This window comes from Methanohalophilus sp., from assembly GCF_030156785.1.
GTDB lineage: Archaea > Halobacteriota > Methanosarcinia > Methanosarcinales > Methanosarcinaceae > Methanohalophilus.
Genome location: NZ_JASGLW010000004.1, coordinates 1 through 114049, shown reverse-complemented (window position 1 = coordinate 114049; position 114049 = coordinate 1). Strand labels below are relative to the sequence as shown.

General features: G+C 40.3%; 119 protein-coding genes, 4 tRNA genes and 1 pseudogene (1 of these 124 cut by a window edge). 57 read left to right on the top strand and 67 right to left on the bottom strand.

Features of this window, described 5'->3' with window-relative positions; genetic code table 11:
• A protein-coding gene (locus PWQ49_RS03480; protein WP_300607869.1) for a hypothetical protein crosses the window boundary here: on the top strand, nt 1–19 show its 3' portion. The gene continues 131 nt to the left of window position 1, outside the view; the window shows 19 of its 150 coding nt (coding positions 132–150); its start codon lies beyond the left edge, outside the window; it ends in the stop codon at nt 17–19.
• Nucleotides 20–79: 60 nt separating this feature from the next.
• Nucleotides 80–1195 carry a DUF2117 domain-containing protein gene (locus PWQ49_RS03475; RefSeq protein WP_300607866.1) on the top strand — a complete coding sequence of 372 codons (1116 nt, stop codon included), beginning with the start codon at nt 80–82 and terminating at the stop codon, nt 1193–1195.
• Between the two features lie 284 nt (nt 1196–1479).
• Here PWQ49_RS03475 and PWQ49_RS03470 read toward each other — a convergent pair whose 3' ends face one another.
• Both PWQ49_RS03470 and PWQ49_RS03465 read right to left on the bottom strand, forming a co-directional pair.
• Nucleotides 1480–1683, bottom strand: a complete 204-nt coding sequence (locus PWQ49_RS03470; protein ID WP_300607863.1) for a hypothetical protein — start codon at nt 1681–1683, stop codon at nt 1480–1482.
• 2 nt (nt 1684–1685) lie between these two features.
• Nucleotides 1686–1811, bottom strand: a complete 126-nt coding sequence (locus tag PWQ49_RS03465; RefSeq protein ID WP_300607860.1) for a hypothetical protein — start codon at nt 1809–1811, stop codon at nt 1686–1688.
• Nucleotides 1812–1896: 85 nt separating this feature from the next.
• Between PWQ49_RS03465 and PWQ49_RS03460 the strand changes: the two genes are divergently transcribed.
• Nucleotides 1897–2565 carry an HAD family phosphatase gene (locus PWQ49_RS03460; protein ID WP_300607857.1) on the top strand — a complete coding sequence of 223 codons (669 nt, stop codon included), beginning with the start codon at nt 1897–1899 and terminating at the stop codon, nt 2563–2565.
• A 4-nt stretch (nt 2566–2569) separates the two neighbouring features.
• On the opposite strand, the gene PWQ49_RS03455 is transcribed toward PWQ49_RS03460, so the two are convergent.
• Together PWQ49_RS03455 and psmB are read right to left on the bottom strand one after the other, a co-directional pair.
• Entirely contained in the window at nt 2570–4483 is a 1914-nt protein-coding gene (locus tag PWQ49_RS03455; protein WP_300607854.1) for a beta-CASP ribonuclease aCPSF1, read from the bottom strand.
• A 75-nt stretch (nt 4484–4558) separates the two neighbouring features.
• Nucleotides 4559–5191: an archaeal proteasome endopeptidase complex subunit beta gene (gene psmB / locus PWQ49_RS03450; protein ID WP_300607851.1), complete on the bottom strand. Its 633-nt coding sequence runs from the start codon at nt 5189–5191 to the stop codon at nt 4559–4561.
• A gap of 471 nt (nt 5192–5662) precedes the next feature.
• On the opposite strand from psmB, the gene mch reads away from it, so the two are divergent.
• The 3 genes from mch to PWQ49_RS03435 all read left to right on the top strand — a co-directional run bounded on the left by mch (nt 5663) and on the right by PWQ49_RS03435 (nt 7126).
• Nucleotides 5663–6622, top strand: a complete 960-nt coding sequence (gene mch / locus PWQ49_RS03445) for a methenyltetrahydromethanopterin cyclohydrolase (RefSeq protein ID WP_300607848.1) — start codon at nt 5663–5665, stop codon at nt 6620–6622.
• 122 nt (nt 6623–6744) lie between these two features.
• A complete protein-coding gene (locus PWQ49_RS03440; protein ID WP_300607845.1) occupies nt 6745–6987 on the top strand; it encodes a DUF2124 family protein in 243 nt (80 codons plus the stop codon).
• Nucleotides 6971–7126 (top strand): DUF2124 family protein, encoded by a 156-nt coding sequence (locus PWQ49_RS03435; RefSeq protein WP_300607842.1) that lies wholly within the window; start codon nt 6971–6973, stop codon nt 7124–7126. The genes PWQ49_RS03440 and PWQ49_RS03435 overlap by 17 nt, the downstream gene beginning before the upstream one ends.
• A gap of 1 nt (nt 7127) precedes the next feature.
• Here the strand turns inward: PWQ49_RS03435 and PWQ49_RS03430 are convergent, their stop codons facing one another.
• The 3 genes from PWQ49_RS03430 to PWQ49_RS03420 all read right to left on the bottom strand — a co-directional run bounded on the left by PWQ49_RS03430 (nt 7128) and on the right by PWQ49_RS03420 (nt 9680).
• Nucleotides 7128–8153 carry a class I SAM-dependent methyltransferase family protein gene (locus PWQ49_RS03430; RefSeq protein ID WP_300607839.1) on the bottom strand — a complete coding sequence of 342 codons (1026 nt, stop codon included), beginning with the start codon at nt 8151–8153 and terminating at the stop codon, nt 7128–7130.
• Between the two features lie 251 nt (nt 8154–8404).
• Nucleotides 8405–9085 (bottom strand): DUF2110 family protein, encoded by a 681-nt coding sequence (locus PWQ49_RS03425; RefSeq protein WP_300607836.1) that lies wholly within the window; start codon nt 9083–9085, stop codon nt 8405–8407.
• Between the two features lie 13 nt (nt 9086–9098).
• On the bottom strand, nt 9099–9680 hold the full coding sequence (locus tag PWQ49_RS03420; protein ID WP_300607833.1) for a MarR family transcriptional regulator: 582 nt from the start codon (nt 9678–9680) through the stop codon (nt 9099–9101).
• A gap of 749 nt (nt 9681–10429) precedes the next feature.
• On the opposite strand from PWQ49_RS03420, the pseudogene PWQ49_RS08290 reads away from it, so the two are divergent.
• From PWQ49_RS08290 to PWQ49_RS08280, 3 genes and pseudogenes are all read left to right on the top strand, one after another.
• Nucleotides 10430–10603: pseudogene (locus PWQ49_RS08290) on the top strand (nicotinate-nucleotide pyrophosphorylase); the annotation flags it as partial.
• Between the two features lie 51 nt (nt 10604–10654).
• Nucleotides 10655–10867, top strand: coding sequence for a hypothetical protein (locus tag PWQ49_RS08285; RefSeq protein WP_363321802.1), 213 nt, complete (start codon nt 10655–10657; stop codon nt 10865–10867).
• A 22-nt stretch (nt 10868–10889) separates the two neighbouring features.
• Nucleotides 10890–11153: a hypothetical protein gene (locus PWQ49_RS08280; RefSeq protein ID WP_363321801.1), complete on the top strand. Its 264-nt coding sequence runs from the start codon at nt 10890–10892 to the stop codon at nt 11151–11153.
• A 63-nt stretch (nt 11154–11216) separates the two neighbouring features.
• On the opposite strand, the gene PWQ49_RS03410 is transcribed toward PWQ49_RS08280, so the two are convergent.
• The 3 genes from PWQ49_RS03410 to PWQ49_RS03400 are packed head-to-tail and all read right to left on the bottom strand — an operon-like array spanning nt 11217 to nt 13911.
• Complete coding sequence (locus PWQ49_RS03410; protein WP_300607830.1) at nt 11217–12878, bottom strand: AMP-binding protein; 1662 nt, start codon at nt 12876–12878, stop codon at nt 11217–11219.
• A 22-nt stretch (nt 12879–12900) separates the two neighbouring features.
• Entirely contained in the window at nt 12901–13317 is a 417-nt protein-coding gene (locus tag PWQ49_RS03405; RefSeq protein WP_300607828.1) for a thioesterase family protein, read from the bottom strand.
• 15 nt (nt 13318–13332) lie between these two features.
• Nucleotides 13333–13911 carry a cupin domain-containing protein gene (locus PWQ49_RS03400; RefSeq protein WP_300607825.1) on the bottom strand — a complete coding sequence of 193 codons (579 nt, stop codon included), beginning with the start codon at nt 13909–13911 and terminating at the stop codon, nt 13333–13335.
• A gap of 362 nt (nt 13912–14273) precedes the next feature.
• On the opposite strand from PWQ49_RS03400, the gene PWQ49_RS03395 reads away from it, so the two are divergent.
• From PWQ49_RS03395 to PWQ49_RS03375, 5 genes are read left to right on the top strand one after another with little or no spacing between them, the layout of a single operon-like run.
• Entirely contained in the window at nt 14274–14825 is a 552-nt protein-coding gene (locus tag PWQ49_RS03395; RefSeq protein WP_300607822.1) for a cupin domain-containing protein, read from the top strand.
• Nucleotides 14826–14858: 33 nt separating this feature from the next.
• Nucleotides 14859–16538 (top strand): AMP-binding protein, encoded by a 1680-nt coding sequence (locus PWQ49_RS03390; RefSeq protein WP_300607818.1) that lies wholly within the window; start codon nt 14859–14861, stop codon nt 16536–16538.
• Nucleotides 16539–16597: 59 nt separating this feature from the next.
• On the top strand, nt 16598–16837 hold the full coding sequence (locus tag PWQ49_RS03385) for a 4Fe-4S dicluster domain-containing protein (RefSeq protein WP_300607815.1): 240 nt from the start codon (nt 16598–16600) through the stop codon (nt 16835–16837).
• Nucleotides 16838–16840: 3 nt separating this feature from the next.
• Nucleotides 16841–17899 (top strand): 3-methyl-2-oxobutanoate dehydrogenase subunit VorB, encoded by a 1059-nt coding sequence (locus tag PWQ49_RS03380; protein ID WP_300607814.1) that lies wholly within the window; start codon nt 16841–16843, stop codon nt 17897–17899.
• Between the two features lie 2 nt (nt 17900–17901).
• The gene (locus tag PWQ49_RS03375) at nt 17902–19326 is read left to right on the top strand and encodes a 2-oxoacid:acceptor oxidoreductase family protein (protein ID WP_300607811.1); all 1425 of its coding nucleotides are present in this window, start codon (nt 17902–17904) and stop codon (nt 19324–19326) included.
• Between the two features lie 252 nt (nt 19327–19578).
• On the opposite strand, the gene dnaJ is transcribed toward PWQ49_RS03375, so the two are convergent.
• The 4 genes from dnaJ to PWQ49_RS03355 all read right to left on the bottom strand — a co-directional run bounded on the left by dnaJ (nt 19579) and on the right by PWQ49_RS03355 (nt 23874).
• Nucleotides 19579–20784, bottom strand: a complete 1206-nt coding sequence (dnaJ, locus tag PWQ49_RS03370; RefSeq protein ID WP_300607808.1) for a molecular chaperone DnaJ — start codon at nt 20782–20784, stop codon at nt 19579–19581.
• Nucleotides 20785–20847: 63 nt separating this feature from the next.
• Nucleotides 20848–22713: a molecular chaperone DnaK gene (dnaK, locus tag PWQ49_RS03365; protein WP_300607805.1), complete on the bottom strand. Its 1866-nt coding sequence runs from the start codon at nt 22711–22713 to the stop codon at nt 20848–20850.
• 75 nt (nt 22714–22788) lie between these two features.
• Nucleotides 22789–23382: a nucleotide exchange factor GrpE gene (gene grpE, locus PWQ49_RS03360; protein ID WP_300607803.1), complete on the bottom strand. Its 594-nt coding sequence runs from the start codon at nt 23380–23382 to the stop codon at nt 22789–22791.
• A gap of 84 nt (nt 23383–23466) precedes the next feature.
• Nucleotides 23467–23874: a heat-shock protein gene (locus PWQ49_RS03355; RefSeq protein WP_363321800.1), complete on the bottom strand. Its 408-nt coding sequence runs from the start codon at nt 23872–23874 to the stop codon at nt 23467–23469.
• Between the two features lie 94 nt (nt 23875–23968).
• Here PWQ49_RS03355 and PWQ49_RS03350 point away from each other — a divergent pair, with 94 nt between their 5' ends.
• From PWQ49_RS03350 to PWQ49_RS03325, 6 genes are all read left to right on the top strand, one after another.
• Nucleotides 23969–24895: an ATP-grasp domain-containing protein gene (locus PWQ49_RS03350; protein ID WP_300607798.1), complete on the top strand. Its 927-nt coding sequence runs from the start codon at nt 23969–23971 to the stop codon at nt 24893–24895.
• A complete protein-coding gene (locus PWQ49_RS03345; RefSeq protein ID WP_300607795.1) occupies nt 24892–25869 on the top strand; it encodes a hydantoinase/oxoprolinase family protein in 978 nt (325 codons plus the stop codon). The genes PWQ49_RS03350 and PWQ49_RS03345 overlap by 4 nt, the downstream gene beginning before the upstream one ends.
• Nucleotides 25869–26501, top strand: coding sequence for an amino acid kinase (locus tag PWQ49_RS03340; protein WP_300607792.1), 633 nt, complete (start codon nt 25869–25871; stop codon nt 26499–26501). The genes PWQ49_RS03345 and PWQ49_RS03340 overlap by 1 nt, the downstream gene beginning before the upstream one ends.
• Nucleotides 26502–26575: 74 nt before the next feature.
• On the top strand, nt 26576–26740 hold the full coding sequence (locus PWQ49_RS03335; RefSeq protein ID WP_300607789.1) for an HVO_2753 family zinc finger protein: 165 nt from the start codon (nt 26576–26578) through the stop codon (nt 26738–26740).
• Between the two features lie 10 nt (nt 26741–26750).
• Nucleotides 26751–27020 carry an elongation factor 1-beta gene (locus PWQ49_RS03330; RefSeq protein WP_300607786.1) on the top strand — a complete coding sequence of 90 codons (270 nt, stop codon included), beginning with the start codon at nt 26751–26753 and terminating at the stop codon, nt 27018–27020.
• Between the two features lie 28 nt (nt 27021–27048).
• A tRNA-Ala gene (locus PWQ49_RS03325) sits at nt 27049–27120 on the top strand.
• 105 nt (nt 27121–27225) lie between these two features.
• Here the strand turns inward: PWQ49_RS03325 and PWQ49_RS03320 are convergent.
• Genes PWQ49_RS03320 through PWQ49_RS03310 form a run of 3 tightly spaced genes read right to left on the bottom strand, consistent with a single transcriptional unit; the run spans nt 27226 to nt 28056 of the window.
• Entirely contained in the window at nt 27226–27546 is a 321-nt protein-coding gene (locus PWQ49_RS03320) for a substrate-binding domain-containing protein (RefSeq protein ID WP_300607783.1), read from the bottom strand.
• Nucleotides 27531–27920 (bottom strand): molybdate ABC transporter substrate-binding protein, encoded by a 390-nt coding sequence (modA, locus tag PWQ49_RS03315; protein WP_300607780.1) that lies wholly within the window; start codon nt 27918–27920, stop codon nt 27531–27533. Before modA ends, PWQ49_RS03320 begins: the two co-directional genes overlap by 16 nt.
• Nucleotides 27913–28056 carry a hypothetical protein gene (locus tag PWQ49_RS03310; RefSeq protein ID WP_300607777.1) on the bottom strand — a complete coding sequence of 48 codons (144 nt, stop codon included), beginning with the start codon at nt 28054–28056 and terminating at the stop codon, nt 27913–27915. Before PWQ49_RS03310 ends, modA begins: the two co-directional genes overlap by 8 nt.
• A gap of 307 nt (nt 28057–28363) precedes the next feature.
• On the opposite strand from PWQ49_RS03310, the gene PWQ49_RS03305 reads away from it, so the two are divergent.
• Entirely contained in the window at nt 28364–29788 is a 1425-nt protein-coding gene (locus PWQ49_RS03305; RefSeq protein WP_300607774.1) for a ribulose-bisphosphate carboxylase, read from the top strand.
• A gap of 186 nt (nt 29789–29974) precedes the next feature.
• Here the strand turns inward: PWQ49_RS03305 and nth are convergent, their stop codons facing one another.
• The 7 genes from nth to PWQ49_RS03270 form a co-directional block, all read right to left on the bottom strand.
• On the bottom strand, nt 29975–30613 hold the full coding sequence (gene nth, locus PWQ49_RS03300; RefSeq protein ID WP_300607771.1) for an endonuclease III: 639 nt from the start codon (nt 30611–30613) through the stop codon (nt 29975–29977).
• 229 nt (nt 30614–30842) lie between these two features.
• Nucleotides 30843–31718, bottom strand: a complete 876-nt coding sequence (porB, locus tag PWQ49_RS03295; protein WP_300607768.1) for a pyruvate synthase subunit PorB — start codon at nt 31716–31718, stop codon at nt 30843–30845.
• Entirely contained in the window at nt 31715–32929 is a 1215-nt protein-coding gene (gene porA, locus PWQ49_RS03290) for a pyruvate synthase subunit PorA (protein ID WP_300607765.1), read from the bottom strand. Before porA ends, porB begins: the two co-directional genes overlap by 4 nt.
• On the bottom strand, nt 32929–33189 hold the full coding sequence (porD, locus tag PWQ49_RS03285) for a pyruvate synthase subunit PorD (RefSeq protein ID WP_300607947.1): 261 nt from the start codon (nt 33187–33189) through the stop codon (nt 32929–32931). Before porD ends, porA begins: the two co-directional genes overlap by 1 nt.
• Nucleotides 33189–33734: a pyruvate ferredoxin oxidoreductase subunit gamma gene (locus PWQ49_RS03280; protein WP_300607762.1), complete on the bottom strand. Its 546-nt coding sequence runs from the start codon at nt 33732–33734 to the stop codon at nt 33189–33191. Before PWQ49_RS03280 ends, porD begins: the two co-directional genes overlap by 1 nt.
• A 188-nt stretch (nt 33735–33922) precedes the next feature.
• Complete coding sequence (dusB, locus tag PWQ49_RS03275; protein WP_300607759.1) at nt 33923–34879, bottom strand: tRNA dihydrouridine synthase DusB; 957 nt, start codon at nt 34877–34879, stop codon at nt 33923–33925.
• A gap of 61 nt (nt 34880–34940) precedes the next feature.
• A complete protein-coding gene (locus tag PWQ49_RS03270) occupies nt 34941–35348 on the bottom strand; it encodes a DUF1284 domain-containing protein (protein ID WP_300607756.1) in 408 nt (135 codons plus the stop codon).
• Between the two features lie 251 nt (nt 35349–35599).
• Here PWQ49_RS03270 and PWQ49_RS03265 point away from each other — a divergent pair, with 251 nt between their 5' ends.
• From PWQ49_RS03265 to PWQ49_RS03235, 7 genes are all read left to right on the top strand, one after another.
• The gene (locus tag PWQ49_RS03265; RefSeq protein WP_300607753.1) at nt 35600–35812 is read left to right on the top strand and encodes a hypothetical protein; all 213 of its coding nucleotides are present in this window, start codon (nt 35600–35602) and stop codon (nt 35810–35812) included.
• Between the two features lie 123 nt (nt 35813–35935).
• Nucleotides 35936–36478 (top strand): dephospho-CoA kinase, encoded by a 543-nt coding sequence (locus PWQ49_RS03260; RefSeq protein WP_300607750.1) that lies wholly within the window; start codon nt 35936–35938, stop codon nt 36476–36478.
• Nucleotides 36478–36903, top strand: coding sequence for an RNA-binding domain-containing protein (locus PWQ49_RS03255; RefSeq protein WP_300607747.1), 426 nt, complete (start codon nt 36478–36480; stop codon nt 36901–36903). The genes PWQ49_RS03260 and PWQ49_RS03255 overlap by 1 nt, the downstream gene beginning before the upstream one ends.
• Before the next feature lie 11 nt (nt 36904–36914).
• Nucleotides 36915–37682, top strand: coding sequence for a sugar phosphate isomerase/epimerase family protein (locus PWQ49_RS03250; protein WP_300607744.1), 768 nt, complete (start codon nt 36915–36917; stop codon nt 37680–37682).
• Entirely contained in the window at nt 37652–37885 is a 234-nt protein-coding gene (locus PWQ49_RS03245) for a hypothetical protein (protein WP_300607741.1), read from the top strand. Before PWQ49_RS03250 ends, PWQ49_RS03245 begins: the two co-directional genes overlap by 31 nt.
• Before the next feature lie 96 nt (nt 37886–37981).
• Nucleotides 37982–38761: a TIGR00266 family protein gene (locus PWQ49_RS03240; RefSeq protein ID WP_300607738.1), complete on the top strand. Its 780-nt coding sequence runs from the start codon at nt 37982–37984 to the stop codon at nt 38759–38761.
• A 17-nt stretch (nt 38762–38778) separates the two neighbouring features.
• Entirely contained in the window at nt 38779–39426 is a 648-nt protein-coding gene (locus PWQ49_RS03235; protein ID WP_300607736.1) for a metallophosphoesterase, read from the top strand.
• A 5-nt stretch (nt 39427–39431) separates the two neighbouring features.
• Here the strand turns inward: PWQ49_RS03235 and PWQ49_RS03230 are convergent, their stop codons facing one another.
• Nucleotides 39432–40181 (bottom strand): MBL fold metallo-hydrolase, encoded by a 750-nt coding sequence (locus PWQ49_RS03230; RefSeq protein WP_300607733.1) that lies wholly within the window; start codon nt 40179–40181, stop codon nt 39432–39434.
• Nucleotides 40182–40282: 101 nt separating this feature from the next.
• Here PWQ49_RS03230 and PWQ49_RS03225 point away from each other — a divergent pair.
• Nucleotides 40283–40367: transfer RNA gene (locus tag PWQ49_RS03225), tRNA-Leu, on the top strand.
• A 458-nt stretch (nt 40368–40825) separates the two neighbouring features.
• Nucleotides 40826–41719: a hypothetical protein gene (locus PWQ49_RS03220; RefSeq protein WP_300607730.1), complete on the top strand. Its 894-nt coding sequence runs from the start codon at nt 40826–40828 to the stop codon at nt 41717–41719.
• Here the strand turns inward: PWQ49_RS03220 and PWQ49_RS03215 are convergent.
• On the bottom strand, nt 41711–41878 hold the full coding sequence (locus PWQ49_RS03215; protein WP_363321799.1) for a hypothetical protein: 168 nt from the start codon (nt 41876–41878) through the stop codon (nt 41711–41713). The two genes, PWQ49_RS03220 and PWQ49_RS03215, sit on opposite strands and share 9 nt — an antisense overlap.
• Before the next feature lie 339 nt (nt 41879–42217).
• Between PWQ49_RS03215 and PWQ49_RS03210 the strand changes: the two genes are divergently transcribed.
• From PWQ49_RS03210 to PWQ49_RS03195, 4 genes are read left to right on the top strand one after another with little or no spacing between them, the layout of a single operon-like run.
• A complete protein-coding gene (locus tag PWQ49_RS03210) occupies nt 42218–42439 on the top strand; it encodes a sulfurtransferase TusA family protein (RefSeq protein WP_300607727.1) in 222 nt (73 codons plus the stop codon).
• A 5-nt stretch (nt 42440–42444) separates the two neighbouring features.
• On the top strand, nt 42445–42864 hold the full coding sequence (locus tag PWQ49_RS03205) for a DsrE/DsrF/DrsH-like family protein (protein ID WP_300607944.1): 420 nt from the start codon (nt 42445–42447) through the stop codon (nt 42862–42864).
• A gap of 13 nt (nt 42865–42877) precedes the next feature.
• Nucleotides 42878–44044 carry a cysteine desulfurase family protein gene (locus PWQ49_RS03200; protein WP_300607724.1) on the top strand — a complete coding sequence of 389 codons (1167 nt, stop codon included), beginning with the start codon at nt 42878–42880 and terminating at the stop codon, nt 44042–44044.
• A 14-nt stretch (nt 44045–44058) separates the two neighbouring features.
• Entirely contained in the window at nt 44059–44694 is a 636-nt protein-coding gene (locus tag PWQ49_RS03195; RefSeq protein WP_300607721.1) for an iron-sulfur cluster assembly scaffold protein, read from the top strand.
• Between the two features lie 272 nt (nt 44695–44966).
• Here the strand turns inward: PWQ49_RS03195 and PWQ49_RS03190 are convergent, their stop codons facing one another.
• Both PWQ49_RS03190 and PWQ49_RS03185 read right to left on the bottom strand, forming a co-directional pair.
• Complete coding sequence (locus PWQ49_RS03190; protein ID WP_300607719.1) at nt 44967–45779, bottom strand: FTR1 family protein; 813 nt, start codon at nt 45777–45779, stop codon at nt 44967–44969.
• A gap of 177 nt (nt 45780–45956) precedes the next feature.
• On the bottom strand, nt 45957–46436 hold the full coding sequence (locus tag PWQ49_RS03185; protein ID WP_300607716.1) for a Csac_0668 family 2Fe-2S cluster-binding (seleno)protein: 480 nt from the start codon (nt 46434–46436) through the stop codon (nt 45957–45959).
• A 376-nt stretch (nt 46437–46812) separates the two neighbouring features.
• Between PWQ49_RS03185 and PWQ49_RS03180 the strand changes: the two genes are divergently transcribed.
• Nucleotides 46813–47244 (top strand): peptidylprolyl isomerase, encoded by a 432-nt coding sequence (locus PWQ49_RS03180; RefSeq protein WP_300607714.1) that lies wholly within the window; start codon nt 46813–46815, stop codon nt 47242–47244.
• A gap of 259 nt (nt 47245–47503) precedes the next feature.
• On the opposite strand, the gene arsB is transcribed toward PWQ49_RS03180, so the two are convergent.
• Nucleotides 47504–48697, bottom strand: coding sequence for an ACR3 family arsenite efflux transporter (arsB, locus tag PWQ49_RS03175; protein WP_300607711.1), 1194 nt, complete (start codon nt 48695–48697; stop codon nt 47504–47506).
• A 216-nt stretch (nt 48698–48913) separates the two neighbouring features.
• Between arsB and PWQ49_RS03170 the strand changes: the two genes are divergently transcribed.
• A tRNA-Leu gene (locus PWQ49_RS03170) sits at nt 48914–48999 on the top strand.
• Between the two features lie 808 nt (nt 49000–49807).
• Here the strand turns inward: PWQ49_RS03170 and PWQ49_RS03165 are convergent.
• Nucleotides 49808–50716: a hypothetical protein gene (locus PWQ49_RS03165; protein ID WP_300607709.1), complete on the bottom strand. Its 909-nt coding sequence runs from the start codon at nt 50714–50716 to the stop codon at nt 49808–49810.
• A 290-nt stretch (nt 50717–51006) separates the two neighbouring features.
• Here PWQ49_RS03165 and PWQ49_RS03160 point away from each other — a divergent pair, with 290 nt between their 5' ends.
• Both PWQ49_RS03160 and PWQ49_RS03155 read left to right on the top strand, forming a co-directional pair.
• Nucleotides 51007–51861, top strand: coding sequence for a fumarate hydratase (locus PWQ49_RS03160; protein ID WP_300607941.1), 855 nt, complete (start codon nt 51007–51009; stop codon nt 51859–51861).
• Nucleotides 51846–52409 carry a FumA C-terminus/TtdB family hydratase beta subunit gene (locus PWQ49_RS03155; RefSeq protein ID WP_300607706.1) on the top strand — a complete coding sequence of 188 codons (564 nt, stop codon included), beginning with the start codon at nt 51846–51848 and terminating at the stop codon, nt 52407–52409. Before PWQ49_RS03160 ends, PWQ49_RS03155 begins: the two co-directional genes overlap by 16 nt.
• 7 nt (nt 52410–52416) lie before the next feature.
• On the opposite strand, the gene PWQ49_RS03150 is transcribed toward PWQ49_RS03155, so the two are convergent.
• From PWQ49_RS03150 to minD, 4 genes are read right to left on the bottom strand one after another with little or no spacing between them, the layout of a single operon-like run.
• Entirely contained in the window at nt 52417–53406 is a 990-nt protein-coding gene (locus tag PWQ49_RS03150; protein ID WP_300607703.1) for a type II secretion system F family protein, read from the bottom strand.
• A 1-nt stretch (nt 53407) separates the two neighbouring features.
• Nucleotides 53408–54331 carry a type II secretion system F family protein gene (locus PWQ49_RS03145; RefSeq protein WP_300607701.1) on the bottom strand — a complete coding sequence of 308 codons (924 nt, stop codon included), beginning with the start codon at nt 54329–54331 and terminating at the stop codon, nt 53408–53410.
• Nucleotides 54328–56274 carry a type II/IV secretion system ATPase subunit gene (locus PWQ49_RS03140; RefSeq protein ID WP_300607699.1) on the bottom strand — a complete coding sequence of 649 codons (1947 nt, stop codon included), beginning with the start codon at nt 56272–56274 and terminating at the stop codon, nt 54328–54330. Before PWQ49_RS03140 ends, PWQ49_RS03145 begins: the two co-directional genes overlap by 4 nt.
• 17 nt (nt 56275–56291) lie before the next feature.
• The gene (gene minD, locus PWQ49_RS03135) at nt 56292–57083 is read right to left on the bottom strand and encodes a cell division ATPase MinD (RefSeq protein WP_300607696.1); all 792 of its coding nucleotides are present in this window, start codon (nt 57081–57083) and stop codon (nt 56292–56294) included.
• A gap of 699 nt (nt 57084–57782) precedes the next feature.
• Between minD and PWQ49_RS03130 the strand changes: the two genes are divergently transcribed.
• Nucleotides 57783–58835: a M42 family metallopeptidase gene (locus PWQ49_RS03130; protein ID WP_300607693.1), complete on the top strand. Its 1053-nt coding sequence runs from the start codon at nt 57783–57785 to the stop codon at nt 58833–58835.
• A gap of 410 nt (nt 58836–59245) precedes the next feature.
• On the opposite strand, the gene PWQ49_RS03125 is transcribed toward PWQ49_RS03130, so the two are convergent.
• Nucleotides 59246–60511 (bottom strand): hypothetical protein, encoded by a 1266-nt coding sequence (locus PWQ49_RS03125; protein WP_300607691.1) that lies wholly within the window; start codon nt 60509–60511, stop codon nt 59246–59248.
• A gap of 426 nt (nt 60512–60937) precedes the next feature.
• Complete coding sequence (gene eif1A, locus PWQ49_RS03120) at nt 60938–61273, bottom strand: translation initiation factor eIF-1A (protein ID WP_300607938.1); 336 nt, start codon at nt 61271–61273, stop codon at nt 60938–60940.
• A 423-nt stretch (nt 61274–61696) separates the two neighbouring features.
• Between eif1A and thiC the strand changes: the two genes are divergently transcribed.
• Nucleotides 61697–62974 carry a phosphomethylpyrimidine synthase gene (gene thiC, locus PWQ49_RS03115; protein ID WP_300607688.1) on the top strand — a complete coding sequence of 426 codons (1278 nt, stop codon included), beginning with the start codon at nt 61697–61699 and terminating at the stop codon, nt 62972–62974.
• Between the two features lie 436 nt (nt 62975–63410).
• Here thiC and PWQ49_RS03110 read toward each other — a convergent pair whose 3' ends face one another.
• The 4 genes from PWQ49_RS03110 to PWQ49_RS03095 are packed head-to-tail and all read right to left on the bottom strand — an operon-like array spanning nt 63411 to nt 67089.
• Nucleotides 63411–64574 (bottom strand): ABC transporter permease, encoded by a 1164-nt coding sequence (locus PWQ49_RS03110; RefSeq protein WP_300607686.1) that lies wholly within the window; start codon nt 64572–64574, stop codon nt 63411–63413.
• Nucleotides 64561–65244: an ABC transporter ATP-binding protein gene (locus tag PWQ49_RS03105; protein ID WP_300607683.1), complete on the bottom strand. Its 684-nt coding sequence runs from the start codon at nt 65242–65244 to the stop codon at nt 64561–64563. Before PWQ49_RS03105 ends, PWQ49_RS03110 begins: the two co-directional genes overlap by 14 nt.
• A complete protein-coding gene (locus PWQ49_RS03100) occupies nt 65228–66463 on the bottom strand; it encodes a hypothetical protein (protein ID WP_300607681.1) in 1236 nt (411 codons plus the stop codon). Before PWQ49_RS03100 ends, PWQ49_RS03105 begins: the two co-directional genes overlap by 17 nt.
• Nucleotides 66463–67089, bottom strand: a complete 627-nt coding sequence (locus PWQ49_RS03095) for a YIP1 family protein (protein ID WP_300607676.1) — start codon at nt 67087–67089, stop codon at nt 66463–66465. Before PWQ49_RS03095 ends, PWQ49_RS03100 begins: the two co-directional genes overlap by 1 nt.
• A gap of 484 nt (nt 67090–67573) precedes the next feature.
• Between PWQ49_RS03095 and PWQ49_RS03090 the strand changes: the two genes are divergently transcribed.
• Together PWQ49_RS03090 and thrC are read left to right on the top strand one after the other, a co-directional pair.
• A complete protein-coding gene (locus tag PWQ49_RS03090) occupies nt 67574–68281 on the top strand; it encodes a DUF1614 domain-containing protein (protein ID WP_300607674.1) in 708 nt (235 codons plus the stop codon).
• 491 nt (nt 68282–68772) lie between these two features.
• Nucleotides 68773–70116, top strand: a complete 1344-nt coding sequence (thrC, locus tag PWQ49_RS03085; RefSeq protein ID WP_300607671.1) for a threonine synthase — start codon at nt 68773–68775, stop codon at nt 70114–70116.
• Nucleotides 70117–70195: 79 nt separating this feature from the next.
• Here the strand turns inward: thrC and PWQ49_RS03080 are convergent, their stop codons facing one another.
• The 6 genes from PWQ49_RS03080 to gyrB form a co-directional block, all read right to left on the bottom strand.
• Nucleotides 70196–70375 (bottom strand): hypothetical protein, encoded by a 180-nt coding sequence (locus PWQ49_RS03080; RefSeq protein WP_300607669.1) that lies wholly within the window; start codon nt 70373–70375, stop codon nt 70196–70198.
• Nucleotides 70376–70765: 390 nt separating this feature from the next.
• The gene (locus PWQ49_RS03075) at nt 70766–71170 is read right to left on the bottom strand and encodes a pyridoxamine 5'-phosphate oxidase family protein (protein WP_300607666.1); all 405 of its coding nucleotides are present in this window, start codon (nt 71168–71170) and stop codon (nt 70766–70768) included.
• A 70-nt stretch (nt 71171–71240) separates the two neighbouring features.
• Nucleotides 71241–71840: a pyridoxal 5'-phosphate synthase glutaminase subunit PdxT gene (pdxT, locus tag PWQ49_RS03070; RefSeq protein WP_300607935.1), complete on the bottom strand. Its 600-nt coding sequence runs from the start codon at nt 71838–71840 to the stop codon at nt 71241–71243.
• A gap of 19 nt (nt 71841–71859) precedes the next feature.
• On the bottom strand, nt 71860–72756 hold the full coding sequence (gene pdxS / locus PWQ49_RS03065; RefSeq protein ID WP_300607663.1) for a pyridoxal 5'-phosphate synthase lyase subunit PdxS: 897 nt from the start codon (nt 72754–72756) through the stop codon (nt 71860–71862).
• Nucleotides 72757–72812: 56 nt separating this feature from the next.
• Nucleotides 72813–75293 carry a DNA gyrase subunit A gene (gyrA, locus tag PWQ49_RS03060; protein ID WP_300607661.1) on the bottom strand — a complete coding sequence of 827 codons (2481 nt, stop codon included), beginning with the start codon at nt 75291–75293 and terminating at the stop codon, nt 72813–72815.
• Between the two features lie 11 nt (nt 75294–75304).
• Nucleotides 75305–77209 (bottom strand): DNA topoisomerase (ATP-hydrolyzing) subunit B, encoded by a 1905-nt coding sequence (gyrB, locus tag PWQ49_RS03055; protein ID WP_300607658.1) that lies wholly within the window; start codon nt 77207–77209, stop codon nt 75305–75307.
• Nucleotides 77210–77677: 468 nt separating this feature from the next.
• Between gyrB and aspS the strand changes: the two genes are divergently transcribed.
• Together aspS and rpiA are read left to right on the top strand one after the other, a co-directional pair.
• A complete protein-coding gene (gene aspS, locus PWQ49_RS03050; RefSeq protein ID WP_300607657.1) occupies nt 77678–79009 on the top strand; it encodes an aspartate--tRNA(Asn) ligase in 1332 nt (443 codons plus the stop codon).
• Between the two features lie 23 nt (nt 79010–79032).
• Entirely contained in the window at nt 79033–79728 is a 696-nt protein-coding gene (rpiA, locus tag PWQ49_RS03045) for a ribose-5-phosphate isomerase RpiA (protein WP_300607654.1), read from the top strand.
• Nucleotides 79729–79737: 9 nt separating this feature from the next.
• Here rpiA and PWQ49_RS03040 read toward each other — a convergent pair whose 3' ends face one another.
• The gene (locus PWQ49_RS03040; protein ID WP_300607652.1) at nt 79738–81057 is read right to left on the bottom strand and encodes a signal recognition particle protein Srp54; all 1320 of its coding nucleotides are present in this window, start codon (nt 81055–81057) and stop codon (nt 79738–79740) included.
• Nucleotides 81058–81144: 87 nt separating this feature from the next.
• Nucleotides 81145–82005 (bottom strand): EamA family transporter, encoded by an 861-nt coding sequence (locus tag PWQ49_RS03035; protein ID WP_300607649.1) that lies wholly within the window; start codon nt 82003–82005, stop codon nt 81145–81147.
• Between the two features lie 605 nt (nt 82006–82610).
• Between PWQ49_RS03035 and PWQ49_RS03030 the strand changes: the two genes are divergently transcribed.
• Nucleotides 82611–83864, top strand: a complete 1254-nt coding sequence (locus PWQ49_RS03030; RefSeq protein WP_300607647.1) for a DEAD/DEAH box helicase — start codon at nt 82611–82613, stop codon at nt 83862–83864.
• Nucleotides 83865–83975: 111 nt separating this feature from the next.
• Here the strand turns inward: PWQ49_RS03030 and PWQ49_RS03025 are convergent, their stop codons facing one another.
• The 4 genes from PWQ49_RS03025 to PWQ49_RS03010 form a co-directional block, all read right to left on the bottom strand.
• Nucleotides 83976–84098 (bottom strand): CxxC-x17-CxxC domain-containing protein, encoded by a 123-nt coding sequence (locus PWQ49_RS03025; RefSeq protein WP_300607644.1) that lies wholly within the window; start codon nt 84096–84098, stop codon nt 83976–83978.
• 522 nt (nt 84099–84620) lie between these two features.
• Nucleotides 84621–84890 (bottom strand): DUF1699 family protein, encoded by a 270-nt coding sequence (locus tag PWQ49_RS03020; RefSeq protein WP_300607641.1) that lies wholly within the window; start codon nt 84888–84890, stop codon nt 84621–84623.
• Between the two features lie 151 nt (nt 84891–85041).
• Nucleotides 85042–86193 carry a tRNA (guanine(10)-N(2))-dimethyltransferase gene (locus tag PWQ49_RS03015; RefSeq protein ID WP_300607638.1) on the bottom strand — a complete coding sequence of 384 codons (1152 nt, stop codon included), beginning with the start codon at nt 86191–86193 and terminating at the stop codon, nt 85042–85044.
• A 29-nt stretch (nt 86194–86222) separates the two neighbouring features.
• Nucleotides 86223–86654: a hypothetical protein gene (locus PWQ49_RS03010; protein ID WP_300607635.1), complete on the bottom strand. Its 432-nt coding sequence runs from the start codon at nt 86652–86654 to the stop codon at nt 86223–86225.
• A gap of 231 nt (nt 86655–86885) precedes the next feature.
• Here PWQ49_RS03010 and PWQ49_RS03005 point away from each other — a divergent pair, with 231 nt between their 5' ends.
• The gene (locus PWQ49_RS03005; RefSeq protein ID WP_300607632.1) at nt 86886–89543 is read left to right on the top strand and encodes an HAD-IC family P-type ATPase; all 2658 of its coding nucleotides are present in this window, start codon (nt 86886–86888) and stop codon (nt 89541–89543) included.
• Between the two features lie 2 nt (nt 89544–89545).
• Here the strand turns inward: PWQ49_RS03005 and PWQ49_RS03000 are convergent, their stop codons facing one another.
• Nucleotides 89546–90688: a pyridoxal phosphate-dependent aminotransferase gene (locus PWQ49_RS03000; protein ID WP_300607630.1), complete on the bottom strand. Its 1143-nt coding sequence runs from the start codon at nt 90686–90688 to the stop codon at nt 89546–89548.
• Nucleotides 90689–90740: 52 nt separating this feature from the next.
• Entirely contained in the window at nt 90741–91961 is a 1221-nt protein-coding gene (gene gpgS / locus PWQ49_RS02995) for a glucosyl-3-phosphoglycerate synthase (RefSeq protein WP_300607628.1), read from the bottom strand.
• A gap of 157 nt (nt 91962–92118) precedes the next feature.
• Between gpgS and mpgP the strand changes: the two genes are divergently transcribed.
• Genes mpgP through PWQ49_RS02980 form a run of 3 tightly spaced genes read left to right on the top strand, consistent with a single transcriptional unit; the run spans nt 92119 to nt 94719 of the window.
• Nucleotides 92119–92925: a mannosyl-3-phosphoglycerate phosphatase gene (mpgP, locus tag PWQ49_RS02990; RefSeq protein WP_300607625.1), complete on the top strand. Its 807-nt coding sequence runs from the start codon at nt 92119–92121 to the stop codon at nt 92923–92925.
• A gap of 30 nt (nt 92926–92955) precedes the next feature.
• Nucleotides 92956–93489: a hypothetical protein gene (locus tag PWQ49_RS02985; protein ID WP_300607622.1), complete on the top strand. Its 534-nt coding sequence runs from the start codon at nt 92956–92958 to the stop codon at nt 93487–93489.
• Between the two features lie 6 nt (nt 93490–93495).
• A complete protein-coding gene (locus PWQ49_RS02980) occupies nt 93496–94719 on the top strand; it encodes a glucoamylase (protein ID WP_300607619.1) in 1224 nt (407 codons plus the stop codon).
• Between the two features lie 357 nt (nt 94720–95076).
• On the opposite strand, the gene PWQ49_RS02975 is transcribed toward PWQ49_RS02980, so the two are convergent.
• Together PWQ49_RS02975 and PWQ49_RS02970 are read right to left on the bottom strand one after the other, a co-directional pair.
• Nucleotides 95077–97905 carry a DEAD/DEAH box helicase gene (locus PWQ49_RS02975; protein ID WP_300607616.1) on the bottom strand — a complete coding sequence of 943 codons (2829 nt, stop codon included), beginning with the start codon at nt 97903–97905 and terminating at the stop codon, nt 95077–95079.
• The gene (locus PWQ49_RS02970; RefSeq protein WP_300607613.1) at nt 97902–98762 is read right to left on the bottom strand and encodes a metallophosphoesterase; all 861 of its coding nucleotides are present in this window, start codon (nt 98760–98762) and stop codon (nt 97902–97904) included. The genes PWQ49_RS02975 and PWQ49_RS02970 overlap by 4 nt, the downstream gene beginning before the upstream one ends.
• A gap of 327 nt (nt 98763–99089) precedes the next feature.
• Between PWQ49_RS02970 and PWQ49_RS02965 the strand changes: the two genes are divergently transcribed.
• Nucleotides 99090–99163 (top strand) — tRNA-Val (locus tag PWQ49_RS02965).
• Nucleotides 99164–99437: 274 nt separating this feature from the next.
• Here PWQ49_RS02965 and PWQ49_RS02960 read toward each other — a convergent pair.
• Together PWQ49_RS02960 and tfe are read right to left on the bottom strand one after the other, a co-directional pair.
• Nucleotides 99438–99950, bottom strand: a complete 513-nt coding sequence (locus tag PWQ49_RS02960; protein ID WP_300607610.1) for an HD domain-containing protein — start codon at nt 99948–99950, stop codon at nt 99438–99440.
• Nucleotides 99951–99952: 2 nt separating this feature from the next.
• The gene (gene tfe / locus PWQ49_RS02955) at nt 99953–100447 is read right to left on the bottom strand and encodes a transcription factor E (RefSeq protein WP_300607608.1); all 495 of its coding nucleotides are present in this window, start codon (nt 100445–100447) and stop codon (nt 99953–99955) included.
• A 452-nt stretch (nt 100448–100899) separates the two neighbouring features.
• On the opposite strand from tfe, the gene PWQ49_RS02950 reads away from it, so the two are divergent.
• The gene (locus PWQ49_RS02950; RefSeq protein ID WP_300607605.1) at nt 100900–101172 is read left to right on the top strand and encodes a UPF0147 family protein; all 273 of its coding nucleotides are present in this window, start codon (nt 100900–100902) and stop codon (nt 101170–101172) included.
• A gap of 464 nt (nt 101173–101636) precedes the next feature.
• Here PWQ49_RS02950 and PWQ49_RS02945 read toward each other — a convergent pair whose 3' ends face one another.
• Nucleotides 101637–101768 carry a hypothetical protein gene (locus tag PWQ49_RS02945; RefSeq protein ID WP_300607602.1) on the bottom strand — a complete coding sequence of 44 codons (132 nt, stop codon included), beginning with the start codon at nt 101766–101768 and terminating at the stop codon, nt 101637–101639.
• 303 nt (nt 101769–102071) lie between these two features.
• Here PWQ49_RS02945 and sepS point away from each other — a divergent pair, with 303 nt between their 5' ends.
• Both sepS and PWQ49_RS02935 read left to right on the top strand, forming a co-directional pair.
• Nucleotides 102072–103691 (top strand): O-phosphoserine--tRNA ligase, encoded by a 1620-nt coding sequence (sepS, locus tag PWQ49_RS02940; protein ID WP_300607599.1) that lies wholly within the window; start codon nt 102072–102074, stop codon nt 103689–103691.
• A 21-nt stretch (nt 103692–103712) separates the two neighbouring features.
• Complete coding sequence (locus PWQ49_RS02935; RefSeq protein WP_300607596.1) at nt 103713–104348, top strand: DUF169 domain-containing protein; 636 nt, start codon at nt 103713–103715, stop codon at nt 104346–104348.
• Nucleotides 104349–104351: 3 nt separating this feature from the next.
• Here the strand turns inward: PWQ49_RS02935 and PWQ49_RS02930 are convergent, their stop codons facing one another.
• Nucleotides 104352–104741, bottom strand: coding sequence for a DUF473 domain-containing protein (locus PWQ49_RS02930; protein WP_300607593.1), 390 nt, complete (start codon nt 104739–104741; stop codon nt 104352–104354).
• A gap of 5 nt (nt 104742–104746) precedes the next feature.
• Nucleotides 104747–105460 carry a proteasome assembly chaperone family protein gene (locus PWQ49_RS02925; RefSeq protein WP_300607932.1) on the bottom strand — a complete coding sequence of 238 codons (714 nt, stop codon included), beginning with the start codon at nt 105458–105460 and terminating at the stop codon, nt 104747–104749.
• A gap of 151 nt (nt 105461–105611) precedes the next feature.
• Between PWQ49_RS02925 and PWQ49_RS02920 the strand changes: the two genes are divergently transcribed.
• Complete coding sequence (locus tag PWQ49_RS02920; RefSeq protein WP_300607590.1) at nt 105612–105764, top strand: hypothetical protein; 153 nt, start codon at nt 105612–105614, stop codon at nt 105762–105764.
• A 133-nt stretch (nt 105765–105897) separates the two neighbouring features.
• Here PWQ49_RS02920 and PWQ49_RS02915 read toward each other — a convergent pair whose 3' ends face one another.
• Nucleotides 105898–106023, bottom strand: a complete 126-nt coding sequence (locus PWQ49_RS02915; protein WP_300607588.1) for a hypothetical protein — start codon at nt 106021–106023, stop codon at nt 105898–105900.
• Between the two features lie 25 nt (nt 106024–106048).
• On the bottom strand, nt 106049–106885 hold the full coding sequence (locus PWQ49_RS02910; RefSeq protein ID WP_300607584.1) for a F420-dependent methylenetetrahydromethanopterin dehydrogenase: 837 nt from the start codon (nt 106883–106885) through the stop codon (nt 106049–106051).
• Between the two features lie 176 nt (nt 106886–107061).
• Here PWQ49_RS02910 and serB point away from each other — a divergent pair, with 176 nt between their 5' ends.
• Together serB and PWQ49_RS02900 are read left to right on the top strand one after the other, a co-directional pair.
• Nucleotides 107062–107727 (top strand): phosphoserine phosphatase SerB, encoded by a 666-nt coding sequence (gene serB / locus PWQ49_RS02905; protein WP_363321798.1) that lies wholly within the window; start codon nt 107062–107064, stop codon nt 107725–107727.
• Nucleotides 107728–107799: 72 nt separating this feature from the next.
• Entirely contained in the window at nt 107800–108657 is an 858-nt protein-coding gene (locus tag PWQ49_RS02900) for a coiled-coil protein (RefSeq protein ID WP_300607926.1), read from the top strand.
• Between the two features lie 40 nt (nt 108658–108697).
• Here PWQ49_RS02900 and PWQ49_RS02895 read toward each other — a convergent pair whose 3' ends face one another.
• The 4 genes from PWQ49_RS02895 to tgtA are packed head-to-tail and all read right to left on the bottom strand — an operon-like array spanning nt 108698 to nt 113495.
• Nucleotides 108698–109840 (bottom strand): radical SAM protein, encoded by a 1143-nt coding sequence (locus PWQ49_RS02895; protein WP_300607581.1) that lies wholly within the window; start codon nt 109838–109840, stop codon nt 108698–108700.
• Between the two features lie 9 nt (nt 109841–109849).
• Nucleotides 109850–111010 carry an NAD(P)/FAD-dependent oxidoreductase gene (locus PWQ49_RS02890; RefSeq protein ID WP_300607579.1) on the bottom strand — a complete coding sequence of 387 codons (1161 nt, stop codon included), beginning with the start codon at nt 111008–111010 and terminating at the stop codon, nt 109850–109852.
• A gap of 14 nt (nt 111011–111024) precedes the next feature.
• Nucleotides 111025–111966 carry a UbiA family prenyltransferase gene (locus PWQ49_RS02885; protein WP_300607577.1) on the bottom strand — a complete coding sequence of 314 codons (942 nt, stop codon included), beginning with the start codon at nt 111964–111966 and terminating at the stop codon, nt 111025–111027.
• Nucleotides 111967–112007: 41 nt separating this feature from the next.
• Nucleotides 112008–113495 carry a tRNA guanosine(15) transglycosylase TgtA gene (tgtA, locus tag PWQ49_RS02880; RefSeq protein ID WP_300607574.1) on the bottom strand — a complete coding sequence of 496 codons (1488 nt, stop codon included), beginning with the start codon at nt 113493–113495 and terminating at the stop codon, nt 112008–112010.
• A 118-nt stretch (nt 113496–113613) separates the two neighbouring features.
• Between tgtA and PWQ49_RS02875 the strand changes: the two genes are divergently transcribed.
• Complete coding sequence (locus PWQ49_RS02875; RefSeq protein WP_300607571.1) at nt 113614–113955, top strand: metalloregulator ArsR/SmtB family transcription factor; 342 nt, start codon at nt 113614–113616, stop codon at nt 113953–113955.
• The last annotated feature ends 94 nt before the right edge of the window (nt 113956–114049 follow it).

Sequence of the window (114049 nt, the reverse complement as noted above, 5' to 3'; positions counted from 1 at the left end):
AAGAATAACACAAAATTGAAAACAACCGAAACTGACCTTCTCTTAATCTATAAATAGGATGTTTTCTCAAACTATAATAATGAAGGTTGGAGTTATTATCCATGGCCCGGAGGTTGTTGATAGCGGTAAGGCCGGATCAATTCTTTCTTTGCTTCGTTCCAAACATGAGGTTTCTGCAATTGCAGTGGGAACCATGGGGCGTGTGGCTGTAAGGGAAGCATCCCTTAAAGATGTTGACATCAGCCAGAGGCTAAAACCAAGTAAAGCAATAGAAAAACTTGCACTAACCTGTCAATATGTTCTTTTGCTGAATACAGGGAAAAGTCTTGAAAGTGGACTCTCTTTTGGACGTATTGTTTCTTCAAAAATTTCCTTGCCTTTTATCCAGATAGAAAGACCTGGCTTGGATGATGGCAAAATAATTTCATGGGGAATAGTTGGGAAAAGTTTTCTCAAACAAATATCAGTGTTACTTCAATTGCCTGTTGAAGAGAATAGTTTGGGAAAATATTCCAACATTTTTCAGGATAGAGGCAGGATCTGTCGGAAAGTTGAAAGTGTGGTTACTGGTGAACTTATAATGGTCAACGGAATTGTTGTTGGAAAGGCATTTTCCGATGAAGTTACGATCATATTTGAAAAAGGGTTTATTGTTGATATCATCGGTGCAAAGGTTCGTAAACATGGTATTGAAAAACTTCATAGCTACGATCTTCTCCTTCCGCTCGATATTCAAAACGTATGGGTAAAAAGTGGTCCCTTGCGGTGCTCGACATCCGGCATGCTTTGCAGATGTGGGGATTTTCTGAATAAAAAAGACAAGGGAGAATATTCTGTCCTTATAATAGATCACGATTCAGAAAGCATCTTTGATCGAGTTTTTGAAGGCTATGATGCAGTTATTACTGTGGGAGATGATACAACATTTGTTGCTTCAGAAATTCTTTCCGGATTTGGCATTCCTGTAATCGGAATAACCGATGGGGATCGTGATGATGTTATGGCATTTTGTCGAATACCTTGCAGATCTACAATTTTTCGCTTAAAAAGTGGAAATGATGATCGTTTTGGAAAGCTTATTTTTACAAATATATTTGGAAAAAAAGAAATCGGAAACTTTCCGTCACTTACCTTTCTTGAGAGGCAAATTCTTGATATGGCAGGAAATTTAATGGAATACACGATCTATTTCTAATTTGCTTAGTTAATAAAACACGTGTATGAAGCATCTTTTCTTTATATTAATAAGGGGAATACAGGATTAAGGCAGCCAGAAGTCAGTGACATGCATGCATTGAGCAAAAATCACTTGATTGAATACACAACAAGATAAGTAATAAAAATGCAGACCTACTAAGATGTAGAAGCCTTTCAACTCCTGTCATTGAGATTGTTGCTCATTTTGAACAGTGTGTTCGTGAGAAAAGCGAAGCACTAGTGAGAATTATTGAAAAATCAAAATCCCTTTCAAAGGAGAAGTTATCCCCCCAAGGCCACATGCAAAATTTTTATTTTGCCTGGCAGAACAACTCCGTCAAGAGGAACGCATTGACCGTCCTTTAATACTAGCACAGTTTCCGAGTTAATTCTTAGATTTAGGAGTACCTCTTCATAGGTACTCCCTTCAGAAATCTCAAGTTCACTAATTTTGTTTCCAGGTAATTCCTCAATTTTAATTTTCATATTCATTCTAGAAGTTCGGTGCTTTCGGATGCCAGATCATCAAGATTTTCCTGAATCAGTTTTTCTTCCAGTCCCTCTGTCTTCTTCATACCTTTTCTCTCAGTATCTCTTTTGTTGAATTTTGACATACAAAATCACCACATCAATATTGATTCTGTAGGATTATAATCCTTTCGAGAAACGTTTAATAACAAGGACTGCATCATCTCTGCCATGTCCTTACGTGATTTGTTACCTCAAAATATTGAATCCATAATCTTCGATTTTGATGGAGTATTAGTGGACTCTATGCCCTATCATGCAGAAGCTTGGATCAGGGCATTTGCAGAAGTTGATGTCAACATAACTGCTGACCAAATTTACGGGATAGAAGGTTCAAACCATATTGGGATAGTCAATAGGATTTTTGAAATAAATGGAAAAAAACCATCTGAAACTCTAATTAATTCAATTGCGGACAGGAAGCGTGAACTTTTTTTTGAACTTGGCAGATCGAAAGCATTTGATGGTATGCAGGAATGTTTAAAGTCACTTCATTCTAAATACAATCTTGCTTTAGTTTCAGGATCTAACAGGCAAATTGTGGATGAACTAGTTTCTAAGTTTTATCAGGGGATATTTGATGCGATTGTTTCCGGCTCAGATATATTGAGTGGTAAACCCGCCCCGGATCCATACTTAAAAGCAATGGAAATGCTGGACATATCACCGGACAAATGTGTAGTTGTTGAAAACGCACCATTAGGTGTCGAAGCTGCAAAAAATGCCGGATTATTCTGTATTGCAGTCCCAACATATGTAGATTCAAATAAGCTGAAAAATGCGGATATCATTGTTGCAGACCACAGGGAATTACTTCAATATCTCTATAGCCTGCTTTAATGAATCAAACTAATCTGACTGTTTCAAGATTTGTTAATGCACGGGTTTCAACTTTTCTTTTTCTGTAGAGGGAACTTGCAAGATCAACACATGATCTTTCATCTCCATGCTCTGTGAAAATACGTTCTGGCTGAGGACGCATTTTCTTGAAATATTCCATGAGCTGTCTTCTGTCTGAGTGACCTGAGAATCCATCTATTACTTCGACATTCATGTTCATTTCAATTGTTTCGGTTCCACCTCTTCCAGAAGAAAGAGGAATTTCTTTCCAGCCTTTCTGGATACGTCTTCCAAGAGTCCCGTCTGCTTGATATCCCACAAAAATCAGTGTATTTTTTTCACTTGGCGCAAATGCCTTGAAGTATTCAATTACTGGTCCTCCATTCATCATACCTGAGGTAGCAAGAATAACACATGGATGAGGTTCATTAATGATTTTTTGCCGCAGTTCATTAGAATCTACGGGTTTGAAACATTCAGCAAGGAACGGGTTTTGTCCTTTCTGGAAAATAAGTTTCCTTAAGTCATTGTTCAGGTATTCTGGATATGTAGCATGAATTGCTGTCGCTTCCCAGATCATTCCATCAAGGTATACGGGGATTTCATCAATAATACCCTTGCGTATGGCTTCTTCAATAACAATCATTACTTCCTGACTTCTTCCAACTGCAAAAGCAGGAATAACGACTACTCCTTCCTGCTGAATGGTGTCCCTAATCACTTGTTGTAAGTGTCTTTCAGCATCTTTGAGAGGAGGCTGAAGAGCATTTGAAGCTCCGTAAGTTGATTCGGTGATTACAGTTTCAACCCTTGGGAATTTATTCACTGCTGGATTGAAAAGTCGTGTCGGACCGTACTTGAAATCACCGGTTATGACCACATTATGCAATCCGTCACCAATGTGAAAATGTGAAATTGAAGATCCAATGATGTGTCCTGCATTATGGAAAGTCAATTTGATGTCAGGAGCTATGTCAGTAACTTCTTCATAGTCCATTACAATGGTATGTTTAAGGGCGTTCCTTACATCTGCGGAATCATAAGGAATGCGTTTTCCATCCTTTGCTGCAACATCAATATAATCAAGCTGGAGCAGCACCATCATGTCTCTGGTTGGTGGTGTGCAGTAAATGGGTCCTTCATAACCATATTTGTAAAGAAGTGGTACAAGACCTTGATGATCAAGATGTGCATGGGTAACTATAATAGCATCAAGCTGTTTGAAAGGCTGTAATTCAGGAACATATAGATACGGAGTCATATTCTCGTCAGAACCCACATTGACACCACAATCGATCATTACTTTAGACTCCGGCGTTGAGAGAACAAAACAACTTCTTCCTACTTCTCTGCACCCTCCCAATGAAGTAAGCCTTACCCACTGGTCTTTGGAAGTTGACTCCCTATGGATATTTCTTCCAATGGTTTTCAGGATTTCCTTTCTTTCTTTGTGGTTTTTCTTCATAAACTCCCGGATATTGTTTACAGTTCTGGATTTAATGGGGGGTGTACGGACAACTTTTGGTGTCCAACCAACCTGTTTTGTAATTTCCCGAAGTGTTTCTCCATGTTTTCCAATCACAAGACCGGGTTTTTCTGCTTCAATGATTACTTCTCCAACGTCCGGATCAAAATGGAAATCGGTGATCGCAGATTCTTCAGGGACATTTTTCTTAATTAGATCAATTGATTCCTCAGGAGGAATCAATACTTTAGGATCAGGTCTTACAACAATGCGTGTTCTCAGTATTTTTGCAAGATTTCTTACTATATTTCCGTCATCTGCAAATTTACGAGGTTCTTCCGTATAAATAACGAGTTGTGGACCTTCGAACTCAACTTCCGAAATACTAACGCCCTGTGGCAGGTTTGTTTCGATTTTTGTTTTTAATTGCTCGATTAAGTCTTCGATAACCATTAAAACAGCCTTCCTTTATTATGGCAGGATAAAAAATATTGACGATAAAAAGTCTTAATAAAATATGTGAGGAAGTTAGTTTAATGCCTCACGTTTTTTGTTCACATCTTCAGAACTGATTTTTTCGTATCCCTGACGTGTAATTTTTACAACATCAATATCGTTTCCAGATGCAGAATCTCTTTTCATGGCGTTGTGAAGGGCACGTATTGCCAGATCCACTCCTTCATCTACAGTCATATTATCATGATAGCGGTCTTCAAGAACTCCATATGCTATAGGTGAACCGGAACCTGTTGCTACAGCCTGAGTTTCTTCAATATTTCCTCCCAGTGCATCAAGAGAATAAATAGCAGGTCCGTTTTTGTCAATTCCTCCAATCAAAAGTTGTACCATGAAGGGGTAATATCTCTGGCCGCTGAGGATATTGGATAGCAAAGTGGTAATTCCTTTGATAGTCATTGGTTCCTGACGCCTCATTTTGTATAATTGTGCTTCCACACTTATCAGACGAACAAGCTGCTGAGCATCACCCACTGATCCTGCTGTTGTCATTCCTATAAGATCATCAATCTGATAGATCTTCTTAGCAGTTTTGCTTGCGATGAAATTTCCCATAGTTGCTCTTTTTTCAGTAGCCAAAACCACGCCGTCAGTGCAAACAATTCCTACTGTAGTTGTACCTTTTAAATGTTTATCATTATCCATCAGTATTCCTCATGACAAAAAACGAAAAAATTGATATCTGTAAACCATGCCTAGCACAGAAATGCAATATGTGATTGTTAATTTTGTTATTTAACCTTTTCCGTATTGATATTTTGAAAATAACAATTTATCCTAATTCGAAAATTGACATAAAAGGAATCCTTTATTAGGTAAAAGGAGAACAAGGCCACATAGAACGTGCGTAACACTGCACTAGATCTAGCTATCGTAATGAGGAAAAGCCTGAATTTCCAACTGTTGCTCTGTCGATTGCAGCTGTTATCGGGCTGGAATTTATTTTTCAGCAGCGTTGTGATAAATAAGTAAATTACTTTTGATAATCCAGAAAAGTGGATGTTCATTTCTATCTTATTTGGATTTTTCTTATTGCAACTTATAATCGATTGAGCATATCGGCAAATATTTATATTCTGATAGCTTTTTTGCTTTATCTTTTAAAAAGGTGATTACATGATCAGTGTCAACGAAAAGGGACTTGCTATAATCGAAGAAATGCTTGACTGGGAAGAAGAGATTAAGATTGAATCAATGCAGCTTGATAATGGAGCTACTGTAATTGATTGTGGTGTCAATGTGGAAGGTGGCTATGATGCCGGTATGTATCTTTCCCGCCTCTGTCTTGCAGATCTGGCAGAAATTACCTACACCAAATTTGATCTAGAGGGTCTCCCTGTTCCTGCTATTCAGGTTGTAACCGATCATCCGATTGTTGCATGTATGGCTTCCCAGTATGCCGGGTGGAGAATTTCGGTAGATAAGTATTTCGGAATGGGCTCCGGTCCCGCCCGTGCTCTTGGTCTTAAGCCAAAGGAACTCTACGAGGAAATCGGCTACAAAGACGATTCCGAAGCCGCTGTTCTTGTAATGGAATCAAGTGCACTTCCTGATGAGGATGTTGTTGAATATATTGCAAAACACTGCAGCGTTGATCCTGAAAATGTTTACATTGCTGTTGCGCCAACAGCCTCAATCGCAGGTTCTGTGCAGATTTCTGCCCGTATAGTGGAAACCGGTATTCACAAGCTTGAATCCATTGGATTTGATATTAATTCCATCAAGAGTGGTTTTGGTGTAGCCCCAATAGCACCTGTTGTTGGAGACGACACTAAATGCATGGGTTCAACAAATGACTGTGTCATCTACTGTGGCGAAACCTATTATACCGTAGATTATGGACAGGATGATCTTGAAGATTTTGTCAGGAAAGCACCTTCAACTACATCAAAAGACTTTGGCAAACCATTCTTTACAACCTTTAAGGAAGCTAACTTTGATTTCTTCAAAGTTGACGCGGGAATGTTTGCACCTGCAAAAATCACAATTAACGATGTTGCCACCCAGAAATCATACACTTCGGGACGCATCAATCCACCAATTCTTCTCGAATCTTTTGGAATTAAGGAGGTATGACCTCCTTCTTTTTCTTTTATTTGAGGTGATTGCAATAAACGTTATTGAAACCTCTGAAGGCATCGGGGGAATGCTTCGTGGAATTGCCCGTGTTACCCGGGATTCCAAAAAAGTAATTTTTGTTGGCACTGCAGGTTTTTGCACCCCCATTTGCTGAGCTTGCAGCTTATGCTATGCGCAATAACCCTTCAGAAATTGGTTTTGTCGTAAATGACAATATTGATGGAATAAGAGCCATAATTCCGACAGATTACGGAATGCAAATAGGTGAGCCTATTGACTATCATGCTGATACCGTCGTACTTTTAGGCGGTCTTTCAATACCAAAAATCGGAATTGAAGTCGGGAATGTCAAAAAGCTATAAAATATTTGAAGGTTCTGACAGAAAATTGCTAATCGGGATCTGCTTCCAATCGATGTTTGAAGTTTGCAAATGGACAGAAAAACTTGAATTTGATTATCTTTTTGATGCGAATATATCTGCATCTCTTAAAGAAAAATAATTCATTCTATTCTGGCGTCTATGACTGCATGCCAGACACCAGGGGAATATTTCTTTATACGGCGGTATTCAAGAATTTTCACCATTTTCCCTTTATTTGATGCAGCTTCCATAATTCTGGATATGGGTCTTTCAGGAAATATCTTTTCAGGCACTGATTCATGATAATGTATTATTCCGCCTTCTCTTTTTAACGCAGAAATAGCGGTTTCCAAATATTCATGTGTGTTCCCAATATATCCCATCAGTACTCTGTCAGCCACAGCTTTAGGTGTTTTTTCCATGCAATCACCCAATATAGGTTCTACAATGTCTTCCACTCTGTTTAACCTGATGTTTTCCAGAAGATATGAGTACGATTCAGAATTCAATTCTATTGCATAAATTTTTTCAGGTCTTGCATGTACGGCGATGGGTATTGTAAAATACCCAATTCCTGCAAACATGTCCACAATAGTTTCACCTGTTCCAAGTTTGCGCATGTATTTTTTTTCATAAAGATTTCCTTTTGAATACATGACCTTTGTCACATCGAGTTTAAAGACACAACCATTCTCCCTGTGGACAGTCTCTGTAACATCTCCGGCAATAATTTCCCTTGCCGGTTGGCGTAGTTTTCCTTTAATTCCCTTGTCGTTAACCACGCAACTACATGAGGGATACATCTTCAAGAGCTCTTCTCCAATAACAGGTTTAAGGGATGCTATATTCTCAGGAATCGTAATGACAATAACTTTGCCTATCACCTGCCATCCGGAAGGCACATATTTGAGCTGGTCCGGAGCTACTATTTCCTCCAGTCTTTCTTTTAGATTTCTGAATTTAAAATAATATTCAGGGTTTTTCTGGTGAATGAGATCGTAGCCATCCACTTCTCTCAAAACAGGCACTTCAACAAAATTCAGATTCGAAGAAATCCGCATTTTCCGACTTCTATCGAGCAGATTATTCTGGATCAGATGCATGCGTACTTCTTCTGCTTTTTCACGGCGGACAAGTATTGCCTTGTTATTTTTTATCTGAATCATGGGTTTTTCCTGCAATTTATTAAAATCTTGACAAAGGTTTGTAGATTTGCTATCCAATTATTTTTCTGCATGAAGTCAAGCAACCATACAACCATACTACCCTTTTTTGCCACGAATCGTGCATGAATCGCTATAAATGGAGAAGTAAAACATCAAATACTTGAATTTTTGCAGGCAAAATCCAGACCATTTGATGAAATTCTATTGAAAAGCCAAATATACTAAATACATTGCCTGCTCAAGGGATCCGCTTAAGTCCCTCTTATTACACCCATATCTGAATTCAGGAGCGGGCCGATTTCAGCAACAATTCCGGGTCCGTCTGTTCCTTCTTTGCAAACAACAACATTTTCAAAAAGCCCAAGTTTCTCAACACCCAGGATATCTCTTCCATGACCTGTTTTCTTGATTGCAGCCTTAATTTTTGAACGGGTGGAAGAATTGATTACTACCCTATCCATTGGTGACTTTTTCCATTTCCACAACATATCAACGGTTTCAGCTGCAAATTCCAGAATATTGCCTTCTTTTGCGAGCTGGACTTTTACAGGAAAATATGGTATAAGGCCGAATCGAGTTGCGACCTGTTTTGCATTTCCTGTCCCTAAATTTTTGAGATTCTTTCTAGGGATACTCATTATCTTTCCGATATCTACAAGAATTTTGTCTTCTTCAACGGACTTTATGTATCCATTATAAACAATTCCGGCTTCAGCTTTTTTTGCAGGAGAACCATATTTTGTTTTCAGGAAATTAAGTGCAAATTTTGCATCTTCCCCGTCAATCCGAACTTCTAACCATCCGCTTTTATCAACATCTACCTCCAAACTTGCTTCCAGATCTTCAAGCTCTGCTGATAAAAACCTTTTAGCAGAAATCAGTGATTGTTGAAAATTTGTATAAACAAAAATACTAAGACAGGCTTTTTCCATATTAGCAGCCTCATCAATCTCTCTTGATTATAGAATTGAAAACATTTGCAGTATCGCTATAAGCTATCAATACTTCGTCATGAATAGGTTCTTCTGAATTTTCTATCATGTTCCCAACGAGTGCCACTTCCCTGCTGAAAGGACCAAGTTTCCTTTTTATTTTTTCATCATCAGCATTTGTCCTGACAAGCTCAGCGTAGTTCCTATCTATCTTTGTACGAAGTTCCCGGATTTTTCCAAGAATTCTTTTTGATTCCTCATTGAGACTATATTTTGCAGTATTTTCTTCTGCTTGAATAGCTGTAAGGTATTCCTGTGGAAGGGTGTCCTTAAGGGAAATAATCAGTTGTTTTAATGCATCAACCACTTCCAAACCATACTTTGTAAGCTCAACGTATTTTATTCTTCCATCTACCGTAAATCGGACAAGTCCAAGTTCCTCCATCTTGGATAATATCTTTGTTGTATGGGCAAAAGTAGAGTTAATCTCCTTGGCAACTATTGATGCATATGTTCTCTTGTGAGACCAGATTGCCAGTATTGCAAGGGTGGGTTTCCCCTGTAAAAAGATATTGTCCGTATTCTGTTTGCTCATTAGCCACTCACCTGAAAAATAACAAGTCTTTATTAGGGGGATAACCCATGATATTATTTAATATATATTTGTCGAAATTTGTCTGGTTATAAGTTATGGCTTTGTATAAATCCTCACCCAAGCTAAGCATGGAATCTTGATAGATCTGTCAGGATTGCGTGTATCCATACTTTTAATTTTACTTCTTTATTGATATCAATATCTTCTTGCACAGAGAGTTTTTCCATACTATTTTTGTCATTAAATAAGAGATTTAAAGGAGTTTTAGAGTTTTAATCTGGAACAAAACACAATCATCCTTTCGTGTTTATGGAACGTACACATGAGATTTTTTTATTATAAAAATAATAGACGGTTAACTTGAACTAAGGGAAAAGAATATTTCCACTATTTATCAATAAAAAAACCATAAGTATTATGCATAATCATGCGTAACATGAATGTCCAAGAAGCGGCATGCTGGATTACTTTGAAGATTATTAGAGGTGCATTTGATATCTCTCAACAAAATATTTAATGATACTTATATAATCATTGATGATTGGAATTTGTGACTTAACATCGAAAAATAGAACTGGACGATTACGTCATAAGATGCTATTTACCAACTACCCTTCAAAGGATGCAGCATGCAAACATTGGATTTGTAAATATAAACGAAAAGGAATTTCTAAAAAGGTGATTTGATGATTAATCATTTTGAGTATTATCTTATGGAAGATTGTCCTTATGGTGATTAAACAACTGAACTGCTTGGAATCAACGGTCAAGGAACACTCAGTATCATCTCGAGAGAAAATGGTGTAGCTGCCTGTAACGACGATCTTGCTGAATTTTACAAAACCCATGGTATTGAGATAAAATCGTACATAGAAAATGGGGTTCCCTTTGAACCGGACACCACAGTATTTTCAGCATCTGGTGATCTCAAAACACTTTTTAAACTCTGGCGCATATCCCAAACATTTCTTTCAATGGTCTGTGCAATTGCAGGGAAGACTCGGGAAATGGTTGAAGCTGCGAAAGCAGCCAATCCTGATGTGCTTGTTGCAACAAGCAGAAAAACACATCCAGGTTTTAGAAAATATGAATTAAAGGCAGTGAAAGCCGGAGGAGGAACACATCATCGTAATTCACTGAGCGATTCCATACTGGTAACACAAAACCATTTTGATGTAGTGTTTTGATAAACTCGGTGCACTCAAAAAAGTGGAGATTGAACCAAGAAATGAAGAAGAAGCTTTCAAGTATGCAAAAATTGCCGATCTGCTTCTTTTGGATCATTATTCTCCAGAAGGTTTAAAGAAGATTGTTCCCAGCCTCAAAGAAATTAACCCATATCTTGAAATTGCAGTTGGAGGAATCAAGGCAAAAGATGTGGCAGCATATGCTCCTCATGTAGATGTAATTGTGACTACGGCACCTTATTATGCTATGCCTCTTGACATGACTACTAAAATAAGTAAGATATAAGAATATTAGTGAGCATTGGAATTAATCTATTCCATGCTCACTCTGAGTGAAATTCAGACGTTCTTAAACCAACTTGTCTTTTTCCTTTGATCTTTTTTCCAAGATCTCAATGGCAAGATCCCTCAGTTTGAACTTCTGCACTTTCCCGCTGGCAGTAAGGGGAAACTCATCTAGGAAGAATACATGCTTTGGCACTTTGTAACGTGCAATCCGTGATAGACAATAGTCTCTTACATCCTCTTCGGTAATATCGCAACCTTCGTTAGGTATTATAAAAGCTCCGACTATTTCACCATATTTTTCATCAGGAATACCCACAACCTGTACATTCTTGACTTCAGGCATGGTGAAAAGAAAATCCTCTATCTCCTTTGGATAGATGTTCTCACCGCCACGGATAATCATGTCCTTTATGCGTCCGGTTATAGTGTAATAGCCATCCTCATCAACTGATGCGAGATCTCCGCTATGCAACCACCCCTCTTCATCAATTGCCAGTGCCGTCATTTCAGGCATTTTGTAATAACCTTTCATTACATTGTAGCCACGGCAGCAAATCTCTCCGGATTCATTAGGACCAACGGTATTTCCAGTATCGGGATCAACGATCTTTACTTCTATTTCAGGCATAGCTGTACCCACCGTACTCACGCGACGTTCAATTGTGTCATCGATACTTGTTTGGGTTATAACCGGAGATGCTTCAGTAAGTCCATAAGCAATAGTAATGTCTTTACAATGCATTTCATTTATAATACGTTTCATCGCCTCAATTGGACAAGGCGATCCTGCCATAATACCGGTCCTCAATGAAGAAAGATCAAACATATTAAACATCGGATGATTGAACTCTGCAATAAACATTGTAGGAACGCCATATAATGCTGTACACTTCTCTTTCTGTACCGCAGCAAGCACCATCAAGGGATCGAAACGTTCAATCATAACCAAGGTCCCACCATGGGTAAGAATTGCAAGAACACCCAAAACTATCCCAAAACAATGGAAAAGCGGTACAGGAAGACAAAGCCTGTCTTCTTTGGTAAATTTCTGTCTTTCCCCGATGTAGTAAGCGTTGTTAAGAATATTGTAGTGAGTGAGCATTACACCTTTAGGAAACCCTGTGGTTCCGGATGTGTATTGCATGTTTATCACATCATGGGCATCAAGTCTTTTCATTATTTTTCTTAAATTCTCATCATTTCCATGTTTTCCCAGTAGTAAGAGTTCACTGGTATTGTACATGCCCCTGTGTTTTTCCTGCCCGATAAAAATTACACTTTTTAAGTGAGGGAATTTGTCATTTTTGATGTGTCCACGTTTCTGAGTCTTCAATTCCGGAACAAGTTCATAGAGTGTTTCAATATAGTTTACATCACGGAAACCGTCAATTATGGCAATTGATTTCAGATCTGCATGCTTCATCAAATATTCTACTTCATGTATTTTGTATGCTGTATTGATAGTAACCAAAACTACACCTATCTTTGAGGTAGCAAACATGAAAGTTAGCCAGTCAGGCACGTTAGTTGCCCAGATACCCAGATGGTCGCCTTTTTGAATACCGATCTCAAGTAGACCCTTTGCCAGTAAATTGACACGTTCATTGAATTCTTTATATGTAAACCTGAGGTCCCTATCTGGATAGATAATGAAATCCCGCTCAGGATCTTTCATTACCTGTTTCTCAAAAAAATCGCCAATAGTATCATTTGTAAATGGCATAATAGATTATCTCCCAACAACATCATTTGTAAATTTGAGTATCTTCCTGAAAATGCTCTTCTAATGCTTTCCTTATATCATCGGGTATTGGCATAGACCTCTTGTTGATAAAATCATAATGAACTAGCACGGACCTGCCGATTGCACAGATTTTATCGTCTTGCCATGCTTCCTGCGTAACTGTGAAGGAAGATTTTCCTATTTTAGATACATAACTTATAATTGTGACATCCGATCCATAGATCATTTCACACAAATAATCATACTGGGTCCTTGCCATGATTAGTTTCCATTTTTCATAGCTTAAATCAAGGTCAGGAGTAAACAATCTGAATATGGGATTCCGTGACTGTTCAAACCATATCGCAATGGCAATATTGTTAGCATGTTTTAGTCCGTCAATATCGCCAAATCTGGGAGTAACAGTTGTTTTGAACATGTTGATCTTCTTTTTTCAGTAAGGTGTATATACAACTGCCAAAATCCTTGCATCCTCACAACCACATGCATGTACATGATGCGGAACTATGGAGTTGTAATATATGCTGTCGTTAGTTGATAATTCGAAGCTGTCCTTTCCATAAAGAACCTCTATGCTGCCACTGAGCACATAAATGAACTCTTCACCTTCATGAGATGATGGTTTTGATTTGCATGATTTCTGAGAATGTACATCTATTATGAAGGGCTCCATGTGCCGATCGGCTTTGTTAGCAGCAAGCGAGAAGAATTCAAGGACACTTTTCTCAGACGTGTCACAGTTTCCAGAGAAACGTACTATTTTGTTTGAACTTCCATCTCTTACAATCACAGGATCTGCATGTGGTATATCATCAAGGAATGTTCCCAGACGTACACCCAATGCCCTTGCTATCTGCATTAATGGTGCAAGTGAAGGTACAAGAGCTCCATCCTCTAACTGCTTTATCAATTCAGGGTTTGTATTGCTATTATTTGCCAGTTCTTCCACAGACATTTGGTGCATCTCACGTAGCTGGCGTATCTTGTTCCCCAACATGTTTTTTTCTACCATATCTTATCCTCTTGTTGACATTGTCAAACTTGCTTTTAATTAATATTAAAAAAGCTTTCCGATTTAAAATCAAACCACATTTTAAGATTATTATTATATTTTTTGCATTTATTAAATACAAAACAAATTAAAATGGAAGGTAATCTAACTACCAACAAGGATCTATCTGCTGATTAGAGATACAGGAAGCCTGATCTTTTCATAAATCTTAAACATACATTTTTGTTAAATTTATGAAGTATGAATTCATTTATGTTATAAGTTACCATGAAGCGGACTGACATGTATCTCACATACTTAATATAGGTAATAAAATTACTAAAAATGACAAGAGCTTGAAATTCAATGAGGCAGGGCTGAAAATGCAGGAAAAAATAAAAGAAATTGCTTTACGTATTAAAGAATTACGTGAATTATCTGGAACTAGTCAAGAAGAGATGGCTTCGTTTCTCGATATATCTGTAGAAGATTATCGCAAATATGAATCAGGGGAACTTGATCTCCCTGTAAGCATACTTTTTGAAATTGCACATCAACTTAAAGTTGATATGACAGTGCTTCTTACCGGCGAAGATCCGAGGATGGATATTTTTGCTATCACACGTAAGGGAGAAGGAGTAAATGTGGAACGAAGGAGACAATATAAATATGAAGCACTTGCACCAAATTTTATTCATAAAAAAGCAGAACCTTTTCTGGTTACAGTTGAACCTCAATCAGGCGAACAAACCACTCCCAATTCCCACCCAGGTCAAGAATTTGATTATGTTCTTGAAGGAACCTTAAAGGTTATCATTCATGATAATGAGATTATTCTCCACGAGGGAGATTCTATATATTTCGATTCTAGTTACAGTCATTCAATGCAGGTTATTGGTAATAAACCTGTCAGATTCCTTGCCATAATCTTCTAAAATTTTGAAAAACAAAAGAGAAAGGGTTTAAAAATGACATCGCTTATTAGTAATTTTGTACCAAAAACTGAATTTGAATCATACGATGATTTTTACCAAAATTTCAAGATCCATATCCCTGAAAACTTTAATTTTGCTTATGATGTCGTAGACATCTATGCTAAAAAGCAACCAAATAAGAAGGCTCTTGTCTGGTGCAATGACAATGGTGAAGAGAAGATTTTCACATTTGCTGACCTGAAATATTACAGTGAAAAAGCTGCTAATCTTTTCAGCAAATATGGTATCAAAAAAGGTGATGTGGTAAAACTAATCCTTAAAGGTCGGTATGAGTTTTGGATAAGCATACTGGGGTTACACAGGATTGGAGCCATTGCCCTTCCGGGATCACATATGTTAACAACGCGGGATCTTAGATACCGTATTGAAAAAGCAAAAGTAAAAATGATAGTCAGTGCTTCTGACGAAGGTTTGCTGGACTACATCGATGAAGCACATGAAGACTTCAAAGATATACTCAAAACTAAGTTTGTAATCGATCATGATCGCCCGGGCTGGATAAACTTTACCGAGGAACTTGCAAAATCTCCTGATGGCTTTGTACGTCCGGAAGGAGATGAGATGACACAAAATGAAGATATATCTCTCATGTATTTTTCTTCCGGCACTACCGGTTTCCCAAAAATGGTTCAACACGATTTTACCTATCCATTGGCGCATATAGTCACAGCTGGATATTGGCAAAACGTAATGGATAACGGTTTGCATCTCACTGTTGCTGATTCCGGCTGGGCAAAATGTGCGTGGGGAAAAATCTACGGTCAGTGGATTTGCGGATCGGCAGTTTTTGCTTATGATTATGAACGTTTTGATGCTAAAAACATGCTGGAAAAAGCAAGCCACTATAAAGTAAACAGTTTTTGTGCACCACCCACCGTCTATCGTTTCCTTATCAAAGAAGACATGAGCCAGTATAATTTCAGCAATCTAAATTACTCTGTGGTTGCCGGCGAACCACTAAACCCTGAAGTATATGAAAGATTCCTGGAATATACCGGACTTAAACTGATGGAAGGATATGGTCAGACAGAAACCGTAGTGGCGATTGCAACCTATCCATGGATGAAACCAAAACCCGGCTCTATGGGAAAACCCTCCCCAATATACAAAATTGAATTGATGCGTTCTGACGGAAAAATTGCGGATGTCGGGGAAGAAGGAGAAATAGTAATTGACATATCCAAAGGTAAGCCCCTTGGTTTATTTACTGGGTACCGGGGTGATCCTGAAAGAACCAAAAAGGTCTGGCACGATGGTTATTACCACACCGGAGATCTAGCGTGGAAAGATGAAGATGGATATTTCTGGTTTGTAGGAAGGGGAGATGACATTATCAAAAGTTCCGGATACAAAATCGGCCCATTTGAAGTTGAAAGTGCATTAATGCAGCATCCAGCGGTTTTAGAATGTGCCATCACCGGAGCCCCTCATCCTGTGAGAGGTCAGGTCGTAAAGGCAACTATTGTCCTTACGAAGGAATATAAAGCAAGCGAAAAACTCAAGAAAGAATTGCAGGATCATGTAAAGAAGATTACAGCTCCATATAAATATCCACGAATTATAGAATTTGTTCCAGAACTTCCTAAAACTATAAGCGGAAAAATACGCAGAGTGGAAATTAGAGAGCATGATAGTAAAGGGGAAGAAAACTGATTTATAGGTACTTTCCTTTTTCGTCAATGAAAAAGCATCATAAATTATGAGTTGATTTCATGAAGGAACAAAAAGCGGAACCTTATCCTTTAATTAATGTTCTTGAATGCAAAGGCTGTGGCAGATGCATTGCTGCCTGCCCGAAAAATGTGCTAATCATGAGTGAAGAGCTAAACAGAAGAGGCTACCATTATGCTCAATATAAGGGAGAGGGTTGTACCGGATGTGCCAATTGTTATTACACATGCCCGGAACCTCTTGCAATAGAGGTACACATCCCCATCAAAAAGAGGTGCTAAAAAATGGCAACACAGTTGACAAAAGGCAATGCTGCAGTGATAATAGGTGCATTATACGGAGGATGTGACTGCTATTTTGGTTATCCTATAACACCGGCAAGTGAAATTCTTCATGAAGCCTCCCGTACTTTCCCAAAACTGGGACGTAAATTTGTACAGGCAGAATCCGAAGAGGCTGCAATAAATATGGTATATGGAGCAGCAGCAGCAGGTCACCGGGTAATGACTGCATCTTCCGGACCGGGTATAAGCCTGAAACAGGAAGGAATATCCTATCTTGCAGGTGCAGAGCTTCCCTGTGTTATTGTTGACATTATGAGAGCAGGTCCGGGGTTGGGTAATATTGGACCGGAACAGGGAGATTATAACCAAGTGGTCAAAGGCGGAGGACATGGAAACTATCAGAATATAGTTCTTGCACCCAATTCAGTACAAGAAATGTGTGATTTTACAATGAAAGCTTTTGAACTTGCAGAAAAATATCGCAACCCTGTAGTTGTGTTGGCTGATGGTGTATTGGGACAAATGGTTGAACCCCTGAAATTCCCTGAATCTGCTGTTGAACCGGTGATTGATACTTCATGGGCTGTATGTGGTAATGAAGAAACCTACAAAAACCTTGTAACTTCTATTTTCCTTGACTTCAATGAGCTTGAGGATTTCAATTACAGGCTTCAGAAAAAATATGAAATTATCAGGAAGAATGAAGTTGATTTTGAGGGATATCTGCTATCGGATGCTGAAATCGTACTTGTGGCTTATGGTATAAGCAGCCGCATCTGTCGCTCTGCAGTTGAACTTGCTCGCAATGAAGGAATCAAAGCAGGTCTTTTCAGACCAATAACACTGTTTCCATTCCCAGAAAAAAAGCTTGTTGAACTGGCAGAAAAGGATGTTAAGTTTATTGCGGTGGAAATGAGCAATGGCCAATTGCAGGAAAATGTAAAACTTGCCATAGGTTCCAAGAGACCTGTGGAACTTGTAAACCGTATGGGAGGCAATCTCATAACAATGGACCAGATCCTAAATAGAATAAGGAAACTTGCAGGCAGAGGAGAATAAAAATGGAAGAAAAGGTTATCAAGAAGCCAAATTCGATGTATGATGAATTTACACGGAAGGGAGGTGCAGCACCGAAAGCTACGCATTATTGTCCTGGGTGTGGTCATGGAATCATCCATAAACTTATTGCAGAGGCAATTGACGAACTTGATATACAAAAGCGTTCTGTGGTTATAAGCCCTGTGGGATGTGCCGTTTTTGCTTATTACTATTTTGATTGTGGCAATCTGCAGGTAGCCCACGGGAGAGCTCCGGCAGTAGGTACCGGCCTTTCCAGAGCCGAAGGGAATGCAGTTGTTATATCCTATCAGGGTGATGGTGATCTAGCATCCATAGGTCTGAATGAGACAATCCAAACTGCAAATCGCGGAGAAAAAATGGCTGTTATTTTCGTGAACAATACACTTTATGGAATGACTGGCGGTCAGATGGCACCTACTACACTTATCGGTGAAAAAACAGTAACATGTCCAACAGGTAGGGATCCCAGATTTGCTGGATATCCACTTCATATTTGTGAACTTCTGAATACTCTGGAAGGTCCTGTATTTATTGAGAGAGTATCAGTTTCTGATATATCTCATATCCGTAAGGCGAGAAAAGCAATCCGAAAAGCTCTGGAAATCCAGAGGGATGGTAAAGGTTATGCATTTGTAGAGGTGCTTGCGCCTTGTCCAACTAATCTGAAGCAAAATGCAGAACAGAGTGCTAAATTTGTTAACGAGGAAATGGAAAAGGAATTTCCTTTAGGCAACTTTAGAGACCTCACAAATGAAAGGGAGCCTCTACCACACCTGATTAGTGATTATTCAAAGGAAAGTATCGATAATCTCTATAAGATTGATAGTTCTGCCTCTCCGGATGCGGTGGAAGATCCTGAATTTACACCCGTACTTACAAAAATAGCAGGTTTCGGAGGACAGGGTGTACTGAGCATGGGATTAATTCTGGCCCGAGCCGGTTGTCATGCGAAGCGTTTTACTTCATGGTATCCTTCATATGGTCCTGAACAGCGGGGAGGGACATCTAACTGTTCAGTGGTTATTTCGGGGGAAGCTATCGGATCACCGGTTGTTTATGAATCCGATATTTTGATTTCTATGAATCTTCCATCACTGGAAAAATTTGCCTCAGATGTCAAAAAAGGAGGATTAATTCTTTATGATTCCACTGTCGGGAATTTTGAAGCACCCACTGATGTAAGAGCTATAAATGTGCCTGCCACACAGATCGCAAAAGAAGGTGGCTCTGAGAAGGCAGCAAATACCGTAATGCTTGGGGTACTGATGCATCTCGGGGTTACAAGGCTTAGTATGGAGAATTATGTGGCAGCCATTGAGGAAACTTTTAAAGAAAAAGAAAAGCTCATATCTTTCAACCAAAATATGCTCAAAGCCGGAGCAAAGTGGGCCATGGAGAACCTTTAAAAATAGTCTTTAAAAGACGTTCTCGTATGCAAATTCCATTCATCATGGATATAGAGAAACGCAGTTATCCTGAAGTAATCACTATTACATTACATCAGGCTTTGTGGTAAATTGAAATAACAAAAACACAGTTGTTATCTGAGGATAACTATATAGTTTCTTTAGAATCCATAATGGAATCGAAACTTACGGATGCTTACATATTTCAGAAAACTATAATAGGAGGGATCTCCACGAGATCCCACAAATTATTCATTCTGCCAATGGATTTGATTTTGAAGCTTTATCATCTAGAAAAAGGGATTCAAAGGTACCCTTAAACTTGTCAAAAACGCTTCCACCTTTGTTGCTGTCTTCGTTTCCCCTACACAACCTGTCAAATTCCATAAGGGCTTTTTTCTGTTCTTTTGTCAGGTTTGTGGGGGTTTTAACAACAACCTTCACAAGCTGATCTCCCTGTCCGTGACCATGAAGATGGGGCATACCCTTTCCTTTTAACCTCATGATGGAGTGTGTTTGAGTTCCTGGTTTAATATTCATTCTTACTTTACCATAAAGTGTAGGAACTTCCACACTTCCGCCAAGCGCAGCCTGTGCGAAGCTAATAGGTTGTTCGAAGAGAATATCATCACCAATTCTCTCAAACATATCGTGGGGTTTCACATGCAATACAACATAGAGATCACCTGAAGGAGCACCAGGTGAGCCTTCTTCACCTTCTCCAGCAACTTTTAATCTCAGACCGGTATCGGCACCCTTTGGGATTTTGACTGCAATTTTCTTAGTTTTCCTAACTTTTCCTGAGCCATGACATTCCGGACAGGGAGATGCGATAACTTTTCCAGTACCATGACACTGGTCGCAGGTAGTGGTAGTCATAAAGCGACCAAAGGGTGTATTCCGGGAATGGGTCACCTGCCCGGTTCCATTGCATTTGGAACAGTTGATCGGAGAAGTCCCTGCCTTTGCCCCGGTACCATTACATGCTTCACAATTTATAGTACGAGGGACTTGAATTTGGACACTGTCACCAAAAGCTGCCTGTTCTAGAGTTATTTCAAGATCGTAGCGAAGATCGGAACCCCTTGTTGGCCTGCGGTGTGTACTCCTCTGATCTCCAAATCCACCAAAACCGCCGAATCCTCCAAAGCCACCTCCAAAGATATGCTCAAGAATATCCTCAAATCCTCCGAAATCAGCAGTCCTGAAAATGTCCTCAGTTGAATACCGGCTATCAATGCCAGCATGCCCAAACTGATCATACTGTGCTCTTTTTTCCTTATCGGAAAGGACAGCATAAGCTTCCGATATTTCTTTGAATTTCTCCTCGGCATCTGGCTCTTTGCTTTTATCAGGATGATGCTTCATAGCAAGCTTACGATAAGCTTTCTTGATCTCGGATTCCGAAGCGTCTTTTGGAACACCAAGGATTTCATAATAGTCCCTTTGCGTAGACATGGTGGATTACCTCAAACAGGGATAAAAATAAAGAATTACAGGGATAAAAAGTTCCCTGTAAAATTACTTCTCATCGTCTACTTCTTCAAAGTCTGCGTCAACTACAGTTTCATCGGATCCGGTAGATCCTTTGGCAGCAGATTCAGATGATGCTGATCCTTCTGCTTGTGTTGCTTCAGCTTCCTGCTGAGCTTTCTGGTACATAGCAGCTGAAACTGGATACAATGCTTCCTGAAGGGCTTCAGTCTTGGCTTTTATGTCCTCCAGATTGGAACCTTCAAGAGCAGTTTTTAGTTCGGCTGAAGCAGATTCAACTTTGGACTTCTGCTCTTCGGTTGCAACATCCCCTGCCTCCTTGAGAACTTTCTCAGAAGAACTTATAAGGGATTCAGCATTGTTGCGAATCTCAATTTCTTCCTTTTTAGCCTTGTCCTCTTCAGCATGAGCCTCCGCATCCTTGATCATTCTTTCAATTTCTTCTTCTGAAAGACCACCTGGTTTCTGGATGGTAATGGATTGTTCCTTACCTGTTCCAAGGTCTTTTGCACTTACATTGAGGATACCATTGGAATCAATATCAAATGTAACTTCAATCTGTGGCACACCACGTGGCGCAGGAGGAATTCCATCGAGAATAAACCGTCCTAGAGTCTTGTTTGCAGACGCAATGCCACGTTCTCCCTGAAGTACATGAATTTCTACGGATGTCTGGTTATCAGCAGCTGTTGAAAATATCTGGCTCTTCTTTGTTGGAATAGTAGTGTTACGTTCAATTAGCGGAGTTGCAACACCTCCAAGCGTCTCGATACCAAGGGTTAGAGGGGTTACATCCAGAAGCAAGACGTCATTGACTTCTCCTGCAAGGACACCTGCCTGAATGGCAGCTCCGAGAGCAACTGCTTCATCTGGATTGATATTCTTATAAGGATCTTTTCCAACAACTTCTTTCACAGTCTTTACGACAATGGGCATTCTTGTGGAACCGCCGATAAGAAGCACTTTGTCAATATCAGCAGGGCTCAATTTTGCATCGCTAAGAGCCTGTTTCATACAGTCAATTGTCTTATCGATGAGATCTGAAGTCATCTTCTCGAACTGAGCCCTTGTGATGTCAAGATCAATGTGTTTGGGCTGCCCATTGGCATCTGCGGTTATAAAGGGAAGGTTTATATTGGTTGTTAACACTCCGGATAGCTCAATCTTTGCTTTCTCTGCGGCATCTTTCAGACGCTGCATCGCGGCTCTGTCTGCCGAAAGATCAATACCTTCTTCCTTTTTGAATTCGCTTACGATGTATTCAACAATCCTGTTGTCAAAATCATCTCCACCAAGATGCGTGTCTCCACTTGTTGAAAGAACTTCAAATACTCCGTCTCCAAGCTCAAGAATTGAGACATCAAAGGTTCCGCCACCCAGATCATAAACAAGTATCTTGTGATCTCCGTGTTCCTTGTCAAGACCATAGGCAAGGGCTGCTGCAGTTGGTTCATTAATGATCCGGAGAACTTCAAGACCGGCGATTTTTCCAGCATCCTTTGTAGCCTGCCTCTGAGAATCATTAAAGTATGCAGGAACAGTTATTACTGCCTGGGTTATTTTTTCACCCAGATAACTCTCTGCATCCTCTTTCAGTTTCCTGAGGATCATTGCAGAAATTTCCTGGGGAGTATAATCTTTTCCATTTAGCCTTACCTTGTAATCAGCTTCACCAATATGACGTTTGATGGAACTTACGGTGTTATCAGGGTTTGCTATCAGTTGCCTTTTGGCAAGCTGCCCCACAAGTAACTCCCCTTTTTTGGAAAATCCTACGACTGAAGGAGTTGTTCTTCCACCTTCTGCATTTGGAATAACAGTAGGTTCCCCACCTTCTATCACTGCCATGCATGAATTTGTAGTTCCCAAATCAATTCCAAGTATTTTACCCATGTTAATTACCTCTTTGAAAATTGTTAATATGATTATTACTATTGTTATACATTTCGATTTATCTTATCAGGATAATCAATCTTTGGAGTTATCCTGATCTTGATCTTGATCTGAAGGGTTCTGGCAAACCGTAACCATGGCCGGACGAATTACCTTGGAGTTAAACTCGTAGCCGGGTCGGCAGATTTCTACAATGGTATTGTCAGGGTACTGATCACTTTTCACGTGATGCAATGCCTCATGTAAATGTGGATCAAATTCTTTCCCTTCACATTCGATTTTCTTCAAGCCTTCTTTCTCAAGAATGGAGATAAGTTGTTTGAATATCATTTCCACTCCATTGATCACGGATTTAACGTCTTCAGCATCCCTGAAAGAGGTTAAGGCTCTCTCAAAATTGTCGCATACTTCCAGAAGATCAAGAATTATGTTTTCAAGCGCATACTTCCTGAAATCATCCATTTCACGTTTGCTTCGCTTCCTGAAGTTGTCAAATTCAGCTTTCTGGCGCAACAGTTGTTCCTTTAATTCCGAAACTTCCCCCTTTTTCTCTTCAAGAAGAGCTTTGACAGTCTCAATTTCATCTTCATCTGCTACGGAAGAGTCTGGCGTCTCTGGTGTATCGCTTGTTTTATCGGTTTGTTTCTTTCTTTTGGATTTGCATGCCATTACGAATATCTCCGTAAGCTTAAAGTGTAATACAATGGTTTTGATTGAATGTACTTCTATAAATAGTTTGCGGTATCGTGTGCTTTACTGATAGTTAGAATCAAGCCTGTAAGACAAAAATTTGAGAATCAACATGCTTGCAATCATACAAACCGCAAGAGCAGACACCAGATTTTCCCAACCAAGTGCAAGAAAAGCATCTGTAAAAGCAAAGCTTATCCCCCCAAAAAAGGATAGCAATGCAAAAGTTGCAATTACAGAAATAAAAGCCCCTCCAGCCAGGGAGCCAATTTGATCGGCACCTCTTTTCTCAAAGAATACAGATCCAATAATGAAAATTACCGCAAAAATAAGCAGCACCAATGCTAATGGAATCGGACTGACTTTAGTAGAAACCATTTGCATAATTCCCATTGCCATACCGATCATAAAAATTGCCATGGCAAAGGATAAACCTATTGCCTGAAAGAATGGGTTATTTGATAGTTCCATATCCATCCCTCTCGGGATAAAATTTGTATTGATAGTATATATTCTTAATCAAGAACGAATAAGCCATATATCCAATAACGGAAGTTAAGCAAACATGAAAATTCTCATCTCCGAATACGCAACTAGCATCGGTATGGATGGCACATACCTCATAGAGGGAAAAGCCATGCTTCAATGTCTTACGGCATCCTTTGAAAATGCGGGACATGAAGTGATTTATACCTCCGCAAACATTCCCATTGAGTGCGGAGTAATGAAGCTATGCAATGAAGAAAATCTCATGGGATCACTTGAAGATTTATCCATGAAATGTGATGCTGCACTTGTCATTGCACCGGATGACTATTTAGCGGAACTTACTGAAGTTGTGGAAAAGAACACAATCAATCTTGGTTGCAGACCTGAAGTAATCAACAAGTGTGCAGACAAACTTGAATGTAGCCGTATACTTGAAGAGAACGGCATACCTTCACCAAAAACTGTTGCCCAGCAGAAGGGAATGAACGCTGAAATAAGATACGTTGTAAAACCAAGATTTGGATGTGCCTCCGAAAATGTTTCAATTGTCAATGGCACAGAAAATCTCAAGGATGGATATATTGCAACTGAATATATGGAGGGAGAGCAACTCAGCGTAAGCCTTGTTTGTTCTGACTCAATACTCCCATTGACAATTAACAAACAGATAATCGAAATCGTTGAAAATAAAAAAAATGCGTGTATTAATTATAGAGGAAGCGTAACTCCATATGTAACATCACGCAGGGAAGAAGTTATCAACACAGCAATAGAAGCTGCTCGAGTACTTGGTTGCCGGGGATATACAGGAATTGATATAGTGCTTGCGGAAAAACCTTATGTTATAGATATTAATCCCAGACCTACGACTTCTCTGGTCGGAATTAAGCAAATATTGAAAACGGAAATTGCAGAACTCCTGCTACTTGCAAAGGACAATAATTTACCTGAATCAGTAGTAGTGGAAGGAACTGTTACTTTCACTAAAGAGGATCTGAAATGAACATAATTGGAATCGATATTGGAGGGGCAAACACAAAAATTGCGTCGTCGGACGGAATAACTGCCGAACTTTATTATGTACCTCTCTGGAAAGAAACATCTCTACCCCAAGTCCTTAGAGATGTCGTCAAAAAGCATAACCCCGATAAGCTTGCGGTTGTCATGACAGGTGAATTGGCAGACTGCTATGAAAATAAAGATGCCGGCGTAGAGGAAATCGTAAATTCTGTGGAAGAAAACTTTGAAGGCGACACATACTACATGACTGTTTCCGGAGATTTTACCACTGAGATTTCAGAACCCCGCAGGCTGGCTGCTGCCAATTGGGTTGCTTCTGCGCGGTTAATTGGAATGGAAGTGGGAAATGCTATTTTTGTGGATATGGGAAGTACAACCTGCGACATAATCCCCATCAAGAATGGAAAACCCGTTGCCCATACAACGGATACCGAGAGGCTGGCAAATGGGGAACTCCTATATGAGGGAATATTGCGAACTAACATAGCAGCTGTTCTGGACAGGATAAATATTGAGATAGGCAATTGCAGGATTTCTTCGGAGCTTTTTGCAACGACCGCTGATGCATATCTTTTACTGGGGAATATTGATGAAGAGTCCTATACATGTGAAACGGCTGATGGAGGAGGAAAAACTGTTGAGGACGCTTCCCGAAGACTTGCGCGTGTTGTATGCGCAGACCTGAAAGACATCTCTTCAGAAGATGTTAAACAAATCGCTCTTGCTATAAAGGAAAAGCAGATCAAGGAAATTCAGGACGGAATCCGTGAAGTTGCAAGGAAACATCACATTGATACTGTTGTGTGTGCAGGATTGGGGGAATTCCTGATAGCAGAAGCTTGTGATAATATGGATATGGAATATTTTTCCATTGCACAGCGATGGGAAAATAATATTTCAAAGGTTTTTCCTGCTTATGCGGTGGCAAAGCTACTTGAGATGGAGCTGGAAGCTTAATGATGGAAAAAACTGTAATCAAAATCGGCGGAAGCTTAATTGAAGAAGCCCCACAGCTCATGAAACATATTGCTGACAAAAGGAAGTTGTTTGAAAAAAAGATACTAATTATCCCGGGCGGAGGAATGTTTGCCAACTTCATCCGGGAAGCAGACGACAAGCTTAAACTGAGTTCTGATTCAAGTCATTGGATGGCAATTCTCGCAATGGAGCAGTATGGGTATTACCTTGCTGAAAAAGCAGATGTTCCTGTGGTAGCGTCTCTTGAAAACAATAACCATCCACTCTCAATATTCCTTCCATATTCTTTCCTGAAAGAACATGATCCTCTTCCACATTCATGGGATGTTACGTCTGATACGATTGCAGCTTTTTTCGCAGCACAGACAAATGCGGATTTTGTCAAGGTAACTGATGTCGACGGGATTTTAGTGGATCAGAAACTTGTAGACGAGATATATGCGAAAAAACTCTCCAGTATGGAAAAAACATGCGTTGACATCTCATTTCCAGATTATCTCAATGAGAAAAGAATGGATTGTTTTGTCACAAACGGAAAATACCCTGATCGGCTGCTTGATTACCTGCAGGGAAAAAAAACGGTTGGAACCCTCATCAAGGGGAATATTTAAATGTAATATTGATTATGTACTCAAACCGTCATACTTACCATTTTGTTAACATTATTAATAAAAGGAGACAGAGGATGAAAGTAGTAGAAAAATGTACCTCCTGTGGCATCCAGTTGAAAGAGAAAGGATTCGCAAGATTCCCCTGCCCAACATGTGGAACCGAACTCGGGAGATGCGTAAAGTGTAGAAAACAGAGTAACCCTTATACTTGTCCAAAATGTGGATTTGTTGGACCCTGAGGTATTAATTATGGGAGATGTTGCAGCAACAATAAAGATAATGCCGGAAAGCGTTGACACTGACCTCGACGCTATCAAGGAAAAGATAGTAGAAGTTTTACCTGAAGGTGCAGAACTCTATGGCTCTGAAATAGAGCCTGTTGCCTTTGGTCTTAAAGCTCTCAAAGTAGTAATTCTAGTTGGTGACCTTGAAGGAGGTACCGAATCAGTTGAGGAAGCCATCAACAACATTGATGGTGTTGAGAGTTTACAGGTAGTTGAACTCGGAAGGCCTGTCTGAGGCTTTTCCAACGTTTTTTTATTTTTTAGGGCTTGTAGATCAGGGGAAGATCGTTACGTTCGCAACGTAAAGGCCGCGGGTTCGAATCCCGCCAAGTCCACTAAAAAGTTTTGATAGTTCAGAAGATGTCGTGTTTTTATTATCTGAATTGCGTCCATTCTAATATGTACATTACTATAGAAAATGAAGTGTAGAGGCATTTTTCCTACTTTGTCGAAGGCGGATTAAACATCTTCAAAATCATGTTTTGGAATTGTGAACCCATACTGCTCCAATATTGAGCGACCTTTTTCTCCCGTGACAAATCTACAAATATCTGAGATTCTATCGGGTGCTGGGTTGATGTAACTACAGCTATGGGATAGTAAATAGTTTCGCTCACTGGTACAGAACTTACTATTTCTATAGTGTCCGGTGTTGCAGTATTGACATCTGTTATGAAAACAAATCCGGCATCAACTTCTCCCCTCTCTACATAAACCAGTGATTGTTTTACCGTGTCACCTATTATCAATTTATGTTGCACGCTGTCCCATAAGCTTTTTCAATCAGCGATTGTTTTGCATACTTGCCCACAGTTGAAGCTTCGGGATCTGTATATGCTATTTTTTGTACTTCAGGATTTGAAAGATCTTCTATGGTCCTTAGGTTAAGAACATTGCCCTTTGGAACTATTAACACAAGGTAGCTCCCTGCAAAGTCTTTCCGGGTATCGTTATAAACGAAACCATTCGAAGCCAGAATGTCCATTTGTTCTCGGTCTGCTGGAGCGTACACATCGATGGGTCTTCCTTCTATTTGCATTCTTAAAGAACCAGCATTTGCAAAATTCATGATGAGGTCAATATCTGGATTCTCAGCTTCAAACTCTTTTTCTATATCTGTGAAAGCTTCAACCAATACCGCAGACACAGATATTCTGATGGTGATAGGTTTCCTGTTCGTCATAATCTGAATTAGTTAAGAAAGCCAGAAGAGCTATGACAATAATGATTGCTGTAGTAACCACAAGTAAGGTCTGATTCTTTTTATCCATTGAAATTACCTGTTTTTTGATTAGATTTTATAATTTAGTTAAAAACGCTATCAACTGCGTTAGGTATTGGTGAACCAAACGGTAATTAGTTACTGCAACTATATATAGTTTGCATAATATGCGAGCATCTCAACATTATTCGCTTCCTTGGAGATACACTCAACTCTACCTTGTGGATCTGGATTCTACGTGGAAAGTTAAACAAGATTCAAAAAACTGAATGGGAAGGAAAAATTAGATGACTTGGTAGTCTCTACCTCAAAAACATTCCAAAACCTAAAATATGTCTCACGCCGTATTTCTAATTATGAGTTTGATCATTGAAGAACTTGTTAAATCGCTCGATTCAAAACAGGCAGCTTACGTAAACCTTGACCTTCCTGAACCAACAAATGGAGAATATCTTCTCGGGGTTTTTCATCTTGTGCCCGGAGGAAAACTGAACATACTTCAGGCGGCAGCCGAGATTGCAGCAGAATCATCCACAGGTACAAACTTCAAAGTAAACACTGAAACTCCTTTTTCCAGAACCATGAATGCGCTGGTTTATCAGCTTGATCTTGAGAAGAATCTGGTCTGGATTGCCTACCCTTGGAGACTTTTTGACAGGGGGGGAAATGTCCAGAACATCCTTACTTACATAGTAGGAAACATTCTCGGCATGAAAGAGGTATCCGCATTAAAACTGCTGGACGTTTGGTTCCCACCATCCATGCTTGAGCAGTATGACGGTCCCAGCTACACAGTGGACGACATGCGCAAATACCTTGATATCTATGACAGACCGATTCTAGGTACCATTGTCAAACCAAAGATGGGACTTACCTCAGCAGAATACGCTGAAGTCTGCTACGACTTTTGGGTAGGTGGCGGGGATTTCGTCAAGAACGACGAGCCCCAGGCAAATCAGGACTTTTGTCCATACGATAAGATGGTAGCCCATGTCAAGGAAGCCATGGACAAAGCCGTTAAGGAAACCGGAAAGAAGAAAGTCCACTCATTCAATGTATCATCAGCCGACTTTGACACCATGATCGAGCGGTGTGAAATGATTATCAATGCCGGCTTTGAACCCGGAAGCTATGCTTTCCTCATTGACGGCATTACTGCCGGCTGGATGGCGGTTCAGACCCTCAGGCGCAGGTATCCTAACGTATTCCTGCACTTCCATAGAGCGGCGCACGGTGCCTTCACCAGACCCGAAAACCCACTGGGATTCTCAGTACTTGTCCTCTCCAAATTCGCACGATTAGCGGGTGCCTCAGGAATCCACACCGGAACCGCCGGTGTTGGAAAAATGAAAGGCACTCCTGAGGAAGATGTTGTTGCAGCACATGGGATCCAGTATCTCAGATCAGAAGGCCATTTCTTTGAGCAGGCATGGTCGAAGATCATGGAATCAGACAAAGATGCCATCAATCTCGTAAACGAAGACATGGCGCATCATGTAATCCTCAAAGACGATAGTTGGAGAGGCATGAAGAAATGCTGTCCCATCGTATCCGGAGGTCTCAACCCAGTAAGGCTCAAACCCTTCATTGACTTAATGGGCAACGTAGATTTCATCACAACAATGGGTTCAGGAGTTCATGCACATCCCGGCGGTACCCAGTCAGGTGCAAGAGCACTGGTCCAGGCATGTGAGGCATATCTTAAGGGCATTGATATCCATGAATATGCTAAAGACCACAAGGAACTGGCAGAAGCCATTGAGTTTTTCTCAGAGGATTGATGATGATTCATGTGTCAGTATATATGTTCCTGACCTCTCCTCTTTTTATTTTTATCCTCTGTTTTTGTTCATAACATCTGGTACAATTTGTTTTTTATACTTTTCATATCAATTTTAATGAACTTATTTTTATTGTTTTTTTGTGAACTTGTCGGATTGGTTGGAGGGAACATACAAAAATATTCTTCAAACCAGACTTGAAGGGCAAAGCTCGCTAATCTTACAAATCCCACATTTTGGCTTGCGGGCATCGCAAACATTGCGTCCGTGTAGGATGAAGGTCATGGAAAGATCATCCCATTCTTCCCTGTCGGTGAGTTGCATGAGGTCTTTCTCAATTTTTACAGGGTCCTTGTTTTTGCTCAGGCCCAGTCTTCCCGAGAGGCGTTTGACATGAGTATCAACTGCCACACCATCGATGATCCCAAAACCCCTTGCAAGTACAATGTTAGCAGTCTTACGGGCAACTCCCGGAAGCGTTAGCAGGTCTTCCATGTTGTCTGGAACTTCACCCCCAAATTCAGTGATTATTATTTGTGCACTCTCCCTGATGTGCTTTGCTTTGTTGCGGTAGAATCCCGTTGAATAGATTTCCTTCTCAAGAGCTTCTTGATCGGCGTTGGCAAAATCTTCCACAGTCCTGTACTTTTTGAAAAGCTTCTCGGTAACCATGTTCACCTGTGCGTCAGTACACTGGGCAGAAAGAATAGTTGCTATGAGCAATTCAAGCGGGTTACTGAAATGAAGGGCGGCTTGCGGGTTGGGATATTCTTTTTTCAGAATCTCCCAAATGGCGGGAAAATTGGAGCGGTTATCGGGGATCATGCTGCTAACATACGTGTTTTGCGACTATAAAGATATGGGGTGGCGTTTCCCGATACATGTATTGGAAAAAGTGTCACATATAGAAAATTAGGTGGACCTGAAAATAGAAGTAGAATAAATAATTTGAACAGGAAATGAGTTTTAAAATCCTTCTACTCTCTTTTAATTTCAAGAATGCAGAATCTCTTATAGATCATCTGGAGATGTTTAAAAAGAAAAGATTTCGGGTTTATTCCAACCCGAACTTAACAATATTTTCGTCAGCAATTGCCTGGATCTTCTTGAGTTCCTCGTCGCCACCTTCCTTGGTAAACAGGTGTTTGAACCTGCGCTGCATTTTGAGGTAATCCTCAACAGGTTTTTTCTGCTTGCCGATTTTCTTTACAGAGGTGATCTCACCATTTTCCATTTCGTATAATGGCCAGAGACCGGTTTGGACTGCAAGCTTGGCAACTTCCACAGTCTTGGAACTGTCGAATCCCCATCCTGTTGTACACGGTGCATGTGCGTGAATATAGGTAGGCCCTTCCACATCAATGGCTTTTTTGATCTTTTTGATCATGTCCTTTGGGTAACCGAGTGAAGTTGTTGCTATGTATGGTGCACCATGTGCAGCCATTATTGCAGGCATATCCTTCTTTGGACGTTTGTTACCAAAAGAGATAGCACCTGCAGGACTGGTGGTTGTGGATGCATCATAGGGTGTTGCACCACTCCTCTGGACACCAGTGTTCATGTATGCCTCGTTATCAATACATACGTAGGTTATGTCATGACCTCTCTCAAATGCACCGGAAATTGCACGCATACCGATGTCAATGGTACCCCCATCACCGCCGATTGCGACAACCTTAGTGTCATCTTTGCCCATTGCCTTAAGTGCAGCTTCAATACCCGAAGCCACAGAAGCGGCATTCTCAAACAATGAATGAATCCACGGAACACCCCATGCAGATTCAGGGTAAGGAGTGGTCATAACCTCAAGACATCCAGTCGGGGAAACGACAATACAATTCTCACCTGCGGCCATCAGGGTGAACTTGGCCACCATTGCGTCACAGCAGCCTGCACATCCCCGGTGTCCCGATTTAAACAGGAAATTCATAGCAATTCCTCCTTCAAGTCAGCATACTGGCTCTCAACCGATATGCCTGATTTCATAACATTTACGGCATCATCAATGATCTTCTCAATAGTACTTAACGGAATGTCACGACCGCCATGACCAATCATACGTCCGATAACCGGCACATCAATGCTGGTGTTGTAAAGGCTTGCCTTTGTCTCAGTGAACAAAGCACCCTCATTAAGACCGAGTGAGATATTCTTGTCAATTGCAACAACGACTTTTGCATTCTTGATGGCGTTGCGGATAGCTTCCACCGGGAAGGGACGGAAGGCTCTGACCTTAAGCAGACCGACCTTAACACCCTTTGCCCTGAGCTTATCAATTGTTTCTTTGATTGTTCCAATGACAGAACCCATTGCCATCAGGATAATTTCGGCATCTTCGGTTTCATATTCATCAATAAGACCGCCATAGTAACGACCAAATGTCTTATAGAAGTCATTTGCAGCTTCCTCAACCTTACCAAGTGCATTGTCCATTGCTTTCTGCTGGAGATATCTAAACTCGGTGTAGCATTCCGGATCAGCAAAAGAACCAAAAGTCATCGGGTTTTTCGGATCGAGTTTGTACTCTGGCTCATACGGAGGAAGATATTCATCCACGAGATCCTGTTCAAGAAGCACCAGGGGTTCATACACATGGGAGAGAATAAAACCATCCATACATGCCATAACAGGAAGCATGACATCCTTATCCTCTGCTATCTTGTATGCCTGTGCGTGCATGTCAGATGCTTCCTGGAGATCTTCTGCATAAAGCTGTATCCAGCCTGTGTCTCTCTGGGAAATTGAGTCCTGCTGATCGTTCCAGATGTTAATGGGAGCACTGACAGCCCTGTTGGCAATTGTCATGACGATGGGAAGCCTCATCCCGGATACATTGAAAAGTACCTCATGCATAAGTTCCAGACCCTGTGATGTGGTAGCAGAGTAACATCTTGCACCTACTGCGGAAGAGCCTACAAGTGCGGAAAGAGCAGAGAACTCGGATTCCACATTGATATATTCACAGTTTGGAATCTCGCCATCTGCAATGAATTGTGACAGATCTTCCACAATGTGTGTCTGTGGAGTAATCGGGTATGCTGAGATGACATTCGGTTTGCACACTTTTACGGAATGAGCAACCGCATATGAGCCTTCCACAACATCCATCTTGTCTTTGTTAAGATCACGAATAACTGCCATTATTTCTCCTCCAGTACCATGGATATTGCTCCCTTTGGACATTCATTGGCGCAAATCCCACACCCCTTGCAGAAATCATAGTCAAACTGGAAGTATCCATCTTCTCTCTCAAGTACTGACATGTCGGGGCATAATAGTTCACACAATTTGCATTTGACGCATTTGTCATAATCGTACACCGGCCTGAATGTCCTCCATCCGCCAGTTTTGTTTATGCGGGTAGAGCCCGGATCACAAACTCCGCCAACCCTTATGCTCATCATGCATCACCTCTTATCTGGTTGTAAGCTTCAATCAAAGCCTCTGCGTTTTTGTCCCCAATCTTGCCAGGGAACCTTTCCTTAACTGCACGCACAATGGAGTCTGGTTTTATTTCGCCGGTAGCCCCTGCAAATGCGCCCAGTAAAACAGTGTTAACAATAGGCCTGCCAATAATATCAAGAGCAACTTTCGTGGCGTTTACAGTCATAACTTTTGCATTTGTCTTAAGGTCAAATTCTTCAGGGTCAAACTCACTGTTAATAATAATGACACCCGTGTCCTTGGCACCTTTTACAACATCCACAACTTCAAGCAGAGTGGGATCCTGAACAATTACGTAATCGGGTTCGTAAACCTGGCTTCTGAGTCTTATAGGAACATCACTTATGCGAGTGAATGCCTGAACAGGAGCACCACGCCTTTCCACACCGAATGCTGGGAAAGCCTGACTAAACTGGCCATCTTCAAAAGCAGCAACCGCTAACAACTCAGCAGCAGTTACTGAACCCTGTCCTCCTCTTCCGTGTATCCGAATTTCTTTCATGTTAACTCTCCACAATAATAACGGGAATTAGATTGAATATAAATCAGAGCCACAACACACATCAAAAAATGTTAGGGACTCATATCCTCAATGTTTAATTGTGTACAATCATTATTACTATTTAGTCTTTCGGTGAATATGCGAATTACAAATATCCTTAAAAGAGATTTTTAGACTGCACTCATCGTTTAAGGTATATTGTTGCATAGCCTTCGAAGATTGTCCAGAATTACCTGAGGATCCCTTACACCTTGCAACGATGAACGTATTTTTCTTGAACCCCTAAAGCCCTTCAAAAACCATGCCGTATGTGCCTGTAAATTCACATGGGACATAAGATCAAACTCCTCAAGCAACTGGAAATATTCTGAAAGGCAGAGCAGTTTCTCTTCAAAGGACGGCGTCTGAACAATTTCACCATTTTTGAGATAACATTTTATTCGATGGAATATTTCAGGGTCACCCAGTGCAGCCCTCCCTATCATCAAAGCATGGCAACCGGTATATTCAAGCACATCTGCTGCTGTCTGGCCATTTACGATGTCTCCGTTTGCAATAACAGGAATTGAAACCTCCTCACAGATCCGACGTGTGAATTCGTGATTTGCAATCCCTGAATATCCCATACTGGCAGTGCGGGCATGAACAGCCAGAGCACTGGCACCTGCGGATTCAATTTCGCGGGCAATTTCCAGTGTCGCATCAATGCTGTCAAGAATACGAATTTTTGAAGTAACCGGGATGTCGATAACATCAGAAACTGAACTTATGATGGAATGTACTTTATCTGGAAATGACAGTAGAGCCGATCCTGCTCCGCAGCCTCTGATTGCCGGTGAAGGGCATCCCAGATTAATATCAATGCTTGAAGGTCTAAACTTATCCACAAGAATTACAGCAGCTTTTCTCATTGTTTCCGGTTCACTGCCAAAAAGCTGTATCCCGTAAGGACCTTCGTTATCAGCTTTTTCAGCTCTCCTAAATGCTCCCGAATTGTCGTGCACTATTGCATCTGCATTCACCATTTCAGTAATGCAATAGCTGGCGCCATACTTTTTACAAAGTACCCTGTACGCCCTGTTTGTAACATCAGCCATTGGGGCGAGAATTAAATTCCCCTGAAAAAATGTTTTTCCCGCTTTCATAACTTCCTCATTGAAAAATTCCATGTCATGTGACCGGTTGGTAAATTAAGACCGGGCCGTTTCAATATTTCAAGCCCACGTTTTTCATATACCAGAGGCATTTTTCTTTCCATGCACATTCTCCGCATATTTCCAACACGTCATCTTTGTCAAGCTGCCGATTCACATACCGGATCAGATCCATGAAGTTTGCACAATAGCCTTCCCTGAATCCGAGTTTCCTGAGAATCAGCGCATCCGTTTCCCGAATATTTTTCCCGTTGTCACCTGTTTTCTGGCAGACGTTTTCGACGTTGTGCGGACAACAGTCACATATGTCATCGCAGCAGCTTACGATTTCTACGTCATCCGAGGAATCGGAATACATGACTTCAATGATATGTTTCATCCTTTCAACAAAATCAGGACTGTATCCATATCCCTGGAATCCCTGCATACAAAGCAGGTGATGCGCTCTTATTTTTCTCATGGGTGGTTGCTGGTATTATTTATTTGTTTTTTGAGGACTGCCGGTCCTTTGCACTTTCATTATCGCAGGCATTTCAGCTCAGTATATTATAAATATATTTATAATCCAAAACTTACAAGGATGAAAACCTGTATGTACTATTTATTTAAAAGTGAAATGCTATTAACTACGATATACCACATAAAGTCATTTTTCAAGAAAGGATTTTTATTCGCCTTAAAAATGAAATAATATAGTTTAAAGGTACAAACATGAAAATCAACAGGATAGAAAAGGTGCTTCCCTGCCCGTCTGACCCGAATAAATTCAGGGTCATTGCGTACCTTGACGAAAAACCGGAATTTGCTCTTCTGTATGAAAAGCTGAAGGACAAAGATGGATTTGTGTGTTCTTATTCAAAAAAGCTTGATATGTTGATAATCAGCCTCAAAAACGTTGAGATGAAGTTTTTCAGCAGCGGTTAGGTAATTATTAGAAGAGTTGATGATGTAGAAGAAGCAAAATCAATACTGATAGAACTTCTTGAGCTTGTATCCGGGATACTGGTAAAATCAAAAATTCACTGAGTTAATAACAGGAGTTTTATTATGAAAATTATCGCATTTGTCGGCATGCCGGCTTCCGGTAAATCAGAAGCATCAAAAGTTATACGTGAAATGGGAATCGAGGTCATCAACATGGGTGATGTCATCCGCGAAGAAGTTAAACGCCGTGGACTTGAACCCACAGATGCAAACACTGGGGCAGTGGCGAATGATCTTCGTGCGAAGGAGGGAATGGATGCAGTTGCAATTCGTTGCATTCCGAAAATCAGAAAAGCCGATGACAGGATTGTAGTTGTTGACGGAATCAGGGGAATCGCCGAAGTCAAATTATTCAAGGAAGAGTTTGGTGATGATTTTTTCCTTATTTTCCTCGATACACCTCTTAAGATGCGTTTTGAGCGTGTCCTGCAAAGAAAGCGCAGCGATGATGATATGGTAAGCCTTGAAGACCTCAAACGCAGAGACGAAAGAGAAATGAAGTGGGGTCTTGCCAAGGCCATTGAAGCCGCCGATATTACAATTGAAAATACATCTACACTTTCTGATTTAAGAGACAAGATCCGAAATACACTGGAGAACCTTTAATGGTAACTGTTGAAGTATGGGCTGAACTTTTTCCCACTGAAGATGTGGAGAAAGTACGCAAAGCCATAGAGAATGTCCTTACAGTAAAACTGGAAGTTTTTGATGACAAAATCCAGGGATATGGAAAACTCGATTCCCTTCTAAAGTTGCACAAAATGCTCAGAAAAGAGAAAATACTTGACAGTGCCAGAATGCCAATGATGGAAAACCTTGAAGCTAACAAGACTTCATTCACGTTCAAGCTAAACAAACAGGCTGCTTATGCAGGAAAAGCCAGCTTCCCAGCAGATGAAGGGGTACTGGGAAATATCAATGTTCGCATTCTTGATGATTCAAAAGCAAAGCTTGAAGAAGTAATAGACTGGCTTGCACCACCTACAGAAGAAGGAAAACCTATTTTTGAAAATCCGATGCCTGATGATTAAAAGGTGTAAATATGCGATTGAGTTTTTCAAGCAGGGCTTCATGCAGAGAGGTGTTCGATTGGGCATACCTTCTGGAGGACATCGGTTATGAGGGATGGGAAATAGTTCATGAGGGAGAACAGGAACTTACTCATGAAAATATCCTGCTAGTAAAAGACATTGCTGAAACGACAGATCTTGGAATAACACTGCATCTGCCATTTTCTGATATGAACCTCGCAGGGCTCAACAAAAATCTCCATCAGGAAGTAATGAGACAGATGAAACAGGCATTAAGCAATGCTGCCAACATTGTCGAACTTGCCGTTGTACATCCCGGATATCTTTCCCCTTACGGATCACAGGTTCCCGAAAAAGCACGTATGGTTTGTGTAAAGTCCCTGCAGGAACTTGCAAAAAGCGGTGAAGAACATGGTATATTGATTGCCATCGAAAACATGCCGGAAATCCCCATGGTTTTTGGAAAGACTCCTGAAGACATACTTTCAATTATTGATGAAGCAGGGACTGAAAACCTGAAAATGACTTTGGATATAGGTCATGCAAACACCACTGGGTTTGTTGATGAGTTTCTGGACGGATGCAAGGACATAATTGCGCATTGTCACATTCACGATAACAAGGGAAAGCATGACGAACATTTACCCTTGGGAGACGGGAATATTAACTGGAAAAATGTCTTTGAGAAATTAGAGCATTTTGACGGGTTTATGGTAACCGAAATGAAAGATCTTGACGAGGGAAAACGGTGCGTGGAATTCCTGAAGGCTATCCAATAAATGTTTCAACCAGAAAAACTCCTTCCTTTAAGGATTCTGCAATAAGCAAACAAACTACAATTTTGCTCCCATCTATGAGCTCCATAATATCAGTTATATTTAGACACTTTCTAATAAGACTGAAGAGATTTTTTAAGAATAATATAAAAAGTTTTGAAATACTTAATTATTCTGTTTTGCTCTTTGCTCTTGATGAAATATAAAAATAAAAATCGCTATGTTTTAATGAACAATGCCTAAAAATATATTACTGTTCCGACTTTATACTTCTATAAGCTTGTTTTGGAGGATTATTGAACATGGCAGATGAGATAGATTACGAGGTAATTGGAAAAGACATGCAACTTGTGGAAATCGAGCTTGATCCCGGGGAGAGCGTAAGAGCAGAAGCGGGTGCAATGATGTACATGTCTTCTGACATCAAAATGCATACCTCCACAGGGGGAGGGTTGTTTAAGGGTTTAAAGAGAATGGTAACCGGAGAGAGTTTTTTCATTACTTCATTCACAAACGAAGGAAGCGGAAAGGAAAGTGTTGCATTCGGAGCACCTTATCCTGGAAAAATCATCCCGATTGATTTATCTCAACATGGTGGAAGCTTCCTATGTCAGAAAGATGCATTCCTGTGTGCTGCCAATGGTATTGAAGTTGAAGTTGCTTTCTCCAAACGCATCGGTGCAGGATTGTTCGGAGGAGAAGGATTTATTCTCCAGCGACTTGAAGGAGATGGACTGGCATTTATCCATGCAGGTGGCACAATTGTCCGGAAAGATCTTGCATCCGGTGATACCCTGAGAGTAGATACAGGTTGCCTAGTAGCCTTCTCGGAATCTGTGAAATATGATATCCAGTTTGTAGGCGGTTTTAAGAACGCACTTTTTGGAGGAGAAGGTGTCGTACTTGCGACAGTTTCAGGCCCCGGAACCGTGTATCTGCAAAGTCTTCCGTTCTCAAGACTGGCTGACAGGATTGTAGCAGCCACCGGAATTGGCGCCCAGAAGCGTGGCGAGCGTGGAGGTATCTCAGGAATCGGCGAGGGTGCACTTGGAGGTATCTTAGGCGGCGATCGCAACTTCTAAACCAAGGGGATACAATAATGCGTATTCTTGCAATATCTGATACTCACAGTAACTTTAGCAGAATACCGGACATTCTTGATAAAAGCGGTGATATTGACCTTGTAATTGTCGCAGGGGATATCACCAATTTTGGTCCAGATGATCACGCACTGGAACTTCTGAACATGTTTGAGGTTCCAGTTTTCGCGATCCCCGGCAATTGTGATCTTCGCAGCATTATTGATACTATTGAGAAATCAGACGCAATTAATTTGCACAAAAGGGTGCAGGTATTCCAAGATGTTACTTTTATTGGAATTGGTGGTTCCAACCCCACTCCTTTCAAAACCCCATTTGAGATTGAGGAGAAGGACATAGCTTTATCGCTTGAAAAACTCCTTTCAGATGCAAAAAAGAACCATGGCTACATAGTCCTTTTGAGCCATGCACCACCATTTGGGACACTTGACAGAGTAAATAACAAAAATGTAGGATGCAAATCAATCTCCCGGATGCTTGGCAAAGTGGATCTTATTGTTAGCGGCCATATTCATGAAGACAGGGGAGTTATGGAGAAGCAGGGAACCACAGTGATTAATACGGGTATGACATCGGATGGTTCGGCTGCACTGATTGACCTTGATGCTGCTTCACACAAAATAAACGTTACAATGATTCAGGTCTGAAATATTTATATCTCGATTTTAAGAAGATCTGTTGCAATCTCCACATCCCCTTCAAAATCCTTGAGAAGAAATTCCAGTGTTTCTTCCTCATGACCCTGCATATGTGGATAAAGATGTGTCAAATAGAGTCTGTCAGCACCAATTTTATCCAAATAGGAAGCCAGCATGTCAGGGGTTGTGTGATTAGTGACTTCAAAATTAAGTGGGAATGAACATTCATGAATCAGGACATCTGCTTCTTTTGTGAGCTCCATGATTGAGTCACAGGGTTCGGTATCAGCAGAATAAACAAAAGCACTGTCTCCCTCTTCAAGCCGGTATCCAAGAGACGGAACACTATGTATTCCTGGAGCACAGCTGAGTTTGCAGTTCCAGCCAAGGTCAAGCTCGATATCAGGATTCATTTCTGTTACAGTTATATCAAAACCTCTCTGAAGATAGGGATAAACATCAAACATTTTGTCAAGCCAGTCCTGAGTGCCTTCTGGTCCTATTATCCGACATTCCGGTTTATCGCAAAGCCAGCGGCTCTTGAGCAGCGCAAGCACATCAGAAACATGGTCTAGATGCAAATGGGATAGCACGATGGCTTCTATATCAAGAGGATCATAATCGCTTTCAAAAAAACGCTGGAGAATCCCTGCTCCACAATCAAAAAGCAAGGGTCTGCCATAATTAGGCTCAACAACAAACCCTGATTGCACCTTGTCAGGTTGCAGGATTCCCACACCAGTACCAAGGAACTGTAACTTCATAATTTTAGAATAAGGCTTAAGTAACTTAACTTTAATTACTACACCGAACGGTGTATATAAATATAATCAAATTATCTTCAGCTAATTTATTTGCACTCTTTGCGAGGGTTGCCCAGCCAGGTCAAAGGCGCCGGACTTAAGATCCGGTAACGAAGGTTTTCGAGGGTTCGAATCCCTCCCCTCGCACATATTCTCTGGGATATAGTTAACCTGAATTTTTTGTACGGGGATGTGTATGTTGGGAACACAACCGTAAATTAAATCTCTAAAAATGTTAACTCATTTTGTACGTTAATACTGATCCACCATTTAACTGATTATCTCTATATGGCATTAATGAAAAAGATAAATATATATGCGAATAAAATAATTTTTAATAGTGAAATCGTACATAAAAATTAGTATTAGACTTTTATCAGTTATTGGTTTTATAATTGCTACATATATATGTTATACTTTTTTTCAAATATATATTACAGATTTTTCGTTAAGTTATTCAGTAATATTGATTTCACTTTCGTTTATGCTCTTGAAATCCGATTTAACTCTTTTAATCTATGAGAAATTTAAAGAATTTGTTCATGAGAAATATGATATTTTGGTACTGGGAAATAATATAGACCAAATACAAATAAAAAATCCAAATGGTAAAAGTTTTTTTTCAAAAAACAATAGATGTTATTAAAGAGCTTATCAATTTCAAGAATAATTTAATAATCTTAAAAATTACTTTCTTTAATACTATTTATGATCTATTTTCGGTATACATTGTATGGATTTGTTTCATTGGTTTTTTCCATCTAACTAACCTATATAGAGTTGAAATCTCAAATGAAACTACGTTTTTTCAAATTACTGCGTTGGTTGGACTTTTGCTTGGAATCTTTCAATTTATATTACAAAGAAATGATGAGAAATTATTGGCAAAAATTAATCACACTGGTAAAATGATTGACCAAATAATAAATAGAGAATCGTCATTTGAAAAATTTTACGACTCCATCCCGGATGTAAAACCAAATAAAGTCTTAAAGAAATGGATTCAAAATACAATTGATCCAAAATTGCAGATGAGAGATTTTTTTATGTTTATGCTTGGTGATGAAGATACAAGAAAACTTCTTTTCAAACACATCGACAAAACACCCATTTCAATAAATCTATCATATAATAATTCCTCTCAAAAATTTGAAAGATTGGATATTGAGGCTAAACGCAATCATTCAAGACGAAAAGATTTACATAAAGCATACAATAAATTTTTTGTTAATGAAAGTCGAATTGATGAAATTATCGACATAATATCTAATGAAATTAACTTGAATGATTTTAGATTAGTTGCATTAAGCAATATTAATATTATTTCGGAATCGATTCCACAGTTTACAAATAATCACTTATTGTCGATGGTTGAAGAACTTATGTCAGATTCCAAAAAATATGATTCCTCAAATATTGAATTTGAATCAGCAAATGGATATATTCAATATCTACATTATCAAGTTTCAATAAGAATAATGGATAAAATATTATCCTAATGTTAGATGATCCCATGCTTTCAACCTCTCCCTCACATGAGCATTCAAACTAAATGGTTTATTAGCTTCAGCATTCTTCTTCATGTAATGCAAAGTACCCTTAGAAAATCCCATCTTCTCCCATTCAGAATATGGTATATCCAATATCTTCTGCCTCATATCATCAGAATCATGTCTCAAAGGTATTGTTGGATACTCACCCGATATGTAGATGTTTCAGGAATCTCGGAAGATGTTGAAAATATTATGCGTACCAGCCTTTGAGCCCACGGATTTGATTGTTTCTTTGCGTGAAAGAGGATCCAAAAATTTCAGGGTACACTGGCGAATAGATAACTTCGGCAGTATGTAAATTGTGCAATTAAGCCGGTTTCCATTGTTTTGTCGGCAAATGTCCGATGATATATCTGGTAAGGTTCTCAGTATTCATGGATTCCACTGGGCAAAACTTATTTCATCTATAGTATCATAAATATACTATACATTAGGAGTATAGCAATGGTCGAAATAGAAATCGATGTAAGAGGGCAAACATGTCCCGTACCACTCGTAGAGTGTCGGAAGGCTCTTCGAAAAGCTTCAGAGGGTGATGAGATCGTGATTGTAGGCACGCATGCAGCCTCAAAGAAAGAAATTCCAATGGCATGTGAGTCAATGGGGCTTGAAGTTATGGGAATTGAAGATAAGGACAATGAGTGGAAGATCAGGATTAAAAGATGATTACTATGGGCGGTAAAGCCGTTTTAGTTTTCCAGAGTGGCGATATGGACAAACTTTACAGTGCACTTATAATAGGAAATGGCGCTCTGGCTATGGGCATGGAAGCATCCATATACTTCACATTCTGGGGTCTGGAAAGGCTTAAGAAAAGCGGGCTTGAGAAAGGCCCCCTTTCAAAAATGAATTTCTTTGGTCTTGGCAAGTGGATGGTCAAAAAAAGGATGAAAAAAGCTAATGTTGCTACCCTTGAACAATTAATGAATGATTACAAGGAGCTTGGTGGGAAAATTATCGCCTGTGACATGACCATGGAAATAATGGGTATCAAGCGTGAAGAGCTTCGTGAAGACTGGATAGATGAATGTGGTGCCGTAGGTACTTATATCTATGAGGCAAAAGATGCAGATATAAGCCTGTTTATTTGAATGGAGGAATTGTGTGTTTGAAGAAATGATTTACCTTGACAATTCAGCATGTACCCGACTTGATGAAAGGGTGCTTGAAGCCATGAAGCAATATTATTTTGATGTTTATGCTGTGGCAACTTCCGAATTCGGATATTCTATGGGTATTGATGCGAGGGAAGGGTTGGAAGCGTCCCGAGGAATTATTGCGTCAAAAATGGGAGGATCACCCGAGGAACTTGTGTTTACTTCGGGAAGCACCGAATCAAGCAACATGGCATTGAAAGGCGTTGCTTCTGCTCTTAAGAAGAAAGGGAAGCACATCATAGTTTCAAAGATCGAGGACTTTCCGGTTCTAAACACTGCAAAAGCCCTTGAAAAACAGGGATTTGAAGTTGACTATCTTGATGTGGATGGCGAAGGCAAAGTGGATATTGAATCCCTTGAAACCACAATTCGTGATGATACAATCCTTGTTTCCGTGCAGCAAGCAAACCAGGAAATCGGAACATTGCAGGATCTTGAGACAATTGCTTCTGTCTGTAAGGAAAAAGATACACTCCTTCATACGGATGCAACCCACAGTTTTACCCGCGTCCCTCTGGATGTTTCGAAAATACCCGTGGACCTTGTAACAATTTCGGGCCATACAATTCATGGTCCGAGGGGCATTGGTGCTTTGTATGTCCGAGAAGGAACTCCTATCAGAAAATGGATGGATGGGGGCTTTCAGGAATTTAATTTGAGAGCAGGTGTTGAGAACATTCCGGCAGCAGTGGGTTTTGCAAAAGCTGTGGAACTTGTAACCCCTAAGGAAAATAAAAAACTTGCAGAAATGCGGGACAGGGTTATTGACGGCGCTTTTGAAAAAATCCCGGATGTAACACTTAATGGCAGCCGCAAGGAAAGACTTCCCCAGAATGCAAATATCACTTTTCACTATGTTGAAGGTGAATCCATTACACTTCATCTTGACATGAGGGGATTTGCGGTCAGCACTGGTTCTGCATGTTTCAGTAAGTCTCTGGAAGCCAGCCATGTAATTCGTGGAATTGGTGGGGATCACGAACGTGCACATGGATCGGTCCGTTTTACATTCGGACGTTACAATACAATGAAAGATGCAGATGCTGTTGTCGAAGCAATCAGTGAAGTTGTCGAACAATTGAGAGTTATTAGTCCTCTCAGGAATGAAAATTGATCAGGTGATAAATTATGCAATTCCCTTATACTGAAAAAGTACTCGAACATTTCAGGCATCCCCGCAATGTGGGCAAAATCGAAAATCCCGACGGGAAATCTATGGAAGGCAGCCCTGCTTGCGGCGATATGGTTGCCGTATATCTCACTATTAACGATGATACAAAAGTAATAGAGGATATCAAATTCGAGTCTTATGGCTGTGCTTCGAATATTGCTACGGGCTCCGTAATAACGGAAATGGCTAAAGGCAAGACCATAGATGAAGCCAAATCCATCAGCTGGAAACAGGCAGCAGAAGAACTTGGAGGCCTGCCTCCTGTAAAGGCACATTGTTCGGTTTTGGCAGTCGAGGGTCTTCGTGCCGCTATCCGTGACTACGAAGAAAAGCATGGCCTAGTTACTGAAAAGGAGCCTACTACTGATGAAGTAATCAAAAGGCGTCTAAAACACGTCATGAATCCGCTTACAGGACTTGATGTTATCCGCACGGATTTGATCCTGAAAACTTCCGTTGAAGACGGTATTGTCAGGGTTGTGGTAGACCTCCCCTCGGATCACCAGTTCGCCTCTGCTATCAAGGAAGATATAATTGAGAAGCTGGACTCACTCTGGGATGTCAAGAGAGTTGAAGTTGTATTTACTGAATAAGTGATGCTTAGCCGAAGCATCACTTATTTCATCTTTCAACTATCAGAAATATATGATTTACTATTTTGTTTTGTCTTCTGTCATGCAGATGCATTTTACAATCTCAATATTCTTTACAATTTTTTCTCCAATGGTTTTATGCCTTTACATAAATAGTATTTCAAGTATAACAGAAGGGAAAATACAAAACATCATCACCATAGATTAAATGTGGTTGAACTATCTTTAATATTGGCATAGTTTCGAAAACCTAGTCGTCACTAAGGATGTGATCACGTTTGCACAGTACCGGTTTCATTCTTTAAATTCAAACATTTTATGCCAATACCAAGTACTATATAGTAACCAACGTACGAAACTACTTCCAGCAATGAAGGGTTCCCATTGTAACCGAACAAGGACTTCAGCAATGACCCTGCAATACTATTCTCGTTTAAGATATGGTTTGTGTCCCACAGATGTTCATTGAATACCGGAATGAGAGCAGCTTCCTGAAGTTCATGGATACCATGGGCAGTGAGTCCTGCAGCAAAGAGAATCAGGAAAATACTGGTAATGTTGAAAAACATACCCAGATTCAGATGGTATGAGAATTTGAACACCAGATACGCTATGACCGCAGAAGCGGCGAGTCCCAGCAAACCTCCATAAAGAACGGTACTTGTTTCTGTGTTCATTGCCGCAGCACCTATAAAGAGTACCGTCTCAATACCTTCCCTGAATACAGACACAAAAGCCAAACCCATCAAGCCATATTCTGTTTTGGAATCTACAGTTCTGCATATATTTGCCGATATGTTACTGCTTTCTTTGAACATCCATATGATCATTGAAGTGAGCACAAGAGCTGCAAGCAACATCACTAGTCCTTCAAAAAGGGCCTCATTTCTGCCTTTAAATTCAATTGCGAGAATATTGAATATGGTGGCAGCTATCAAACTACCGAGGATACCAAGACCCACTCCGGCATATACATACTTATTCACATAAACTCTGTTTGTTTTTACTAGGTAACCCAGAATAACTCCCACGATCAAAAGAGCTTCAAGGCCTTCCCTGAATGTAATCATAAAACTTTCCAGCATGTTTGATCTCCTGTGTTATTTAGGTACTTCTAATTAATTTAGGTGCACCTAATTAACGTTGTGAACTATATAAAAGTTAGGGTATCCTCAAATATAGTCTGTATCAAAACATGAAAATTGCCAGATCTATCGAGATGGTTGGATTCCAAAAAAGAGATTGGGTTCTTAAAAATACTATTATAGGTTTTTATCTATAATTTCTTGTATTATGTGATGACAACACTTACCTAATGGATTGTTGATTTGGCAATTAGGGTTATTCATTGCTCCTGTAATCCTTACAACATCTTTCACACTAGTTGCATTGTTGTCAATTATAGCGTTTATAACTTGTTCTTCGGTTACTTTATTACAATAACAGGCATATTTTGGTTTTGCATCCTTTTTAAACCAGATTGGAACTTTTATGTCACTTTTTTTGAACTCAATCTTGAAATCATTATTATAATAAGTAATCTGGCAATCTTTATTCATGCACAAATAATAGTCGGAAATACCCACTTTTTCTAGCAGGTCATCAGATACCATATGCCTTACAGTAATGTTTTTTACAAAAATGCCAGGACCTCTACAAACAGGACAAAAGCTATTATTGTCTTTTGCATCTGATTTTAAATTAGTTTTACAAGATATGACATTAAGGGCAATTTTGTTCATATTATGCTTGATCTCCTTTTGTCCATATTGATCAATATTTTCTTTATATTTTAACCATACTCTGCTTTTATATAAATATAATAAAAAGTGTTTGTATGTTTAGGTATTGCCAAAAGAATTCTGACAAATTCTTTCTCCATCCGTACGGAATAAAAGTTTAACTGGGAGAATGGCTGTATCGGAAGAGCAAAGGGGATTCACTCAGATGAATGACAGCTTTTAGTATTCCTGTTCAGAATTGAATCAATACCAGTAACATCGATTGAATCGATTGAGTCAAGTTATCTCTATCACCACAAAGACTAAATAAACTCCGTACACACATCCCCCATATAGAATGAGTAAGCTCATTTGAAGATATGACTGAGTTGATAAATTGCCAGTAAGTGAAGGAAATACAATAAAAATTGATTATATCGGCACTCTTGATGATGGAACTGTTTTTGACAGCTCGGAAAATCACGATCAACCCCTTGAATTTACCGTAGGTGCAGGAGAGGTTATTAAAGGTTTTGAAGAAGCGGTTATGGGAATGGAATTAAATGAAGAAAAAGAGTTCAGAATTGAACCTGCAGACGCATATGGTGAGATGAGCCAGGAACTTGTCTACCACATACCAAAAGAGCAGATCCAGCTTGACGGTGAAGTTTCTCCAGGTGTTATTCTTGTTGTAAAGACTCCTGAGGGAATGGAGTTACCTGCAAAAGTGATTGGTGTTTCGGATTCTGAAGTAGTTCTTGATATGAACCACCCACTTGCCGGGAAACCTCTTAATTTCAAAATCAAAGTGGTAGAAATATCATCTTGATTTCTTTTCCCACTTTAATTTTTTCCATTATACATTTCTTAATCCGATAACATCCAATTAGATTTTCTCAAAACGCCGTTTTTTCAACGCAATCAAAGGAAATGCTTTTGAAACGGTCGAGTAATACAATAATATCATTATAGGTCAACTAATTGAAATAATAGCCAACTAAAAAAATCAGAAGGAAAATAAAAAGGATTTTTCTCATGTGATGACCCCATTCCTCACATGAGATTCTTTTGTAAGATTATGTGGCTTTTCATGAGTTCTCGTTTGTAAACCATCCCTTTGTGTGCAGGCAGAATTTTACCAGCAGAAGCATCACCGGCACTTCGATAAGCACACCGACTACTGTGGCCAGTGCAGCCCCCGAGGAAATGCCGAAAAGCATGGTGGCGGTTGCAATCGCTACTTCGAAGTGGTTGGATGCGCCTATCATGGCTGAAGGAGCAGCATCCTCATAGGTGAGTTTCAGCATTTTTGCCATTATGTATCCCAGCAAAAAGATAAGACAGGTCTGCAGGAACAAGGGCACTGCAATATAGAATATGGTCAGCGGTTGTGCGAGTATTGTTTCTCCTTTGAAGCTGAACAACAGTATAAGGGTGACTAGCAATGCGATTATGGTTACTGGTGTCAGAAGGTGTAGGAAATTGTTGTTAAACCATTCCTCTCCCTTTGTCCTGAATATCAGTTTGCGTGATAGGTATCCGGCTGCGAGGGGCAGTGCAACATAAATTCCCACAGACAGGGCAAGGGCTTCCCATGGCATTGGTAGGTTACCTACACCGAGAAGGAAACCACCGAGCGGACCATAGAGGAGAAGCATTACAAGGGAGTTGATGGCAACCATTACAAGCGTGTGACAGTCGTTTCCTTTTGCAAGATATCCCCATACCAGCACCATTGCGGTACAGGGAGCAATTCCCAGCAGGATAGTGCCTGCAAGGTAGCTTCTCCAGAGGGGCACTTCGAGCATCTTTATGCCTTCAACAAGCACAACCGTACCTTCACCGTAGGTTGCACCAACCGGCAGATCAAGTCCCAGTGGCATCTTGACAAGATCGACTGCATCTGGGCCGATGAAATTGAGGAATACAGTGCCAAGGAAAAATATTGAGATGGCATACATTGTGAAAGGCTTGATTGCCCAGTTAATAAACAGAGTGAGGCAAACCGGTTTTAGGTTTTGTCCTGCCTTGATGACTTCCCCGAAATCAATCTTTACCATGATGGGATACATCATGAAAAAAAGACAGATTGCAATGGGGATCGAGACTATCGGAGCACCGTTTGAATAAATTGCGATACTGTCGAGGTATATTGCCAGTCCGGGTGCGATTTTACCAAGCAGTATGCCTGCAATTATACACAGAAATACCCATAATGTGAGATATTTTTCGAAAAAACCAAGCCCCTTTGGTCCCACAGGAGGGCAGCTTTCTTCTTTCATAGTTACATTTCTCCAAACTCTTTTTCAATCTCAAACAAAGGTGTTTCAATAATTACTGAAATGTAATTATCCTATAAGAGAGTTATGTTCAACAAAATTGAAATACTTCACAGTTGTAACCAGCAATAAAACAACTGATAATACAGGATGGTCAAAACCTACTCTCCTGCGATAGATTTATAAAAAATACTGCTATTTAGACCTTAATAGCGACGTGCGAGAGTAGCCAAGTGGTCAACGGCGATGGACTCAAGATCCATTCTTGTAGAAGTTCGTGGGTTCGAATCCCCCCTCTCGCACCATTTTCATCATTTCTTAAGAAAGGTCTAATCTGCTGGAGTTACCAGTGTGCCGACTGAAACTTTTGTTCAAGTTGTTGATAGCAAAATAATATATCTTGCAATCTTGCTTGTCACTATTTTTCTTTTTTTGTTATTTCTTAAAAGACGAAAACAAGTTTGATGCTATATAGTGCTCTAAGAATTGCTATGATTTTTGCAAAATGATGGGGGAGATAATAGAAATGTTTGCAACAAACGAGTGAATAAATAATCTGGATGCTTTTATGATGATAAATGTAACTGAAACGACAATGTTTGTTGTGCCAATGGCAATGAAGTTATTTGCTTGACTATACTTTTGATTTTGATAGTTAATTGCTGTTATACCCGAAAAAGTAGGTAGAAATATAGCGAATATTCTGAAATTTTATGCTTTAAAAGTACTTACCTCACGCGACAAAGATATTTCTACAATTAGTCTATCTATGGATATTATGGATATAGAAAATTTATTTGAAAGAACACAATCACCTTTAGATGATTTTGTAAATAATCACTTATCTATCCTATAATATTAAGCATAAAGAAATGGAGGATATGGATATGCAAAGAGATGATGTAATTGTGACCTATACTCAATCAGACTCCAATGAAATGATTTATTTGGCAGTTTTATTTTTTGCCGTATTAATTTTATTTTTCTGGTATCATAAAAGAAAACAAAAACAGAGTTAATCTGTATCTTAATAAGATCTATCAGATAATTACTTAGCAGAAGAGCTATGAAAAAATAAAAGGGGATTGTTATCGAAAATCCCCTCGGGCAATTTTAGGCAACACCAACTGCTTCTAGAGGAGTAACTGTTACAGCACTTACATACTGTGGAGGTATTAGGGGCAGCAATGCATGGTGAAATCCTTTGGTGAAATAAAATCCCGGATTAACGGTTCTTTCTTTGCTTACATCAACACTAGAAGCAAAAACAGCGAGCTTGTATTTCGAATCCATTGGTGAACTTGCTCCATTCAGCCATAAATATGAGAAAACATCGATTTCAGGAAGTTTGGTGGCCGTAGATGGATAAACAACTCTTGTTCTAGATCGGAATTTGACTTCTGAAGTAGACAAAGCATCGATCCATGAAGTATACTGCATTTCGTAGTATTGACCACGAGACTGTTCCTTTGGTTGAAGGCTTGTAGTTATCCTTTCATCCTCTGGCCAAGTCATTGGAGTTTTATAGAATCTTGATAATGTCTCTTCGGGAAGAACATCCAACGCTTCAGGGAAGATGGCTTCCAGAAATTCTCCTTTAGTTATGTCTGTACCATAAACTTCCTTCAAAGTCTGTTCTTTGCTTTCATCCATTGTGAAGGTGTATGATATTTCTTTTAGGGCACTAATCGGTACAACTTTTGCAGATACATTTGCAGGCATTGGCTCATTTTTGTTGTTCACGTGTACATCTGATGTTTGTTTCAGTTCTACGCCCATACCCAACTCTTCGAGCTCATATATGATGTCATCCACCTGATTAATGCATACTAAAGCATCCTCAAAAGATGAATCTCCATCTGTCACTACCTGATTTTGCTTTTCCACTGCGGCATGCAATTTGGCTTCCAGAATTTCTATTTCTTTCAGATTTTCCGGGGCTATGTCTTCGTTTGCCAAAGCTGCTGATGTAAGCAGGCAGATTAGCAAACAAGAAAACAAAATTATTTTTGTCTGTTTCACTAGTTCACCTCTTTGAATATTTATGCAAATTATGCAGAGTAAAATAACAATAAATATTGAAATATAATCTTTTACTCTTTATAATTTATAATGTGATCTGGGCGTACTGACATATAACATTTACGACACAATAGTTCATAAAATTCTCAAAGTAATAAACTTGAAAGTATCTGGCTCTAATTAATCATGCTCTTCCACGAAACTTCATCAACATAGCTAAATAAGTATGAACCATCTTTATAGCTGGTATAATTTCGAAAACCTAGTCGTCACTAAGGATGTGATCACTTCTGTCAGAAATCGTCTCTTATAAAGATGTCATCGATGGTGTCAAGTATGCCATCAAACGCTCACAAACTGTTCTTCCGGATGACGTACTCCGTGCGCTTGAAAACGCTGAGAAAAACGAATCTTCTGATGTGGCTAAACCCCATCTTCAGGCCATCCTGAAAAACGTATCCATCGCAAAAGAAAAAGGCATTCCAATGTGTCAGGATACGGGAATTTTCATTTTTTATGTTGAAATCGGAAGAAATATTTCATTATCATTTAATCTGGAAGAAGCCCTCAGGGAAGCACTCCGGCAGGCCACAGTTGAAATTCCGCTTCGTCCAAATGCTGTTCATCCTATCACTCGACACAACAGCAAAGACAACACAGGGGATGGTATTCCTGACATCAAGTACTTTTTCATTGATGAAGATGAGTTAAGGATCACCGTTGTTCCAAAAGGTGCTGGTTCTGAGAATATGAGTGTTCTTAAGATGATGAATCCTGCAGAAACGGGTTCAATTGACAACTTTGTTGTTGAAACAGTTTTCAATGCAGGTGGGAAACCATGCCCTCCTATTATTGTTGGTGTTGGTATTGGTGGCTCATTTGACAAATCTGCAATTCTTGCAAAAACGTCCCTTCTTCGCAAAGTACAAGATATGAACGAAGAAGAACTCACTCTTCTTGGAAAAATCAATTCACTGGGTATAGGTCCAATGGGCATGGGAGGAAATACAACTGCATTGGCAGTTCATATCAGTAAAGCACATTGCCACACTGCATCCCTGCCGGTTGCAATCAACATTCAGTGCTGGGCTAACCGCCATTCTACAGTTGTTTTCAGGAGGGATTCTCTATGGAATATTATCTGAAAACCCCCCTTTACAAAGATGATATCACCGATCTGAAATGTGGAGACGTTGTTTATCTCTCTGGGACAATTTTGACAGCTCGCGATGAAGCACATGCACGAATTCTTGAATTCAACAAAAAAGGTAAGAAGCTCCCTTTCTCCCTTGATGGAGCTATTATATACCATTGTGGTCCTCTTGTGAAGCAAATCGGGGATGAATGGGAAGTTGTAGCGGCGGGTCCTACCACAAGTGCCCGGATGATTTCAATGACGCCTTCTTTGTTGGATTTGTATGATGTCCATGTTCTCATCGGAAAGGGTGGAATGGAGGGACTATCATCTTCTTTTAAAGACAGGTGTATCTATCTTGCTTATACAGGTGGATGTGCCGCTCTTGCAGTTAGGAACATTAAGAAAGTACAAGCATTCCACTGGCCAGATCTGGGTATGGCGGAAGGGGTCTGGGAACTGGAAGTAGAATATTTTGGTCCACTCATTGTGGGAATGGACGCAAAAGGTAATGATCTATTTTCTGCTATAAAAGAAAAGGCAAAAAGGCTGCTTTGATTTCCATTTAAATTAAAAATGTAAATGCAGCCCATGCTACCAGTGTCAGTATAATTGAGTGCCTAAGCCCTGTTGAGATTTGTCCTTCTCCCATTTGTCCTGCTACAAGACCTGCTACAAATCCCTGGATTACGGATGCATGGAAAAGAAGTCTTTTGAAATTCTCGGGATCAAAAGCACCTATAAAGCGGCTGCCGACACCTGCTGCAGCTGCAGCCTGCCCGGCTTCGGCCATCGGAGGAATGAATTTTGATGATAGCATCAGAACGACAAAAATAAAGACTAAGAATGACATATAAATAATTACTATGTAAACCATCATATTGGAGATTCTTTCTCTCTGGAGTGTTTTTATTTCGTTCGCCTCCCTTGCTGCTGCTTCCAGAACAAATGTAATTCTTCCTCCAGCGCTGTCTGCCTCCTTAATCAAGGCCACAGTTCTTGATATGAGAGGTGTGTTCATTCTTTCTGCAAATTTGTCAAGCGTAGTCTCAAACGAAATACCCCATGATAGAGAAGCATCCATTCTCTGTATTTCTTCTGTAAGGGCACCATATTCTCCGCGTGTAACAGTATTTACGGCTGCCGGGAGGGTTAGGCCGGCCCTACTCATTTCAGCAAGATCACGAAGAAAATTAGGCAAAGATTCCTCAATTCTATCAATCCTCTTCCGTTTTCTGCTGAATGTAATTGCTGGTGGTGTTATTAAAATTAAAGCTGTAAAGATGACTACGTCGTCAATGAGTATAGTACCTTTTGTAGCATGGAATCCAATTATGAAGAATAATAATGCAGCGGGTGTGCTAAAGATAAATGCATATTCAGGATACTGGTAAAACGAATCCCTTGGACTTCGCAAGAACTGTCTGAGTTTGACGAACTTTTTTGATTCTTCAAGCCTTCCTTCAATATGCAGGTCTCCCATTTCCAGCAATTCTTCTTCTGTAAGCTGGTCAAGATTAATACCATCATTCTTTTTTTTATCAAAGACCTTCATATTATTCCTCCGGAGTCAGGCTGCTTACGACGATCAAAAACATTATGCTGCCAATTGGTACAATTGCGTAGATGAGCAGATACAAAAAAATGGTTTGTGTCCCACCCATAATTGACATTATGGAAATCACGATTATCAGAAACAATGGTCCTGCTACAAAGGCGGTAACGTAAGTTTCTCCCAGTAAACTCAGTGTTTCCAGGAATTCTCTTTGACGCTGTCTGTTTTCTACAATGTATTGCTCAGTTTTAATCTTAAAATAAGGCTCAAGTTCACCACCAGAGGTCACAACTGTAATACCCCCCTGCAAAAACTCCTGCAACATCGGTGATGGAGTTGTTTTGGCAAGGTTTTTCATTGCTGTAACCAGATCTTTTCCCAGAATTTCTATATCCCTTATAAGATAGCGTACCTCAGTTGATACTTCTCCATATATTGTATTCTTTGCAAGGGAGCGGAAAACTTCCACAGGAAGTACGCCTGCCCCTGACATTGCAGTCATGTAGTTAATTGCATAGGGAAGAACTTGTTCTATCTTTCGTCTTCTATTAGATGCCATGATTGCAGGATATGCAATAAATAAATTATAGATGGCATTCATGCTCAAAACTATTAAAATAAGGCTTCCAAAAATCTGTATTATTAATGCCTTGTAAGGAACGAGTCCACCCATCCATGCAGGTATCATAAGCCTGCTACCAGGTAAATTTGGAACTCCAAAAATTGTTAGTATTAGATTAAACAGGAGTACTATCAGAATTGTACTCAATATTGCGGTCAACAGGGCTCCTGAGAGGTACATCTCGTATCCTATATTCATTCTGTTTTTCAGGAGATTCATCCTGAGGTTGTAGTACTTTTCTTTTCTCTGCTTGAAATAACTTCCAAACAGTGAATAGGCAAAAACGAAATAGCTGTTGGTCATATAAGATCCTGTTCCACAAGTTTCATTATGGTATCCGGTTCTCTCTTATATGCAACTACAATCTTGGAAAAATCCTTGAAGTTGCTTATACCTTTTCTTCTTGCCCATTCAATAACTTGCTGGCGCTGTTGTAGCTCCAGTTTGATCTTGCTTTCATCCCAACCGCGGTTTTCCATCATACTCTCGATAACGTAAGATCTTCCTGAGTATTGGAAAGAATCATTGGTAGCATTCCATACAAATACTTCATTCGTAAGCAGTTCTCCTGTACGTGGATCTACCCCCACGATTTCACTTATGGAGATGCTACGCCTAAGACGCTCGGATCCTACCTTTACCAGTGCCTGAATGGATACAATATCCAAAGCCTGAATCATTATTCTCGGAACATTGATAGGTGGATTTTTCAGCCTGTGAACAATTGATTGAACCGAATCAGCATGTATTGTAGAAAAAGTGGTGTGACCTGTAGACATTGCCTGGAAAAGTACATATGCTTCTGCACCACGAACTTCTCCTACGATTATGTATTCCGGACGTTGTCTTAGTGAAGCTCTTAGTAGTTCATACATTTCAATAGAGCCCTTCGATTCGCCACTGAAAGTCTCCCTTGTAACACCGGGAATCCAGTTGGGATGTGCGATATTCAGTTCACGAGTATCTTCAATGGATACAATTTTCATCTCAGGCTGTATAAACATGGAAACTGCATTCATTGCAGTAGTTTTACCTGATGCAGTTCCACCTGAGAAAATTATACTTTTTCTTGATTCCACAGCAAGCCATAGATATGCCATCATAGAAGCAGAGAATGTGTGGAAATCCACCAGTTCAGCAGGTGTAATTGGGTTCTCATTGAAACGCCGGATAGTAAATGTACTTCCCCTTGTGGTAATTTCCCTGCCCAGAGTAAGTTGTATCCTTGAACCATCCGGCATTGTCGCATCAAGAAGCGGGTTTGCAATAGAGATATGCTTTCCACAAATCTGTGCCATCCTGATTACAAATGAGTCTACTTCCTCGTCAGTGTCAAATTGAACATTTGAAGTAATTGATTCGTATTTTCGGTGATAAATATAAACAGGCGTGTTTGGACCATCACATGATATATCTTCAATATCAGGATCACGCATCATTACGTCTATCTTACCGTAATTAAGGAAGTCCCTGATTAAATAGTAGCTTATCTTTTCACGAACAAGTGCTGAAGTCTCGATAGAATAGTCTCTCAGAAACTGTTTAAATTCTTCTCTGAGAAGTGTTTCGGCATTAGTTCGATTGGTTTCGCTGAGATTGATATCAATGGATTCTACAAGACGTTCTTTGATGCTTTCCAACAGTTCTTTTTCATTTGTGCTTAGTATCGGTTCAAGAACTGTGTACATGTATTCGTGAAGATCTGCATCATACGTTATTCGCACGTAGGAGTATGGCGGATTAATCGGGTAAAGTTCAATTTCTTTTTTTGCAGAAGCAAAAGAGAACGAAAGATCTACAAGAGGTCCATCTTTTGTTATATCATAATCTTCAAAGTTGAGTTTGCCGGCAGTAAGCAACCTGCCAATCTTTTTGTAGAACGCTTCTTTCCGGATTTCAGAAACATTCGGTTTAATATGCTTTGCTTTCTCTTGATTAATTTCCCGGATTGCATCTTCCCAGATATTTTCGATTTCCTTGGGAACCTGTCCTAACCGAGCGACAGTTATATTCTCAGAAAGCTCAGTAGTTTTCTCCAAAGCTTCCGCAGGAATTTCTTCGTCACTAATTCCTCTGAAACTCTCATCATTTTCCAGATTGTCAAGTGCTCTTTCAAGCAAGTAGTAAGATTCACTTTCTTCAGATATAATCTTCTTTTTGACTTCTTCTTCCTTAACTTCGTCAAGAATTGCTGAAGATTGCACTTTTTCTTGGAACTGCTTTTCTTCATCTGATGACTGACCCATTTAAAACACCATTCTCCTTATCCAAAAATCGCTTTTATCCTACCAAAAAATCCCACTTTTTCGACAACAGATTTTGCAGGCTGAAGCTTATAATCGGGAACCTCAATTCCAGCCATCATCGCTGCTGTGCGTTTAAGAGTAAATGCTGCTTTAGAATTTGGATATTTCAATATAACAGGAGTTTGCAGGGATAATGCTTTTGCAATCACAGGATCATTTGGAATTTCAGATAATATCTTAACTCCTAAAGTATTCTGTATCTTGGACTTTAGGTTGTTCTCAAGGTTTCCATTAATCCTGTTTACTATAACTCCTTCAATGTTTTTCCCATAGCTTTTTGCTACATTTGCAGACTTTAATGTGTCTACTATTGATGTCACATCATCGTTGACCACAAGAATAATTTTGCCTGCAACCTGAAACGGAACAAGTACATTTTTGTTCAGACCGGATGCCGTATCGATAATAATGTGGTCATAATCATTTTTTATCGTTTCTATGGAACATTTTAGCCTTTCTATGTTTGAGTTCTGGTATGATTTCAATGAAAGGCTGCATGGAAGTACTTTCAGCCCGGAGGGACCATCGTAGATTGCATCATTTATTTCAGCTGTTCCTTTTAGTACATCATATAAGTTAGTAGATATTGGATCTATCTGTACAAACATGCCTACATTTGGCATGCCAAGATCTGCGTCTATTAAAAGCGTTTTTTCTCCAAATCCTGCAAGGGCAGTTGCAATGTTAACTGAAAGTGTAGTTTTTCCTGTACCACCTTTTCCAGAAGCTATAACAAATATGCTGCCCACTATATTACCCCCTAATAGATTAAAAAGCTGAATATATATTATCTATCTTTTTTTTCTTATACTTAAGATTTCGGTATTAGGCCGCACATAATGATCATTATAATCAATTGTATACAATTTTTGCTGAAGTGCTTAAATAAATTTATTACTCGATAGCAAACTCAGTAATTCGCTAATTTATTCTACAAAATAATTCTTCTTACATTATCTAAAACACTTTTTGATAATCTAATTTTATAACCTTCTCCGCATCCATTCCTCAACCAATGAACAAATACATCAAATCTGAAATCATCCTCTTCTATCTTTTTTAGCACATATTCCGTAATACATTTAATTTATCTATGAAGCAAAAATGCATCGACTCTTCCGCGCAAATATATGAGAACTTCTCCATGGTAAGAAAGCTGTAGTTATGGAGATTATAAGATATTCAAAATGCAACATGCTCAAAGAGATAATTGAAAAAGTCGCCATTGCAAAAGAATTTGATTGGACAAATCACCGTTCCGAAATTTCCAACTGTAGCTTTTCCAATCGCTGCTATACTCGAAATTGCATTCTTTTATACAACGCCGCAGGGATGGGATGAGTAATCTCTGCAACCCCTCTTTTTTATTTCCCAGAGCTAATGCTCACTTAAAACTATTTATTCTTTAACCACAAACTATTATATTATTCTTTTAGAGGTAGAACAAAATGGATGTCAAAGAAATTCTTCAGAAATTAGCTAATGCCCACGGCATATCCGGTCATGAACAGAATGTTCGACAGATAATGGAAAAAGAAATTAAACCATACGTTGATGAAATTAGAACCGACAAAATGGGCAATTTGATTGCTACCAAACATGGAAAGGGGCCATCTATCATGCTGGCCGCACACATGGATGAAATTGGCCTTATGGTAAAATACATCGATGACAAAGGTTTCCTCAGATTCGTTAAAATCGGAGGATGGTTTGACCAGACATTGCACAGCCAGAGGGTTATTGTCCATGCAGAAAACGGCCCTCTTCACGGCGTAATCGGATCAAAACCCCCACATGTCATGAAAGAGGAAGATCGCAAGAATCCTGTCAAAGCCGAAGACATGTTTATTGACATCGGTGCAAAGAACAAGGAAGAAGCAGAAAAGCTGGGTGTCAAAATTGGAACTCCGATCTCACTAGACAGGGATTTTGTACCCCTTCTTAATGGACTGTACACGTGCAAGGCATTTGATAACCGTGCAGGCGTAGCACTGTTAATTGAAACTATGCGGCAGATTTCGGAAATGAAAGTCGATGCTACTATCTATGCAGTTGGTACCGTACAAGAAGAAGTCGGCTTAAAAGGTGCCCGTACCTCTGCATTTGGTATTGATCCTGATGTTGCCATTGCTACAGATGTTACAATACCCGGCGATCATCCGGGAATTGAAAAGAAAGACTCTGCACTTGAAATTGGAAAGGGTCCGGTTATCACAGTTGTGGATGCCGGAGGAAGAGGTCTTATGGCAGATCAGAATGTAGTACGATGGCTAAGTGAAACCGCAGAGGAAAACGAGATTCCTTACCAGCTTGATGTAGGAGACGGTGGAACTACCGATGCAACAGCTATTCACCTGACAAAAGAAGGAATACCATCAAGCACAATCAGTGTTCCTGTACGTTACATCCACTCCCCGGTAGAAGTTATATCGATTGAGGACTTGAAAGCTTGTGCAACTCTTATTGCAAAAGCTGCTGTAAATGTGAGCAAATATTTTTAAGTTGATCAGGGGACTATCTTCCCCCCCTCATCTACCCAATATTTAGTGATAATTTAGACTGACTAGAATCCTTCGGTTTTGTAGAAATTCTCACCCAAACAAATGACAGTCTTGAAAAGTTCATGCTTTCATTTATATTTAGCAGATAGTTTAATCATCAAATTCATGTAGCATTTTCGATATATTTAAATTATCTATCTCTCACGTTGCTTCCCTGTGGAACAATTGCTATTGATCCAGGTATCTCTTGGCAGTTCGTATATGTTTTTGGGATCATCTGCTTTGTCCATCACACAATATTTTGATCTAGTGTTGCAATGGCAATATCTTTGCATGCTTTGCATTATGAACAGGTTTTTCAGATTTTTGAATCTGGAATAAAACACCACCTATAAGTGAAACATTGATATTCAGGAAAAGACCCAATCACTGCAGACAACTACTTGTTTAGCATTGGAACCCCAAGCCATTATACCAACACGATATCGTTGCCCAGCCGGTACCTTCAGATTGGTTACCGTATACATTATTTCATCATCTGCTTCAATCTCCGGAATAATATCACTCCATACATGGTCCCAAACGTAACCTTCCTCGGTTGATTCAAGGTAAGTATATATTCTCACGTCTTCAGCGGTCGCTGAGCCAACATTCGTGATCACAATATCAAGGTCAACATAGCTATACAATGCTGTCTTCTTCTCAGTGCCTTCAAATTCGATCTGTAACTGGGGAGATCCATAACCGATAGGGATTATCGTTGCCTCAACGTTTCGATAGCGAGAAGGAATCACACCCACATCCCACCCAGAATTGGTGGTTTCAAGATAGAAATATTTGATTCCATTATATTCGTAATAGCTTCCTAAGAGACTGTCATCTCCCTGAACTCCTACTGCCATGTGATCAGGTAATACTATCAGTGCAACTCCATATCCCATTTCATGCAGAAGTGATGTCAAGAGAATTGATGTATCCTCACAGTCCCCTCCCCCGTGATACAATGTCTCGAATGGGAATCTTGGATATTCATCATATCCTGCAGAAGCACTATCACTTACATACGGAAGAGACTGTACAAAAGCCGTTACAATATATGGGATTTCATCTTCTCCGTAACCAGCTTCTGAAGCCAGGTATTCTATTTGTGTGATTATCTGTGAGATAAGTTCATCATCATATGGGTCATTTGCGAACTGATCATAATCCCTTATCCTGCTTCTCTCGGAATAGAATTTGTAATCTTCTTTATAGAATTTGATCTGTATCCAGAACTCAGTATTATCATATTCCCATTCATAGTTACGTGTGATAAATTCATCACTTAATGATAATGCAACCTTAGTTTCAGATTCGATTTCAACGGTTGTGGTTTCCAGATAGATCTCCGGCTTTATTTCATAGACTAGGTCAATAGAAAAACTGCTGTCATATATCTTGTCCAGTTTGATGGAATACACTACATTTTTTCCATCCGGATCCTTTACGTCATATATCTGGCCCGTGGATAGCGTCTTTCTGGAATACTCTATTCCATCTTTCCTGAAGGAGAATGTTGTGAAGTCTTCTTTTCGATCAATCTCCAGGACTTTCAATGAATAACCGTTTTGAAGGTCAAGTATGGCGGTTTTCTTGAGCGTTACATTATGTAGTTGGTCTGCACTTTGCAGGTCCAAGTCTTCAACATAGTTATCTTCAATATCAGCTAATTCGCTCTCTACAGGGGACGTGTTCTGGTATTCTGTTAGGCAACCCAGACATGAGCAAATGATAACAAGAAATAGAAGCAGGTATGTCTATCTTTTGATAACCACAGAAATGAGTTTCACTGCTGAAATATAATAACATTGTGGTTAACTTTAGTTGCTAAATGACCTACTTTTTAGAACAATTGTGGTATTATCCCTAAGGGCAGGAAAAGTGCCATTACAGGATTTTGATAATGGTTCCACAATTCATTTATTTCAGTCATGCAAGGCTTGCACGTTTTTATGCTTTAAGCTAACAAGGATCTGATAAAATCCTACAGTAACTGAATTTAATTGAATAAAAGAGAAAGTTGGCTTTGGATGCACAGGAGCAAAACCTGTCATCCAATATTCTCAGAAATCTTTCAGGAAACCTTTTTTCTGAAGCCAGGTAACTTCAGGTGGCCTGTATTTCCATATAATATCAGCCTTTGAATCCTGGATTTCCCACGGCACAATCAGCACTACGTCACCTTCCCTGATTCTCATTCTTCTCTTAGAACCGGGAATGCGACCCATACGGGTTACCCCGTCCATGCATCTCAGATTTACCCGTTTTCCTCCATAGAGCGCTGTTACTGTTGCAATGATTTCATTTTTGCGCTTGTTGGGTGTACGAACTTTGGTAGTTTGTTGCTCCGGGTTATCTTGCTGAGCATTTTTCTTTTTATTAAAACTTCTGTTATTCAGGTTTATACCTCATTTTACATTATTAAGCTAAAATTCATGTAATCCAAAACCCAATAGGTCTATCGGAATTACATAAACATAATTGGATATCGTTTTTTGATGATTATATGATCTTTAGTCACTGTCAATAAAAAGGTGTTCAACGTATTTAAATTAAATCGGATCTCCTCAAAGTTGAGAGGGTATTTTGATACTTGTTATCTCAATTCAATTGATATGGAAGATCAAGATCTAAGTCAACTTACATTAGAACTCTCATCTCCTTACCATGCAAATGCTGTTAATACTTATTTTTCATCTGTTTTCTGACAGGAAAAAAGAGTTTGTGACTTTGTAACCAAGAGAATGGTTAAACCTGTGAAACCTATATATGCAAACACCGTATAATCCACTCCAGAAACCTAAGAGACAGCAGGCATTATCATGACACTGATGGACGAGGCAAGAAAGGGAAATATCACTCCAACAATCAGAAAGGTAGCTGAAAACGAACACATCGACCCGGATACTCTGAGGAAGTATGTTGCAAAGGGGCTTGTAACAATTCCACAAAACGTTAAGAGGGAAACCAGACCGATGGGTATCGGGAAGTGCATGACTGTCAAGATTAATGCAAATGTCGGAACATCCAGAGATTTTATAGATGTAGATGACGAAATCAAGAAAGCAATAACAGCGGTCAAATATGGTGCTGACACCATAATGGATCTTTCCACCGGAGGAGATCTTAACGACATCCGCAAACGCATCATGGATGCTGTGGATGTACCTTTTGGAACTGTGCCCATTTACCAGGCAGCTTCATCAAAAAAAACTGTTGTGGATATGAGCTCCGATGATATGTTTAATACTGTCCGCAAACATGCAGAAAGTGGAGTCGATTTTGTGACCATACATGCGGGAGTAAATCAGAATGCACTTCAAAGGCTGCGAAAAGGTGACCGTATTATGAATGTTGTGAGTAGAGGAGGCTCATTTACAATTGCGTGGATGATCCACAATAATCAGGAGAACCCTTTCTATGCAGAATTCGATTATCTCATTGAGCTTGCAAAGGAATATGACCTTACATTAAGCCTTGGTGACGGGATGCGCCCTGGATGTGTACACGATGCTTCTGATAATGCAAAATTTATGGAATTTATCACACTGGGAGAACTTGTAAAACAGTCTCGTGAAGCAGGCGTCCAGACATTTGTTGAGGGTCCCGGGCACGTAGCTGCCGATGAGATCCAGCTCAGTGTCACAAGCATGAAAAAACTTTGTCACAATGCACCCCTTTATCTGCTAGGCCCTCTAGTAACTGATATTGCCCCCGGATATGATCATATAACCGGTGCAATCGGAGGTACTATTGCTGGAATGTGTGGAGCTGATTTTTTGTGCATGACAACCCCCGCAGAGCACCTTGCGCTTCCAACCTGTGAAGATGTGAAAGAGGGTGCAATTGTCACAAAAATTGCAGCTCATGCCGCAGATCTAACACGTGAAGGACAACGTGAGAGAGCAAGAGCTACAGACAAAGAGATGGCACAGGCAAGAAATGCTCTTAACTGGGAAAAGCAGTTCGAGCTTGCTATCGATAAAGAAAAACCACGCAAAACTCGTGAAAACAGAAAAACCGGCAGTGATGCATGTTCGATGTGCGGAGAACTCTGTGCTTTAAAAATTGTTCAGCAGGCACTAAGCGAAGAGAAATGACATTCTCTTATATCCGATATTTTTCTCAAGAATCACAATCAAAGCTATATACTGTATAAGTTAGGAATATTTATCAGTTGACAAAAACAGTTTACCCTGCAAAAAGATTGTTGAAAACGAGAGTTGCATGTGGGAATTAGTTGTTTTTTAAAGAGCAATGGCAAAATTATACTTTATGGGATTGTAAACTTCCAAAAGAAATGAAACATATTTCTTAACCAAGTTGCATTGAAACGACTTGTATTCCTTTTGATCAAGTTTCCACTTGGAATCTTTAAGTACTGCCATTTAGACAGTATTCCGATTTTTTAAAATTTTTGCATCTATATATTTTAATTTGTACCAGACATTGTAAGGATTTCTAATTATATACATGGTTTATACATAGATCGATAAACAAATACGTAATATCAGAAAGTTGCTAACTCCGAAAGTCTTATTCGTATCTTAGTGCAGCCATGGGTTCCATCATGGATGCCTTCCAGGCAGGATAAAGGCCGCCAATCAGGCTAGTTGCAATTCCAAATACAACTCCTGCGCATATATAGAGAATTGTAGTCAGAGAAAAGAAATAGGATATGTCGTTTGTTATTAGGTAAATAAGTCCCAGACTCCCACCAACCGTCAGGATTCCACCTGCTGCACTTGCAATTATTCCAAGGAACAATGCCTCATACAAAAACATTTTCAGAACATCATTTCTGGATGCACCTACAGCTTTCATAATCCCAATTTCACGAGTTCTTTCCATTGTAGACATGAGCATTACATTAAGAATGCTAACACCCGCAACCAAAAGAGAAATAGATCCAATACCCATAAGGAAAAGTGATATTGATCTGAAAGCCGTGTCAATTTCTTCATTTATTATGTTTGTAGCAAAGATTTCCACGGTTTTTTCTTTCCTGTTCAAAGACTCATCAATGTCATCTTTAACAACATCCACCTGATTGATATCTTCAACAATAACTACAACCTGATCAAAGTCATCCCCTTCTTCAGGATAGAGTTTTTCGTACATGTCAAAAGATGTGAAGATGCTCCCATCAGCACTTATGTCAAATCCCATTCCCTGCTCCTTGAGAATACCAACTACACGAAGCCTTGAACCGTCAACTTCAACTTTGCTTCCTGTTTTTAATTTGAGTTCAGAAGCAACACGATGGCCAACCACACATTCCGTAGATCCGGATTTGAAAAATCTCCCATCCTCAAGATCTATGAGATGCGAAAGTTTGTCTGCGTCTATACCATACGCAATTCCATAGTATACTTCATCTCGCAGCTCTATGGCTTCACCCGTTATCCTGAAAGGAATTATCTGCTCTATTCCGTGAATACGTTCTATCTTTCCTACTTGCCTCTCGGTTATGGAATCCTCTCCTGCTGCTGGATATATTATCAGGCGATCCCCGATATCCCCGAATGAATCTTCAACAGACAGTTTGAGGGTATTTCCAAGCACACCCATGGAAGAAATAGCCATTACACCAATGATAATGCCAATTGCTGCAAGAATAGTCCTCACTTTCTGGCGTTTAAGGTTGCGTTCTGCAAGCTGGGTGTACATATTGTTGCGAAAACTCTCAATCACCTTCATTCACTACCTCCCCATCCTGCAAACGTATGGTATTGTGAGAATATTCGCTAATTTGAGGATCATGGGTAACCACTATCAAGGTCTTACCCTGTTTGTTCAGGCTGCTTAGTAACTCCATTACACCTTTCCCGGTTTTGGAATCCAGATTCCCGGTAGGTTCATCGGCAAGTATAATAGGAGGATCATTGGCAAGCGCCCGTGCTATTGCAACTCTTTGCTGCTGACCACCTGAAAGTTCGTTGGGTTTATGGGTTGCATATTCGGGATCCAAGCTTGCATCTTCAAGAAGCTTAAGTGCTTTTTTCTGTCGCTGCTTCGGGGGTATGCGGTTGAAAATCATCGGAATTTCAACATTTTCCAGTGCCGTAAGTGTCGGAATAAGGTTAAATTGCTGGAAAATAAATCCGATATTATTCCTGCGTATGTAAGTCAGTTCATCATCATTTACTTTCTGTATATCCACTCCGTTAATGCGAACAATACCACTGGTGGGCTTATCAAGACAACCAATCATATTCAGAAGAGTTGATTTCCCCGAACCAGATGAACCCATAATTGTTGTGAAATCTCCCTGTTTTATCGAAAAGGATACACCATTTAGTGCATGAACCGAAGTTTTGCCCATCTGGTAGACTCTGGTAACATCCTGAACCTCAACTATCCTGTTCATCGTTCACATCCTGAGAATCCTGCTCTTTTGAGCCCTTCCATGAGCGATAGATTACAAAGCCTACAACTGTCAAGGATAGCAGGATGATAGTCCACACATATACAGGCATACCGCTTTCAGAAGTTGAAGATGAAAGTTGGTTAAAATTCAATGGAAATGATTCCAGAGAACTTGCATAGGCGTTATCCGCATCCCTGAACTCTATCAATACCGGCACTTCGGTAACATCCTCTCCTGTGATTGACGCGGATAATTCAAAGCCACTGAAATCATCAGCTTCCAACGTCCCTATAAAATAGCTGCCTGAAGGCTGTACAGGCTCAATTCCATCAGTTGGATAAATTGATAGTATAACATTATTGGCGGATGTTGCGCCAAAGTTATTCAGATCCCCTGTGAAAACATAATTGTTTCCAAATCGTGATATCTCCAAATTTGTAAATATGAGCGATGATCTTTCCACAATTTCAAGGCTGGTTTTCTCATTACATGTATGCAGATTATCCCCGTTGTAATAGAGTACTTTAAAGGAAATGTCCTTTATCCCTTCTGAGGATTGCAGGGTATTAAGAGTAAAGCTAACAGTAGAGCTGTTTCCACCTTTAAGATTGCCTACAAAGTATTCAGATGGTGTGAATACGACGTCGTCGCCCTGTGGTATCACTATGACACCTGTCACTGCTCCGGATAGAGGATTTACCACATCAACAGAGACTGTGGAGATTTCATTGATAGCAATTGAAGGAAAATCAGCGACAATTAAGTTCACTTTCCGCGAATCAACCTTCACGGGAATTTTGTAATTCAGATCCTGCATATCGCTTCCGCCCACAATTTCAAGATTTAGATAGTGGGTTCCTGAAGAAGCATTTTCTGAAGCAGTTATATCAAAAGTAAATGAAATAGAGTCACCGGGCCCCAAAAGACCAACGTCTGTGAATTTTGGCCCTTCAGACCTTACTTCGTCCTCACCTTTGAGAGTAGCACTGGCAACGTAGGCATTCATGTCAAAAGTTTCGTCATCTTCCTCGACATACACTTCCCCGGTTGCCATATTGCTCAGTTCGAAAGTAACTGTTCCGCTGTCACCTGGAAGCAGGACAACTGGATCAACTGTATAAGTTACAGAAACCGTCGGGCGGATTTCAGTATCTGCACTTGCAGGGGCTACTATAAGGCAGAACATCACAAAAAAGGGAAGAAGAATAATCCTTTTCATCAGATGACACCTACCTGCAAAACAGAGTAGATCAGGTACAATGCCACCGGTGCTCCCACTGTAATTACAGCATTTTTAGTGGAAAGGGAACGGGCATGTTTAATGCCGAAAATCCAGATGTTTGCACTCCACAGCATGAAAATCATTCCAACAACAGAAACTGCCTGAAGAACCGGATCTGCTGCAACAATTTCAGCGTAAGCAGCACTGTCTTCAATATTAATATTTTGCAAATTTCCTATCAGACTCTGCATCCCCACGATTCCGACTATGGAGCTAAAAATCGTGGGGATGTACCCATATCCAACAACTTCAAGGGATCGCTTGAAAGATCCTTTGCCACCCAAAAGAGCGGATATACCATGAAAAATAGCAGTGTAAATCAGCCACATTATAAAAACTGTTACAAAAGCACCTATCGCGCCTCCGATTGCAGCCACTGAAGCAAAGGAAGCAGCTTCCGGGATATTGATAAAAACTGCATTTGTCATTATGTAGCCACTTACCCCTGAAATAAGAGCTACAATGAATACTATTAAAGATGGAATTTTCAAATCTATCGATTCTTGCATTTTTTCACTGAAAAATGCATTTGGATTAGTAAGTACACCGAAAATATCAGCCATATATTTGCCCCAGCACTCTTACCATGTAACAAGAGTTAAAAGTTTATAGATATTATGATCAATTTCAAAGATATCTTCCATCCATCTATCTATCTATATCTATCTATTTATCTATCCAGTATAGTGGAGGAGGGTAATTTCACATTATAAGTTGAATCAACATTAATAGGTTTGCTCCCAAGCTGTTAAAACAGGGAGATTTCTAATTGGACAATAAAATAAAGATGGAAAAATACATAATATTCCTGATCTAATACATTCTTCTAATCCTCATGTACTAGAGAATTTATGTGATCACAGACATAGCTCACATGACAACATTATTGCATTCTGTGTATACATTAAAACAGTAAATTTTGGACAACTTACTTATATTCAATCAGAACAAGCAAGTCAAAAAATCCACATAGGTTCTATTATCCGTGATCTAATACACTTTCCAAAATCCAAACACACTTATATGGTGGTAAATAACAGATCATATATGAACAACCGGATGTTCTACAATCCCTTCAGTATCATATTCATCCTGATACTTACGGTTCTCTTGACATTCATAGTTACATTCCTTTTTATGGGGCTTATTAGTACTGCTTTTACGAGAATTGGATTCTCATGGTATCATGCACTTATACTCTTGCTTTTATCCTTAATCGGAAGCAGTATTAACATCCCGGTTGCAACAATCAAATCCACAATACCAGTCGTCAGAGACAAATATGTACGTGTTTTTGGGATCACATACAACGTACCATTCCGGTGGAACTTTCATTCTAATACAATTTTGGCGGTCAATGTTGGGGGAGCTGTGATACCAACTATTGTCTCAATATATGTTATAACAACATTTTCTGAATCACTTTATCCCTGTATCGCTGCAACAGCTTTTGTTGCCATAATTACAAAAATAGTTGCAAGACCAGTGCAAGGTATCGGAATAGTCACACCTACCCTTATACCTCCAATAACTGCAGCCTTAAGTGCCATTATGAGTATTGAAATGCTTCAGATGTCACCTGATCTTCTCTTTAATGTTGCTTACACAAGCGGTACACTTGGAACTCTTATAGGAGCAGATATTCTGAATATTGGGAAAATAAAAGACATTGGAGCACCAGTTGCAAGCATTGGCGGAGCAGGCACTTTCGATGGGGTTTTTCTATCGGGAGTCATAGCAGTGTTGCTTGTATGAAAAGTTTGGTTTTATCCAAATATTGGACTGCACTGAATTCTTTAAATGGAATAAACCTGTTTCATGAATCCTTCTTATCCTTTTTTCAATATCTAGCAATCCCTTGAAAACTACATTGAAGCTTTCATATCTTAATCATCTTCCCATCTTCAACCAATCTTTCAATACTGGTTCATTTGACAGTTCTCTTCATCTACACCCTGTAATTAAAAAAAGAAAATACCATTGATGATCTTGCGGTCATCAGCTCTTATCCTATCAATTGAAAGTTTTCTAAATTCCATTCAGTACCCCTCAAACTATAATTAGGAGAAGTACTATTTATATTTTTGAAACACACTCAAGAATATCAAATATACTAAATTTGAAGCATTATTTTCCATGAATCTGATGGATGACCAAGTCAGCGAAATCTTAATTAAAAAGTAACCTTTTCATTACTCGTATACCTAAATTGTATATTTACCATTCAAGATAAGCGACTGATAACCGTGAAACTCTATAGCACCAATCTCAAAGCAGATGAAGTAAATTTCAAAACTGCACTTATTAAGGGTCTTGCACCTGACAAAGGGCTTTACCTTCCAAAAGAACTGCCTCATTTCTCGGAAGAAGAGCTTAACTCCATGAAAAATGAAACGTACCCTGAAATCGCATTCAGAGTTCTTTCAAGGATTCTTGAGGGTGAAATCGATGAAGATTCACTACGGGAAATAACCCATGACGTATACAACTATGATGTACCACTGGAAAAGGTAGATGACATAACCTATATCATGAGGCTTGATCAAGGTCCCACCGCTTCGTTTAAGGATTTTGCTGCTCGCATGATGGCACGACTCATGCAGTATTATCTCAAGCAGGAAGATAAGAGCATGGTAATTCTCACTGCAACATCCGGTGACACAGGTAGTGCGGTTGCTCATGCTTTCTACGGTCTTGATAACATAAAGGTCATTGTTCTGTTCCCAAAAGATGAAGTATCTGATCGCCAAAGAAAACAGATGACAACCCTTGACAGAAACGTTTCCGCACTTGCCATGGATGGTAAATTCGATGATTGCCAGGCACTTGTCAAGCAAGCTTTTGCAGATGATGAACTCAAACATCTGAATCTTTCATCTGCAAACTCCATTAACATAGGTCGTCTCATTCCACAGACTGTCTACTATTTCTATGCATATGTAAAACTGATGAAGTATCCTGAAGAGATTATTTTCTCAATTCCTTCCGGGAATTTCGGCAATATGATGGGATGTGTGCTCGCAAAAAACATGGGAGTTCCCATAAAAAAGATCCTTGCTTCTGTTAATGAAAATGATGAAGTACCCATTTTCCTTAAAACCGGGAAATACACAAAAATAGAGCCTTCAAGGAACTGTTTGTCCAATGCGATGAACGTGGGACATCCAAGTAACCTTGCAAGGTTGATAGCGGTTTACGGTGGAGTGATGGATGAAAAAGGTAACGTGATTAAACTTCCCGACATGGAGAAGCTTAATAACGATATATTATCCGTGTCCGTAACCGACGGGGAAACAAAAGCTACTATCAAGAAGTTCTTCGAGGATTACAACATCTGCATCGAACCACATGGGGCTGTAGGGATTAAAGGACTGATGGATTACAGGGAAAAAACCGGAGATAATACCCTCGCAGTAACACTTGAAACCGCACATCCTGCTAAATTCCCTGCTGAAGTTATTACTGCAACAGGAGTTGATCCTGAACCACCTCAGAGCCTGAAAGATGTTGAGGCAAAAGAAGAATTTATGGAACAACTCAACGCGGATTATGCTACTTTTAAGAAATACCTAAAGGAAAAACTTGAATAAGTTTTTCTTTTATTTCTTTTTAGTCGGTGTTTTGTCTGATTGCCATGAACAGATTTATTCCACTATTTTCGGCAGGAAGCTATTCTGCACTTTTCTTATGAATAAGCTTAGGCTCTTCACCAATTGCCCTGAGATGTTTTGCTATTTTTCGGGAAAAACTCATTTTCTGCAACATCTTCAAACTCAGGATACAACCTAGTGATTTAATAAGTTTCACCTGCAATTGCAGCCCTTTCAGGGTTTCAATTGTCTTTTTCATGCACCACTGATAAAACAGCATATTGTTATTGCTTCTTTATATCATATTGTTTTTCAATGATACATTTTAGGGCTCTGTAGAAATCCTCTTCTCTAACCTCAACTAAGTCACGATATTTTTATAAAAAAGCCTCATGTGACTGTTTGCCAACAAGGGAATAATTGCGTTTTGTTTCAGATTTGAAATCTGGAACTCAGAGATTTAATGCATCTCTAGCAAGTAATTGAATTTTATAGATATAGCATTGTAAGTAACACGACATACCCACTTTTGAGTAAAACAGGAATCTAGAATTGCTTCCATCTTTACTCAAAATATAAGAGTGCATAAAATGGACAAGTGGCCTTTTCCAGCATTAATCTGGAAAACTCAACACTTGCCATGTGAAAATTAAAGTATCTCTTTTCCTGCATTATTACCCGGCATACATTCATAAACTGCCTTGATCTTCAGCACAATCAGGGCTTTAGCAGGATATTTCTCGCCTTTGGATTTAGCCATGGAATAGGCTTTCTCGTAATCTTCACCTTCGGTTTTAATTTCCACATCACCTTTAATCTGGAAGCATGCCCCAACTTCAGGACCCCATACAAAGAGTGAAGCTTTGGGATTTTCATCAAGGTTTTCACGGGTTTTGAGGAAATAATTGTCAACAATCCATATAGTTTCATCATCTACAAGCTGACACATTCCAATTGGTATTACATTTGGAACTCCGTCGCTTGATGCGGTTGCAAAAGGAAAAATTCGTACTTTTGAGAAGGCTTCTTTCATTTCTTCAGTCAATTTTACCATTATTAAAACCTCAGCTTTTTTGTTAAAGAAACTTTTACCGATGCAATATATTAATTTTATGATTTAGGTTTCAGTACTCCCTAATCATGTTAAGGAAATACCGGTGAATGCGCAAATCATCTGTTAGTTCCGGATGAAAAGCAAAAGCAAGAATATTGCTTTGTCTTGCGGCTACAATTTTGTCATCTATTTTTGAAAGAACCTCCACATCAGGGCCCGCATCAACTATTGCAGGCGCTCTGATAAATACAGCCCTGTAAGGCGAATCAAGGAAAGGTAATTCCATATAGGTCTCAAAGGATTCCCGTTGCCTGCCAAAAGCATTCCTGTTTACCTTCGTATCCATCAATCCAAGCAAATGCTGATGGGTTTTGGCAACCTGCACATCCCCTCGCTGCGCAAGCAAAATTAAACCCGCACAAGTTCCCATAATGGGAATGCCAGCTGAAGCTGCTTGCTTTATTTCTTCGGAAATACCTTCTTTTAAAAGTAATCGCCCGAGTGTAGTACTTTCCCCACCAGGAAGTATGAGGGCATCGCACTCCGGTACAATCCCACTATGCTTGATTTCAACAATATCAGAAGATTCACCGAGTTCTGAAAGTGCGTTGTCCACAGCATGTACATGCTCAGATACATCTCCCTGAATGGCAATCACACCAATACGCATTCTGATTTCACCTGAAAAATTACCATCCTCGAGTTTGAAGGATTTGTTCATCTGGAATCGAATCCACGCTTTGACCTTTCATGCCAGCGCCGATTCCCTTTGAAATCTCTGCAAGTATTTCAGGATTATCATAATTATTAACTGCTTCAACAATTGCTGATGCCATTTGCTCGGGTTTTTCGGCTTTGAAGATACCTGAACCCACAAATACACCATCTGAACCAAGACGCATCATAAGTGCTGCGTCAGCAGGAGTTGCAATTCCACCGGCAGCAAAATTCACAACAGGAAGGCGTTGCATTTCTGCAGTTTCCATTACAAGCTCGATAGGTGCTTCAATTTCCCTTGCAACCATCATGAGTTCTTCTTTTTCCTTGCCTGCAAGTTCGCGAATTTCACCCATGATTTTCTTCATGTGCTTTACAGCTTCACTTACATCCCCGGTACCTGCTTCACCTTTGGTACGGATCATAGCTGCTCCTTCATTGATGCGACGAAGAGCTTCACCAAGATTGCGGGCACCACATACAAATGGTACAGTAAACTTTGTCTTATCAATGTGATATTTGTTGTCTGCAGGTGTTAATACCTCGGACTCATCAACCATATCCACTCCAAGTGCTTCAAGGATTTCCGCTTCCACAAAATGCCCGATCCTTGCCTTTCCCATTACGGGAATTGTAACAGTATCTATGATCTCTGCAATAATTGCCGGGTCTGCCATCCTTGCGACTCCACCGGCTTTCCTGATATCCGCGGGTACTGCCTGAAGAGCCATTACTGCAACAGCACCTGCGTCTTCGGCGATACGTGCCTGATCGGCATTTGTGACATCCATAATAACGCCGCCTTTTTGCATCTTTGCAAAGCCGCGTTTGATCAGTTCAGTACCATGTCTTAGATCTTCAAGTTTCATAAAATCATCTTCCCGAATAGGTTATAGCTCAATAGTTAAAAGTGTAATACTTAAAGTTATTCATTTCCTTCAATCCTTGCCACACTGACAACCCTGTCACCATTACTGACTTTCATTATTCTGACACCCTGGGTATTACGGCCCTGCACACGAATGTCTTTCACAGGCAGTCTTATTATAATTCCATTAGAGCTGGTGATGATTACTTCATCCGTGTCATGCACCGCTTTGACATTTACTACTGGACCATTCCTTATACTTGTAACAATGGTCATTACACCCTGCCCTCCTCTTCGCATTGGGCGATATTCATCAAATCGGGTACGTTTACCATAACCGTTTTCTGTTACCGTAAGCAGGCTTGCCGTTTCATCAACAACATCAACGCTTACGACCTCATCACCTTCGGCAAGTTTCATGCCTCTGACACCCTTAGCGTTTCTGCCCATGGCACGTACATCATCTTCATGGAAACGAATCGCTTTCCCAAATTTTGAAACCATGACAATGTCTTTGGAGCCATCTGTCTGGACAACGTTAACAAGCTCATCTGTATCAAGAAGAGAAATTGCAATTATACCTGCTTTCCGTGGATTACTGAAATCTGAAAGACTGCATTTCTTAACGATTCCACCTCTTGTAGCCATGAAAAGATACCTTTCCTCTTCAAAGTTTGTTACAGGTATCACAGCACTGATATGCTCGCCTTCCGAAAGCTCAAGGAGGTTTATAATTGCCTTACCACGAGACTGTCTGCTTCCCTGAGGAAGTTCGTATACTTTCTGCCAGTAGAGTTTGCCGCGGTTTGTGAAGAAAAGCAAATAATCATGAGTCGAAGCTATAAAGATGCTTCCAACCGAATCGTTTTCCTTGGTTTCCATTCCGCGAATGCCTTTGCCGCCTCGATGCTGCTGGCTGTAAGTATCAATTGGCATACGTTTGATATAGCCAGCATCAGTCAATGTAACTACAACATCTTCTTCAGGGATCAGATCCTCGTCTTCGATCTCTTCCCTGCTACCCTCAATCCGGGTACGTCTTTCATCACCAAAACGCTCTTTAAGGGCAAGAAGATCTTCGCGAATTATTGTGTACTTGCGGGAATCATTTGCAAGTATGTCCTTCAAATCTGCAATCGTTTTGAGGACTTCTGCATATTCCTCTTCAATTTTTTGCCTTTCAAGTCCAGTAAGCCGCTGGAGACGCATATCCAGAATTGCTTTTGCCTGAATCTCATCCAGCCCAAATTTTCCGATGAGTTCAGCCTTTGCATCATCCACTGTTTTTGATGCCCTGATGAGTGAAATGACTTCATCAATATGATCGAGGGCTATCTTTAATCCGTCGAGGATATGAGCACGTTCTTCCGCCTTCCTTAATTCGTACTCACTGCGGCGGGTAATCACTTCAATGCGGTGTTTGAGATAAATTTCAATTAATTCCTTAAGACCAAGGATCCTTGGGACATTGTCCACAAGAGCCAGATTAATAATTCCAAAAGTAGTCTCAAGTTGTGTGTGCTTATAAAGCTGGTTGAGTACAACATTTGGATTAGAAGCACGTTTCAGTTCGATTACAACGCGTATTCCATCCCTGTCAGACTCATCCCTAAGATCGGAAATACCAGTTATTTTCTTGTCCCTTACAAGATTGGCAATGGATTCAATTAAGCGTGACTTGTTCACCTGATAAGGAATTTCAGAAACAATTATACGGAATCTTTCGTTTTTCATCTCCTCAATTTCAGCTACCGCACGCAGGTGAATCCGTCCTTTTCCGGTTTCATAAGCATCCCGGATACCGCCAGACCCCATAATTATGCCACCGGTGGGGAAATCCGGACCTGATATTACAGATCTGAGATCATCTACTGTTGCCTCGGGGTTATCGATGAGCATCACAGTGGCATCTACGATTTCACCCAGATTATGGGGAGGCATATTCGTAGCCATTCCTACTGCAATACCTGTTGAACCGTTGATAAGCAGGTTTGGCAATCGTGCAGGCAAAACTTCCGGTTCTTTAAGAGATCCGTCATAATTCGGTCTGAAATCCACAGTGTCCTTATCGATATCGACAAGCATTTCTTCCGTAATGCGTGCCATACGCACTTCGGTATAACGCATTGCTGCCGCAGAATCGCCATCTATGGACCCAAAGTTACCCTGACCGTCAAGCAATGGATAGCGAAGTGAGAAATCCTGAACCATTCTCACAAGACTATCATAAACAGCAGAATCCCCATGTGGATGGTATTTACCGAGTACATCACCAACTACACGGGCAGATTTTTTGTGAGCTTTATCATAGGTTATCCCGGCTTCTTTCATGGCATAGAGAATCCGTCTGTGAACCGGTTTTAGACCATCTCGTGCATCAGGAAGGGCACGACCTACTATCACACTCATCGCGTAGTCAATATAGGATCGTTTCATCTCATCCTGTATGAGGATCGGAACTACCCTTCCGCCGGAAGAAACATCTTCTTCGATGTCACCAGCGGATTCAATATTATTAATGTTATTGTCCTCTTCCATCGCTCCTCACCTCAAATATCCAGATTTACGACATCCTTTGCATGTTTTTGAATGAATTTTTTTCTTGGGGATACATCATCACCCATCAAAATGGAAAACATTTCATCCGCTGCCACTGCATCTTCCATCGTTACCTGTAAAATAGTCCGGGTTTCAGGATTCATAGTGGTTTCCCATAGCTGCTCGGGATTCATCTCACCAAGACCTTTGTATCTCTGTATGGAAACACCTTTTTCACCGATCTCTGCAAGTTTTGCATCCTTTTCCTTATCAGAATAGACAAAATGCAGCTGTTTACCCTTCTTGAGACTGTAAAGCGGAGGCTGTGCTATGTATACATAGCCTGCTTCAATAAGTGGGGTCATGTAGCGGAAAAAGAAGGTTAACATGAGTGTTCTGATGTGCGCACCGTCCACGTCGGCGTCAGTCATAATGATAACTTTATGGTACCTTGCTTTCTTGAGATTGTAATCTTCCCCTATGCCTGTACCCATTGCGGTAATCAAGGAACGAATCTCGTTATTTTTCAGTATTTTCGAAAGCCTGGATTTTTCAACATTCAGGATTTTACCCCTGAAAGGAAGAATTGCCTGAAAACGCCTGTCGCGACCCATTTTAGCTGAACCGCCTGCTGAATCACCTTCCACAAGATATAGTTCACACATGGAGGGATCTTTTTCAGAACAATCTGCAAGCTTACCGGGAAGTGTGCTGATTTCGAGAGCACTTTTTCGCCGGGTTAATTCACGCGCTTTCTTAGCAGCTTCCCTTGCACGTTTTGCATCAAGCGCTTTCTGGAGAATCACGGTAGCAACCTTGGGATTCTCTTCAAAGAACTCAGAAAGTCCTTCGGAAACCATGGACTCGACAATTCCCTTGAGCTCGCTGTTTCCAAGTTTGGTTTTGGTCTGACCCTCAAACTGAGGTTCTGTTAGCCTGACACTAATAATCGCGGTTAGACCTTCTCGAATGTCTTCGCCTGCCAGTTTGGCGTCGTCCTTTGAGAGATTATTCTTTTTTATATAATCGTTAGCAACACGTGTCAAAGCAGCCTTAAATCCGGCAAGGTGCGTGCCGCCTTCATGTGTATTGATGTTATTGGCAAATGAGTAGATATGTTCCGAATAACTGTCAGTGTACTGGATTGCAATTTCCACTTCAGTACCCTCTTTTTCTCTCTCGAAATAGATGGGTTTTTCATGCAGCGCATTCCTGCTGGAATTGAGATATTCAACAAAGGAAACTATTCCGCCTTCGTAGTAGAATTCATCCGTATGTATTTCTTCTCCCCTGTTATCGGAAATTGCAATACGAAGACTTTTGTTAAGAAATGCAAGTTCTCTTAATCTTGTAACAAGAGTTTCATAATCAAAAATTACTGTCTCAAATATATCCCCGTCTGGCTTAAATGTTATACGTGTCCCTTGACCATCGGTCTCTCCAACTACAACTACCCCTGATTCCGGAATACCTCTGATATATCGCTGGAAATATATTTTCCCCCCTCGGCGAACTTCGACCTCAAGCCATTCGGAAAGTGCGTTTACAACAGAAACACCTACGCCATGCAGACCACCTGAGACCTTGTAGGTATTCTTGTCAAATTTACCACCTGCATGCAACACTGTCATAACCACTTCAAGAGCAGATTTCTTGTATTTTGGATGAAGATCTGTAGGAATACCACGACCATTATCTGTCACAGTCACAGATCCATCTTCGTTAATAGAAACATCAATGGAGTTACAGAAACCTGCAAGTGCTTCATCTATACTGTTGTCTACCACCTCATAAACCAGATGATGAAGACCACGGCTGTCAGTGCTTCCGATATACATACTCGGACGTTTCCGCACAGCCTCCAGCCCTTCAAGTACCTGGATATGCGTTGCATCATAGTCACTTCTGTCGCTCATCGTGTTCTTGCTCCGTGTATGATATACGGGAAAGGATTAATCAAGCGTTATATTTGGGGGATATGTAAAATGAGATAGGGAATTCACCATCCGATCTCTCAATTCCCATATTATCCTGATGTCCGGTAGAGGAGTAACGTATTCATATATGATAAAGATTGCTTTTCGGTATACGTTAAAGGTGAAAAGGGAATTATTTTAGTCCTGATTTCAGAAATATGGTTATATAATGCAAAACTTGAACTATTTTTGACAGACTCGTGGAATTCAATGCTATGGACGAAGAATGAAATTAAAAAAAGTATGATCAATATGTTTTCATCGCCACTATGAGTATATAGTATTAGTTCCTGTCCAACTCCATGGTAGGATTTTGAGCTTTTTCCTAGTTAGCTATATCAATAAGAATGTATTTTAGGATACAAAAATACAGGTAATTTATATTATATCCCGGATCAGGGTGAACATATGTTATTGGCAAAATTAAGGACCCATTATTCAACACAGGTTAATCCCGAAGAGATCGGAGATGAAAAGGTATCCCTTGCTGGATGGGTACACGAAGTCCGCGATCTCGGCGGTATTTGTTTTGTGGTATTGCGTGACCGTGAGGGAAAGGCACAGGTAACCCTTGTTAAAAAGAAAATTGACAGGGAACTATTCAATTTTGCACGCAAACTCATCCGTGAATCAATTATTTCAGTAACAGGAACGGTGAAACCGGAAGAAAAAGCCCCAAATGGTTATGAGTTAATTCCTGAAACCATTGAACTGCTCAATGAAGCGGAATCACCGCTTCCCATGGATACTACAGGAAAAGTCGATGCAGAACTTGATACAAGGCTCGATTCAAGGTTCATGGATCTCAGGCGTGAAAAAACACATGCTGTTTTTAGGATACGCCATGAAGTACTCAAAGCTGTGAGGACATTTCTTTCTGACAATGGTTTCCTTGAGACATCTACTCCTAAAGTCGTGGCAACCGCTACAGAAGGCGGAACTGCCCTTTTCCCGATAACCTACTTTGACAGAGAAGCGTTCCTCAACCAGAGTCCGCAACTTTTCAAGCAAATATTGATGTCCGGCGGTATGGACCGCGTTTTTGAAATTGGACCAATTTTCCGTGCCGAAGAACATGATACAAGACGCCACCTCAATGAAGCCACATCAATTGATATTGAGGCAAGCTTCATGGATCATTTCGATGTTATGGAAATTCTTGAGGAAATGATTGCGTTTGTTTACTCGGAAGTGAAGAAGAATGCAGCCAAGTTCCTTGAAAACCTCGAAATTGAGCTGAATGTGCCAAAAACACCGTTTCTGAAACTACCATACAGTGAGGCAATTGAAATTGTCAATGCAAACAGCGATGAGAAACTTGTATGGGGAGACGACCTCTCAACCCTTGCAGAGCATACTATTGGAGAGTATGTATTTCAGACTACGGGTGAGGAGCACTATTTCATCATAGACTGGCCATCCGAAATCAAACCATTTTATGCATTACCCTACGAAAACGATCCGGAAATTTCCAAATCATTCGACCTGATGCACAGGACAATGGAACTCTCATCCGGTGCACAGCGTGTCCATCAGTATGACTTGCTTAAGACACGCATCGAAAACCAGGGACTTGATCCCGATGGTTTTGAATTTTATCTCAAGACTTTCAGATACGGAATGCCTCCACATGCTGGATGGGGTATGGGATGTGAGAGACTTGTTATGACCATGCTTGGTACTGAAAATATCCGTGATGTGGTACTCTTCCCAAGAGACAGGAAGAGATTATCTCCCTAAAACAAATTTTTGAGGCTTTCTATATGGCAGACAGAAATTCAGCCGGATATCATGCCGGTAAGGAAGCTGCTGGGAAAAGTGCAGCAGATCTTGTAGAGGATGGCATGATCGTGGGACTCGGGACGGGGTCCACAACTGCATACACGATCAAGGAAATCGGGAAAAGGGTAAAAGAAGGACTGGATATCCTTGCGGTTGTCACATCCTATCAGTCAGAAATGCTGGCAATTGAAGCCGGAATTCCACTGACATCTCTTGCCGAGCATTCTTTACTGGATATTGCCATAGATGGTGCAGATCAGGTGAATTTTGATCTTGATGCCATAAAGGGCGGCGGGGCAGCCCATACGCGTGAAAAGATCGTGGCACTTTCAGCAAAGCGTTTCATAATTGTGGCTGATGATTCAAAGTATGTGAAAGAACTGGAAATGCCCGTACCAATTGAAGTCCTGCCCTGTGCCTGCAAGCTTGTACAAAAGCAGATTGCTGATCTTGGTGGGAATGCTGTAATCAGAGCAGCCTCAAAGAAAGATGGACCCGTAATTACAGATAATGGTAATTTTATACTTGATGCGGATTTCGGGAAAATTAAAAATCCTGAAGAACTCTCATCTGATCTTTCAAAATGTGTAGGGCTGGTGGAACACGGTATTTTTACAAACGTAGATGAAGTATATATTGGGGATCTGGACGGAAACATAAAAGTCCTTAAAAAGTAATTCCTGAAATTACATCCCCATTTTTTTCAGCATTTTTTGCATATTGAATTTACCGCCACGAAGGCCTTTCATGGCATTTTGCATTGTCTTGTGATATTTAAGCAATTCACGGACTTCTTCAGGAGCACAACCTGAACCCCGGGAAATACGTTTTATTCTGGAACTTCCGATTATACGTGGGTTTAGCATCTCTTCTTCAGTCATAGAATCCATCAGGACACGAAAGCGTGTCATTTTATCCTGAGTAACCTTATAGGCGTCCTCTGGAACCTTAATACCCATACCACCAAGAGGTAACATCTGCATGATTTGTTTCATGGGTCCCATCTTATTCATGGCTTCAAGCTGGTTGTACATATCCTTAAGAGTAAACTTACCCTTCATCATGGATTCAATGTCCATTTCTTTTTCTGAAAGGGCTTCCTCAGCCTTTTCAACAAGGGATTTAATATCACCCATTCCGAGAAGCCGCGAAATGAATCTGTCTGGCTCGAATTTCTCAAGATCATCCGGCGTCTCTCCTGTACCTATAAAAGCAATGGATGAGTTGGTTGCGGCCACTGCTGAGAGAGTACCACCACCCTTAGCAGTACCATCCAGCTTGGAAATTACAACTCCGGAAATTCCTATAGACTCATTGAACGCACGGGCCTGCTCACTTGCCTGCTGTCCGATACCTGCATCCAGTACCAGTAGTTTGTAATCAGGATTTGCTACAGCATGGATTTGCTCCATTTCTTCAATAAGATCAACTTCAAGAGAGTGTCTTCCAGCAGTATCAATAATTTGTATATCGTACTTTTCGAGTTCTTTCAGTCCTCGTTCAACAATGCCGACTGCATCAGGGTTTCCTTCCTCGCCATAGAAAGGAACATTGAGACCCTCACAGAGGGTTTTGAGTTGCTGGTAGGCACCTGGCCGGAATGTGTCCGCACATATTACAGCCGGGCGGAGACCCTTGCGCTGGAAATAACGGGCAAGTTTGGATGTGGTGGTGGTTTTACCACTACCCTGCAGCCCTATCATCATGATTTTATGTGGTGTTAGCGGGATGTCAGTACCTTCACCGAGGATATTGACAAGTTCTTGATAAACTATCCTGATTACGTGTTCACGGACACTGGTTCCCGAGGGAACTTCTTCATTTAAAGCGCGGTCTTTAATATTCTTTGAAAGAGCCATTACCAGTTTGACATTGACATCAGCCTGAAGCATAGCTCTCTGGATATCTTTTACTACTTCATTGACTGTTCGTTCATCGATACGCCCTGCACCAACCAATTTTTTGAGGGCATCCTGAAGTGAAGTTCCAAGTTTATCCATTACCATTTTAGGGGGGCTTCCTTTTGATTGTCTTCTTAATAGTATTGCATAGCCTTATTTAACAATTTTGTGAAAACAACTTCCCAACGAATTTCAGAGCAATATAAACATAAGTGCAATAAGCGCCAGCACAACCCCTGCCCACCGTTTTGGAGAAATGTGTTCTTTTAGTATGAACCATGCAAGCAATACTGTGCCCCCTGGATAAAGGCAGGAAGTAACAGTTGCAATGTCAAGTCTTCCGATCTGGGTTGCCAAAGTAAAAAGCAGGATTCCAAATGTATCAAAAATTCCGGCAACAATTATTATCGGAAGTACACCACTTGAAGGCAGGCTCACTGATTTTTTGATAAAAAGGAATAAAAGCAGCAATACAACTGCTGCCAGCTTGGCAATTACCAGCGGCCAGAATAGTGAGTCACCACTGAACTGCGCGATGAAAATAAAGAATAATCCAAAGCCAAAGCCTGAGAGCAGTGCGAGAGTTATATCATCAAAATGTGTTTCCGTTTTTTCTGTAGTACCTGCAATAAGCCAGATACCGACAATTGCAATGAGAAATCCGAATATCTGGTGAGTGGCTGGGATGCCCTCATAAAATGCACTATGGATTACCGGTAGGATAACCGCCACCACTGCGGAGAGTGGCGCGACCACTCCCATATGTCCACGAGACAGACCGCGATAGAATACAATCAACCCGAGACTTCCGGATATCCCAGCTAAAAAACCCCAGAATACGTTATTAAGAGCTGGAATGTTTTCAGAAAGAAAAATAGCAAACAGCAAAAGCAGTACCGCTCCAACTGCCTGCATGATTACGACAACTATGTATTCACTGGCTCGTTTTGCAGCCACTCCCCCACCAAAATCCGCTGCCCCCCATGAAGCAGCGGCTGCAATACCTAAAATGACTACAAGGATTTCAGCAGGGAGAGATAGCAGTGTTTCCATACTTCTAGGAGAATGAAAGTTTTCCAGATATAGTTAACGATGTCCGAGTTTATTTTAGTGCCCTATTAATCTGGCTTGCATATGGGAGTAGAATAGTTATCAAAAATCTGGAGCTTTCGGCTTGAGATTGAAGCCGACAAAAACCAAAAAAATACTGCTGATTTTAATGCTACTTTGAATAGTAAGACCAAAAATCCTATTTGGTGATGGCACATTCTCTTTTCAGAAATCTCAATATGAATGGCTTTTACATACCAAGGGAGGATATGAGACCTAATGCAGTTTTAATGTACTCTTAATCTTCCATATAATTGAAACGTAATTATCAACTCAATGTTGAAGAGAAACATAAAATTCATTTTTCATGGTAAACTTAATGTACAAGATTGTAGTAGGTCAGCATGATCTTTTTTGTTTTGATGTAAACAAAACAATCTGGAACACCAAATAGTCAAATTCGCCACTTATTACTCAAGATCATGCTTTTGCGGTTACAAATCCCGCATTATGACATGACAATATTGTGCTATTTTTGACATCTAAATGCTAGAAGGAATCTTAAAATGGAATCATTAACTTTTAAAGAATTATGCTTATCAAAAGACATGTATAAGGCAATTGAGGATCTGGGTTATGAGGAACCTACTCCAATACAGGCACAGTCAATCCCTTTTATTTTGGAAGGACGGGACGTAATAGGTCAGGCACAAACCGGTACCGGTAAAACAGCCGCTTTTGGGATCCCCGCTATTGAAATGTTAAATCCTGATATCAATAAAGTACAGGTGATCATCCTTTGTCCCACTAGAGAACTTGCAAACCAGGTTGCAGAAGAATTGAGCAAACTCTCAAAATACCAGAAAACTAAAATATTGCCAATATATGGCGGGCGACCCATTGAGAGGCAGATAAAAGCACTCCGTAGAGGCGTGCACATTGTTGTAGGAACCCCAGGTCGCGTGATGGACCACATTGAAAGAAAGACACTAAGGCTTGATGGAGTGGAAATGGTTGTTCTGGATGAAGCTGATGAAATGCTTGATATGGGATTCAGGGAAGACATTGAGTTAATTCTTGATCAAGTTCCAGAAAACAGACAAACCATTCTTTTTTCGGCAACAATGCCAAAACCAATCCTGAGGCTGACCAAAAGATATCAGCGCAATCCACAAATGGTAAAAACAGTTCACAAGAAACTCACGGTACCCCTGGTTGAACAATTCTACTTTGAGGTAAAAAGTCATTTAAAAACGGAAGTGCTTTGCAGACTCATCGATATCTACAATGTAAAATCTTCTCTTGTTTTCTGTAATACAAAAAAGCAAGTTGATCAGCTTACAGAAACCATGCGCTCACGTGGATACTTGGTTGATGCACTGCACGGTGATCTGAAACAAAGACAGAGGGATAAAGTAATGTCCAGTTTCAGAGATGGGGATATTGAAACCCTGATTGCAACCGATGTTGCAGCACGTGGAATAGATGTTGAGAATATCGAGGTTGTTTTCAATTACGATATACCTCAGGATGAAGAATCATATATTCACAGAATAGGCAGGACAGGACGCGCCGGAAGAGGGGGTACTGCATTTACTTTTGCTTCCGGAAAGGATATTCGTAAGATAAAGAGCATCCAAAAGCACACAGGTGCAAAAATAATACGCAAGAATATACCCTCTCAGAGTGATGTGGAAGATATTCGGGCAGAAATGCTTTCTCAGAGGGTTAAGGACACCATTGATGCCGGTCACATGGGAAAATATATTCACTGGGTTGAAAACCTTCTTGAAGAGGATTATGCTTCAGTAGATATTGGTGCAGCTCTTGTGAAAATAGTGCTAGCCGATGTAAAGAAATAAATGTTTTTTGCTGTACTCTGAAACAGTACAACACAATATCTCAAGAAAAAACGGGTTGATTGGAAAAACAGTCAACCCAAGTTCTTATTTTTTAAAAATATTATTGCAGTATTAGAAATTTCTGCGTGGTTTATGATTCTGGTAGCAATCCCTGCAATATACTGGCCTATCAGGATCCGGTACAAAAGGTACTTCAGTTTCCTGGCCACAGTCGCTGCATTTTGCTTTATGCATCTCACGAGGTGCATTGTTAAAGCCGCGATTCCCGCCATTAAATCCTCTACTTTGTATAATTTATTCCTCCCTTTATCCTAGTTCAAACTATTCAATATAGGACTGCACTAAAAACGAGTTATAGGGAGACCTAATGAACTTATTGACTGAAAGTTGTAACTACTTATTCCCATATATATGTTGTCATAGTATTTTCATTATTTAATGATCTTACTATTTTTTACAAACCACGATACGGTCTCATTTGCAGATAAGCATTAAACGGTAGTTCATGTTCTCGTTGTGGCAATTTGCTCGACAGAATATGACTTGTGATAGGCGATATTTTTGTTAGGATTGCGGGATTTCCACAGACAGTGGCAATTATCCAGTATGAATTTCTTCCAAATCAATCCCTTATGGGCAGGAAAACCACATTTTCTTAAATATAAAAAAGTTGGTTTATAATTAAGGTTGTAACCAACTAACTTCTAGGTATGTTAAATAAAAGAATAAATATGAAAAGACATATGTGGCGACTTTTCAGTCGCTTATTTCCATATATTTTTCAACATATGCACTTTTTAAGCTTCCAGTAAGCAAGGCTACTCCCTGTAACTCAAGGAACTTTGTGGCAGTTTCCGAAAGTGTATCTTTATAGGAATAAGGTATCTGAATAGCCTTTACATTCGGGCAAAGCTTTACGATTTCCATCAAGTCGGTGTTGCTTGGTCGGAAGGAAAGATGTACAATCTCATCTTCTTTTTTTAATTTTTCTATTTCGTTTTTAGAGTTTAGTAACCTGATCTTCAAGATATCATCCTCTTTATTTTCAGGTATTTTTATACCCTTGGTTTTTTATTTAATATCAGCTCTGACAATTTATTTTGGAGTGTTAAAGCTATAATGATTATAGTATGTATTTTACAAATCACGATAATATATAGTTATCTAAATAAAATTATTAATCTGATTTAATGATTTGTTTAATTTGTCTGAATCCAGCATCTGTTTTAAAGGAGGTACCTGAAAAATGAGTTCTGCTAGCCTTAAAGCCCATTTCTCTGATTTTTTCCAGCAGTCCTTCAATTGGTTTTGCGGAAACTCCCAGTTGTTTACATATCTTGTGTTGATCATAGAACATGGGAATATCAAGTTCATTTTTACACAGTTCAATTATTCTGGATGAAGCTGATTTTGTACCAAATGGCCTGTCTTTCATTTCAATCAGGATTTCTTCACAAAACTCCGGATCATGAAGGCTTCCCAACCACAAAGGTCCGCCAGTTTGAACTGTTTTTCCACAAACATGACATATTTTTTCCAGCTGCACAGCAAGTCCTTTTTTGTATTCAACCATTCCACAGGATGTACAGTGTGCTATGAACCCAACTTCCTTTAGACTTTTATCAGCTACCTTTGCACCAGTTTTTATCTGGACATATGTTCGTACATAATGACGTGTAGAATGTGTTAGGAGGGGGATCATTGCCTTCTCATGCATTGCGAGAACACGTGCCATATACCCCAGCAGTATCCTTGCTCCCATCTCATTATGGTACTCTGTATTCAATGGAATCGCTGAATATTTTCGCATGCCTGAGTTCAAATGTGCCCCGCAAAGGGGGGCAGTATCAGTTGCAGTAACTGCAAGTAACCCTTTAACACTGAAAGCAGCAGCATCTAAAAAGGGGGCAGGGCTCCCGAAGGGATCAATGTCAATAATATCGAACTTCTTCTCTTGCATCAGTACATTCGCACTTTTTCTGCAAACCTTTGAATTTTCCGACAAAGCATTTAATTCCACATTTTTTAGAATGAGTTTACAGGCTTCTTCTCCCCAATCGTTAAGAGTAACACTGACTCCGACTTCTTTAGCAATCCTTATACCACGTATGCCAGAAGCAGACATAGCATCAAGATAAGTGATATCAGAAACTTCATATAGAGTATCCTTGAGTTTCCGTTTAACCCAAGCTGCAATAGCTGCCACTGTGATATCGCGATTCAATTCCATATGAGGATTATAAAAAACGGGTGTTACAGATGGAGAATAGCCTTTTTCAGAGAGGGCATGTATTATTAAGGATACTTCACCTTCTCTAATTTGCTGCATCTCCATATCTGGGTTTTGATATTTTCTTCTTATTTAACTATGATCGTTACATTCATAGTACTCCATGGTGGAATATAGGTATGGTATTCGCCAGTTTCATTGAATTGATAGGTGAATTTCTGCATGTAACCAAGGGTCACATCATCCCACATCCCCTCTTCATTTTTGATTGTGAAAAAGCGTTTCGGCTCGTTTTGCTGGTTTATCCATGTTACAGTATCTGTCCTATTGATCTCAAGAGGATTTGCTGTTATTGCTTTGTAGTTTTTGAGCCTTATTGGGTAATCCATTGGTTCATAGTCTTCAGGAGTTGCCGCAGAACCTCCATCTTCTACAACTGATTCATTATTATCAGAAGTAGGAGTTACATTAGCTCCATTAGATTTTTTATCCTCTTCTGCACATCCCGCAAGGGCAATTGTGACAACCAATAACAATATAACTATTATTTTCATTTTCATATTTCCAATCCCCATATATTTAACTAGTTTTTATTCCAAATGTTTATGAATTTTTCTGATCGAAAGGAGCTGTTCAGATCAGGATTCCATTATTTTTCCACTTATAGGGTAAAATGTCATAGCTCAAGACAGTTCTTTCCGGTTTGCAGATTCAATAACTTCCATCAATAACTTCTATTTAGCTTATTAACTGGAAAACACTTTAATGAATATAGCCCAATTTAACTTCTGATGAGTGGGGAAATCAAATGGTATCGTTCAACTGTGGAGGAGGTATTTTCCCTTCTTGAGAGCTGTGATGAAGGTATATCTGAAGATGAAGCTGAGCTTCGTCTTTCAAAATACGGTTTCAATGAAGTGGAAATAAAAAAGAAACACGGTTTTCTCTATAAATTTGCAAAACAATTCAAAAATCCCCTGATCTATGTTCTTCTGGCAGCAGCCCTTCTCACATTTGTCCTGCATGAATATGCTGATATGGCAGTAATCATAGGAGTTTTACTTGCTAATGCAGTTATTGGTTTTGTGCAGGAAAACAAAGCAGAGCATGCGCTTGAGTCTCTTGCAAAAATGATGAAATCCGAAACTACAGTATTGCGTGATGGGCAAAGGAAAATAATTCCCAGCAGGAAACTGGTTGTTGGAGATGTAGTAATACTCGAAGCAGGTTCTCGGGTTCCTGCGGATATGAGAGTGATTTACAGCAAGAACATGCAAGTAGATGAGTCTGCCCTTACAGGTGAATCATTAGCTGTGGAAAAAATAACCGATCCAATTGAAAAGGAAGATCTTCCGCTGGGTGATCAGAAAAATATGGTATTCGGTGGAACCCTGATTACCAAGGGGATCGGGAAAGGCATTGTTGTTTCCACAGGAGCTTTTACTGAAATGGGTAGGATATCCAATCTTATCCAGCAGACACAGAAAATAAGTACGCCGTTGCTCAGAACCATCGAACGTATGGAAAAAAATATTTTTTTAGTCATACTTGTAGTTTCAGCATTTACATTTATTATCGGTAAACTTCAAGGATTCAGTACTGTTGATATTTTTCTTGCTACCGTAAGCCTTGCTGTAGCCGCAATCCCAGAAGGGTTGCCCGCACTCATAACAATTTCTCTTGCCATTGGCGTAAAAGTGATGGCTTCAAGAAATGCGATCATACGTAATCTTCCTTCAGTTGAAACCCTAGGTTCAGCCACAGTTATTTGTTCCGATAAAACTGGAACACTTACTAAAAATGAAATGACTGTGACTGAAATATTCACTCTTGAAGGCAGTTTTGAGGTAAGTGGTTCTGGCTATGACCCCGTGGGAGATTTTTATTATCATGGCAGGAAGATTAAACCTTCAACCTATGCCTCCCTCATGCAAACGCTTGAAGCAGGTGCTTTGTGTAATGACGCTTATCTCAGAGAAGATGGTGGTATTGATGGACATCCTACGGAAGGTGCCCTGCTGATTTCATCCCTTAAGGCAGGTAAATTCCATCTTCCCAGACTTGACTCAATTCCTTTTGAATCAGAGCTTCGATTGATGGCCACTTTGCATGAGAGTAAAAACGGTTCCCGTTTGATTTATGTAAAAGGTTCTCCTGAGAAAATTGTGGAGCTTTGCAGCAGTCAGTATGATGGTCATCAGAAGTCTGCCATTCAATCTGAATTCATTCTTAAAAATGCCAGAGAAATGGCATCAAGGGGCTTACGTGTAATTGCAATGGCTTACAAGCGAGTTTCATTCAATTATAATGATCTTCATATTTCCGATCTCAATGACCTTGTTTTCCTCGGATTACAGGGAATGATCGACCCTCCACGGGAAGAAGCAAAAACAGCTATCCAGAAATGCAAGACTGCCGGAATCCGTGTGATTATGATTACCGGTGATCATGTCCTTACAGCTCACAGCATTGCAAAGCAGCTCGGAATCCGTACATACGGTGCACTGTCTGGCGTTGATCTTGATAAGATGAGTGACACGCAATTAAAGGAACAGCTTAAAATAGTTTCGGTATTTGCCCGCACGTCCCCGGAGGATAAATCCAGAATAGTCCGCCTTCTCAAGGAAGAAGGCGAAGTTGTGGCTGTAACCGGGGATGGTATAAATGATGCTCCCGCTCTTGAAGCAGCGGATATAGGAATTGCAATGGGAAAATCGGGGACTGAGGTTGCCAAGGAAGCGGCGGACATGGTCCTTGCGGACGACAATTTTGCATCAATTGTAAATGCTGTTGAAGAAGGACGTGATGTTTACAGCAAGATCCAGAGAGTGATACTTTGGACTTTACCCACAAACGTTGCGGAAGGGCTGGCAGTAATGGCGGCAGTCTTACTTGGTATTACAAACCCTCCACTGCTACCATTGCACATCCTGTGGATTAATACGGTAACTGCAATTTGTCTTGGTGTACCGATTGTCTTTGAACCAAAGGAAAAACGACTTCTTTCAAGGAGCCCACGACCTCCTGGAGAACCCTTGTTGCTACCCATAATAAAAAGACGCATTGTTACGGTAGCGCTATTCATGGTTACTGCCACATTCCTGTTATTCTTTTTCCAGAAGGGAAGCAACGGCCGGGACATTGTTGCCGCACAAACAATTGCATTGAACACAATTGTATTCTTCGAAATCTTCTATCTCCTCAACTCAAAATCAATCTATGAAAATGTTTTTGATAGACTTGTTTCTAACAGGGCAATGCTTTTGGGAATCGCAGTTGTAATTACCCTGCAACTGCTGATAACTTACAGCAATTACCTAAACAGTATCCTGAAAACAACTCCACTTGAAGCTTTTGACTGGATGTTAATAATCTGCATTTCAAGTTTGATATTCTTCATTATTGAAACCGAAAAGTATCTGATAAAAAAAAGACGCAGGAATAAATAAAGTCACTCATTGAGGTATTTATCCAGCCTGTTCAGGCCTTCTTCTATATTTTCAAGACTATTGGCATAGGAAAAACGAATGTATCCTTCGGCAGCGCTTCCAAAATCAATTCCCGGAGTGACTGCAACGTGTGATTTCTCAAGGATTTCCCGGCTTAAATCAAGGGAATCATTTCCGAAATCCCTGGCATCTGCAAGAACATAAAAAGCACCTTCTGGTTCATATTCAATACCAAATCCAATTTCTTTGAGTCTTTTCAGCATGTATTTCCTGCGTTTATCATAAGTTGCCACCATCTCTGTGACATAATCCTGTGGGCCTTCAAGAGCCGCAATACCTGCTTTCTGCACAAACGAATTAGCGCAGATAAAGAAATTCTGCTGCATTTTCTGCAATATGCGGAGGTAATCCCTCGGAGCTATCATGTAGCCAAGTCTCCAACCAGTCATGCAGTATTTTTTAGAGAAACCATTAAGAACAATGGCATTCTCAGTGTATTCGAGAATTGTGTGATCTTCTTTTCCGTAGGTAAGGCCCTGATAGATTTCATCACAGATAATTGGAATATCCCCGGCAACTTCTGCAATACCTTTTAAATTGGCATCATCCATAACCGCCCCCGCGGGATTTGAAGGAGTATTAATCAGAATTGCATCTGTTTTGTTGTCCAGATGCATTTGTACATTTTGGGCATCCAGTGAAAATCCGTTGTTCGCATTGACTGGAACATATTCCGTTTTCCCTCCGATTGAAGTAATAAAATTCGGATAACAGGCATAATGAGGATTTGACATTATGATTTTATGCCCCTGTTCAACAAGCAGCATAAATGCAAGCATCATAGCAGGGCTGGTCCCAGATGTTACAATCACCTGCTCAGGAGAAACATCGACGCTAAATTGCCGATTGTAGTAACTTGCGATGGATCTTCTTAATTCAGGAATTCCCATGCTGTGTGTGTATTTGGCAACACAGCTGCTAAGGGCTTGGTTGGCAGCGTCGCAGATGTGTGGCGCAGTGGGAAAATCTGGCTCTCCTATTTCGAGGTGGATGACGGATGCTCCGTCCATTTCAAGGCGCTGGGCTTCTTCCAGCACTTCCATCACGTAAAAGGGGGGAATATTCTTTACCCGTTCAGAAATCATGATCAGTTATGCGTTTTGTTCTTATATTTAACCTTAGTTATTATGAAAGAGTTTATTCTTCAACACCATATTCCCGGGTGTCATCCAAAGCAGCCTGGTAAAGTTGTTCACGTAAATCGGGAATAGCAGAAAGGGCTCTGGTCCAGTCAGGCATGAGAACATCCTTTGGATCCATGAGGTAATCTTCTCCGACTTTCATAATGACTTCTGAAAACCTATCAACATACATTTCTTCGAGATGTCTGGTGAATTCAAGATCGTTACAGTATGCATCAGTATAATATTTTCTTATTGCATCCTGCCCAAGACGTCTGTATTTTACTTTTACACTGTGAAGGAATGGTATGGAAATTGTTGTCTGTGTAGTTTCCGTCAGGATTCTCAATATGGTTGTAAAAATATCTCCTACCATCTTGCAAAGTCCTGAGGAAAGATCGCTTCCAAGCTTCTTGTGCTGGTGATCATAAAAACCGAGATCGGTCTGGCAAATACGCTTAAGGGAGGCATTTCGATGCACTTCTGCCAGAATACCGACTTCTAATCCCCAATCTGCAGGTATACGTATATTGAGGGCTAAATCACTTGTCATTGCAAATTCCCCGGAAAGGGCATACCTGAATGCCTTGAAATACTGAAGTATTTCTGAATTGCAACGCAACTCGTCATTCATGGTATCAAGCAACGGTTCCACAAAAAGCCTGAATACCCTTCCATGAATTTTTCTGTCTTCCACATTAACTCTTGCATAGTAGCCTTTGTTAAAGAAAAAGTTGAGTTCGGGATCGATAATTGGATAAAGAAGTTTTAGAGGGATATCAATGGAGTATGTCAGAATGTCAGCATCATGAACGGCAATTGCATATGAATGAAGACTTGCAATTCCAAGCCCCATCCAGACATCCATTCCTTTTCCTCTGAAGGATGTGATGTCGATATCAATTTCCTTCATCTGGTTGAGGATTTTCTCAACGTTTGGTCCATTACACCACAGAAGAACATGCTTGAGTTCCAGTTTTTCAAGATACCGCAGGGCTGTCCTGTATTGTTCCACATTTTCTGCTGCAAGGGGTATGACAATCCTATCGACACACCGGCAATTATTTAATTGTTCAATAATATTCGGAAGTGCCTGATTGTCCAAATCTTTGTAATGAATTGGAATGACAATAGAAGCAGGTCTTCTTTGCCTGAGCTCCATCATCCTTTCTGTAAGTCTTTGTCTATTGATGCAAAAATCATGTATAGTAGTGACATTTTCCTGATTAAAATCCATGAAATACCTCCAAGAGGACTTCGAATACAGGACTAAGCTTACCCCAAAGTTACCCTGTGTACAAATATCTAAATAGTTAATATGTAATAATATTTATTGCTGAAATAGGAGTTCTTTACTTTTCAGCAAGATTTTCTGATATTTTAGGGGTGAATTGATGGGTTATGTAATATTTACGGATCTTGATGGAACACTGATTGATCATGACACGTATTCCTTTGATGCTGCTAAACCGGCGCTTGCAATTATAAAAAAGCAATCAATACCTCTTATTTTGTGTACAAGTAAAACAAGAGCGGAGCTGGAGAAATATGTAAAGGAACTGGATATAAACCACCCATTCATATCTGAAAACGGTGGAGCAATTTTCATACCGGAGCACTACTTTGATTTTGATTATCCATATTCGAAAAAATTAAAGAATTACAACGTAATCGAACTGGGAACCAACTACTCGATTCTTCGCAATGTCCTTAGTGATATTCGCAAATCTACCTCAATGAAAATTGTCGGTTTTGGCGACATGAGTGATGAACAAGTCAGTGAAGATACAGGTCTTTCACTGGAATCTGCCAGACTTGCAACTATGAGAGAATATGACGAAGCGTTTAAGCTGCTTGATGAGGATCGTGCCGATGAACTCAAGGAAATAATTGTCTCAAAGGGTCTGAATTATACCCGTGGTGGTCGTTACTGGCACCTGATGGGTAACAATGACAAGGGTAAAGCCGTGCAGAAGCTGATGGATCTTTTTAGGAAAAGAGATCCAGATGCCATAAGCGTGGGTCTTGGAGACAGTTTGAATGATCTTCCTATGCTGCAAGCAGTGGATATCCCATATCTTGTCCAGAAACCCGGGAAAATTTATGACAGTAATATTTCAGATCCACGGATTAACTACGTTGAAGGTGTCGGTCCAGTTGGCTGGAACCGCGCAATACTTAAGTTGTTGTCATCTAAATGATATGGCATTGAGAAAGGGGATATGTAGCTTATGATACGACTTGAAAACATGCTACCCAAAGCTTTTTTGATGGGTATTATGGAAATGGTGGACAGGTTTGGCCCGGAAGAGACTTTCAACTGGCTTGTAGATATTGGTATTAAACTTGCTGAAATTGAAGGGCCGGGCTTTGAGGGAGCACGTGAGAACAATGTAAATTATCTTCCAGTTTGTCCGTTTGGAAGCGATTTGGTTGAATTTGTGGAAATGTATGGGGGAGAGCAACCTTCACAGTTCCTTGAACTAATTGAACATGTTAAGAACAAAAAAGAAGCTTCTGAGGATGGATGGAATTATCCTGCCCTTTCGGGGGTTCTGGGAATTTTGCATTACAGCTATAGCAAGAAGAGGGCTGAACTTGCAGGAGCCGAACTGCTGAGCCTTGGAGCTAAATCACCACTTACAAATGATCTTGAATATAACTATAAAGCTATTGAAAGGGCTGGCATGACCAAGGAAGAAGTGGACGATTATCTTAAGAAGTCTTATTGTGTGTTTAAAATTGATTACCACGATAAGGAGTGAACCTCTTTGAATCATAAAAAAGCATATGAACTTTATGAGAATTCTGTAAAAATTCTGATGGAAAACCAGCATGAAAATGGAGGTTTTTATGCAAGTCCCCCTGGTACCAGGTATCCATTTATTTACCCAAGGGATCACTCCATGGCAATTATTGGTTCAGTAGATGCGGGATTGATGGATCAGGCAAAGAAAGGGCTTGATTTTGTGCTGAGTTCACAGAAACCCCTTGGAGAATTTTCCCAGCGCTATGATGTTGATGGAAACGATGCCAGTTATAAGGATTTGCAGATTGATGGTAATGGTCTTGTTCTGTATGCGCTCGGGAAGTATTTTGAGGGAAGTGGAGGCTCTTTTTTTGAAGCCATGGCAGATAAGGAATTTGTGCTGAAACACTGGGAGGCTATTGAAAAAGCGGTTGGATTTATTCTTATGAATAAGAATGAAGAAGTCGATCTCATTCATACTGTTAACAGTATTCATGAGTATCCTGCTTATGAGCATGGTTTTGAGATCTACGCAAATTCAGCATGCTGTGCAGGTATCTTTGCAGCCGTAAAGATGGGTAAGGCTTTGGGTAAGGATGTTTCCCAGTGGGAAGAGGAAGCAAACAAAATCCGGAATTCTATCATGGCAAAACTTTACAGTGCCAGGAGGCGTTCTTTTATAAAATGTATACGTGTTAAAGACAGGACAAGTAATCCTATTGGCTATGACGCTTTTGCTTCCAGTGTTATCGATGTAGATGCTGTGGAGTATGCCCCTGCATTTTTCGGATTGGTGGATGATACGGATATAAAAGTAAGATCAACTGTCAAACGCATTCATGAAAATCTCTGGGATAAGGAAATCGGTGGACTTAACCGTTACCCGGAAATGTGGGATCGCAACAACGGTGGATATGGTCCGTGGCCGCATTTTACATGCGAGCTGGCACATCATTATATCCGTGTTGATAATCAGGATATGGCGGATTTGTATCTCGAGTGGGTAGTTGATATGGCTCACAAAAACCAGTTGCCAGAGCACATTTCAACGATTGAACGATTTGAAATGTGGGTTGAGGATTATACCAGTGCAAAAATTCTCAGGGACAGCAAACTAAAGATGATTGAGAATACCCGCAATCATCCAAAGTGGCAAGACGGGCTTGCTTATGTGACAATTCCTTTGATCTGGCCACATGCTGAATTTATTTCCGTATATCGCAGCTATATGGAAAAATACGGGTAAGGAAAACAAACTCAGAAACTGAAGCAGAAAACTACCTAATCTCCGGCAGCTTTTGTAAACATATCAGCGAAGTTTTTGAATTATATATGCTTGTTAATAAAATATACAAAATTTTCATCAAATTCTATCGATTTTACTGAATTTGACATTATCCATTAGTTATTCAGAAGTTGAAATGAAGGCTTCTGGTGTCTAAAAATTAATATATATCCGGATGAAATTTTCAGAAAACATATTCTGTGCAAGTAGAATTAGTTTCATTCATTTTTGTATTTCCCGAATAGATAAATGATTCTTGGGATTCTATGAACAGCCTCTTTGTTTTGAATCAACAAAAGTTAACTGCAGATATCCACTTCAGCTCCAGAATTGTTTTGTCTTGGCATAGTTGCGTTCAGCTTCCATGATGTCCCTGTAGAATTCATCCTCTTCAGTTCTCATTTTCTGGATAATTCTTGAAGCGGTTTCAGGTCCCACACCCCGGCTTGCAAGGGCAATGACTGCAACTTTGCCGTGGGTCATCACGATGTTTGCATTCCTGTAAACTCTCTGAATGCGTTTCTTCTCTTCTTTTTCTGTGACTTTGTCCTTCTTGCGAACAAGCTTGATATCTCCCTCTTCCCAAGGTTTGAGGGCTGCAATCATTTTCGAGTCGCAGATGGGGCAAACTATGTCTTCGGGAACACTTTTCACTTTCCTGCGGGATACCCATTTTGTGCAGTGAACACAGAAAAGGATAACTATATCGTTCTGTATACGTTTTTTCATTGTTTCAAGAATAGCGCCTTCCGGTCTGTCTGGAGCAATTAGATCTTTCTTGGCATCAAAACCGGCGGAGCCGATGGGTGAGGCTTTTCCTATGAGGATATCTATTTCTCCGGTTTGTATCGCTTCTAGGACTTTCACGGCCTGCCTGACATCAAGCAGATTATGAAAAATGTCCCTGAGCACTTCATCATACATGGTAGTGTGCTGGTAAATCTCAAGCAATTTTTTCATACTGATCTTGTCATAATCAATCTGCTTGCTGAGTGCACCAAATTTCCGGGCTACCTGCACCATTTTCCATTTCATCAGTGATGTGTTCTTGAGAGTCATCTCAATGATGGGTTCAACATGTTCTGGTTTAATTTCTTTCAGAAGCTTGCGCAACTTTTCAGCTCTCATGCGCTTTGTAAAACGAAGGCGTATCCTGTAGGGATCTGTTTCTTGTCCCACACTACTGCCGCTTCTTGCGGCAAGCAGGGCTGTAAGAACTTTTCCAAGCGTATCATTGGTGTTATGACCGAAACAGGCATTAATTACCAGTGAATCCCCATGTTCCTCGATTACGATGTGCCTGTCATCGGGTATAGGTGCACATGCGTCCTGTTGCTCCGTAATCATGCCAATAAATACACGTAATGCTTCTTCATCAACCGGATACTCTTGTTGGATGTTTTTCGAAACGGTGATTTCATCTTTTCCAGAAAGCAGAAGATCCGCCACCTTCCTGCGGAGCTGTCCAGCATGTTGTGCAACTTCAAAGGGCACAGGAATTTCCTCGCCGACCCAACTCGGAACTTCGCCAAGACTTTTTACAGGTTCGACTTTGATTCTGTCCCTGTCCGGAAGAAGCTCGATAACCCTCCAGACTTCACCTTTTGTTATGAATATGGCTCCCGGTGTTGCAAAATTTACAACAAAGGCTTCATCGAGGTTTCCCACAATTTTCCCTGATACAATGTCGAAGATCTCGAACTTTCGTTCATCGGGGATCATAGACAGGTTTTCGTAGTAATACTGCCAGCTTTTGCGCCTCCTTGAAATTGAAGTTGTTCCTTCATCCTGCCACACAAGGCGGTTAGATACCGCCTGTTCCACGATTTTATTCAGGCTCTCGAGGGTAAGGTTCCTGAACGGATATGTGCGTTTCAGTATCCTGTAAACTTTTTCGATTTCTATATCCCCAAAATCCAATACAATACCCGATAACTGGTTGGCTATAACATCAAGAGAATTGTTTTGCGGACAGATATTTTCAACAAGTCCCCGGGTTGCATTATGGGTAATTGCCATACTTTCAGCAATATCATCAAAATCCATTGCGATAATTGTTCCTTCCGAAATCTTGTGGATCTTGTGACCTGCTCTTCCAACCCTTTGCAAGAGCCTTGAAACCTGTCTGGGTGATCCGTACTGGATTACATGATCCACGTTTCCGATGTCGATTCCCAGTTCCATTGAGGAAGTGCAAATAAGGCCCTTGAGATCACCAGCCTTGAACGATTCCTCTGCTTCCAATCTTGCATCGTAGGACAGAGAGCCGTGATGCACGCCTATTGGCATCTCAAGAATCCGAAATCCCGAGGCAAGCATTTCCGCACTCTGTCTTGTGTTGACAAAAATGAGGGTGGATTTTTTCCGTTTTACGATATCCCCGATTATCCGCAGGTGAGATGCAAGCTCGGATGAACACCCGATATTGCGAGCTGCTTTGATATCATCTTCGGTTACTGAGGGGGTGATCACGTTGAAATCTAGCAGGTTTAGCATTTCGACTTCCACAATACGAATCTCCCGCTCTGCTCCAGCGAGGAATTTTGCCACTATTTCGGGGTTTCCCACGGTTGCCGAGAGTCCAACTCTCTGGAAATCCCCAGAAAGCTCCACAAGTCTTTCCAACCCGATTGCAAGCTGTGCTCCCCGTTTAGAGGCTGCAAGTTCATGGATTTCGTCCACCACAACAAAACTCACGGATTTGAGGTTCTCTCTTAGCCGTTTGCCTGTGAACATTGCCTGCAGTGTTTCGGGTGTTGTAATCAGCAAATCAGGAGGATTCTTTGACTGCTTTTGCCGTTCATACTGGCTGGTGTCTCCGTGCCTAACCATGACTTTTATACCGAGTTCTTTTCCCCACAATTGTATCCGACCGAGCATGTCCCGATTCAGGGCACGCAGGGGTGTGATATAAAGGGCTAAAATACCGGTTCTCTGTTCAGGAGGTTTTGCAAGGATATGATTGAATAATGGAAAAATTGCTGTTTCCGTTTTCCCCGAACCAGTAGGCGCAATAAGGAGAAGATTCTCACCGTTGAGGATATGAGGTATCGCCTGCTTCTGGGGCTCAGTGGGTTCTATGAATCCTTTTGCCTCCAGTTTTTCCCGTATAGCGGGAGATAGAAGCTTGAATACGTTTTCAGTCACACATCTCCCTCTGTTTTTTGCCTTCTCTGTCTTCTTTTCCGTGGAGGACGTTTTTGTGTAACATCAAGTTTGCGGATGTCTTTGACTTTACCCAGATGCATCCCATCGAGCAGATAAACTTCTGCATTATCCACATCAATGGCGCCTGAAGAAAAAGCAGGCCCCAGCAAATCGCCTTCTTCCGCCTCATTAATAGGAATCCCACCGCAGATTTCATTGAAGGCGGGAACTACGATTATTATGGGATTTGTGGATGGTTTTTCCATTGTGATTCCCACTTTGGCGTAATGCTCTGCAATCACATCGGCGAGCATAGTTGTACGCACCCATGCCTGCTCGGTAGCAGCATATCCAAGTGAATCAGTGAGCCTGACTGTAGGATGGTTGTGGGCTGTAATTATGAGAGGTGCTGCTGCAACTGCCGGGGAAGGCCAAGTATGACCGTGGAAGTAACCTACATTTTCTATGACATCGCCTCTGGAAGAATGTAGGGTAACATCACCGTCTTCCGGGAGGAGCAGTTCCATGTTCGCGTCATGGTTTCCCGGAAAGATGTCAACCGGTGCGTGCTTTGCCAGCTTTTCGAGGAAATGTGGTATTTCATCTCGTTCCTGCCAAGAAATCTGGGGTACGTTGTGTTTGATGTCACCCAGCAGGATTATGCGTTCAGGTCGGGTTTCCCGGATGTATTTCTCTACCCTTTTGAGACGTTCTTCAAGGCGGCTTGGAACAAGGAATCCGCTATTGTAGAGATCCCACTCGATGCCAATGTGGATATCGGCTATGACAAGAGCTTTGCTATCTCCTTCTACTACAAGTGCAGGCTCATCGGGAATCGGGTAGGTAATTGTTGGCATTATACGTCTCTTCTGGATGCGTTACTGTTTTCATTTGGTCAAGCTTTTCGTTGAGTGTTAGGATTGAAATTTCTATTTGGAGATATCATCATGCGTTTCCACAAAATAGTTCTATGTGCAACTGTGGACAATCTGTTACAGCTTGCTGTTGGGAACATAATGCCGCCAAGTTTTGTGAGCACACCTCTTTGTTTTGGAGCTATGGTATCAATCGTGGGAACCCCTCCTTCTGGAAAACACTGGAATCCAAGCTATATAATTCCCCACGTTTTAGTTAACAAAAGCCTTATTACTCATAATTTACGTTAAGATTGTGTTATTAACATGGGGCCCGTGGTCTAGCCGGTTATGACGTCGCCTTCACACGGCGGAGGTCCTGGATTCGAATTCCAGCGGGCCCACTCATACCTTCGGATAGCGCTTTTAGGAGAAAATCCATTTGTTTTTCGAGGGTTTCTACTCTTGCTTTGAGGTTTGCTTGTTCCTTTGAGTGTACAACTTTTAGGTCGCAGACAAATCTTCTTTCATGGAAATGTAACTTTAGGTTTTGTCCTTATACGTCACGTTGCAGATTATTATGGTTTGCTAAAATCATGCGACTCGGATTATCATAGGTTCCGGATTCAAAAGTCGATGTTCCTAGTTGAACTATTCGCATTTCTTATAGGATTAAAATCAAAGTTTTGTAATGCCAAGTTCTTTGGCAAGTGAAAGTACGCGTGCTATAGATTCAGAGCTTGCACCATTTGTTTTCATCAAGCTTGCCCTTTTTTTGATGCTGATCCTTTTTGTGCCTTTCACAAGGTTGTCCGCATGGGCAACAATTTTTTCCTCAATAGAACGCGGCAAAAAATCTTCTTCAGGCAATCCCAGTTCTTTGGCCTCTTCTTTAGTAATGCCTGCACCAATATGATTCCTGATAATAGCTATAAGCCTGTCATCAAGTCCCAATTCTTTTGCCATGAGAGCACCCACGTGTGCGTGGCTTATATCATGAACTCTGGATCGGCCCAGATCATGCAGCAAACCACCAATTCTTACAAGTTCGATGTCAACTTCTTCGCCGCGAGATTGCAGTATTTTTGCAATATCTACGGATGCCTTTGAGACTTCCATGCAATGCTCAATTACATTCTGGGCAGTGCCTGCTTCCCGAAGTATTTCCAGAGCATCATCAAAGGATATCATGATTAGCTTTCTGCCAATGCTTTCAATCTTTTCTTGATGGAATCAACAATTATCTGGTTATCTTGGAATTCCAGATCTTCTCCACAATATGGACAAAGGAATTCCAAATCAGCTGCATCATTAAAAAGGACTCTGACATGACCTTCAGGACATACGTAAAAGACATTTCCCTCTTCAAATTCAAGGCGAGTCTGCAAGTTCTTAACCAACTTGCGCTGTTCTTTTGAAAGCTGGCTGCTTATATCATCAAGATCAAGTTTCCAGAGATATGTCAACCAACCACTGCTTGCATCCCTCTCACGGCGACAGGTGGCAAGCTTGTTTTCATTCATAATGAAAAGGTTTCTTCGCACAATATTGAGAAGAACCCCTGTATTTTCGGCAATTTCTTCATCAGTGACTTCGCCTTCTGGCATGTTTTCTATTATTTGGATTCCTTCTTCTCCAAGAAGCTGGAGTAAATAGCCGCGTACAACAGGGTCATTTAAATCGATCACAGGCACTCACCTCATAGATAAAGAAAGATTGATAATACCGAGTTCTGTCTTTTTGCTATGATTACTATTTATAGTTATGGTTTTTGGAGGCCTGTAGTGATCCTTTTTTCTATCCAATTGAACTTACTTGATTATTTATAAAAAAGTCACCTATATTTGTTTACTCAAGAAAACACAAAAAGAATGATTGTATTTTTTCCAGATTAAAAATTTGGAACTCCCATTGAATCTCTGATTTAATGGCAAAAAGGAAATATGAGGAAAATTAAGAACAAGAATAGATCTAAATCAGGAAAAGGAAGTGAAATTCAATCTCTATCTATCACTATTAAAATCCAAAACCTATATAGGTAAATCTTGGGAAGATGCATGAATATACTTTTATAGGATATGTCTGTTTATATTACAGCAGGTAACTCTTATTTTATATGTTTTTATCAAAGGTGATCAAAATGCTGTCGACTAATAGTGAAGATGTGATACAGCAATGCGTTCAGGTGCTTGAACAAATCGCAAATGACAACTCTGTACCACGTAATATAAGGCGTTCTGCCAACGAAATAGTGGAGAGACTAAATAACGTTGATGAACCAATGTACCTGAGAACATCCATGAGTATATCAATTCTCGAGGACATTAGCAACGATCCAAATATACCACTACATACAAGGACTCTGATCTGGAACGTTGCCAGTCAACTTGAGACTATTCCAGTCGACGAGTGACGCCAATATACCTTTTTTACTGCAATTTCATAACAATAACCCTGCAAGTTGTTTTGTTGCTTTTATGAAAGCACAAAAATCTCTTTATTAAGGGGGAGACATTGGAATGGAAATCTCCCATTCCAACTCAACAAAATATCTGAAAATAGAAACAAGTTCTTTCCCGTTTAACCAGATTGCCTTATAATCGATGGATCTGCCCCCCCCTTGGTTGTAATAATAAGCAGCTCCCTTTATCCCCATTATGTCTTCTACAGTATATCGAGGTTTAGCAACGCTTCCATATCCTAAGGTACAAATTTTTCTCCTTCTGTATTTCACATATGCTCGTCAGTATACAATCCTCCGATGGTCAAAAGAATTGTTATCTTATGGATAATAATCAGAGGTCTTTTGACGGCATATACGGATATGCCCATCAATACATGACAAATCACTTGATTCCCTCAAGCGTTTCGACTTTCTCACCCTTTTTCAACCCTCCCGCCAAGCATATACAGCAGGAGAAATAGAACAATTATGGATGCAAATCCTAATCCTGTTAGAGAGAAATCTCTTTTCACAAAAGTATCTGTGCTGCTTTTATTTTCAATCATTCCTGAACCATATACTAAAAAACAGTACCAAGTGGAATATAACTGTGAATAGTACTATAGATCTGTTTTCCAGAAAACGAAAAGTGAACATTTCGTGAAAGAAAAAAGTATTTAGATGTGCAGGACAACATCTATTCACTCTGAGTCAGTAAACTCTTATAAATATGTTATCTGCACCCATCTACAGCATTATCCAGACAAACCTGTCCCTCTCATGACAATAGCCCCCATAGAGGAAACGGAAAAATAATTCCAACAGGTACTGGAGAACCCAATCCAGAGAAATAATAACAGGTAATCATCATGAAATTTGATCCCAGTTCTATCAAAAAACAGGCAGAGGAAGACTTTGACCGTGCATGGAATGAGACCGCCTCCTATGTTAAATTCCCGATTTTGAACGAGAGATACCCACAAGTGTCCCTGAAATACGGAAAACCACATCCGGTTTACGATACAATCTCAAAACTAAGGGAAGCATACCTGAGGATGGGTTTTGAGGAAATCATGAATCCACTTATCGTTGATGAAACAGAAGTTCACAAGCAATTCGGACCTGAATCACTGGCGGTTCTTGACAGGTGTTTCTATCTCGCAGGCCTTCCACGCCCTAATGTAGGTATATCTGATGAGCGTATTGCAAAAATAAAAGAAATGATTGGTGACATAGGAGACGAAGGAATTAGAATTATCCGTGAGAAATTACACGCATATAAGAAAGGAACAATCGAAGGCGATGACCTTGTTTCTGAGATCTCGGGAGAACTGGGACTTTCAGACTCCCTCATTGCAGAAATGATTAAGGAAATTTTCCCGGAATTTAAGGAACTAAAACCAATTGCGGGAAGCAAAACATTGCGCAGCCACATGACATCTGGATGGTTTATCAGTCTCTCGGAAATGCTGAAACGCAGGGAACCACCTTTCCATCTGTTTTCCATCGACAGGTGTTTTAGAAGGGAACAGCAAGAAGATGCTTCACGCCTCATGACTTACTATTCCGCATCCTGTGTAATAATGGATGAAAATGTTACTGTTGACTATGGAAAAGCAGTTTCCGAAGGATTACTTTCTCAATTCGGTTTTGAGAAATTCCTTTTTAGACCTGATGAAAAGAGAAGTAAATATTATACACCTGAAACACAAATCGAAGTCTTCGCGTACCATCCTAAACTTGTGGGATCAAACACTAAATACTCTGATGGATGGATTGAAATTGCCACTTTTGGGATCTATTCTCCACTTGCACTTTCAAACTATGACATCCCGTATCCTGTAATGAACCTCGGGCTTGGTGTTGAACGCCTTGCCATGATACTCTTTGATGCAACCGATCTTAGGAGTATGTCATACCCACAAATTACCCAGTATTCCGAATGGGAACTTTCTGACAGCGACCTTGCAAAAATGATCTCCATAGCCGAGACTCCACAAACAGCTGAAGGAGAAGAGATCGTTAAAGCAATTGTTAGTGAAGCAGAACTGCATGGAAATGAACCCAGCCCTTGTGAATTTGTAGCATGGGAAGGAGAAATGATGGGTAAAAAAGTAAAAGTCACCGTTATTGAACCCGAAGAAAACACAAAACTTTGCGGACCGGCAGCTTTCAATGAAGTTCTTGCTTACAACAATGACATTCTTGGTCTTCCCAACACAAAGAAATGGAAAAAGGCTTTTGATAACCACGCTGCCAGAACCGGGATAAGATTCATAGATGCTCTTGCATCAAAAGCTGCAAGGGAAATCGAAGTAGCAATTGAAAAGGGATTATCAGAAACTGAAACGCGAGCAAGGATCATAAAAACTCCTGCTGAGATCAATATCTCATTGAGTCCACTTGCACAGCGGTTCATTACAGGCAAGAACAAAAAAATAGACATTCGCGGACCTGTATTCACAACAATTCGTGCAGAAATTAAGTGAATTGATTTTTGAAGGTTTTTGATGTCTGAAAAAATGCCGAAAATGGAGAACTTATGTACACTTATGGATGACGGAGAACCTGTATGCATTACATTTCTTGAGACCACAAATGGCACTGAGTTAAATAAATTATACTGCGAGCTTGTGAGTGAAGCAAGATACGGAAAAGAGTTCCACATAAATTCCCAGCGTTGTGGCGCTGGGAACTATGTTCTTGGTAAATCCAAAATACCTCCATCGGAGTACTATTTTAGATCTGGAAGGTATGAAAATATAGAAGCTGCAAAAAAAGCTGCAACAAATCTACCAAGGATTGGAAGGGAATATGGTTCCATTAAAATTGCACCGCTATCCCTCACAAAAGTGCCGTTCGACGTTTGCATATTGTACCTGAAGCCCGAATTTGTCATGAGAATAATCCAAGCATTTGCATACATGGAAGGGAAAAGAAGTATATTTGACACAATCGGAGCAGCATCCGTCTGTGGTGATTGTACTGCAAAACCACTGAGTATCGGGATAGGACTTTCATTCGGCTGCAAAGGTTCAAGAAAACATAGTGGGTATCCCAACTCAGAAGTCCCACTGGGATTACATTATGACCTTATAGAACAAATAAACAGAGCACTGGGAATAATCCCAGAAACCCAAAAATGAAATTTATCTTGCGTCGTAGAAGGGAACTGCTTCTGCCTCTGTTACTGTTACATGACCCATCTGGTTGGATTTAACTTTTCTAACCCTGCCAACGCATCGAGGATGTATTTGTATCCTTATCATTGTGGTTTCGCTCTCTTCATAATAGCTATCGTTGCTGTTAACAATTCGATGAGTAGCTACCTGATGCTGTGTAACTGTGCCAATAACACCCATCGTGCCGGGTGTTAAATCCTGTTTACTGGTTGAAGTCAAAAAAATATCCTCGCCAACATTGAGATTAAGGGATGTAAGGAAATTCTCGGGACTGCGAATTTCAATAGTCCTGAGCATATGCTCCTTGAGATCATGCATAGCGGCATAGGAAATACCTGTTAGCGTTTTGTACTCCATTAGGATCACCCGTACATTGGGAATTCTCTTCTTGGGGAAGCTGATTGTTCACTTTTACGTAAATCTTCGGCCAGTTTCTGCATTTCCAGTTCGATTCTTTCTGCCTGCTCAATCAGGCTCTCCGTCTCGATGGAATAGCCATAAAGATCATTCAGGACATTAATTACAGCTGCTGCAGCCCTTGGATCTGGGTTCTGGCTGCGTGTAGCTCCAAGAAGACTAATAGCAGGAATTTCCTGAATAAAACATTCGGACATTATGCTTCCTGAAATTCCGGATATAGTTCCCATCTGGAATATTTCTACATGATTTTCAATCTTCTCAAGCATATCTTTGGTTGTCGCTGCACCGAATACTTTTGCTTCATCAGACATAGTAGCAATTCCAGCAATCGAAATTACTTCCTTAACACCTATAGAACCAGCCCAATTAATGAGAACCTTGCTCACATCGTAAGAGGATGAAGGGCTTATGGGAATATCAGAAACCACCATGATGAGATTGTGTTCCTCACTTTCATAAATACGTACAGGCATATTGATGAGCCCATCATAAAGAACGGCAATCGGCGGGAAAAATCGCGATTCCATGGAACCTATGTATTCCATTGAAAGTTCTTCTATTATCTGCTGGCTTGCTATATTACCGACAAGACCAATACCCGGGAAACCCTCGATAAGCAAAGGTTCCTTCGATTTGATCTCACCAGCATTTATCATGACATCTTCAAACACTTTACCTGACAAAAAAACACCTTATCTTATTATTATACTCTTATTTCATGGTGTATTTATAGATAAGATCATCGTTTCTAATTAATTTGTTCACATATGAGGAGCGGACAATGTTCAAGAAATACGGTGGAGCCACTTGTACAGATGTTATTTTTCAAAGACCTTTCGTGGAGTTTTCGTAAGAGGTTACAAGGTTGTATTTGAAGTTACAATAATGGTAGCAGATTCCGGTTGCATCGGTATTTCAAAGGACACCGAAATAATAGCTATTGAACATATCCTGCAGTAAGCAGACATTGCTGTTTTGTAAAGCCGCACACCTATAGAACTTTTTGATGGCAGGTTCTTGATAGTGCAATGCCAAAGAAAAAATGGAAAGTGATTTATTATAAAGATACTTCACTCTATGCCCCATTGCATAATCAAGGTTTTTTCTTGCTCATGGTTACAGCTTCCATTTCGGAAGCCATTTTCAGGAAAACAGCAGTGCTAATTATCATTAAAGCAAATACAAAAATCCCGATTGCAAAGGCTGTCAGAGGTTCCATAAATAAAAAAGAGCAAAAGTGTTTTTCACACTTCTGCTGGTTTCTCATAAAGCTTTGTCTTCTGCATAAGGGAACCTTTCTTGGAGTGAGGTTGCCTGAACACTGAATCATTGGCTTTCTCGAGTTCCCTTGCGTCAACTGCCAGCTCTGCAGCTGCTCTCATTAGTTCATGACCTGTTGCGGTTGTAAGTGCAACCTGCTCAAGTTCCTTCATCATAAAGCATGCAGGGAAGTTGATTTCTGCAACCTTGCTTGCCATGTGAAGTGCAGCCAATGCCTTTGCTTTTGCGTATGGGTTGTTGAAACCAGCGCGCTCAATACATACCTCAGGTTTTGCGAGAATATGAGGCAATTCAAGGTCCGCACCTGATTTACCGGCGTCTACCTGGGCGGCGACTTTGTCGAGTTCTTCCTGAACCAACCTGACTACACCACAGGTGGAAAGAACCTTCATTACATCTGAATTGAATGAAGCCATTTCAACCGGATCGAGGAATTCGGTCTTTGCACCGATAAGAGGATCGACGGTCATAATAATGTAACCAAATCCTGCATCTTCGAGTGCCTGCCTGTCATCTTTCTTTGTAGGACCATCCGAAATCACAATGCACGGTACGTCTTTGTATATATCACGTGCAGCAGTTGGGCCAGGTGCACTGGAGTTAGGGCTGATCATGACGTAGAAGTCTGCATCCCATTCCTTGAAGCTTGCAGTGTCTGCTGCTTCATCCTTGCCCATCTTGGGACCGGTCCCGAATACGCGGACGTTGATCCCTTGACGTGCTGCGATTTCGTCCTGTACAAGATCAATAACCTGACTCATTCCAAGATTACCCAGTTTAATAAATCCAATTTTTGCCATATTGAATCACAAAGGGAAAATAACCACGTACCATATATTATTTTTGGATTTACATCTGGTTCTGGAACATATGTTGACCCATATCTACAAATCGATCCGAAAACGTTAAAGGGTATGTGTATAATTCTAGAGACCAATTCTTATTATAAAATTACTTCATTACTTGGTTTGATGACGTGAGCTTAAATATAAATTCCAGAAACGAAAAACCCAAACTAATCGTTTTTGATATGGATAGTACCCTTATTGATGCAGAATGCATAGATGAGCTTGCACGTGCTGCCGGAACCGAAGAGTTTGTATCAGAGATTACCCGAAAAGCCATGAACGGGGACCTGAAATACAGCGAAGCTTTAATTGAACGCGTGCGCACTCTCAAAGGACTTGACATTGAGATTGCACAAAAAGCTATGGACGAAATACCACTTATGCCGGGAGCAGAAGAACTTCTGGACCACATCCGATCACATGGTTATAGTACAGCCATGTTATCCGGAGGATTCACTCTGAAATCAGAACAAGTCGGAAAACTCCTTAAAATTGATCATGTATATTCAAATGTACTTGAAGTAAAGGATGGAAAACTTACTGGAAAAGTAAGCGGACCAATGACAGGTGACAATTCAAAGGAAATCGTTTTCGAAAAACTTGCTCATGACCACGGAATCACAACAAAGGATTGTATAGTTGTAGGTGATGGGGCAAACGATATATGCTTATTTAAAAAGGCAGGGTATTCAATCGCCTTCAACCCAAAACCCATACTTTGCCAATACGCCGACGTGGTTATAAAGGAAAAAAATATGAAGGCACTTATACCGGTGATCGATTCACTCCAGTGAATCTCATGAATCGTGCATTAGAAATGCATGGAATGCCAGCCAACGTTGCTGGACAGGGAGGAAAACCTGAGCATGATGAAAGAACTTAAGATCAAGAGGCAGGAGCTAAGAAAGGAAGCAGACGTACATAAAGAGGAACGTAACAAACTTAATGCTCTTGCAAGTACACTGGCCGCAAAACGCAATGAACTGAATAAACAGACAAAAGAGCTCATCAATGAAGCACAGGAATTTAAGAAGCTTCGTGATGAAAACAATCGCAAAGTCCAGGAATATAAGGAGAAGAGGGACATAACAAACGCAAAAGCAAACGAGGTTTTTGCAAAGGTTGATGAACTCAGAAGTGCCAACAACCTTACCGGTCCATCTCTCAAGGAAATCCGCAGAGATATTGACAGACTCGAGTTTGCACAGCAGACCGAGGTTCTTACTCCTTCAAAGGAAAAGGAACTCGTAAAGAGGATCTCCGAACTCCAAAGCCAGTACGAGGAGAAGAAGAAACAGCTTGAAAGTAATGTCGAGCTGAAAGAGTTGCTTGAGAAAGCACAGAATATTCGTGATGAGGCATCCAACCTCCACAATACACTCTCCGAATTCGCCCAGAAGGCACAGGAATATCACGACAAGATGATAGCCACCTTCAAGGAAGCTGACAAAGTACGCGCAGATTCGGACGCTGCTCACAAGGAATTTGTCGAAATTCAGGAAAAGGCAGATGAAGAGCACAAGTCATTTATTACGATCCAGAAAGAGCTAAGGGATATTGAGAAAGAAATTCGCAAGCTCAAGAAGCAGGACAGTGGCGTTAAGAAAGTAGCTGATATGGAAGAGGTTCGCAAAGATGTAGAAGACATCTTTGACAAGTTTAAGTCCGGTGAGAAACTAACCACCGAAAACCTCATGACGCTTCAGAAATCAGGACTTCTTTAATTGTACAAAATCATTCCAGGGCCAATCCCTGGAATCTTTTTTATTCCAAGTTATTCAGGATATATTTGCTCCTGAACTTGTCATTTAGCATAAGACATGGACCTGCATTGAATTCAGGATTACTGCGTAATTTTTTCCAGATATCACTTATTTTTTCCTGATAAATATTTCCAACTACTAATGGCATACATGCACAGGGATTTACATCTCCCTGTGGGGTAATATGAATCCATTTGCGACCTGCAAAACATCCCAGTTTCCGTAGGACATGGGGAATCGAAAATATCCTAGGACCTTCTTGTTTATTAGCCCATTTCACAAAATCATCAAACTTTTTTAGATCCTCTTTTGTGAGAACATCTTTTTCATGATCTATCCACCGACCCGTGGGAACTATTTCAAAGAATGATATTTCATGAACACCCATTTTAGTACTCAGATTATAGAAATCTTCAAGTTCATGGATATTGAGCGGGGATAGTACAACATAGATGTTCACAAGCAAACCAGCATCCAGTGAATAACGTATTGTATTCATTGCATCCCTGAAAACCCCAACTCGACCCCTCATGGAATCATGTCCTTTTTCATTTGCACTATCTAGGCTAACACTCAGCATATCCAACCCAGCCGCTTTTAGGGACAAGGCTTTCTCGTGAGTAAAACCCACACCCGAAGTAAACATTCCTGTAATTGCTTTTTCCCTGTCAACATAGCTGATCAGTTCCTCAAGTCCTTCGTAAAGGAGAGGCTCCCCTCCATCAAAAATTATGAATGTGGATCCTAAGTCAAGACACTGATCAATAGCACTTTTTATAATTTCCAGGGGTAAACTTGCCTTGTTTTTTGTATCAGGAAGCGCGCAGTGGAGACAATTATTAGGACATTCTTCCGTTATGGATATCGTGACTTGTTCGGGAACAAATTTACCCCTCATTGCACCCATCTGGCTTTTTACAAGTCTTTCAAAAGCCTTGCTGGGGATTGGAGGCATCCATGTGGAAAATATCAATTGATCATCCATTACCTTTGCAACTTTTGAACCTTCAAACATGTCAAAAAAACCTGAAACAACGGGCATCAGGAGTTTTGATGCAACACCTGAAGTATGCATTCTGACATAACCTTCCTCTACGGTTGCATAGACTTTGAAAAGTGGACTCCGATAAAAGTAGTATTTCATAGTTACAAATCACCTGTTTCTGAGAAGTGCCTTGAAATTCAACAGTGCAAGAGGATCATGCCTGAGCATGTACATAGATATCTGAATAGATTTATGAAACGGTGTCCCTCTAAGGAAGGACATATCTTTGCCTTCAAAAACCTGCATTACCCTATCAATTTCCCTGTCGTCCATTTTTCTCAGGGCTTCAAGTCCGATTCTGCCTAGCCAGTGCTCTACCCTGTAAGCTTTGTTCCATGCTTTACGATAATCAGAAAGCCGGGATACTGAAAAATCTCCTTTTTTAACTGCATCCGCAGCAACTCTTCCACATATGTTGCCAGCATGCATGCTATAGCCGATACCTGATTGTCCTGCAGTCCCACCTACAAGCATAAGACCGTCTGCAAGAATATCTTTGGGTATTGTAATGATAGGATCTCCACCTGTGGAAAAAGGTTCAAGGATTTCCATATCTGAAATGCCTTTTAGTTGTTTAAATTTTTCAACCCACTTATCAAAGAATGCAGAGACATCTGAACCATGTCTTCTAACATAGGTTCCCAGTGTCGCACGGTTTCCCCCACACGGAGAATAGGTTGATTTCCAGCCCGGTGCAATGCTGCCCAAATAATATTCAAACATATCAGGTTCCCCAATTCCATCTGCTTCAATGACTGCCTCCTTGGCCCATGCAATGTCCTGAGGATAGCGGATCGGAGACAGACCACACAGAGCTGCAAGATTCGATTTTATTCCATTGGAAACGACTACAAGAGGTGAACTATAGACTCCTTCTGAAGTGCTTACAGACATTTCCCCATCTTTGCGAATTATATTGTATGCTTCCACACCTGAAAGTATTTCAACACCTGCATCAAGCGTTTTTTGGGCATAAAAGCGATCAAAAGCAGACCTGTCAATGAAATAAGCTGGGCTTATAATATCAACTGTGCCTCCGGAAGGAGCAACAATTTTTGCGCCTCGGAGTTCACGGAGAACATAACTCTTGTCAACAACTTCCTCTGCACGGTCAAACATACCTTTGAAAAATGTATTTGCAGGATGTGGTGGATTTCCGGGCGATTCTTTTTTGTCCAGTAAAAGAACTCTGCATCCAAGTGACGAAGCTTTTCTTGCCGTTGCAAGCCCTGCAGGAGAACCACCTATTACAATGACATCAGCATCCATTTTTAATAATCTCCTTACCAAAGAATTGAAACATATTCTACAAAGCTAATCGATAGTATCACATCAATTATCAGGGAACCAAACATAACTCCACGATATCGTGATCCCTGAAGGAAAAGTTTGCCTCCTCTTTGTGGTGTCGGATTACGGATAAAATCAAATGATTGAGCTAACATCCAGATACCTGCAAAAAATGCCCCAACAAAATATATTGGACCAAGATGAGCCGTCCATCCTATGATTATTGACGATATGACTCCCACAAACCAGCATACAGTTACAAATTTTGACGTTAATGGAACTCCATATGTTACCGGGAAAGTTGGTGCACCGCGTGCCTTGTCACCTTCGACATCCCTTGCAACACCTGAGAGAGTAAAACCCCAATCTGTTACACACATCATGATACCAAGAAATATTCCGGGCAATGGAAGAATTGTTGTATCGTTACCTTTCAAAATTCCTGCTGGATCGAAGGCAAGCCAGATCCCAATGGGAACTAGTCCATAAGCAATTCCCACCGGTACAAAACTAAGAAAAGTTGAACGTTTTGCAACCCTTGAATAAATGCTGATTGTGGCTACAGCAATAACCAATACTATAAATGATTCCGGATTCAGGTAAAACGCTGCTACAGAAGCAACCAATGCAAGAAAACAAGCATAGGCAAGTCCCTGTTTTTTGGAAAGAGTCGAAGAAGCAATCGGCCTGTCTGGAAGGTTTATCTTATCAATGTCGATATCACAGCAGTCATTGTAGACGTATGAACTTGTAATTGCAGCATAACCTCCAATGACTGCAATTATAAAAGGAATTAGTGGTGGAAGCGTTCCCATTGCAATGTAGGATGCAAGCAAAGCACTGGCTGCAGGAAGAGCCAGATCCATATCTGAAATCTCTGGTCTCAATAGTTCGAGGTACGGGTTCCTAGTTTTTGATCCGGCTGTAGATACCAATTGTATCACCAGTGAGAGTATGTAATCCCTAGTATGCTATATTAGGGTTGTGAAGAGAAGGTATCAGTGGATCCCCTAATAATTACGTTCACATTTTTTGGAAGTTCAGCAAATCGAGGATGTTTTGTCAGTGAATCATCACATACAAAAGTAAACTGTGCATCAGCATTCCGTGAAATCAGATTTATCGTATTAATAAGTGCCTTATCCATTGGTTCGTAATCTATGGTTGTTGGAATTTCTGCATTGAAAGGATACATTTCGGAAAGCTCAATCGGATAAGCTCCGATTGGCGGCTTAAAGCGAAGATACTGATCATATTCATCAGACATCTTTATTGGAAATGAAGTTATCAATGCCTTCCCCTTGATTTCCAGACGTTCAAGCCTCTTTGAGTAGCGATTAATTTCTGGTCGCAAGCCTGATTCCGGACCTGTGTAGAAAAATGTCGACTTGGATGCGGGATCAAGAGTCTCAATCCATTCCGTATGCGAATAGAATCGCTTAAGAGCTTCAAGCATTGAAGGATGACTTCTGCAACGCATATCAACAAGCTCCAGAAGATTTCCATCCCTTATGGATTGTTTGATGAGGTTAATTTCCTGAAATGTCACGTAGAGATTATGCCTTGCAAGCAATTCCACTTTGTTTGGAGCTTTATTCAGTTCCTCGGCACTGTGTTCAAGACAAATTGGACAACAGCATGGGAGGTAGTTTAGATTTTCTATATGATAAGTTCCGGAATTTGTTATGTACCTGCCATCCTTAGCATAAAGTGCATAAGCTGCGGAGTCAAAAAGATCACAACCCAACGCTACGGCTAATGCAAACATCATAGGATGACCTGCACCAAAAAGGTGAACTGGTGCTACAGGAGAAAGGCCTTTTTTGGATGCTGCTATTACATCAACCAATTCGGCATACCTATAATTTTCCATCAAAGGAACAACCGCACCTATGGGATAAACATCAAAATTGTGACGTGTGAGTTCTTCAGCACCATATTGCCTGAGATCATAATATGTTGAACCCTGAACCGGACCTGCAAGAAGCATGCCTTCTTTTACCATCGAACGAGCTTCTTTAAGTCTTTCAATGGTTATTTCCAGTTCACTCTCTGCCTGATCTCTTGAAACATCTGGTGCCGTAGGGATATCAAGAGGCACTCCAATGTCAGTTCCGATCTTTTGCTGGAATTCAATTATTTGTTCATTGGTTACTTCAACATCCCCATATACAGATAACTGGAAAGAACCTGAATCAGTCATTATCGGCCCGTTAAACCCGAGAAGAGAATGAAGACCATCCTTAAGAGCAACTTCCCTTAGTTCTTCCTTGCGGAAAATGATATAGGAATTTGTAATTAGGATTTGTGCACCAAAACTACGCATCTCAGAAGCCGGAATTGTCTGAATATTGGGATTTATAACTGGCATAACTGTTGGAGTTTCAATCACTCCATGAGGAGTTGTTAGCTTCCCAATGCGTCCTGCGGCATCCTTCTGGAGAATTTTAAACACAGATGGCATGATGGCTGTAGATGAGGATGATAATATATATTTGTATTTCCACCGTTGGAAAATAAGGTTGGCGAAAGATAAAAATGCAATAAGGCTGATACAAAATAAAGTAATTCGGAGATTTAAAATGGAAATACCAACGCCTCTTGAGTGTGAAATAAAAGGTGAGGATGATCTCAGAAAACTGGCGGCCAGACTGCCTGATGAAGAAAGCATACAGAAGCAAAGCAAGATATACTATGCTCTTTCGTCCCCGTTGAGAATTAAAATCTTGCATTTGTTAACCTTGAATCCGCTTTGCGTATGTCTTATCAAGGAAATAGTAAATGTGCAGGATTCAAAGCTTTCATACCACTTATCCATTCTTAGCGATGTTGGACTTATTGAAGGCAAAAGAGAAGGTAACTGGATTATCTATTATCCTACAGAGATTGGGAAAGATATGGTTGAAAAGACTAACATATTTTAACCAAATATTCTTTAAAAAAACGAATTTGCTCTAGTCCTTCGTCTGTTTAGTTATTTAAATAAACTAACATCTCTTATGATAAATTAATTGATAA

What these genes read in the sequence shown, in the direction of transcription:
- pdxS (WP_300607663.1), bottom strand. Translation starts at nt 72,756, where the DNA reads ATGAAACTTGAAGATCTAAGACATGGTACTGAACTGATCAAACGCGGC.
- PWQ49_RS03155 (WP_300607706.1), top strand. Translation starts at nt 51,846, where the DNA reads ATGGAATATTATCTGAAAACCCCCCTTTACAAAGATGATATCACCGAT.
- PWQ49_RS03355 (WP_363321800.1), bottom strand. Translation starts at nt 23,874, where the DNA reads ATGGAACTATCAAATAACCCATTCTTTCAGGCAATAGGTTTATCCTTT.
- PWQ49_RS03345 (WP_300607795.1), top strand. Translation starts at nt 24,892, where the DNA reads ATGAACATAATTGGAATCGATATTGGAGGGGCAAACACAAAAATTGCG.
- PWQ49_RS03185 (WP_300607716.1), bottom strand. Translation starts at nt 46,436, where the DNA reads ATGAACAAAATTGCCCTTAATGTCATATCTTGTAAAACTAATTTAAAA.
- PWQ49_RS08285 (WP_363321802.1), top strand. Translation starts at nt 10,655, where the DNA reads ATGGTCTGTGCAATTGCAGGGAAGACTCGGGAAATGGTTGAAGCTGCG.
- PWQ49_RS03270 (WP_300607756.1), bottom strand. Translation starts at nt 35,348, where the DNA reads ATGAGAAAAATAAGAGCGCATCACCTGCTTTGTATGCAGGGATTCCAG.
- PWQ49_RS03335 (WP_300607789.1), top strand. Translation starts at nt 26,576, where the DNA reads ATGAAAGTAGTAGAAAAATGTACCTCCTGTGGCATCCAGTTGAAAGAG.
- PWQ49_RS03455 (WP_300607854.1), bottom strand. Translation starts at nt 4,483, where the DNA reads ATGGTTATCGAAGACTTAATCGAGCAATTAAAAACAAAAATCGAAACA.
- dnaJ (WP_300607808.1), bottom strand. Translation starts at nt 20,784, where the DNA reads ATGTCTACGCAAAGGGACTATTATGAAATCCTTGGTGTTCCAAAAGAC.
- PWQ49_RS03425 (WP_300607836.1), bottom strand. Translation starts at nt 9,085, where the DNA reads ATGGAAAAAGCCTGTCTTAGTATTTTTGTTTATACAAATTTTCAACAA.
- PWQ49_RS03305 (WP_300607774.1), top strand. Translation starts at nt 28,364, where the DNA reads ATGAGTTTGATCATTGAAGAACTTGTTAAATCGCTCGATTCAAAACAG.
- PWQ49_RS03220 (WP_300607730.1), top strand. Translation starts at nt 40,826, where the DNA reads ATGGTAAAAGTTTTTTTTCAAAAAACAATAGATGTTATTAAAGAGCTT.
- thiC (WP_300607688.1), top strand. Translation starts at nt 61,697, where the DNA reads ATGACACTGATGGACGAGGCAAGAAAGGGAAATATCACTCCAACAATC.
- porA (WP_300607765.1), bottom strand. Translation starts at nt 32,929, where the DNA reads ATGGCAGTTATTCGTGATCTTAACAAAGACAAGATGGATGTTGTGGAA.
- PWQ49_RS03000 (WP_300607630.1), bottom strand. Translation starts at nt 90,688, where the DNA reads ATGATTTCTGAACGGGTAAAGAATATTCCCCCCTTTTACGTGATGGAA.
- PWQ49_RS03190 (WP_300607719.1), bottom strand. Translation starts at nt 45,779, where the DNA reads ATGCTGGAAAGTTTTATGATTACATTCAGGGAAGGCCTTGAAGCTCTT.
- PWQ49_RS02935 (WP_300607596.1), top strand. Translation starts at nt 103,713, where the DNA reads ATGTCTGAAAAAATGCCGAAAATGGAGAACTTATGTACACTTATGGAT.
- PWQ49_RS03215 (WP_363321799.1), bottom strand. Translation starts at nt 41,878, where the DNA reads ATGAGGCAGAAGATATTGGATATACCATATTCTGAATGGGAGAAGATG.
- mch (WP_300607848.1), top strand. Translation starts at nt 5,663, where the DNA reads ATGATCAGTGTCAACGAAAAGGGACTTGCTATAATCGAAGAAATGCTT.
- PWQ49_RS03095 (WP_300607676.1), bottom strand. Translation starts at nt 67,089, where the DNA reads ATGGCTGATATTTTCGGTGTACTTACTAATCCAAATGCATTTTTCAGT.
- PWQ49_RS03140 (WP_300607699.1), bottom strand. Translation starts at nt 56,274, where the DNA reads ATGGGTCAGTCATCAGATGAAGAAAAGCAGTTCCAAGAAAAAGTGCAA.
- PWQ49_RS02900 (WP_300607926.1), top strand. Translation starts at nt 107,800, where the DNA reads ATGATGAAAGAACTTAAGATCAAGAGGCAGGAGCTAAGAAAGGAAGCA.
- PWQ49_RS03080 (WP_300607669.1), bottom strand. Translation starts at nt 70,375, where the DNA reads ATGAAAAAGACAATTGAAACCCTGAAAGGGCTGCAATTGCAGGTGAAA.
- porD (WP_300607947.1), bottom strand. Translation starts at nt 33,189, where the DNA reads ATGAGCATAAGGGTTGGCGGAGTTTGTGATCCGGGCTCTACCCGCATA.
- rpiA (WP_300607654.1), top strand. Translation starts at nt 79,033, where the DNA reads ATGGCAGACAGAAATTCAGCCGGATATCATGCCGGTAAGGAAGCTGCT.
- PWQ49_RS03405 (WP_300607828.1), bottom strand. Translation starts at nt 13,317, where the DNA reads ATGTTCAAAACAACTGTTACTCCCAGATTTGGCGATATTGACGGACTA.
- arsB (WP_300607711.1), bottom strand. Translation starts at nt 48,697, where the DNA reads ATGAAAGAAGAAAGCTGCCCTCCTGTGGGACCAAAGGGGCTTGGTTTT.
- PWQ49_RS03145 (WP_300607701.1), bottom strand. Translation starts at nt 54,331, where the DNA reads ATGACCAACAGCTATTTCGTTTTTGCCTATTCACTGTTTGGAAGTTAT.
- PWQ49_RS02910 (WP_300607584.1), bottom strand. Translation starts at nt 106,885, where the DNA reads ATGGCAAAAATTGGATTTATTAAACTGGGTAATCTTGGAATGAGTCAG.
- PWQ49_RS03460 (WP_300607857.1), top strand. Translation starts at nt 1,897, where the DNA reads ATGTCCTTACGTGATTTGTTACCTCAAAATATTGAATCCATAATCTTC.
- PWQ49_RS02890 (WP_300607579.1), bottom strand. Translation starts at nt 111,010, where the DNA reads ATGGATGCTGATGTCATTGTAATAGGTGGTTCTCCTGCAGGGCTTGCA.
- PWQ49_RS03380 (WP_300607814.1), top strand. Translation starts at nt 16,841, where the DNA reads ATGGCAACACAGTTGACAAAAGGCAATGCTGCAGTGATAATAGGTGCA.
- PWQ49_RS03390 (WP_300607818.1), top strand. Translation starts at nt 14,859, where the DNA reads ATGACATCGCTTATTAGTAATTTTGTACCAAAAACTGAATTTGAATCA.
- PWQ49_RS03030 (WP_300607647.1), top strand. Translation starts at nt 82,611, where the DNA reads ATGTATAAGGCAATTGAGGATCTGGGTTATGAGGAACCTACTCCAATA.
- PWQ49_RS03385 (WP_300607815.1), top strand. Translation starts at nt 16,598, where the DNA reads ATGAAGGAACAAAAAGCGGAACCTTATCCTTTAATTAATGTTCTTGAA.
- PWQ49_RS03330 (WP_300607786.1), top strand. Translation starts at nt 26,751, where the DNA reads ATGGGAGATGTTGCAGCAACAATAAAGATAATGCCGGAAAGCGTTGAC.
- PWQ49_RS03310 (WP_300607777.1), bottom strand. Translation starts at nt 28,056, where the DNA reads ATGGATAAAAAGAATCAGACCTTACTTGTGGTTACTACAGCAATCATT.
- PWQ49_RS03410 (WP_300607830.1), bottom strand. Translation starts at nt 12,878, where the DNA reads ATGCCATTTACAAATGATACTATTGGCGATTTTTTTGAGAAACAGGTA.
- grpE (WP_300607803.1), bottom strand. Translation starts at nt 23,382, where the DNA reads ATGGCATGCAAATCCAAAAGAAAGAAACAAACCGATAAAACAAGCGAT.
- PWQ49_RS02895 (WP_300607581.1), bottom strand. Translation starts at nt 109,840, where the DNA reads ATGAAATACTACTTTTATCGGAGTCCACTTTTCAAAGTCTATGCAACC.
- PWQ49_RS03040 (WP_300607652.1), bottom strand. Translation starts at nt 81,057, where the DNA reads ATGGTAATGGATAAACTTGGAACTTCACTTCAGGATGCCCTCAAAAAA.
- PWQ49_RS03420 (WP_300607833.1), bottom strand. Translation starts at nt 9,680, where the DNA reads ATGAGCAAACAGAATACGGACAATATCTTTTTACAGGGGAAACCCACC.
- PWQ49_RS03435 (WP_300607842.1), top strand. Translation starts at nt 6,971, where the DNA reads ATGTCAAAAAGCTATAAAATATTTGAAGGTTCTGACAGAAAATTGCTA.
- PWQ49_RS02930 (WP_300607593.1), bottom strand. Translation starts at nt 104,741, where the DNA reads ATGGAGTACAAAACGCTAACAGGTATTTCCTATGCCGCTATGCATGAT.
- PWQ49_RS03015 (WP_300607638.1), bottom strand. Translation starts at nt 86,193, where the DNA reads ATGCAGCAAATTAGAGAAGGTGAAGTATCCTTAATAATACATGCCCTC.
- PWQ49_RS03260 (WP_300607750.1), top strand. Translation starts at nt 35,936, where the DNA reads ATGAAAATTATCGCATTTGTCGGCATGCCGGCTTCCGGTAAATCAGAA.
- PWQ49_RS03400 (WP_300607825.1), bottom strand. Translation starts at nt 13,911, where the DNA reads ATGGTAGAAAAAAACATGTTGGGGAACAAGATACGCCAGCTACGTGAG.
- gyrA (WP_300607661.1), bottom strand. Translation starts at nt 75,293, where the DNA reads ATGGAAGAGGACAATAACATTAATAATATTGAATCCGCTGGTGACATC.
- PWQ49_RS03395 (WP_300607822.1), top strand. Translation starts at nt 14,274, where the DNA reads ATGCAGGAAAAAATAAAAGAAATTGCTTTACGTATTAAAGAATTACGT.
- PWQ49_RS02915 (WP_300607588.1), bottom strand. Translation starts at nt 106,023, where the DNA reads ATGGAACCTCTGACAGCCTTTGCAATCGGGATTTTTGTATTTGCTTTA.
- PWQ49_RS02925 (WP_300607932.1), bottom strand. Translation starts at nt 105,460, where the DNA reads ATGATAAATGCTGGTGAGATCAAATCGAAGGAACCTTTGCTTATCGAG.
- pdxT (WP_300607935.1), bottom strand. Translation starts at nt 71,840, where the DNA reads ATGCGTATTGGTGTGATTGCCATTCAGGGAGATGTATCTGAGCATGTA.
- gyrB (WP_300607658.1), bottom strand. Translation starts at nt 77,209, where the DNA reads ATGAGCGACAGAAGTGACTATGATGCAACGCATATCCAGGTACTTGAA.
- PWQ49_RS03210 (WP_300607727.1), top strand. Translation starts at nt 42,218, where the DNA reads ATGGTCGAAATAGAAATCGATGTAAGAGGGCAAACATGTCCCGTACCA.
- PWQ49_RS03250 (WP_300607744.1), top strand. Translation starts at nt 36,915, where the DNA reads ATGCGATTGAGTTTTTCAAGCAGGGCTTCATGCAGAGAGGTGTTCGAT.
- aspS (WP_300607657.1), top strand. Translation starts at nt 77,678, where the DNA reads ATGTTATTGGCAAAATTAAGGACCCATTATTCAACACAGGTTAATCCC.
- PWQ49_RS02970 (WP_300607613.1), bottom strand. Translation starts at nt 98,762, where the DNA reads ATGCCAACAATTACCTACCCGATTCCCGATGAGCCTGCACTTGTAGTA.
- PWQ49_RS02960 (WP_300607610.1), bottom strand. Translation starts at nt 99,950, where the DNA reads ATGATATCCTTTGATGATGCTCTGGAAATACTTCGGGAAGCAGGCACT.
- PWQ49_RS03470 (WP_300607863.1), bottom strand. Translation starts at nt 1,683, where the DNA reads ATGAAAATTAAAATTGAGGAATTACCTGGAAACAAAATTAGTGAACTT.
- PWQ49_RS03100 (WP_300607681.1), bottom strand. Translation starts at nt 66,463, where the DNA reads ATGAAAAGGATTATTCTTCTTCCCTTTTTTGTGATGTTCTGCCTTATA.
- PWQ49_RS03280 (WP_300607762.1), bottom strand. Translation starts at nt 33,734, where the DNA reads ATGAAAGAAATTCGGATACACGGAAGAGGAGGACAGGGTTCAGTAACT.
- PWQ49_RS03005 (WP_300607632.1), top strand. Translation starts at nt 86,886, where the DNA reads ATGAGTGGGGAAATCAAATGGTATCGTTCAACTGTGGAGGAGGTATTT.
- PWQ49_RS03265 (WP_300607753.1), top strand. Translation starts at nt 35,600, where the DNA reads ATGAAAATCAACAGGATAGAAAAGGTGCTTCCCTGCCCGTCTGACCCG.
- PWQ49_RS03230 (WP_300607733.1), bottom strand. Translation starts at nt 40,181, where the DNA reads ATGAAGTTACAGTTCCTTGGTACTGGTGTGGGAATCCTGCAACCTGAC.
- PWQ49_RS03075 (WP_300607666.1), bottom strand. Translation starts at nt 71,170, where the DNA reads ATGGTAAAATTGACTGAAGAAATGAAAGAAGCCTTCTCAAAAGTACGA.
- tgtA (WP_300607574.1), bottom strand. Translation starts at nt 113,495, where the DNA reads ATGCCATCTGTGTTTAAAATTCTCCAGAAGGATGCCGCAGGACGCATT.
- PWQ49_RS02945 (WP_300607602.1), bottom strand. Translation starts at nt 101,768, where the DNA reads ATGATTGAAAATAAAAGCAGCACAGATACTTTTGTGAAAAGAGATTTC.
- nth (WP_300607771.1), bottom strand. Translation starts at nt 30,613, where the DNA reads ATGATCCCCGATAACCGCTCCAATTTTCCCGCCATTTGGGAGATTCTG.
- PWQ49_RS03150 (WP_300607703.1), bottom strand. Translation starts at nt 53,406, where the DNA reads ATGAAGGTCTTTGATAAAAAAAAGAATGATGGTATTAATCTTGACCAG.
- dusB (WP_300607759.1), bottom strand. Translation starts at nt 34,879, where the DNA reads ATGAAAGCGGGAAAAACATTTTTTCAGGGGAATTTAATTCTCGCCCCA.
- PWQ49_RS03375 (WP_300607811.1), top strand. Translation starts at nt 17,902, where the DNA reads ATGGAAGAAAAGGTTATCAAGAAGCCAAATTCGATGTATGATGAATTT.
- PWQ49_RS03340 (WP_300607792.1), top strand. Translation starts at nt 25,869, where the DNA reads ATGATGGAAAAAACTGTAATCAAAATCGGCGGAAGCTTAATTGAAGAA.
- gpgS (WP_300607628.1), bottom strand. Translation starts at nt 91,961, where the DNA reads ATGGATTTTAATCAGGAAAATGTCACTACTATACATGATTTTTGCATC.
- PWQ49_RS03110 (WP_300607686.1), bottom strand. Translation starts at nt 64,574, where the DNA reads ATGAAGGTGATTGAGAGTTTTCGCAACAATATGTACACCCAGCTTGCA.
- PWQ49_RS03205 (WP_300607944.1), top strand. Translation starts at nt 42,445, where the DNA reads ATGGGCGGTAAAGCCGTTTTAGTTTTCCAGAGTGGCGATATGGACAAA.
- PWQ49_RS03475 (WP_300607866.1), top strand. Translation starts at nt 80, where the DNA reads ATGAAGGTTGGAGTTATTATCCATGGCCCGGAGGTTGTTGATAGCGGT.
- sepS (WP_300607599.1), top strand. Translation starts at nt 102,072, where the DNA reads ATGAAATTTGATCCCAGTTCTATCAAAAAACAGGCAGAGGAAGACTTT.
- PWQ49_RS03025 (WP_300607644.1), bottom strand. Translation starts at nt 84,098, where the DNA reads ATGCATAAAGCAAAATGCAGCGACTGTGGCCAGGAAACTGAAGTACCT.
- PWQ49_RS02950 (WP_300607605.1), top strand. Translation starts at nt 100,900, where the DNA reads ATGCTGTCGACTAATAGTGAAGATGTGATACAGCAATGCGTTCAGGTG.
- PWQ49_RS03240 (WP_300607738.1), top strand. Translation starts at nt 37,982, where the DNA reads ATGGCAGATGAGATAGATTACGAGGTAATTGGAAAAGACATGCAACTT.
- PWQ49_RS03195 (WP_300607721.1), top strand. Translation starts at nt 44,059, where the DNA reads ATGCAATTCCCTTATACTGAAAAAGTACTCGAACATTTCAGGCATCCC.
- PWQ49_RS03105 (WP_300607683.1), bottom strand. Translation starts at nt 65,244, where the DNA reads ATGAACAGGATAGTTGAGGTTCAGGATGTTACCAGAGTCTACCAGATG.
- porB (WP_300607768.1), bottom strand. Translation starts at nt 31,718, where the DNA reads ATGAATTTCCTGTTTAAATCGGGACACCGGGGATGTGCAGGCTGCTGT.
- PWQ49_RS03010 (WP_300607635.1), bottom strand. Translation starts at nt 86,654, where the DNA reads ATGAAAATGAAAATAATAGTTATATTGTTATTGGTTGTCACAATTGCC.
- PWQ49_RS03130 (WP_300607693.1), top strand. Translation starts at nt 57,783, where the DNA reads ATGGATGTCAAAGAAATTCTTCAGAAATTAGCTAATGCCCACGGCATA.
- PWQ49_RS03235 (WP_300607736.1), top strand. Translation starts at nt 38,779, where the DNA reads ATGCGTATTCTTGCAATATCTGATACTCACAGTAACTTTAGCAGAATA.
- PWQ49_RS02985 (WP_300607622.1), top strand. Translation starts at nt 92,956, where the DNA reads ATGATACGACTTGAAAACATGCTACCCAAAGCTTTTTTGATGGGTATT.
- mpgP (WP_300607625.1), top strand. Translation starts at nt 92,119, where the DNA reads ATGGGTTATGTAATATTTACGGATCTTGATGGAACACTGATTGATCAT.
- psmB (WP_300607851.1), bottom strand. Translation starts at nt 5,191, where the DNA reads ATGGATAATGATAAACATTTAAAAGGTACAACTACAGTAGGAATTGTT.
- PWQ49_RS02875 (WP_300607571.1), top strand. Translation starts at nt 113,614, where the DNA reads ATGGAAATACCAACGCCTCTTGAGTGTGAAATAAAAGGTGAGGATGAT.
- PWQ49_RS03350 (WP_300607798.1), top strand. Translation starts at nt 23,969, where the DNA reads ATGAAAATTCTCATCTCCGAATACGCAACTAGCATCGGTATGGATGGC.
- dnaK (WP_300607805.1), bottom strand. Translation starts at nt 22,713, where the DNA reads ATGGGTAAAATACTTGGAATTGATTTGGGAACTACAAATTCATGCATG.
- PWQ49_RS03090 (WP_300607674.1), top strand. Translation starts at nt 67,574, where the DNA reads ATGAACAACCGGATGTTCTACAATCCCTTCAGTATCATATTCATCCTG.
- PWQ49_RS03465 (WP_300607860.1), bottom strand. Translation starts at nt 1,811, where the DNA reads ATGTCAAAATTCAACAAAAGAGATACTGAGAGAAAAGGTATGAAGAAG.
- PWQ49_RS03255 (WP_300607747.1), top strand. Translation starts at nt 36,478, where the DNA reads ATGGTAACTGTTGAAGTATGGGCTGAACTTTTTCCCACTGAAGATGTG.
- PWQ49_RS03430 (WP_300607839.1), bottom strand. Translation starts at nt 8,153, where the DNA reads ATGATTCAGATAAAAAATAACAAGGCAATACTTGTCCGCCGTGAAAAA.
- PWQ49_RS03035 (WP_300607649.1), bottom strand. Translation starts at nt 82,005, where the DNA reads ATGGAAACACTGCTATCTCTCCCTGCTGAAATCCTTGTAGTCATTTTA.